The organism is Oricola nitratireducens (genome assembly GCF_014904745.1).
GTDB lineage: Bacteria > Pseudomonadota > Alphaproteobacteria > Rhizobiales > Rhizobiaceae > Oricola > Oricola nitratireducens.
On the sequence record NZ_JACZCS010000050.1, the window covers coordinates 280,488 to 371,616 of the forward strand.

Sequence of the window (91,129 nt, forward strand, 5' to 3'; positions counted from 1 at the left end):
CGGGATCGATGATGATGGTGAAGGGCCTGTCCTTTTCGCGGGTCGCGCCGAGGCGATCGCGTTTCTGCGCTGTGTTGACGACGGCGCTGGTCGTAAGCGACCGGTCGAGCGCCTTCTCGAACGCCTCCTGGCCGGTGACCTCGAGATCGATGACCAGATTGTAGCGGCCGCTTTCCCCCTCGGCGCGCGTCGCCATCTTGCGGATTCGAAACGGGTGGCGCGCCTGGAAGATGATGCGCGAATGGTTGCCGCCCATATCGCCGTAACGCAGGCCGGAAATCAGCCCCTTGTCGCCGACCACGTCGTCGCTGAAACCGTATCCGATCTTGTTGAAATCGAGCACCAGGCGCCAGGGCTTGTCGAGCAGTTGGTGGGAAACGTCGATCGGACGGTCGAATTCGACGACGATACGTGTGACCGAATCATCTCCCGCGATACGCATGTCGAGCGCCACCGGCGCAGGCGCGGCGAACGCCGCAAGCGGCGACAGGACAATCATTATCACGGTCAGAAGCAGTCCCGCCTGGCGCATCAGTCCCCTTCCGCAAGTCCCTTCCGTCGATCAAAGCATGTCGGCTTTCCAGTCGAACAACAACCGTGCCACCGCTGCAATCGTACCGGTTCGATTATGCCATCATGGTTAACCGGTTCTTTACCGCGCCGACCGATGTCAAGCAATTACGGGAATCGGTCGATATCGCCTCGAAATTAAATCGCTTGCAGCGCCGGAACCAAAATTCTAAATTGACAATGCAGAGGAGCGTCAATCCGCACCCTGTCAGTTTCGAAGGTTTCGCCTGCCAGTTTGGTTGTAAGCTGGCGGCAGTATCCACCGGGCTCCATGAATGCGAGCCCAGCTCTTGAACAAGAGCAAATTGAGCCGGCTTCCGTTGGGGAGCCCTAATGTAGTCGTTTTGTTGGCCTTTTCATGGTGTATTTATCGACCAGACCAAACGCAGAGACGCGGCAGAGGCTAGACACTCCCGTTTCTGACGTAGCGTCATGCGCGCTAGCAAAACTTTCAATAAGCAGCAGAACTCGGTCCGCAATGCGTCGGACGAAGCGCACCCGGTTGCAACCTCCGGATGAATGCGCGGCTGCCGGAACAAGAATCAATGTCAAACAAAATGCTCATCGATGCCTCCCACCGGGAGGAAACCCGCGTCGTTGTCGTCAAAGGTAGCCGTCTCGAAGATTTCGATTTCGAATCCGAACACAAGAAGCAGATCCGCGGCAATATTTACCTGGCGAAGGTAACGCGGGTCGAACCCTCCCTGCAGGCAGCGTTCGTGGACTATGGCGGCAATCGCCATGGTTTCCTCGCCTTCTCGGAAATCCATCCCGACTACTACCAGATCCCGCTCGCCGACCGCCAGGCGCTGCTCGCCGAAGAGGCGCGCTTCGCCGAAGAGGAGGAAGAGGAAGAGCAGGAAGCAAGCGATAACCGCAAATCGCGGCGCCGCCGCGGCGGACGCAAGAGCCGGGGGACCAAGCGCGAGACAAGATCCGATGCGCGGTCCGCGGCCCCGGACGCCGAACCGGTCGCGATGGACGACATCCTGGCCGCCTGGGAGGCCCGCGAAACCGTCGAGACCGAAGCCGAAGACGGCGCGGACGACGAGACAACGCCGGAAACGATGGCCGCACGCGCGGCGGACGACGGCAATGTGATCTCCGAAGCGCCCTTCGGCGAGGACGGCGAAGAGAACGAGGAAAACGGGGACGAAACCGGTGAAACCGACTCGGACGATGGCGACGACGAGGATGGCGGTTCCCGCCGCCGGCGCGGTCGCGGTCGTCGTCGCGGCCGGCCCAGCCGCGGGCGCGGCGCCAATGACGACGACGAAAACGATGACGACGACGATTCCGACGACGACGACGAGATCGACACGGTCGGCAGCGATGACGCGATGGAGGAGGCGCGGCCCCGCCAGCGCGTGCAGCGCCGCCAGTACAAGATCCAGGAAGTCATCAAGCGCCGCCAGATCATCCTCGTGCAGGTGGTCAAGGAAGAACGCGGCAACAAGGGCGCCGCGCTGACGACCTATCTTTCGCTTGCCGGACGCTATTCGGTGCTGATGCCGAACACGGCACGCGGCGGCGGGATTTCGCGCAAGATCACCCAGGCGACCGACCGCAAACGGCTCAAGGAAGTCGTCAGGGAACTGCAAGTGCCGCAGGGCATGGGCGTGATCCTGCGGACGGCCGGTGCCAACCGCACCAAGCCCGAGATCAAGCGCGACTATGAATATCTTATGCGCATGTGGGACAGCGTGCGCGACCTGACGCTCGCCTCCACGGCGCCGGCCCTCGTCTACGAGGAAGGCAGCCTGATCAAGCGCTCGATCCGCGACCTCTACAACAAGGATATCGACGAGATCCTCGTCGCCGGCGAGGATGGCTACCGCGAGGCGAAAGACTTCATGCGGATGCTGATGCCGAGCCACGCCAAGATGGTTCAGCCGTGGCGCGAGTCGCAGCCGATTTTCGCCAAGACCGGTATGGAGGCGCAGCTCGACGGCCTGCTCCAGCCGAGCGTCCGGCTGAAATCCGGCGGCTACATCATCATCAACCAGACCGAGGCGCTCGTCGCCATCGACGTCAACTCCGGCAAGTCGACGCGCGAGCATTCGATCGAGGACACCGCGCTGCAGACGAATCTCGAGGCAGCGGAAGAAGTGGCGCGGCAGTTGCGCCTGCGCGACCTCGCAGGCCTGATCGTGATCGACTTCATCGACATGGAGGAGAACCGCAACAACCGTGCGGTGGAGAAGAAACTCAAGGATTGCCTCAAAAACGACCGCGCCCGTATTCAGGTCGGCCGGATTTCGCATTTCGGCCTTCTGGAGATGTCACGGCAGCGCATGCGTTCCAGCGTGCTCGAAAGCACCATGCAGACGTGCCCGCAATGCGGCGGCACCGGTCATGTGCGCTCGCAGCAATCGGTCGCGCTGCATGTCATCCGCTCGCTCGAGGACTTCCTGATGCGCAACGGCCAGCACCATGTCACGGTGCGCACCTCGGCCGACACGGCGCTCTACATCCTCAACCACAAGCGCGACACGCTCACCGACATGGAAAGCCGGTTCGGCCTGCACATCGCGGTGCTCGCCGATCCCGACATCGGCACGGAGCTGTTCGCCATCGACAAGGGTGAAGTGTCCGACCTGCCGCGCGTCCAGCCTGTCCGGCCGGATTACGGCGACCTTGACGAGGACGAGGACATCGAGATCGTCGAGGAAGAGGAAGTATCGGAAGACACCGCGGAAGCCCGGAGCGAGGACGAAGACGAGGACGACGGCCGCAACAAGAAGCGCCGCCGCCGCCGCCGCCGTGGCGGCAAGGGCCGCGAAGACGACGAGACGGATGTCGAGGCACAGTCCGAACCGGACAGTGACGAGGAACGCGGCGAAGACCGCGGCGACCGTGGCAAGAAACGCCGGCGCTCGCGCGGCCGGCGTGGCGGTCGCGACCGGCGGCCGTTCCGCACCCCGGCGGCAGAGCCCGTCGGCCCGCTCGCCGACATGATCGCCGCCGAGGAGGAAGCCGCCAGGCTTGCCGCCGAACAGCAGCGGGCCGAGGCCGAGGCCGAAGCGCAAGACGTGACGGAAGTGCCTGAGGTGGAGGTCATGGCGGAACCCGAGCCGGCGCCCGAAGCCGAACCGGAGGCCATGCCGGCCGAGCCCGAGCCGGTCGCCGTGGAAGCGCCGACCGCGCCGAAAGAGGCTGCCGTCGCCAACGACAATGCGGTCGAGACGCCGGAAGACGAGGAAGAAAAACCTTCACGCCGCCGCGCGACGGCCGAAACGCTCAATCTCGACGTCGAACCGGTGGTGACCTCCGAGGGCGATGCGAAAGAGAAGCCCAAGCGCACCGGCTGGTGGTCTCGCAAGGGTTTCTTCTAGGACGATAAAAGGCGGGTTGATCCCGCCTTTTTCATTTCCGGGAGGCACCGACATGGTGACATGGATCGTCCTTTTACGCGGGATCAATATCGGCGGCCACCATATCGTGCCGATGAAGAGATTGCGTGAACTTCTTGAAAATGCGGGACTTTCCCATGTTCAGACTTACATCCAGAGCGGCAATTGCGTATTCCGTTCCGAGATTGAGGACCGGGACCGCATCGGCAAGACCGTTTCCGGCCTGATCGAGGGCGAGTTCGGTTTCCGTCCGACGGCCTTCGTGCTGACACCGGACGAACTGGAGGCCGCGATCACCAGCAATCCGTTCCCGGCGGACAATCCGAAATTTGTGCATCTGCAGTTTCTCGCCGAACCGCCCGCCAAGGCCGATTTCGACGGATTGCGCGCCGTCGCCCAGCCCGGCGAGGACTTCGCGCTGACCGGCGACGTGCTCTATCTCTACCTGCCGCATGGCGCCGGCCGCTCGCCCGTCGCCCAGAAACTCGGCCAGTTCGTCAAGGCCGACATGACCGGTCGCAACATCGCTTCCGTGATGAAGATCGCCGAATTGGCGCGCGGTCTGACAGGCTAGCGGGCGAGCCATTTCCCCATGCGGTCGAGCGCGCGCGCGACGGTGTCGGTCGAACCGGCATAGGAAAACCGCATGAAGCGCGGACCGTTGACCGGATCGAAATCGAGGCCGGGCGCGGTGGCGACATGGATTTCCGACAGCATGCGTTTGGCGAAATCCATCGAGTCGTTCGTATGGGCGCTGACGTCGCACCAGGCGTAGAACGCGCCGTCCGGCGGCGCGGCGAAGGAAATGCCCATCGCCGGCAGGCGCTCGAGCAACAGTTCGCGGTTGGCGCGGTAGCCGTCCTTGATCGCTTCCAGTTCGCCGGTGCATTCGAAGGCCTTCGGTGCGGCGATTTGCGACAGGTCCGGCGCGGAGATGTAAAGGCTCTGGGCGAGACGCTCGACCTGGCGCACCATATCCTCGGGCAGCACCATCCAGCCGATCCGCCAGCCGGTCATGCAATAGTATTTGGAAAAGGAATTGATGACGATGACGTCGTTGGAATGCGACAGCGCGGTGCGGTCGTCACCGGTGTAACGCAGGCCGTGATAGATCTCGTCGGAGATGAAAGCGATGTCTTCGTCGCCGCAGAAATCCATCAACGCGGCCAGATGATGCCGGTCGGTGACTGCGCCGGTCGGATTGGCGGGGCTGGCGATCAGCAGCGTGTCGATGCGTTTTTGCCGGTGCGCCTTTTCCAAGGCCTCGACAGTCAGCATGTGATCTTCTGCCGGGTCGGTCTCGATCTCGACGGCCTCAAGCGACAAGGCCTTGATAATGTTGCGATAGGCCGGATAGCCGGGCGCTGTGATCGCGACACGGCCGCCGGGATCGGTAACGGCGAGAAAGGCCAGCGAAAACCCCGCCGACGACCCGGTGGTGACGGCAATGCGGCCGACCGGCACGTCGGCACCGTAACGGCTGGCATAGTGCGCCGCGATGGCGCGGCGCGTCTCCATGCGCCCGAGCGCGTCAGTGTAGCCGAGTTTCTCGACGCGCAACGCCGCCGCCGCGGCATCGAGCACGCCCTGCGGCGCGGAAGCCGAGGGCTGGCCGACCGCCAACGACAAGACGTCATGGCCGGCGCTCGACAGCGCATTCGCCTCGCGCAGCACGTCCATGGCATGGAAAGGCTCCACCGCGCCGCGGGCCGACAATATGGTCATCAGGCATTCCCCTTGGTGCAGTCCCGCATTCACGTTCGGGTGTGCGGGCCTTGTTTTTGCTATGATTGACGGGCAAATCGCGTTAGCCCACTTGGCTGTGTGGGCTGTAAAAGCACAGACAACGGAGATTTGCCAATTGGCTAGACGTCTAGCGACGTGGATTACCGCAGGCGCAGTTCTTTTCAGCGCGGCATTTCCCGTGCATGCCCAGCAATCCAGGCTTCCGATCGTGCGCGATGCGGAAATAGAGAAGCTGTTGAGCGACTATGCGACGCCGCTGCTCAAGGCTGCCGGATTGCAAAGCCGCCACACCGAGGTCGTGCTCGTCAACTCGCCATCCTTCAACGCCTTCGTTTCGGGGCGCAAGATCTTCGTCAACACCGGCACGATCATCGAATCGGACACGCCGAACGAGGTGATCGGTGTCCTGGCGCATGAAATCGGGCATCTTGCCGGAGGGCACCAGCAGCGTCTGCGCCAGCAGCTTGACCGGGCACAGACGATCTCGGTCGTCACTGCCCTGCTCGGCATGTCCGCGGCTATCGCCGGCGGCGCCACCGGCAACCGGGCGGCCGCCCACGCCGGCACGGGGCTGGCGATCGGCGGCGCCGAAGCCGCCAAACGCGGCCTGTTGACCTATCAGCGCAGCGAGGAGCTGACGGCCGACCGCTCGGCCGTCAGCTACCTGAACAAGACACACCAGTCGCCGAAGGGGCTGTTGACGACCTTCGAGCATCTGCAGCGCTCGATCGCGCTGATCAGCGACCGAATCGATCCCTACCGGGTCAGCCATCCGATGCCGCGCGACCGCATTTCCGCGCTTGAGGACATCGCGAAGAAAAGCCCGTATTTCAACAAGACCGATTCCGCCAAACTGCAGGAACGCCACGACATGGCGCGCGCAAAGATCCTCGCCTATACGGGCGGGCCGTCGGCGGTGGAAAGCTTTGCCAGGAAGACCAAGAGCCCGCGCGCCGCGCAGTATGGACGCGCGATTGCGACATTCCTCTACGGATCGCCGCGCCAGGCGCTGCCGATGATCGACAAGCTGATCGCCGGCGATCGCTCCAATCCCTATTTCTACGAAATAAAGGGCGAGATCGAGTTGAAGGCGCAGGACGCCAAGGGCGCCGTCGCCGCGTTCAGCCAGGCCGTGAAATACGAAAAGGACGGCTCGGGGCTGATCCAGAGTTCGCTCGGCCATGCACTGGTGCTGGAAGGCGATCCGCAGAGCCTGCGGCGCGCGGTCGGCGAACTGGAAGTCTCGCTGTCGATCGACCCGGTCAATCCGGCCGCCTACCAGCACCTCGCCATGGCCTACGGACGGCTCGGCGATATCGGTAACGCGGATCTGGCCACGGCGGAAGAAAATTTTCATTCCGGCCGGTATAGGGATGCAAAGGCTTTTGCCGCGCGCGCCAAACGCCGTTTCAAGAAGGATTCGCCGGAGTGGCTCCGTGCGGACGACATTCAACGTTTTCAAATCCCGCGGTCTCGCTGACCCACAAGTTTCGAAAGGTCCGTATATGACATTCAGTCTTCGCAAGTTCCTCCTGACATCAGCGGTCGCGGCTACCGTCGTGTTGCCGGCCGCCGCCGGCCCGGCCGCCGCGTTCGATGCGGCGCAGCGCAAGGAGATCGAGTCGATCGTCCGCGACTACCTGCTCGCCAATCCCGAAGTGATGCTGGAAGTGCAGGACGCGCTCGAAGCCAAGCAGACCGCCGCGCAGCGCGATCAGCAGAAGGATGCGATTACCGCGCAGAGCACGAAGATCTTCGACAACGCGACCGATCCGGTTCTCGGCAATCCCGACGGCACCGCCACGGTGGTCGAGTTCTTCGACTACAATTGCGGCTACTGCCGGCGCGCGCTCAGCGACATGGTTTCGATGATGGAGAACGACAGCGAGTTGAAATTCGTGCTGAAGGAATTCCCGATCCTCGGCCCGGATTCGGTCGCCGCGCATCGCGTGGCGTTCGCCTTCAACGATCTCTATCCGGACAAATACACCGCCTTCCACCTGCGCCTGCTCGGGTTCGACGGACGCGCCGATGAGGATGTCGCAATACGCATCGCGAAGGAACTCGGCGCCGACGAGGACGCGCTGCGCGCGAAGATGGCCGATGCCAGCGTCACGCAGCGGATCCAGGCGACCTACAAGCTCGCCAACGACCTCGGCATCAACGGCACGCCCGCCTATGTGATCGGCGACGAAGTGATCTCCGGCGCCCTCGGAGAGGACGTCCTGACCACCAAGGTCGCCAATGTGCGCGCCTGCGGTTCGACTGTCTGCTAGGCGACGCAAAGCGGTTCAGGGTTTTTCGCGTGCAAAATCATGTGCGCATGACGGGTTTTGGCGGGCAAAAGGGGGCAAACCCCTTGCCCGCGGCTCCCGCAAGCACTACCCATCCGCGAACGGCAATTCGCGACAACAACGAATGACGGCGAACCGCGCGATGGCACAAAGCATCCTGATCCTCAACGGCCCGAATCTGAACCTGCTCGGCAGGCGCGAACCGGCGACCTACGGATCACAGACGCTGGGCGACGTGGTTGCGGCCTGCGAAAGCCTCGGCAAGGAACTCGGCTTCGAGGTCTCGGCTTTCCAGTCGAACCACGAGGGCGAACTCGTCGACCGGCTGCAGCAGGCCGGCATCGATGGCACGGGCGTGGTGTTCAATCCGGGCGCCTATTCGCACACTTCGGTGGCGTTGCGCGACGCGATCGCGGGATCGGGAGCGGTGGTTGTGGAGATTCATATCTCCAACATCCATTCTCGCGAACATTTCCGCCATCGCTCATACGTCACCCCGGTGGCGAAGGGCATGATCTGCGGTCTCGGCACCGAGGGCTATTTGCTTGCGATGCGCGCACTGGCCGTTCATATGAGAAACGACGGATAAGAGATATTCGAGGGCAACATGGCTGAACGCAAGCCGGCGATTGACACGGGGCTGGTCAAAGACCTCGCCGCCATTCTGACGGAAACCGACCTCACCGAAATCGAGATCGAGCAGGGCGATTTGCGCATTCGCGTATCGCGCGAAATGCCGGCGCCAGCCTATGTCCAGGCGGCTCCGGTCCCGCAGGCCGCGGCGGCAGCGCCGCAGCCGGCCGCAGCCCACCAGGCACCGCAGGGCGAGGCCGCACCGGCACGCTCCGGCCATGAAGTGCCCTCGCCGATGGTAGGAACCGCCTATCTTTCGCCCGCGCCGGGCGCCGCTCCGTTCGTCGAAGTCGGCCAGACGGTCAAGGAAGGCCAGACCTTGCTGATCATCGAGGCGATGAAGACGATGAACCAGATCCCGGCGACGCGCGCCGGCACGATCACGGAGATCCTCGTCACTGATTCCGAGCCCGTCGAATACGGCCAGCCGCTCGTGGTCATCGCGTAAGGCGGGCGGCATGTTCAACAAGGTTCTCATCGCCAATCGCGGAGAAATCGCACTGCGTGTGCTGCGCGCCTGCAAGGAGCTCGGCATTCCGACGGTCGCGGTGCATTCCACCGCCGACGAAACGGCGATGCATGTGCGCCTCGCAGACGAAAGCGTTTGCATCGGCCCGCCGCCGTCGCGCGACAGCTACCTGAACATCCACCAGATCGTCGCCGCCTGCGAAATCACGGGCGCGGACGCCGTTCATCCGGGCTACGGATTCCTGTCGGAAAACGCCAAGTTCGCGGAGATCCTGGAAGCCCACAACATTACCTTCATCGGCCCGACCGCCGAGCATATCTCGATGATGGGCGACAAGATCGAGGCAAAGCGCACCGCCGCGCGTCTCGGCATTCCGGTCGTGCCCGGCTCCGAAGGCGGCGTGACGGACGAGGACGAGGCAAAGAAGATCGCCGCGGACATCGGCTATCCGGTCATCATCAAGGCGACCGCCGGCGGCGGCGGACGCGGCATGAAGGTCGCGCGTTCGGAAGACGATCTCGTCGTCGCGCTGCAGACAGCGCGCTCGGAGGCGGGCGCCGCCTTCGGCAACGATGCGGTCTATATCGAGAAGTTCCTTGGCAAGCCGCGCCATATCGAGGTGCAGGTGGTCGGCGACGGCGCCGGTGCGGGCATCCATCTCGGCGAGCGCGACTGCTCGCTGCAGCGCCGGCACCAGAAGGTGTGGGAAGAAGCCAACTCGCCCGCGCTCAACGCGACACAACGCAAGGAAATCGGTGAGATCTGCGCCAACGCGATCGCCGAAATGGGCTACCGCGGCGCCGGCACGATCGAGTTCCTTTACGAGAATGGCGAGTTTTTCTTCATCGAGATGAACACCCGCCTGCAGGTCGAGCATCCGGTGACGGAAGCGATCACCGGCATCGACCTCGTGCACGAGCAGTTGCGCGTCGCGTCGGGCGCCGGCCTGTCGGTGCGCCAGAGCGAGATCACTTTCGAGGGTCACGCCATCGAGTGCCGCATCAACGCCGAAGACCCGAATACCTTCGTGCCCTCGCCCGGAACCATCACGCATTATCATACGCCGGGCGGCCTCGGCGTTCGCGTCGATTCCGGCGTCTATGCGGGCTACAAGATCCCGCCCTATTACGACAGCCTGATCGGCAAGCTGATCGTGCACGGGCGCAATCGCGTGGAATGCATGATGCGGCTCAGGCGCTGCCTCGACGAATTCGTCGTCGACGGCATCAAGTCGACGCTGCCGCTTTTCCAGGATCTGGTGCAGAACCACGACATCGCCAATGGCGACTACGACATCCACTGGCTCGAAAAATATCTCGCGGCCAAGAACGCCGACTGACGGTATCGCCGGAACCAATCCCGGAGGCGGCCGCGCGCACGGCAGGAATGCCAGCCGATGACACGTGACGGAAACGAAGTGAAACGGCGCGCCCTGACACCGCAGATCCTGTTGCGCGCCTATGCGGCGGGCATCTTTCCGATGGCCGACGACGCCAATGATCCGGAGATCTTCTGGGTCCAGCCGGAAATGCGCGGCGTCATCCCGCTCGACGCGTTTCACGTTCCCAAAAGCCTCGCCAAGAGGGTGCGCCAGGCGCCCTACGACATCCGCTTCAACACCGCCTTTCGCGCCGTGATCGCCGCCTGCGCGGAAACGACGGAGACGCGCGAGCGCACCTGGATCAACTGGCCGATCCGCGAACTCTATTGCCAGTTGCACGAAATGGGGCACGCGCATTCGGTGGAGGCCTGGGAGGACGACCAACTCGTCGGTGGGCTTTACGGCGTCAGCCTGGGGCGCGCGTTTTTCGGCGAAAGCATGTTTTCGCGCAAGACCGACGCGTCGAAGATCTGCCTCGTGCATCTTGTCGAACGGCTGAAGGAGCGCGGTTTCATCCTGCTGGACACGCAGTTCACGACCGACCACCTGAAGCGGTTCGGCGCCATCGACGTGCCCCACGAGGAATACGAGGACATGCTGGCCGAAGCGCTGATCGGCGAAGCGAAGTTCGGTTGAGTGCGAAGGCGGCTTACTTGTCGGCGGGCTGCTTGCCGGCCGACTGCTCGTCCGGCGGCGGGACGTCGGAGTTCTGCTTGCAGCCTTTCAGCCAGACGTCATAGACCGGATGCTCCACGGCGTTCAGGCCGGGGCTGTCGGCGTACATCCAGCCGGTAAAGATGCGCCGGATCTTGCGGTCGAGGGTGATTTCGTCGACCTCGACAAAGGAATCAGACCCCGGCGCCTCGTTGTCGGTGCGTGAATAGCACACGCGCGGCGTCACCTGCAGCGCGCCGAACTGCACCGTCTCGTTGATATAGACGTCGAAGGTGATGGTGCGGCCGGTGATCTTGTCGATGCCGGAGAACTGCGCCACCGGATTTTCCGACCGCTCGGCCAAGGCCGGCGCCGCGGCAACCGTGGCCGCGAACACGCCGAGAGCCGCCATAGACTTGAGAAAACCGGGCATTGTCGTCCTGTGCAATTTACGGTTCCGCCGAATGACCGGAATCACTAATGCATAGTTGTGGCAGAAGCGCGGTCGCGATGCGACCTGCCGCAGAAAGTCCGCCTATTCGCCGGGCGTCCATGCGTCGTAGTCGCCGGTGACGACCGGACGGCTTTCCGGCGTGTACATGGAGCCATGCGGACGGTAAGCGCCAGAGGTGCCGGTCTTGTTCGGCTTATGCGGCTTCTGCCACTCGCGCGGCTTGTAATCTTCCTTCGACGGCGGCGTGTCGGTGCGATGGTGCATCCAACCGTGCCAGCCCGGTGGAATCGAGGTCGCCTCGGCATAGCCGTTGTAGATCACCCAGCGGCGCGTGCGCCCTTCGGCGTCCTTGCCGCCCTGGTAATAGACATTGCCGAATTCGTCCTCGCCGACGTGTTCGCCCTTGCGCCATGTGTGGAAGCGCGTTCCGAGCGTCTGGCCGTTCCACCAGGTGAAGAACTGAATGAGGAAGTCTTTCATCGTGTCATGTCCGGCGCGGTTTCGTCGCTTCCCCGCTTATGGCGCTGCGAAAGGGCGAATGCAAGCCGATGCGGCGCGCAAATCAGCGCAATTTCATCTTGAAGCCGGCATGCGACTTCACGAAGCCGAGCCGTTCGTAGAATCGATGCGCGCCGGTGCGCACCGCGTTCGACATCAGATCGACCAGGCCGACGCCCTCGGCGCGCCCGAGTTCGACGCAATGACGCATCAGCGCCTCGCCATACCCCCTGCCGCGCATGTCGCCGCGCACCTGCACGGCCTCGATCGTCATCTTGGTGGAGCCGCGTCCGGTAAGCGTGGTGATGAAGGTTATCTGCGCGGTGCCGACGACGGCGCCGTCGGCCTCGATCACCAGAAGCCGGTTGTCCGGGCTTTCCTCGATGCGGCGAAAGGCGGCGAGATAGGCCGGCAGAAAAGCGGGATCGGCCGTGTCGCCGTGGCCGCCCTTGTCGTCGGCGGCGAAGATCGCCGCAAGCGCGGGTATGTCGGCCTCGACCGCATCGCGGATGACCGGATTGTCGTCGGATTGCAGCAAGCGCGTTCCTAACCGATGCTCATCGCCAAAGTCCGGCTGATCTCCTTCATCGACCGCCCGGATTCCTTGGCCCAGCCGTTGAAGGCGGCCTGCACGGACTTCATCGCCGCTTTCGAGGTCGGTTCCTTGTCGACCACGCCCTCGGCGATCAGCCTGGCGGCGACGTCGCGCGACAGGACATAGCTGTCCGCGCCCATGAAGCGGAGGAAATACTGGCCCGTATTGCCGCCAAGGCGCGAACCGCGCTTCTTCAGGAGATCGAGAAGTCCGGCATAGTCCTCCGCCGGCCAGTTGGCGACGAAACCGCCGACGGACCCGTGTTCGGCGGCGAGTTCGCGGAAGAAGACCGCATTTTCCTGCACCGACCGGATCTTGGTGCCGTGGCGCACGATGCGGCTGTCGGAGGACAGGCGGGCAATGTCGTCGTCGTTCAGCATGGCGCAACGGCCGAGATCGAAACCCTCAAAGGCCTGCTCGAAGCCCGGCCACATGGCCTCGACGACCTTCCAGTTGAAACCGGCGTTGAAGATGCATTTCGCCGCGCAGGCAAGCCAGCGGTCGTCGGGAATCGCGGCCAGATCGGATGCCTGCAACGGCGGCTCCAGCAATGCTTCGAGCGCATCCGCGCCGCCCTTGCGATCCGCCGCGATGGCGAAAATCTCCTCAAACGAGCGCATCGTCACCGACTTCCTCGATCGTCACCTTGGGCGGCCAGAACGCGACATGGCCACGCAACTGCTCCGACCACTCGAATGGGCGGTCATAGGTCCAGGCGATCTCCTCGCCGTTCAGGCTGAAATAGGAGGCATCTCCCTTGAGCGGACAATGGGTGCTCTTGTCCTGCAGCGGCTCGAGCGGAGCGATAACGTCATCGAGCGGTATGTAGAGCACCGGATCGTAGACGTCCCTGCCGGTCTCGAGGACACGCAACGCCTGCGTCGTTTCGGCAATTGTCATTCCGCCCTTTCGGATTCGCACCGTCGCCTTGACCGGCTTGATGCGCATGAAGTGGGCGTCGTTGTCCGGGTTATGGATGGTCAGGCGCGTCATTTCTTCTTCCTCGCATCTCCAACGGCGGGACGGTATTCCGCTTTTCGCCGCCGTGCTAGCCTCGGCCCATCACGAACAGGAGAGCGGCATGTCCAGGCGATTTCCCCTCATGGCGGTTTCCGCCGCCCTCGCCCTGTGCGGACCGGCATTGGCACAGGACGGGCCGAAGGGCATCGCCTTCGTGCAGGCGCCCGAACAGGGCGGCGGCGTGTGCACCGGCGCGACGCCGGAAGAAGGATTCGCCTGCGCGGTCAAGCAATGCATGGAGAACGGCGCCGCCGACGCGGACTGTGTCCGCACCAACTGGTGCCAGCCGGCCGGCTGGAGCGTCGACATCTTCGTGCAGCACCAGGAAGGCCCGCACTGGCACGAGGTGATCTGCGGCATGCCGTCGGAAGCGATCGCGAAGGCCGCCGCATCCCATTTGTGCGACATGAACGAACGCGACTACCTGATTGCCTGCACGGTAGTGCAGGTCTACGACCCGGAGGGAATTGTGACTATCACCCCCTAGAAAAGGCTTCCATCCGAATGTAATACTGGCAATGCTAGTAATTTCCCCTTGACGGAAAGACTGCCGGTGAAGGCCTATGTTGTCGAACCAGACGGAACCGCTAAAGATTTAGACGGCCGAACAATATTCTTCTCGTTTGAACGGTTCAAAAATGAGGTCTGTCAACGTGGGCATTGCTTTGTCTGCGGCGCCACTCTCAGCAATCGCTTCAATAGTGAGCACGTCTTCCCTAACTGGTTGCTAAGGCACTGTGGAATACACGATGAGACTTTAAATTTACCAAATGGCGCCGAGGCAAGGTACAGTACATATAAGATCTCCTGCTGCCAGGAATGCAATGGCCTGCTCGCCTATATATACGAGACACCGATAAGCAAAGTAGTTATGGGTGGCTATGATAGCTTATTAGAGTACTTAAGAAGCGGCGGTCATGAAAAGGTTTGCGGCTGGCTGTCCCTAATATTCTTGAAGGTTCACTTAAAAGATTTTCGGAATAGAATTTCGCCCGATCATCGCAAAGACAATGGAATGATCGGCGATCAATATGAGTTAAGCGAATTACATCACATACATGCCGTGGCCCGCGCTGCAACGGCTGGCGTTCAGATTGACAGGGATGTTTATGGAACTCTTGTCATCTTACAATTGGACGCCTCCAAAAAGGAGACCCCGTTTGATTATGCTGATAATTTAGCGGGCCGCACCCTCCTTATTCAGATTAAAGATATTGCTCTTATTTATGTTCTAGACGACTGCGGAGCTACGGGAGGAATGCTGAGTGAGAAGTTAAAAAAGTTGCCACACCCAATATCTGCAATCCAGTTGCGCGAAGTTTACGCGAGACACCTAACCGCTAATATTCACATCAAGAAAAGCCCTAAATTTCGGACAGAGTTTTTTGGACCTGATAAGAAACCTAGAATTACTGTGGATCTTCCAGTTCTGGAAATTTACGACTATGAGCCTAGCATCTTCGGACGAATGTTCGCCGGCGCTCTTGGCAATCTCGCGGAAGGAATAATTGTCGATGGCAGGTCCGGAAAAGAGGCCCTCGAAATCATAGCGACAGGCCGCGTCTCATTTCTATTTGACGAAGAGGGCGAGGTGAGAAATGCCAACATGGAAGAGGGAGACTAGTAGCCCCGACACTGCGATAAAGAATTCGAATGGGGGGCATATCGGAAGCGGCCTTTAGCGACCTCGGAAAAACCGCAAAGGTTTTATCCCTCAAATGGAAATTACTCCCCGCATAAGTGGCGTGTAGAAGGTAAACGGCCCGCGCCTACCAGATCACCTTTTCCATGATGACGGCGGGAATGCCGGAGCCCTTGACGCCGCAATCGGGCGTCGTACCGACCTGCTTGAAGCCATTGCGCTCGTAAAAGGCGACGGCGCGGTCATTGGCTTCCTCCACCTCGAGGCGGATCTTGCGGACATCGGGGAAGCAGGCCTCGACCTCGATCAGCAGCATCTTGCCGACGCCCGCGCCCTGCGCCGACGGGCGGACATAGAGCTGGTGCAGCATCGAGGTTTCGGAATCGATCTGGCTGACGAAGGCCATGCCGGAGATTTCGGCGCCGTCGTCGCAGACGATGAATTCCGAGCGCGGCTTGGACAGACGCTGCTTCAGCGCGGCCACAGAGTGCCAGGAGCCAGTCAGTTCGGCGACCTTCTCCTTGCCGTAGATCGCGTCGTAGGTGTCGTGCCATGTCTCGGACAACATGGCGCTGATGGTCTCCAAATCCTCCAGCGATGCCGTCCGTAACCACATGGCGCGGGTCCTCCTAGTCCTCGATGCCCAGTTTCGATCTCACGAGGCCCTGAACGGCCTGCGGATTGGCCTTGCCGCCTGTCGCCTTCATGACCTGGCCGACGAACCAGCCGGCAAGCGACGGCTTGGCCTTGGCCTGTTCGACCTTGTCGGGGTTGGCTGCGATGATCTTGTCGACTTCCGCCTCGATTGCGCCGGTGTCGGTGACCTGCTTCATGCCGCGGGCCTCGACCACATCGGCCGGATCCCCGCCCTCGTTCCAGACGATCTCGAACAGATCCTTGGCGATCTTGCCGGAGATCGTGCCTTGCTTGATGAGATCGATGATGCCGCCGAGTTGTGCCGGCGATACCGGTGTCTCCTCGACGCCGAGGCCAGCCTTGTTTAGCGCGCCGAGCAGATCGTTGATCACCCAGTTCGCCGCCGCCTTCGCGTCGCGCCCGTCGGCCACCTTTTCGAAATAGTCGGCGATCGCCTTCTCCGAGACCAGAATGGAGGCATCATAGGCAGAAAGCCCAAGAGAAACAAACCGCGCCTTCTTCTCGTCCGGCAGTTCCGGCAGATGCTCGGCGAGCGCGGCGACGAACGCGTCGTCGAATTCGAGCGGCAGCAGGTCGGGATCGGGGAAATAACGGTAATCGTGCGCCTCTTCCTTCGAGCGCATCGAGCGGGTCTCGCCCTTGACCGCGTCGAACAGCCGCGTCTCCTGATCAATCGAGCCGCCATCCTCCAGAATGCCAATCTGGCGGCGCGCCTCGTACTCGATCGCCTGGCCGATGAAGCGGATCGAGTTGACGTTCTTGATCTCGCAGCGCGTGCCGAACTCCCCACCGGGCTTGCGCACGGAGACATTGACGTCGGCGCGCATCGAGCCCTCGTCCATGTTGCCGTCGCAGGTGCCGAGATAGCGCACGATCGAGCGAAGCTTGGTCATATAGGCCTTGGCCTCGTCGGAGGAGCGCAGGTCAGGCTTGGAGACGATTTCCATCAGCGCCACGCCGGAGCGGTTCAGGTCGATATAGGACATGGTCGGATGCTGGTCGTGCATCGACTTGCCGGCGTCCTGCTCGAGGTGCAGGCGCTCGATGCCGATCTCGACATCCTCGAACTCGCCTTGTCTGTCCGGTCCGACCGAAATCATGATCTTGCCCTCGCCGACGATCGGATCCTTGAACTGCGAGATCTGGTAGCCCTGCGGCAGGTCCGGAAAGAAATAGTTCTTGCGTTCGAAGACGGAGCGGTTGTTGATCTGCGCCTTCAGGCCGAGGCCGGTGCGCACCGCCTGTTTGACGCATTCCTCGTTGATGACGGGCAACATGCCGGGCATGGCTGCGTCGACCAGCGAGACATTGGCATTCGGTTCCGAGCCGAACTCCGTCGAGGCGCCGGAAAACAGCTTCGAATTGGAAATCACCTGGGCATGGACTTCCATGCCGATGACGATTTCCCAGTCTCCGGTCGCGCCGGGAACAAAGCGTTTGGGATCGGGAGTGCGTGTATCGATGAGTGACATGAGGTGCTTGTTTTCTTCTCGGGACTCTTCATCCATTCGATAGTGCAACGCAATATTGCCCGCAAGTCGCGTTTTCCCGAATACGGGCGTTCACGCCGTGCGGGAATGCGCGCTAGTCGGTCTGGATGGAAATCCCCCCCTCTCCGACCTTGATGTTGATGCCGGAGGGTTTCTGTCGCTCCTGATAATATTGATAGCCCAGGACCGCGGCGGCGACCGCGAGTACGCCGATGACGATATAGAGAACATTGCGATTCATGACTGGTGGCCTCGTTCGGATCCTGATGCTGCGTACCGTGATACTCGATTTGCCATTGGTGGGAAACATTCGGATGGCCGTCAATGGCGGAGTTCGAGCGTGGCGCCGACCGGGACCATGTCGCGCCATCGCGCTTGATCTCGATCAATGTGGGAGGCCCGGAACGATTGAAAGATATCGGGCAGAATCCGGCTCAATCGAGGGGAGATACCGATGTTGTCCTTGCGCCATTTCTTCGAAGCGCCCGAACGCGGCAAGCTGTTCCACGTCATGGTGGAAAAGCTCGGTCTGGGCGACGCGATCGCGTCGCGGCCGCATGCCAAGGAGGTGATGAAAAGGGCACAGGCGCGTTGCGCCGAGTGCGGACGCGAGGACAGTTGCATGACATGGCTGGCGGAAAACGAAGAGCCGGCCGAGGCGCCCTATTTCTGCAAGAACCACGACATGTTCGAGCGTCTGAAGCACGATATCGAGGCCGAAAACGATTTTCAGGCGGCATAAAGCTTCGCGCTTCCGGCAAATCATCCTGCTGCCTCCCTGCATAGCCGGAAGCGAGGAAAGAGCCCCCGGACCCAGATCCGGGGGCTTTGCTTTTGTCCCAGCCGGCGCGCCTCGCGCTACTCCACCTTCACCTCGGTGCGCTCGGCGGCCGTGATGGTGGCTTGCGTTTCCTTCTTCTCGCCCTGGGCATTGTCGCCCATCGTCGCGACGACGAGATAGTCGCCCGGGTTCAGCGTGATCTGGTATTCCTCGCCATAGGCGCCGTCGAGCTGCTTGCGCTTGCCCTGCAGGTCAGTTTTGGCCTCGAACACGTCGATGCGGTAGGCACCGGGCGCAGACGCATAAAGCACGCCGGCATTGAGATTGACGACGACATCGGTCATCTCGCCGCGCGTCACCGTGACCGGCTGCTGGGCGATCGCCTTGTCGAGCCGGGCCTGCACGATGTAGTCGCCGGGCGGCAGCTTGAACTGGTTGCCGGGGCCGTAACCGCCGTCGAGCTGCTTGCGCTTGCCGTCGAGCGACTTCTTCGCCGACAGGACATCGACGCGCAGACCGCTCCCCTCGACCGCCGGCCCGCCCTCGGCATAGACGGCGTCGATCGCGACGATGCCGATGCCGACAACGATCTTGCGGTCGACGATTTCGCCGGGCGCGAGCGCGACGCTTTCCTCGGCGCTGGCCTTGCCGAGCCGCGCGGAGAGCCGGACATCGCCGGCCGGAACGACCATCGTGCCGCTGCCATATCCGCCATCCTTCTTGTCGCCCGATTCGATGTCGAAGCGTGCGGATTTGTCGACGTCGGCGCCATCGTCGGGAAGGACCGAAACCGAGACGACGCCGGCGCCGAGCGGAAGGTCGCGTTTGATCGCCTCGCCCTCCGTGACCTCGACGGCCGTTTCGACCGTGACCATGTCCTTGCGGTAGCGCAGAAGATAGCTGCCGGGCTGCAGCGTGGTCGTGAACGACGTGTCATAGCCGCCCTCGACAGACTTCTTCGCCGGCGCGCCGTTTTCCAACGGGAAGAAATCCCAGCGGCCGTTGAGATCATAATCAGGTCCGCCCTCGGCGAGAATCGCCTTGAACGTGACGTTGTCGTGCAGCGTCGCCCGCTTTTCGATCTTGCCGGAGATGCAGCACGCGTCCTTCACCTGTTCGGGCGCCGGCTTCTTCAGCCAGCAGCGAGCGTTATCTCCCTGGATCCCCGGCTTCACGAAGGTCCATGCAACGCATTCGTTGTCGCCCGCGCATTCGGACTGGCAGAGCGCGGGATCCGCCGTCGCGAGGTCCAGGCTGCGATAGTCGTTGCCGGGCCGGTCGATGCCGTCCTCCATGCCTTCGCCGATCTTGAAGCTCGGCTCGGGCGGTGCGGCGACCGTCTGGGTCAGCGCGTCGGTCAGTTCGGCGGCGTCTTTCGCCTGCAGGTAGCGGCCGCCGGTGTTCTCGGCGAGGCAGGCGACCTGTTTGCCCTCCTCCTCCGACAGGCCGAAACCGACGACATGGACGGTGAAATCGACGCCCGCTTTCTCGAGCTCGCTGGCGACGGCGCAGGGATCGGCCTCGCAGGTCTCGATCCCGTCGGTGATGAGAATGACCGTCGCCTTGTCCTCGGTGTATTTCAGTGCCTGCGCGGCCTTGCGGACCGCGTCCGACAACGGCGTCTTGCCCTTGGGATTGAGGCCGTTGACGGCCTTGGCGATTGCGTCCCGGGTGCCGGGCGCCGGTGCGACAATCTCCTCGATATCGGAACAGACGCCCTTTTCGCGATGGCCATAGGCGATCAGGCCGAGTTCCATGTCGTCGGGAATGGACGGCAGGACGCCGGCAAGCGTTTCTCGGGCGATCTCGATCTTGGTCTTGCCGTCTATCTGCCCCCACATCGAGCCGGACGCGTCCATGACGATGATGGCCCTGTCGGCGGCAACAGCCGAACCGGCGACGAGGATGGATAATACAGCCGCGGCTGCCAGCACTTTGCGGAACATGACGCCTCCTTCGATGCCTTGATGGCCGAATGTTAGCCTACTTTGCGGAATTGTCGTGCGACGTGTGCGCGAAAATGCACAGCGGCGGTTTTCCCGCGGCGGAGACGCGGCGTCCCGCGTTACCCTGCACCGCCGGACAGCGCCTGCCTCAAATCGGCCCATTCCTCGGCAATCGTGCCGGCACCACGCGCCCGGCCGGCACGGCGATACCAGTAGTCGGCGTTCCAGTCGTCGCCCTCGATGCGATGACAGAGCGCGTGCACCCAGTCGAAATCGGCAATGCCTTCGCGCGCCTGGCAAATTTCGTGCGCCCTTTTCCAGTGCGGGCCGGTTTCGAACCCGCCTGCCCTGAGATGGTCGAGCGCCTCGATCAGCAAATCCACGTCGGTGGCCATGGCATGTCTCCGGTTTCAGGCGAAGGTCGCCGTTTGCCCGAAAACAATCAAGCCGAACGCCGTTTTGCATCGCCGGTGCGCCGCTGCGGCGCTTTCGGAACATGTATTTCCATTCTCTTTAACGGTAACGGCAAAGCATGAATGATTCGCTCAAGGATTTATTCACTTGATTGGGGGATATTCCCGGGAGAATACGGGAGTTGTTGTGAGTTTCAAGGTCGTCGTTATCAGTGTGATGCTCGCATCAGGCGCGCTTGGTGGCGGGCTGGCCTATTTCAGCGCGAGCGGAACCGTGCCGTCGGTCAAGGTCGTGACATCCGACGCAAGCGACATGTTCCGCAGCACGATGCGCAAGTTCGACGGGCGCGTTTATGTGCGCGGCCCCGATTACGGCATCTGCATCGCCGATTACGGCCGCCACGCCCTCGGCAAGACCAATGCCGAAATCACCTTGTCCTGCGAATGTTTCGACAAGAATCTGCGCTTGCTCAGCGGGTCCGACCGCGAGGCGGCCATTGCAGCGCTCACCCCGTCGGAGATGTCGTCAAAACCCGCGTCCGGCGCTGCGGGAACGCAGGTGGCGGATCTGCACGGGACCAGCGTAACGGCGACACGTGTCTTGCGCAAATGCGGTATCGATCCCGCGCCGAACGGCTTTCTCAGCATGCGCGGGACGATGTAGCGACGCGCCGGAGACCATCATCATTCGGCCCCGGCTCCGCGCGTGCCTACCACCATTTCTCCGGCGTGAACCTGCCCGCCGCCTGTTCGATGACGTGACCGGCGCGGAACAGCGTTTCCTCGTCGAACGGCTTGCCGATCAGCTGCAGGCCGAGCGGCAGGCCCTGATGGTCGAGACCGGCGGGAACGGCGATGCCCGGCAGTCCGGCCATGTTCACCGTTACGGTGAAAATGTCGTTCAGATACATCTTGACCGGATCGGCATGCAGATCTTGATCGGCGATGCCGAAGGCAGCCGACGGGGTCGCCGGCGTCAGGATAGCGTCGACGCCGGCATCGAAGACGGTCTCGAAGTCGCGCTTGATAAGCGTGCGGACCTTCTGGGCGCGCAGGTAATAGGCGTCGTAGTAGCCGGCCGACAGCACATAGGTGCCGATCATGACACGGCGCTTGACCTCGTCGCCGAAACCGGCGGCGCGGGTCTTCTCGTACATGTCAATGATGTCCTTGCCGGGGACGCGCAGCCCGTAGCGCACGCCGTCGTAACGCGCCAGGTTGGACGAGGCCTCGGCCGGCGCGACGATGTAATAGGCCGGCAGGGCGTATTTCGTATGCGGCAGCGAGATGTCGACGATCTCGGCGCCGGCGTCCTTCAGCCAGGCGATGCCCTGCTGCCAGAGCTTCTCGATCTCTTCCGGCATGCCGTCCATGCGGTATTCGGCCGGGATGCCGATCTTCATGCCCTTGACGGACTGACCGACCGACGTCTCGTAATCGGGTACCGGGCGGTCAACGGAGGTCGTGTCCTTGTCGTCGACGGAGGCCATCGACTTCAGCAGGATCGCAGCATCGCGCACGTCACGCGCGATCGGGCCCGCCTGGTCGAGCGAGGAGGCGAAAGCGACCATGCCCCAGCGCGAGCAGCGTCCATAGGTCGGCTTGATGCCGACCGTGCCGGTGAAGGCGGCCGGCTGGCGGATCGAGCCGCCGGTATCCGACGCTGTGGCGCCGGCGCACAGATGCGCGGAGACGGCTGCGGCCGAACCGCCCGACGAGCCGCCGGGGACCAGATCCTTGTTACCGCCCTCGGCGCGCCACGGATTCTTGACCGGACCATAGAACGACGTCTCGTTGGACGAGCCCATGGCGAACTCGTCCATGTTCAATTTGCCGAGCATCACAGCGCCGTCGGCCCAGAGATTGGCTGTGACGGTCGATTCGTAACGCGGCTTGAAACCGTCGAGAACGTGGCTGCAGGCCTGCGTGTGCACGCCTTCCGTCGCGTAGAGATCCTTGATGCCGAGCGGAATGCCTTCCAGCGCCCCCGCCTCGCCCTTGGCGATCCGCTCGTCCGATGCCTTGGCCATGGCGCGCGCCTTGTCCGGCGTCACGGCGACATAGGCGTTCAGAGCGCCGTTGGCATCATCGATGGCAGCAATATAGGCGTCCGTCAGTTCGGTCGCGGTAATCTCCTTTTTCGAGAGCTTGCCGCGGGCTTCTGCAATGGTCAGGCGGGTGAGTTCGGTCATGCTGTCAGCTTTTTTTCATAGAAACGGGAAAAACCGGAATCCGGGTAATCGAGAAAGGCGCCGCATTGGGAGAAGCCGCCTCGCTCGTAGAGCCGCCACGCATCTTCGAAACCGGGCGCTTCCCCGGTCTCCAGCTTGAGGCTCGAAAGGCCGCTTTCGCGCGCCAGCGCCTCGATGCGGCCGAGAATTTGTGCGCCGATCCGTTGGCCACGCATCTCCGGCGGCGTGTACATACGCTTGACTTCGCCCAGGGACGCATCGTGCTTCTTGAGCGCGCCCATGCCGACCGCCCTGCCGTTGCCCTCCCGGGCGACAAAAAGGGTCACACCCGGTTCAGCCATCTGCTCCACCGTGAGCTGGAACTGGAATTCGCGCGGTGTTAGCGGAATCATATAGGCGTTCAGCGCCGCGACCAGCGCGCGCACATCTTCCTGCAGCGGCGTCTCTCGGGCGATGGTGATTGCCATACCGGCTCACTCCACCACCTTCGGGACGAGGAAGAAATTATCGACCGACTCGGGCGCGTTGGCGGTGATGTCGTCAGCCTTGCCGCCGTCGGTCACGACGTCGGCGCGCTTCTTCATCTCCATCGGCATGACGGAAGTCATCGGTTCGACGCCCGATACGTCAACTTCGTCCAGCTGCTCGACGAAACCGAGGATCGTGTTGAGTTCGCCTTCCATTTTCGCCGCTTCCTCGTCGGTGACGGCGATGCGGGCGAGTTTGGCGACGCGCTTGACGGTGGCAAGGTCAACGGACATGGAATTCTCCGGGAGGAATGTCGGTTTTGCCCGCTATAGCGGGCGGAATTGCGCGGCGCAACACGCCGCGCAAGCCGTTATGGCGCAAACGCCTTGCCGACCTCCGGCACGATCACCTTTCCGGCGTCCCCTTCCATCGCCGCAATGAAGGTGTCGGCGTTCGGGTCGAGCATCGGGAATGTCGCGTAGTGGCAAGGAATGACCTTCGAAAGCTCGAAGTAGCGCCGGCAGGCGATCGCGCCGACAGCGCCGCCCATCGTGAAGCGATCGCCGATCGGCACGATGCCGATATCAGGCTGGTGCAGTTCCTGAATCAGCGCCATGTCGGAGAACATCCCGGTGTCGCCCATGTGGTAGATCGTCGGCGCGTCGGGGAAATGCAGGACGAGCCCGCCCGGATTGCCGAGATAGACATTGTCGCCGCCACCGGTCTGGCTCGACGAGGAATGCTCCGCACGCACGAATGTCGTGGTGAAACCGCCGCAATCGACCGTGCCGCCGACATTGCCGGGATTGATCTTTGTCTGATCGACTCCCTGGCCGACGAGATACATGCAGATTTCGAAATTGGCGACCAGCATGGCGCCGGTCTTCTTCAGAATGGGCACCGAATCGCCCAGATGGTCGTCGTGGCCATGGGTGAGAAGAACATGGGTGACACCATCCGACACCTCTTCCCAGCCCCTGCCCCAGGACGGATTTTCCGACAGGTAGGGATCGATCAGGATCTGCGCGTCGCCGGTTTCGACGCGGAAAGCGGAATGGCCGTACCATGTGAGTTTCATCGCGTTGCCTCCTCGTAATGGCTTTGGATTCGCTATAGAAACCCAACATAAGGGCATATTACGGACACACACCACCGGTCATGGCAGAAATCTCGATAGAGGACATTTCGTCCGTCCTGGACAAAGGCCAGGTGATCGCCGGGCTGGACCTCGGAACCAAGACGATCGGCGTCGCCGTCAGCGACCGCGGCCTGTCGCTGGCGACGCCGCGCCCGGTCATCCGGCGCACCAAGTTCACCTCCGACGCGGACACGCTGCTTGCGTTGCTCGCCAAGGAGAATGCCGGTGCGATCATCCTCGGACTGCCGCTCAACATGGACGGCACGGAAGGACCACGGGCGCAGGCGACGCGCGCTTTCGCGCGCAATCTGTCGAACAAGACCGAGTTGCCGATCGCGTTCTGGGACGAACGCCTGTCGACGGTCGCCGCCGAACGATCGCTGATCGAGCAGGACGTATCGCGCGCCAAGCGCGCCGACCGCATCGATTCAGCGGCGGCGGCCTTTATCCTTCAGGGTGCGTTGGACCGGATTTATTCCGCCGGAACCTGAACGGCCTCAGCCGTGTCGAGGTTCTCGGAGATCGCCTCGCCGGCTCCGCGGCGCGCCGCCCACCATTGGCGGATCTGGCCGCGCTTGCGATAGGCGATGATGCCGAAGATCAGAAAGGTGTCGAAGATGCAGGCTTTCAGGAACAGGACCGGGATAGTGGACGGTTCAACGCCGAGGATCGAGCCATAGATCTGGAAGACAAGGTCATGCAGTTCGCGGCGCAGGAACAGGAAGCCGAAATTGATGTCGTAATAGGACAGGCCGAACCAGCTCCAGAACAGAACCAGCGGCGTCAACCAGAACCAGAAGAGAAAGCGCATCGATCTATTCCCCGTCCCGGCCGGATTGCGTCATCGCGGCAAGCCTTGCGCTCGATGTCGCAAGGTGTTTCGCGAAACGCGCGGCAAAGCCATCCTCCTCGGTTTCAGGCGCCGGTGCCGGCAGCAGGACCTCCCAGGCGAATTCGACGCCGCCCGCCGCAAACATCGACAGAAGTGTCGCCACCTGGATGGCGAAAAGCATTCCCGCTGCCTCGCCGGCGCCGCTCAGCGCGGCGGCGATCAGCCACACCGACGCCACCGCGAGAACCAGGCCGAACCCGGCGGCAACCGACATCACCCGTTCGCGATGTTCGTCGTCAGACGAGGTCACCGCGATCATCAGCGCCCACAGCGTGACGGAAAGCGTCGCCACCACGACGCCGGTCAGAATCGCGCGGGCCGTCTCGAAGGTCACCGGGAAAACCGGAAATTCCATCAGCATGCGCTGCAATTCCTGCAGCAGGCCGATACCGCCATGGCCGAGGCCGCCGACGGTCACGCTCGCGAGGAACGCAATCCAGGAAAACAGGATACTGCCGAGAAGAAACCGTCGCATACCATCACCATTGCAGTTGGCCCGACTATCGGCCGCATGGTTTTTGGCCGCAACGTATACCCTTTGTTAAGGTTAATGCCTGTGGACAGACCTTGCCGCACCCCGCCGCAGTGGTGCATGAACGGCTTTTCCCGCCACGACAGGCCCTCCCGCGCATGTTCGCCATCTTCGCCGCCATCCTGCCGATCTTCCTTCTGATCCTGTTCGGCCAGGCGCTCCGCCGGCTTCCCCTGTTCCCGGTGGAATTCTGGCGCGGGCTCGACGTCATGGGTTTCTACGTCCTTTATCCGGCGCTCCTATTCGTGACGATCGTGCAGGCGGATTTCTCGGCGCTGACCTTCGATGTGATCGTCGTGGCACTGGGCATCGCCGGCACGGCGATCGCGGTCGCGACGCTCGCCGTCTGGCCATTGCTGCGTGACCGGTTGTCACTGACCGGTCCGGCCTTTTCGTCGGTGTTCCAGACGACGGTGCGCTGGAACGGCTTCCTCGCCTTCGCGGTCGCCGAAAAGCTGTTTCCGCCGGAGGGCGCGGCCATGGTCGCGCTGGTGATGGCGATCGTCATCATCCCGATCAATGTCGAATCGGTCGCCGCGGTTGCCTGGTTCACCGAGAAGGCGCCGAATATCGGCGGCGTGGCGCGCAAGATCGCGGTCAATCCGCTGGTTCTGGCGGCGGCGGCCGCGCTGATCATGCGGTCCCTGCCCTTTTCCCTTCCCGGGCCGGTCATGGAGATGCTGCATCTCGTCGCGCGCGCCGCGCTCGGCATGGGCCTGATGGCGATCGGCGCCGGCCTGCGCCCGCAGGATGCATTGCGTCCGAACATGGCCGTCCTGCTGGCGGTCGCAAACAAGCTCGCGGTCTTTCCCGCCATGGTGATCACGATCGCGCTGGCGATGGGCCTCGATGGCCAGCAACTGTCCTATCTGGCGCTTTGCGCGGCCGTTCCGACGGCGATGAACGGCTATGTCCTGGCGCGCCAGATGGGCGGAGACGCCGAACTTTACGCCGCCATCGCGACAATCCAGACGGCCTTCTCGTTCCTGTCGATCCCGCTGGTGCTCGGCGTCGTCACTCAGCTTTCGGGCGGATAGAGCGCGTCGAGCAGATTGGCCGCGTCGAAGCGGCTGTCCAGCATGCCGTAGCTCGAACGCCAGGCGCCGCCGAGCCGGGTTTCGGCGAAGGCGTCGGCAAGCCGACCAGCGCCCATTCGGTAAAGTTCCGCCGCGGCCGCGGCCAACGCGAGCTGCTCGACGACGATGCGCGTCGCGCCCTCATCGGTGCGGGCGAGATCGAAGGCGGCATTGAGAACATCGAGCGTGCGCGAGGCGCGGGGGCCAAGATGGCGCGCGATATTGTCGAGGACCGCGTCGTAGAGTTCCGGGGCCCGGCGGAAGACCCGCAACAGGTCCAGCGCCATCACGTTGCCGGAGCCCTCCCATATCGAATTGACGGGTGCCTCGCGATAGTGGCGCGCCAGCGCGAAATCCTCGGTGTAGCCGTTGCCGCCGAGGCATTCCATCGCCTCGCCGATCATTGGCGGCGCCACCTTGCACACCCAGTATTTGACGACCGGCGTCATGGCGCGCGCATAGGCGGACTCCTGCTCGTCGTTCTGGGCGTGATCGAAGGAATGGGCGAGACGCATGACCAGCGCGGTCGCCGCCGCGGTATCGACGGCCATGTCGGCGAGCACGCGGACCATCAGCGGCTTTTCGGCCAGAACCGAGCCGCCGACCATGCGGTGGCGGGCATGGTGGACGGCCTCGGACATCGCCGCGCGCATCAGGCCGGCGGAGGCGACGGCGCAGTCGAGACGGGTCAGCGTTACCATCTCCAGGATGGTGCGCACGCCGTCGCCTTCCTCGCCGATCGCCTGGGCAATCGAGCCGTGGAACTCCGCCTCGGAGGACGCGTTGGAGCGGTTGCCGAGCTTGTCCTTCAGCCGCATGAATTGCATGCCGTTCGGCTCGCCGCCGGACAGGAGCCGCGGTACGAGAAAACAGGTCAGCCCGCCGGGCGCCTGGGCCAGCACCAGAAATGCGTCGCTCATCGGCGCGGACATGAACCATTTGTGGCCGGTCAGCCGGTAGAATCCCTTACCCTCGGGTTTCGCGCCGGTCGTGTTGGCCTGGACGTCGGTTCCGCCCTGTTTTTCGGTCATGCCCATGCCGATGGTCAGGCCGGCTTTCTCGACGGGCGCGCGCTGCGAGGAATCGTATTTCCGCGAGGCGATTCGCGGCGCCCATTCGCGCGCGAGGTCGGGCGCACCGGTCAGCGCGGCGACGGACGCGTTGGTCATGGTCATCGGGCAGAGATGGCCGGTCTCCAGGCCCGCGACCATGTAAAAGGAGATCGCGCGCCGGACGTGGCCTGGAACCGCGCCCTTATCCCGCGCTTCCCAGATCGAACCGGACAGGCCCCAGCCCGCCGAGCGGCGCATCAGGGCGTGATAAGCGGGATGGAACTCGACCCTGTCGATGCGGCGTCCCTGCCGGTCATGGGTTTTGAGGCGCGGGATCTCGACATTGGCAAGCCGGGCAAGATCGACCGCTTCGGCCGAGCGCACATAGGCGCCGATCTGCTGCCATTCCCGCAACTGGGCGTCGGATGCGCCGGACGCCGCCTGCAGCAGCAGCGGATCGTCCTGGAACGCGTTGCCGGACAGCGGCGGGGTCTGGTTGGTCACGTCGTGGGTGGCGGTCACTGGAACTCGGGCCTTCGCTGATTCTCGGATCGGAACGGGACACTACCAGATATCACCCGGCTCCGGTCCACGCACCATCGTATCGAATAAGTTGGCGAAAACGGCACGAAGGGACAAGCGCGCGCTTGCCGCGTCCGTCAATTGCGCCTAGACGCTGGTTTCGAGATGAGCGCCCAGACCGACTTCCCGATCTTCCCGCACCGCCACCTGCTTGGCATGGCCGGGCTTTCCTATCCCGATATCGAAACGCTGCTGGATCGCGCCGACACCGATGTCGACGTGTCGCGGCAGCGCGAAAAGAAAAAGTCGGTCCTGCGCGGGCGCACCCAGATCAACCTGTTCTTCGAGGCCTCGACGCGAACCCAGGCTTCCTTCGAACTGGCGGGAAAGCGGCTCGGCGCGGACGTCATGAACATGTCGGTCGCCTCGTCCTCGGTCAAAAAGGGCGAGACGCTGATCGACACGGCGATGACGCTCAACGCGATGCGCCCGGACATCCTGATCATCCGCCACTCGGCGGCCGGCGCGGCGGCGCTGTTGTCGCGCAAGGTCGGCTGTTCGGTGATCAATGCCGGCGACGGCGCGCATGAGCACCCGACGCAGGCTCTGCTCGACGCGCTGACCATCCGCCGCGCCAAGGGCCGGCTCGACGGGCTCACCGTCGCGATCTGCGGCGACATCCTGCATTCGCGCGTCGCGCGCTCCAACATCATCCTGCTCAACACGATGGGCGCGCGGGTGCGCGTTGTCGGCCCGTCGACGCTGATGCCGGCGGCAATCGCCCAGATGGGCGTCGAAGTCTTCACCTCGATGAAGGAGGGGCTGAAGGACGCGGACGTCGTGATGATGCTGCGGCTGCAGCGCGAACGCATGACGCAGGCGCTGGTGCCGTCGGTGCGCGAATATTTCCGCCACTACGGGCTCGACGCGGCCAAGCTGGCGCTCGCCAGACCGGACGCGCTGGTGATGCATCCCGGTCCGATGAACCGCGGCGTCGAGATCGCCTCGGAGATCGCCGACGGCCCGCAAAGCGTGATCGAGGAGCAGGTCGAGATGGGTGTCGCGATGCGCATGGCGATCATCGAGGCACTGCTCGATCCGCGCAAGAACGAAAGCAGGGCCGCCTGATGATGACCCCGCATCAGGGCACCGCCGTCTACCAGAACGCCCGCATCGTCGATCCCACGCATGGCCATGACGGCGTCGGCACGCTGATCGTGATCGACGGGAAAATCGCCGCGGCAGGCGCCGATGCGCTCAACCAGGGTGTGCCGGACGGCGCCGAGGTGCATGACTGCACCGGGCTCGTCATCGTTCCGGGCCTTGTCGACATGCGCGTCTTCATCGGCGAACCGGGTGGCGAACACCGCGAGACCATCGCGTCCGCAAGCGCCGCGGCTGCTGCCGGCGGAGTCACCTCGCTGGTGATGATGCCGGACACCGATCCGGTGATCGACGACGTGGCGCTGGTCGAGTTCGTATTGCGCACGGCGCGCGAAACGGCGATCACCCGCGTTTTTCCGGCCGCCGCGATCACCAAGGGGCTCAGGGGCGCCGAGATGACCGAAATCGGCATCCTGCTCGATGCCGGCGCTGTCTGTTTCACCGACGGACACCAGACCATCGCCAATGCGGCGGTGATGCGCAACGCGATGCGCTATGCCAAGGATTTCGGCGCGATGATCGCGCACGAAACCCAGGACGCGGATCTTTCGGCCGGCGGCGTGATGAATGAAGGGCTGTTTGCGAGCTGGCTCGGCTTTCCGGGCATTCCGCGCGAAGCCGAGGTGCTGCCGCTCGAACGCGACCTGCGGCTCGCCGCGCTGACCGGCGCCAACTACCACGCGGCGAAGATATCGACCGCGATGTCCGCCGATGCGATCCGCGCGGCCAAGGACAAGGGGCTCGCCGTCTCGGCAGGCGTGTCGATCAACCACCTGTCGCTGAACGAAAACGATGTCGGCGAATACCGCACCTTCTTCAAGCTTTCGCCGCCGCTGCGCCACGAGGACGACCGCCAGGCGATGATCGAGGCGCTGCGCGACGGCACGATCGATGTGGTCGTCTCGTCGCACGACCCGCAGGATGTCGACACCAAGCGCCTGCCGTTTTCGGAATCCGCCGATGGCGCGGTCGGTGTCGAGACGCTGCTCGCCGCCGGTCTTCGCCTCGTCCACAATGGCGACGTGACGCTCTCGCGCCTGATCGAAACCATGTCCACGACGCCCGCAAGGCTGCTCGGCATCGAGGCCGGCACGCTTCAACCAGGCGCTTGCGCCGATTTCACGCTGCTCGACATCGACATGCCCTGGGTGCTCGATGCCAACACGCTGCATTCGCGGTCGAAGAACACCGCCTTCGAGGACGCGCGCTTCACCGGCCGGGTGATGCAGACGGTGGTTGCAGGCAACCGCGTTTACAGCGCATAAAGCGCAACACACGGTCCAACGTCTGACAGCCGGGGCATCATGGATTTCGCCGATACACCGCCATTCGCGCTCATTCTGTCGCTCATCATCGGATACCTGTCGGGATCGGTACCGTTCGGCCTGCTGCTGACGCAAATGGCCGGGCTCGGCGACATCCGCTCCATCGGGTCCGGCAATATCGGCGCAACCAACGTGCTCAGAACCGGCAACAAGAAACTCGCCGCGCTGACCCTGCTGCTAGACGCCCTGAAGGGCATGGTTCCGGTGCTGATGGCCGACCATTTCCTCGGCATTGACGCCGCGGTCCTCGCCGGTCTCGGCGCCTTTCTCGGCCATCTCTATCCGGTCTGGCTGAAGTTCAGGGGCGGCAAGGGCGTGGCGACTTTCGCCGGCATTTCGCTGGGCTTTTCCTGGCATGCGCTGGTGCCGTTTGCCGTCACCTGGATCGCGATGGCCGCCATATTCCGCTATTCGTCGCTGGCGGCGCTGACGGCAAGCGTGGTGACGACAGTCGCCCTCTTCTCTGTCGGCCTCACCGAGATCGGCATGCTCTATATCGTCCTCACCGCGCTCGTCTTCTGGAAGCACCGGCAAAACATTGCCCGCCTGCTCGCCGGCACGGAGAGCAAGATCGGCCAGAAAGCCTGACAGGTGGCGGAGGCGAACGGTAAAGGCGGCAAGCCGGTCCAGTTCGTTCTTTCCGACCGGCAACGCCTCGCGTGGCTGCGTCTCTACCGGTCCGACAATGTCGGGCCAGCGACATTCCGCGATCTGATCAACCATTGCGGCTCGGCCGAAACGGCGCTGGAAATGCTGCCCGACCTCGCCGCGCGCGGCGGCCATCTCAGGAAGATACGCATCGCCAGCGCGGGTGATGCCGAGCGCGAACTGGAGGCCGTCGACCGGTACGGCGCGCGCATCGTCGGCCTGGGCGAGCCGGATTATCCGCCAATGCTGCGCGTCACCGATCTCGCGCCGCCGCTGGTGACGATCAAAGGCAATGCGGATGTGTTCAAGCGTAACTGCGCGGCAATTGTCGGCGCGCGCAACGCCTCGATGACCGGGATCAAGCTGGCGCAGCGCCTGGCGCGCGATCTCGGGACGGCTGGCTACTCGGTGGTCTCCGGTCTTGCCCGCGGGATCGACCGCGCCGCGCACGAAGCATCGCTTGCGACCGGAACGGTGGCGGTGCTCGCGGGCGGTATCGACAAGCCCTGGCCGCCCGAAAACGTTCAACTGCTGGAACAGATCGAAAATGGCGGCATCGGCGCGTCAATCACCGAGAAGCCTTTCGGCCTGGAGGCGCGGGCGCGCGACTTCCCGCGCCGCAACCGCATCATCGCGGCCCTGTCGCTCGGCCTCGTCGTCGTGGAAGCGGCGATGCGGTCCGGTTCGCTGATATCGGCGAGGCTTGCCAACGAACTCGGCAGACTGGTCTTTGCCGTTCCCGGCTCGCCGCTCGACCCGCGCGCGGAAGGCACCAACATGCTGCTGAAGACCGGCGCGATCGTGACGACGTCAGCGGAAGACGTGATCGAGGCGCTGTCACCGCTCGACGAGCGCGCATCGGCCGGACCGAAAGGCCAGATGCCGCTGTTCGAACCCGACGAGACGATGGCGCTTCCGCCCGACGACGATCAGCGCGCGCAGATCCTGTCGCTGCTCGGGCCGGCGCCGGTCGATATCGACGACATCATCGGCCATACGGGGATGACGCCCGCCCAGGTTTTCCTCGCCATCCTGGAACTCGATCTCGCCAAGCGGATCGAGCGCCATTCAGGCAACCGCGTCTCGCTTGTTTCGGCCACGCCCTGAGGCGCCGTCCCGCTCCATGACGTCGCGGGCCTCGATATAGGCCATCTCGAGCAGATAGCTCAGCATGCCGCACTCTTCGCAGCCAGCCATCTGGCGCAACTCTGCAAGCATGGCGCTGACATATTCCAGCCGATCACGATCGGTCTGACGGATTTCGACCACCCAAATCCCCTGTGCGGTTTCGGCTCAGTCCGGTGCCGGACAAGGCGCGCCGCTTCGGCGGCTAAGGCGCGATTCCGCCGCGCCGTGCCCTGCTGACCGACTTTAACACCACTATTAAGGATTGCAAATCTCTTCGCTTCAACCCATGCGTGTATTTGCGGTTATCGAGGGGCAATTCGGCCCCTGCCCCCTTGACCAAACCGCGCCATACCGCCATGTGCGGAGCCTGAGGCGGCGCAAGTCCGCCATTTTTTGACCCCTTTACCCATTTGATCGTCATGGATGTTGTCGTCGTAGAATCGCCCGCCAAGGCGAAAACAATCAACAAATACCTCGGTTCAGGCTACAAGGTCCTGGCGTCGTTCGGCCATGTGCGCGACCTGCCCGCCAAGGACGGTTCCGTGCGCCCGGACGAGGATTTCGCCATGTCCTGGGCCGTCGACACGGCGTCCAACAAGCGGCTGAACGACATCGCGACCGCGATGAAGTCGGCCGACTCGCTGATCCTGGCGACGGACCCCGACCGGGAAGGCGAAGCCATTTCCTGGCACGTGCTGGAAGTCCTGAACAAGAAGAAGGCGCTGAACGGAAAACCGGTCAGGCGTGTCGTCTTCAACGCCATCACCAAGAAAGCCGTCACCGACGCGATGGCCGAGCCGCGCGATATCGACATGCCGCTGGTCGACGCCTATCTGGCGCGCCGCGCGCTGGATTATCTCGTCGGCTTCACGCTGTCTCCGGTCCTGTGGCGCAAGCTTCCTGGCGCCCGTTCTGCGGGCCGCGTGCAGTCGGTAGCCCTGCGTCTCGTCTGCGACCGCGAAAGCGAGATCGAACGTTTCAAGAAAGAAGAATACTGGCAGATCGCCGCGCATCTGAAGACCGAGGCGGGCCAGCCCTTCGTCGCGCGCCTTACCGGGTTCGACGGCAAGCGCGTCACCAAGATGGACATCGGCACGGGCGACCATGCCGCGACCGTCAAGGCAATGCTCGAAAGCGCGTCCTTCCGGGTCGATTCGCTGGAAGCCAAGCCGCAGAAACGCAATCCCGCGCCGCCCTTCACCACCTCGACGCTGCAGCAGGCGGCGTCCGCCAAGCTCGGCTTCGCGCCAGCGCGGACCATGCAGATCGCACAACGTCTGTACGAAGGCATGGATGTCGGCGGCGAGACCGTCGGCCTGATTACCTATATGCGTACCGACGGCGTGCAGATGGCGCCGGAAGCGATCATCGCGGCGCGCGACGCGATCGGCAAGGAATTCGGCGCCAACTACGTGCCGGAGAGCCAGCGCGTCTATTCGACCAAGGCGAAAAACGCCCAGGAAGCGCATGAGGCGATCCGCCCGACCGACTTCATGCGCACGCCTTCCTCGGTGCGCGGCGCGCTCGACGCCGACCAGTTGAAGCTCTACGACCTGATCTGGAAGCGCGGCATCGCCAGCCAGATGGCGTCGGCGGAAATCGAACGCACGACGGTCGAGATCATCGCCGAAGCGAACGGCAAGACCGCTACCTTGCGCGCCACCGGTTCGGTGATCAAGTTCGACGGCTTCCTGGCCGCCTATACCGAGCACCGCGACGACATGAAGCCGGACAGCGACGAGGAAGACGACTCCAATCGCCTGCCCGCGATGACGACCGGCGAGACCCCGTCACGCGACAAGATCGAGGCGTCCCAGCACTTCACCGAGCCGCCGCCGCGCTATTCGGAAGCCTCGCTGATCAAGAAGATGGAAGAGCTGGGCATCGGCCGCCCGTCGACCTATTCGGCGACGCTGACGACGCTGCGCGATCGCGAATATGTCAAGCTCGACGGCAAGAAGCTGGTGCCGGAAGCCAAGGGACGCCTCGTGACGGCGTTCCTCGAAGGCTTCTTCGACCGCTATGTCGAGTACGATTTCACGGCTTCGCTCGAAGAGAAGCTCGACGAGATCTCCGCCGGCAAGCTCGACTGGAAGCAGGTGCTGCGCGACTTCTGGCGCGAATTCTCCGCTCACGTGGAGGAAACCAAGGAACTGCGCATCACCGATGTGCTCGACGCGCTGAACGAACAGCTGGAACCGCTTGTCTTCCCGGCGCGCGAGGACGGCTCGAACCCGCGCATCTGCCCGAAATGCGGCACCGGAAACCTGAGCCTGAAGCTCGGACGATACGGCTCCTTCGTCGGCTGTTCCAACTATCCCGAATGCAACTTCACGCGCCAGCTCGGCGAGGAAGGCCCGAAGGGCGAGGAAGGCGACCTCGCGGACGGACCGAAACTGCTGGGCACCGATCCCTACACCAATGAAGAGATCACGCTGCGCTCGGGTCGCTTCGGGCCTTACGTCCAGCGCGGCGAAGGCAAGGAAGCCAAGCGCTCCAGCCTGCCGAAGGGCTGGAAGGTCGAGGATATCGATCACGAGAAGGCGCTGGCGCTGCTGGCGCTGCCGCGCGACGTCGGCCAGCATCCCGAAACCGGCAAGATGATCTCGGCCGGCATCGGCCGCTACGGCCCGTTTGTCCTGCATGACGGCACCTATGCCAATCTGGAAAGCGTCGAGGACGTGTTCTCCATCGGCCTGAACCGCGCGGTGACCGTGCTCGCCGAGAAGGTGGCAAAGGGGCCGGGACGCGGCCGGTCGACACCGGCGGCGCTGAAGGAACTCGGCGAACATCCCGAGGTCGGCGGCCCGATCACCGTCCGCGACGGGCGCTACGGCCCCTATGTCAATCACGGCAAGATCAACGCGACCATCCCCAAGAATACCGATCCGATGTCGGTGACCCTGGAGGACGCGGTCAAGCTGATCGCCGAGCGGGCGGAGAAATCCGGCAAGAAGGTCGGCGGGGCCAAGGCCAAGAAGGCGACCGCCAAAAAGCCGGCAGCAAAAAAGCCGGCCGCAAAGAAAAAGGCTCCGGCGAAGAAGAAGACCGCCGCCAAAGCCGATGGCTAGACGCAAGGGCGACCCCAAGCCCCAGCCGAAGGAGCGTTCCGCGCATCTGCCGACCCGCGACGACGTCATTGCCTATATCCGTGACAATCCCGACCGCGCCACGAAGCGCGACGTCGCCAAGGCGTTCAACCTGAAGGGCGACGATCGCGTTGCCCTGAAGCACCTGTTCAAGGAGCTGGAAGAGGAAGGCGTCTTCCAGCGGCGCGGCAAACGACTGGTCGCGGCCGGCGCACTGCCGCAGGTCATGGTGCTGACGGTCACCGGGCGTGACGGCGGTGGCGGCCTGCTCGCCCGCCCGCTCGAATGGGACGAGGCCGAACTGGGCTCGCCGCCTCTCATCGCCATTCGCGCGCCGCGTCATCCCAAGCAGCGGCAGCTGGCAGCCGGCGTCGGCGACAGGGTGCTCGCGCGCATCGCGCCGCCGCACGACGAAGACGGCGTCCATATGGCGCGTGTCATCAAGAAGCTCGAAAAGCGCCGCTCCGCGGTTCTCGGCGTTCTTCGCCGGATGGACGACGGCGGCTACCGGCTGGAGCCGGTCGACCGGAAACAGTCCGAACTGATCATCGACCAGGACCAGCTCGCCGACGCAAGCCCTGGCGACCTGGTCGAGGTCGAGGTGACGCGAACAGGCCGCTACGGGCTGCAGCGCGCCGCCGTCACGCAGCGCATCGGCTCGTTCGCGTCGGAAAAGGCGGTCTCGATGATCGCCATTCATGCCAACGGCATCCCGCATGTGTTTCCCGAGGCGGTCATGGCCGAGGCCGCAGCCGCCAAACCGGTCGCGGCTGGAGGCAAGCGCGAGGACTGGCGCGAGCTGCCGCTGGTCACCATCGACCCGCCGGATGCCAAGGACCATGACGATGCCGTCCACGCCGAGCCGGATCCGGACGTCGCCAATCCCGGCGGGCATATTCTCACCGTCGCGATCGCCGATGTCGCCCATTATGTGCGGCCGGGCTCGGCGCTTGACCGCGAAGCGCTGAACCGAGGCAATTCGGTCTATTTTCCGGACCGGGTCGTGCCGATGCTGCCCGAGCGTATTTCCAACGATCTGTGCTCGCTGCGCGAAGGCGAAGACCGCCCCGCCCTTGCCGTGCGCATGATCTTCGGCGCCGACGGACACAAGCGCGGCCACACGTTCCACCGCATCATCATGCGCTCGGCGGCGAAGCTGTCCTACCAGCAGGCACAGGCGGCGATCGACGGCGCGCCGGACGACAAGACCGGGCCGCTGCTGGAGCCTGTCCTGAAGCCGCTGTGGGATGCCTATCACTGCCTCAAGAAGGGCCGTCACGCGCGCGGACCGCTCGAACTCGACCTGCCCGAGCGCAAGATCGTGCTCAACGCGGAGGGCCTCGTCGACCGGATCGTCATCCCCGCCCGTCTGGACGCGCACAAGCTGATCGAGGAGTGCATGATCCAGGCCAATGTGGCAGCGGCCGAGACGCTCGAATCGAAGCGCCAGATGCTGGTCTACCGGGTGCACGACCAGCCTTCGATGGCCAAGGAAGAGGCGCTGCGCGAATTCCTGAAGACGATCGAGATTCCGCTGGCGCAAGGCGCGCAGCTGCGCCCGTCTGCCTTCAACATCATCCTCGACCGGGTCAAGGACACCGACCATGCCGCGCTTGTCAACGAGGTGATCCTGCGCAGCCAGGCGCAGGCGGAATATGCGCCGGAGAATTACGGCCATTTCGGCCTCAACCTGTTGCGCTATGCCCATTTCACATCGCCGATCCGCCGTTATGCCGACCTGATCGTCCACCGGGCGCTGATCCGCGCGCTCCGCCTCGGCGACGGCAAGGACGGATTGCCGGACGTGACGCTCGACCAGTTGCGGGAAATCGCCGGCCTGATATCCGCGGCGGAACGCCGCGCCGTCAACGCCGAACGCGCAACCGTCGACCGGCTGGTCGCATTGCATCTTGCCGACAGCGTCGGCGAAGAGTTCGACGGCCGCGTCGCCGGCCTGTCTTCGGCCGGGCTGTTCGTTTCCCTTCCGGCCTATGGAGCCGACGGGTTCGTGCCTGCCTCGACGCTGGGCGACGAGTATTTCCACCATGACGAGGGTTTGCACGCCATGGTCGGCGAGCGGACCGGGACCGGCTACCGGCTCGGCGATCCGGTGACGATCAAGATCGTCGAAGTTCTGCCACTTGCCGGTTCCATGCGTTTCGAGATGGTCAGCGAGCCGCGCAAGCTTGGCACGTCGACGAAATCGTTCCATAAGGCACGCAAGGGCGCCCGTGGCGCGCCGCGCGGCAAACGCAGCGGTCCCGTCTCCAAGGGGCGCGCAAAATCAGGACGCAGGCGATGAGCGAGACAACATTCTTTCATGCCGGTGAAGCGGCGCGCGACGAGCGCCCGGTCATGCCGGCGGTCAAGCGGGGCTTTTTCGGGCGCTGCCCGAAATGCGGCGAAGGCAAGCTTTTCGGTTCGTTCGTCAAGCCGGTCGACACCTGCGCGGTCTGCGGCGAAGAACTGCACCATCACCGCGCCGACGATTTTCCCGCCTATCTGAACATCCTCATCGTCGGTCATCTGATCGTCGGCGGATTCACGCTGACCGAGGTGATGACCAGCTGGCCCGGCTGGGTGCATCTGGCGATCTGGATCCCGCTGATGCTGCTGATGTCGGTCGTGCTGATGCAACCCTTGAAGGGTGCGGTGATCGGCTTCCAGTGGGCGAACTACATGCATGGTTTCGGCGACGAGGAAGATGTCCTTGAAAGCCATCCCGAGGCCGAAGGCTGAATCACGAACGCATGAGCAATACGGACGAGATCAAGCCCTACGGGAGCGCGCCCTATCGCCGGCCGCGCGACGCAGCGACTCTGATCCTCTTGAAGAAGGATTCGCCGGCGCCGCAGGTGCTGATGGGCCGGCGCAGCGCCAGCCTCGCTTTCATGCCCGGCCTGTTCGTGTTTCCGGGCGGGCGGACCGAACGCGCCGACCTGACGGCGCCACGCGACGGTGCGCTGCACGAAGGCGACGCACAGCGCCTCGTCAAGGGCATGGGCGCGAAGGGAAGCCGCCGCCGCGCCGAGGCGCTGGCTATGTCGGCGATCCGCGAAACGCAGGAGGAGACGGGGCTTTTCATCGGCCGTAACGGCGGCGCGCCGTCGTCGTCCGGTTCGGACGCATGGAAAGCCTTCGCCACAAGCGGCGTCCTGCCCGACCTCTCCGCCATCCGCTTCCTGGCCCGCGCGATCACGCCGCCCGGTCGGGTGCGCCGTTTCGACACGCGCTTTTTCGTCGCCGATGCGGCCCATGTCGCCAACCCCGACGAGCTTGTCGCCAATCCGGAAGAGGAACTCGACGAAGTGCGCTGGGTCGATCTGGCGAAAGCCCCGCATCTCGAGACGCCGGCGATCACCAAGACGATTCTCGCGATCCTCTCGTCACGGCTGGAAGAGGATCCCGAACTTACGCGCGACCTGCCTGTGCCGTTCATCCGGGCGCAAAACAGGCGTTTCGTCCAGACGCTCGAATGACATCTTGACTTTTAGCCCGCAATCCGTAGTTTCCGCGCAAATTCGCCGGCGGTCTTGCAAGTGGCCCGTTTTCGGCTTGCTCTCATAAAACGACAGGTACAGGACCATGGCAAAGGCCACGACGATCAAAATCAAATTGCTGTCCACCGCGGACACCGGCTTCTTCTACGTCACGAAAAAGAACAGCCGCACCTTCACCGACAAAATGGTGAAGACGAAATACGACCCGATTGCCAAGAAGCATGTCGAGTTCAAGGAATCCAAGATCAAATAGGATTCCGCGCATTGGCGCATGACGACGAACCGCCGTTCGAAAGACCGGCGGTTTTTTATTGCCTTATGCAGCGTCGGAGACGACGCGATTGCGGCCGGTGCTCTTGGCCTCGTAGAGCGCCTTGTCGGCGCGCTTGAGCAGGGTCTTCGCGTCCTCGCCCTCGCGGCGGATCAGGCTTGCGACGCCGACGCTGACGGTCACGTCGATCGTCTGCGCGCCATTGTCGATGGCAAATCCGTCCGATTCGATCTGCGCGCGAAGCCGCTCCGCGACCTCGGCGGCAACATGCGGCGGCGTATCCGGCATCACGATGACGAACTCCTCGCCGCCGTAGCGGCAGGCGAGATCCATGCCACGCACATTGACGCGCAAGCGGCGGGCGAACTCGCGCAACACATCGTCGCCGGCCTCGTGACCGTAGGTGTCGTTGACCGCCTTGAAGCGGTCGATATCGGTGATCAGCAGCGCAAGGTGCTTCTCGCGGTTCAATGCGCGGGCAACCAGCGTGTCGAGATGCGTGTCGAGATAGCGGCGGTTGTGCAGGCCCGTCAGGCCGTCGGTGACGGCGAGCTCGATGGAAGCGGCGACATTGTCGCGCAACCCGTCGTGATAGCGCTTGCGGCGCACCTGCGTGCGCAGGCGCGCGATCAGTTCGTTCGGATCGACCGGGCGCACGATGTAATCGTTGACACCGAGTTCGAGCGCGCGCTTGATCAGTTCCTCGTCCTCGGCATCGGCGACGAGAATGATCGGAACGAATCGGGTGCGATCGAGCGAGCGCAGTTGCGAGCAGATCCGTAGCGCATCGAACTCCTTGAATTTTGCGGCGATGAAGACGCAGTCGAAGTCGCCCTCGGCAGCCTGAAAGACACCGGCCTGCGGATCCGCGGCATGCGCGATCTCGAAACCCTTGCGCAGCGGCTTGACCAAACGGCCGAAGGCGGTCTCGCGCTCGTCGATAACCAGGATTTTCGCGCGCGCGGCGGCATCGCCGCCGGCGGCGTCGAACAGCGTGTCGAGGCCGATGTCACGGGCGGTGACGGCGCGCAGCCGCAACTCGTCGGTCAGCATCTTCAGGCGGAGCAGGCTCTTTACCCGCGCCAGCAGCTGGATCTCGTTGACGGGTTTGGTCAGAAAATCGTCGGCGCCGGCCTCGAGTCCGCGCACGCGGTCGGCCATCTCGTCGAGCGCGGTGACGATGACGACGGGGATATGGCAGGTCGCGGCATTGGCCTTCAGGCGGCGGCAAACCTCGAAACCGTCGATGCCCGGCATCATGATGTCGAGAAGCACGAGATCGACCGGCGTCTCGGCGCAAATCGCCAGCGCATCCTGACCGTTTTCGGCGGTAATGACGTTGAAATATTCGGCGGTCAATCGCGTCTCGAGGAGACTGCGATTCGCCTCGATATCATCGACTACCAATATGCGCGCGGTCATGGGACGCGGTCCTGTTTACGATTCAAGCGTCGCCAAGATACGACTTAATGGTTTCGATAAATTTAGGAACCGAAATCGGTTTCGAGATGTAGCCCTCGCAGCCGCCCTGGCGGATCCGCTCCTCGTCGCCCTTCATGGCGAAAGCGGTCACCGCGATGACGGGAATGGCGTGGAGTTCGTCGTCCTCCTTCAGCCACTTGGTGACCTCAAGACCCGAAACTTCGGGCAACTGAATATCCATCAGGATCAGGTCGGGTCGGTGGACGCGGGCGAGATCGAGCGCTTCCAGACCGTTTCGGGTGCGGACCGTCTCGTAGCCGCTTGCCTCGATGAGATCGCGGAAGAGCTTCATGTTGAGCTCGTTGTCCTCGACGATCATGACTGTTTTGGCCATTGTCTTACCCCTGCCGCCTTTTCGCACAACGCTGTCCGGCGCGCAAAACCACTGTCGTTTTTAGCCTAGCCCAACGCTATAACGCGATTCGATTGAGAAAAAGCGAACGGACGACCGATGAGCGACGAGAATGCCGATACGGGCCCGGAAGCAGTCGCGGTGAGCGCGTTGAGCTGGATCGCGGGCCATGACGAGATGCTGAGCCGATTCCTCGCATTGACGGGTATCGAAGCGGGCCAGATCCGCGAAGCGGCCGCCGAACCGGGCTTTCTGGCCGGCGTTCTCGACTTCCTGCTGGCGCACGAGCCGAGCCTTATGGAGTTCTGCAACGAGACCGAGACCGATCCCGAAGTCGTGCAGCGGGCGCGCGAACAACTGCTCGGCAACCCGGGCACTGAATGGCTTTCGACATGACGCCGGAAGAGCAGGACCGCGTCGAGGCGCTGGCGCGCTCGGACCGGCCGCTGGTCGTCTGCGACATCGACGAGGTCGTGCTGGAATTCGTCGGCCCTTTCATGGCGTTCCTCGACAGCCACGGGCACGAATTGCGCACGGACTCCTTCCGCCTGACCGGCAATGTCTACTTCAAGGAGACCGGAGAAGCCTCTGATCAAGCGACGGTTTCCGATTTTCTCGAACGCTTCTTCGGCGAGCATGACACATGGCAGAAGCCGGTCACCGGCGCGCTGGAGACCCTGGCCGGCATCGAGGACTCGCATGGCGCCGACATCGTGTTCCTGACCGCCATGCCGCCGCGCCACCATGCCCGCCGCCGGGCTCTGCTCGACAGCCACGGCTTCTCGCACCCGATGATAGCGACCGAAGATGCCAAGGGCGACGCGGTCAATGCGCTGACACGCCACCATCCCGGCAAGCCCGTTGTTTTCATCGATGACCTGCCGCCGAACCATCTCAGCGTGCTCGGCGCCGTTCCCGAGGCGCTCGGCCTGCACCTGATGGCCTATGAGCCGCTGCGCCCGCACCTGCCACCCATGCCGGACGGCGTGAAAAGCGTGGCGGACTGGAACGCCGCCGCGGCCGAGATCGCCGATTTTCTGGAGAACTGCGGGGCCTGAGGACCTCACAGCGGCAGACGCATGAGCGGGCGTCCGTCCTTGCGTAGCGCCACTTGGGCAAATCCGGCCTTTTCGAAGACGCGCGTCGAGCCGACGAAAAGCCCGACGGATTTCGACTGTTTGGCGCGGTCCATCGGGCAGGCCTCGAGCACCCTCGCGCCGTTTTCGCGGGCGTAGTCGATCCCCGCGGCCACCATGTCGTGCGAGAGCCCCTGCCCGCGTTTCGCCGATCGGGTGAAGAAGCACGAAATCGCCCAGACAGAAGAATCCTCCACCGAGGCGTCGGGGAGCGGCGCCGAAACGCGGCCGGCATTGTTGAATTGCGGCACGTCGGCGCGCGGGCCGATCTGCATCCAGGCAACTGCCTCACCTTCGGCATAACCGAGCAGGCCCGGCGGCGGACCGGCCTCGATACGAGCGTGGATGAACGCCTTGTTGTCTTCCGACGAATTGGCCTTTCGCTGTTTGGGCGAAAGACGGAAATAGGTGCACCAGCAGCCGTAACAGGCGCCCTGCCGGCCGAACAAAGCCGCAAAGTCGTCCCATCGATCGGCGCTCAGCGCCACCACCTCCAACTTTGCCATGACGGTATCCTTGCTTGGTGATAACGTCGCCCGCGATATCGCGGGCACGAATGTTCATGGTATGTACTCATCGATGACAGCAGCTGTCAACATCACCGGAACCGGCTTCTGCCGCGACTGCCTGCGCCCGACCAAAGGTGCGGAGAAGCGCTGCCTTGCCTGCGGTAGCCCGCGGCTCGTCCGCCATGCGGAGCTCGACACGCTGTCGATCGGACATATCGATTGCGACGCCTTCTACGCCTCGGTGGAAAAGCGCGACAATCCCGAGCTTCGCGACAAGCCGGTGATCGTCGGAGGCGGAAAACGCGGCGTGGTGTCGACCTGCTGCTACATCGCGCGCGTCAATGGCGTGCGTTCGGCCATGCCGATGTTCAAGGCGCTGGATGCCTGTCCGGACGCCATCGTCATCAAGCCGGACATGGAGAAATACGCACGCGTCGGCAAGGAAGTGCGCGAGATGATGCGCGAACTGACGCCACTGGTCGAGCCGATCTCCATCGACGAGGCGTTTCTCGACCTGACCGGCACGGAACGGCTACACAGGGACACCCCGGCGCGCGTGCTGGCGAAATTCGCCAAGCGTGTCGAGACCGAGATCGGCATCACCGTCTCGGTGGGGCTGTCCTACTGCAAGTATCTGGCAAAGGTCGCCTCAGATCTCGAAAAGCCACGCGGATTTTCCGTCATCGGCGAAGCGGAGGCGCTCGACTTCCTGCGCGACAAGCCGGTGACGCTGATCTGGGGTGTCGGCAAGGCCTTCGCCGCCACGCTCGAGAAGGACGGCATCCGCACCATCGGGCAATTGCAGCGAATGGAAGAAACGGTGCTGATGAAGCGCTATGGCGTGATGGGGCGGCGGCTCTATCACCTGTCGCGCGGCGAGGACGACCGGGCGGTGCATGTCGAGCACGAAGCCAAGAGCATTTCCGCCGAAACGACCTTCAACGAGGACTACGCCACCGCCGCCGACCTGCTGCCGGTTCTGCGCGCCTTGTCGGAGAAGGTATCGGAGCGTCTCAAGGCAGCGGACCTGGCCGGCCGCACGGTCACGCTGAAACTGAAGGACAAGGCGTTCCGCACCCGCACGCGCAACCGTCAGCTGCCCGACCGCACGCGGCTTGCGGACAGAATTTTCCGGGTGGCGGCGCCGATGCTCGAAAAGGAACTGGACGGCACGCAATACCGGCTGCTCGGCGTCGGCGTTTCGGATCTGGCGCAGGATACAATGGCCGACCCGTTCGATCTCGTCGACACCGACGCGGAGCGGCGCGCCAAGGCGGAAGCGGCCATGGACAGGGTGCGTGCCAAATTCGGCAATCGCGCCGTTGAGACAGGATATACCTTCGGGACGGGCAGTCGCGGCAAACCTCAGCGCGATCAAGACGGTTAGGTGACCTTCTTGCCTTAATTTTTCCTTAAAATACCCGCTTCGTTGCAGTGCAGCATCTGTTGCACGCGCCTCCTTGCGGAGCGCGTCTTGTGCTCATGAAACGAGGGTAAAGCATGCAACGTCGCCATTTCACGTTTGCGATGGCCATCAGCGCGTTAGCGACAACAGCACTCGGGCGGCAAGCCCTGGCGCAGAACAACCAATCAGCAGAGAAAGCAGGGGGGCCCGACGGCAGCTTCACATTCGACTTCGACATCCTGACGGACGAAGCACGCAAACGTGCCTCGAGCGACTATGTACCGCCCGACGAGACATTGCCTGACGCGCTCGCCAAACTCACCTATGACGACTACCGGCGCATCAACTTCAATCCCGAGCGGACGCTGTGGCGGGGCCATGCACCCTTTGGTTTGCAGGCGTTTCACCTCGGCTGGCTGTTCAAGGCACCGGTCAACGTCTTCACCGTGGGCGGCGGCATGGCGCGCCGCGTGGACTTCTCGGCCAAGGATTTCATCTATCGCGAACCACTCGATGCGGAGAAGATGAAAGACACCACGATGCCGGGTGTCGCGGGCATCCGTATCCAGTATCCGCTGAACTCTCCCGATGTCATGGACGAGCTCGTCGCCTTTCAGGGAGCGAGCTATTTCAGGGCGCTCGGACGCGGCTCCCGATACGGGCTTTCGGCGCGCGGACTTGCCATCGATACGGCCTCTCCGGACCCCGAGGAGTTCCCGGTCTTTACCGATTTCTATGTCGAAGAACCGAAGGAAGGCGACGGCGTACTGACCCTCTACGCCGCGCTGAACAGCCCGAGTGTCACCGGAGCGTACCGATTCCTGATCACTCCTGGTGACACGACGCAAATGGAAGTGACCGCACGCATCTTCCTGCGCAAGACGGTCCAGCGCCTCGGGATCGCGCCGCTGACCTCCATGTTCCTGTTCAACGGGCTGAACCGCCACGCTTTCGACGACTATCGCGAAAGCGTGCATGACAGCGAAGGGCTGAAGATCGTCCGCTCCAATGGTGACGAGTTGTGGCGGAGCCTGAACAACCCGGAAAAGCTGGCGACTTCCTTCTTCAGCGAGGAAAACCCGCGCGCCTTCGGCCTCTTTCAGCGTTCCCGGGATTTCGGGAAATACGAGGATGCCGGAGCGCATTACGAGATGCGCCCCTCGCTGTTGGTCGAGCCGCTCGACAACTGGGGCCGCGGAACAATCGCACTGATCGAAATTCCCACGGATCTGGAGGTCAACGACAACATCGTCGTGTTCTGGGTGCCGGACGGGGCGATCGAGGCCGGCCAGAAGCAGGAATTCCGCTACCGGCTGACCTGGGGATCGATCGAGGAAGACGAAACCCGCCTCGCCCGTGTCGTGAACATCGCGACAGGAACCGGCGGCGTGTCGGGCGTCAGTGACGAGGAAAAGGATCCGGCGCGCAAATTCGTTGTCGATTTCGAAGGGGGTGCACTGCGGAACCTTTCGCCCGATGCGGACGTTAAGGCCGTGGTGAACCTCAGCGACGGAAAAGTCGTGCACGCGGCGGTTTCCCGAATAGAAACATCGGCGCAATGGCGAATGGTCCTCGACCTGACACTCCCCGACCATGTTCCGGTCGAAATCAGCGCATATCTCGCGCAACGCGACATGCGCCTTTCCGAAAACTGGCTTATCCAATGGAGAGTTGGCGATGAACAGCGGTCATAACGGCAGCGCCGCAATTTCCCAACTGGAGCGACAGCTGGCCCCGCCGGCGGCGCCGATGACGATGCCCGAACAGATCATCGAGCGCAAACGCGGCGTCGCAGGGCTGCTCGCCCTGTTCGCGCTGCCATTCCTTGCTGCCAGGTAACGCGTACGGACGAGGACAAGGACTGTGGTGTATCTGCGACGTTCGGCATCGTTCCTGTTCAGCGTAACGATTGCGCTGACCGCGTCATGGCTGGCTGCCGATGTGTTTCTCGCCGACGGCTTCGATCCGGTCGACGTGGTGCGCGTGCTGCTTCTGGCCACGACCTCGGGCTGGATCGCCTGGGGCGCCTCGCTTGCCATCCAGGGCGTGGCGGGCCCTGCCCCGGGAAATCCGGACCGGGAAAACAAGGCGCCGCTGAAAAGCGAGAAGATCGCGATCCTGGTTCCGGTCTACAACGAGGATCCCGTCGCCGTCCTGTCACGCGTGATGGCGATGGCGCGGTCGATCGACTCGCTAGGCGAAGCCGCCCGGTTCGAGTTCGTCATACTATCCGACACACGTAACGAAGAGATCGCGACCCGCGAGGTGCATCGCTTCCTGCAGATGAAACAGGAAGGCCCCGGGGATGTGCAGTTCTTCTACCGGCGCCGCGACCTGAATACGGGCAAGAAAGCGGGTAACATCGCCGATTTCCTTCGCAGCTCGGGCGGGCGGTACGACTTCCTCATCATCCTCGACGCCGACAGCCTGATGGAAGGCGAAACGATGATCGAGATGACGCGGCGCATGGAAGCGGAGCCGAAACTCGGGCTGCTCCAGACCCTGCCGAAGATCATCCATGCGCGATCATGGTTTGGCCGCGCGATCCAGTTCTCGTCCTCTTTCCACTCACCCTATTTCGCCAGCGGTCTGGCTGCCATGCAAGGCAGCACCGGCCCCTTCTGGGGCCATAACGCCATCGTGCGCACCCAGGCCTTCGCGGAATGCTGCGGCCTTCCCGCCCTGGAGGGAAAACCGCCTTTCGGCGGCCACGTCCTGAGCCACGACTATGTCGAGGCCGCAATGCTGGCCCGCAGGGGCTGGACGGTGCGTGTCGATCCCGATCTCGAAGGCTCCTATGAGGAAGGACCCGACAACATCATCGATTTCGCCAAGCGCGACCGGCGCTGGTGCCAGGGCAATCTGCAGCATGCGCGGCTGCTTTCGGCACCCGGCCTGAAGGCGTGGAGCCGGTTCATCTTCGCACAGGGCATCATGGCCTATCTCGCCTCGCCTTTTTGGCTGCTTTTCCTCCTCGCATCGATCGTCGCGCCGCTGATGGCGCCACCTCCGAACTATTTTCCGGTGCCGCACATGCCCGCGATCTTTCCGACGCCCGAGACGGCGCAGGCGGTGACCCTGCTGGTCGGCATTTTCGGGCTTTTGATCGGACCGAAATTGCTGATAGCGCTCCGTGCCGCCCTGTCGCGCGAGACCGCTTCCTTCGGCGGCACTGCTGCGGTGATGATCAGTTCGGCTTTCGAGATCGTGTGGTCGAGCATCCTCGCCCCGATCACCTTGATGTTCCAGAGCCGGTCCGTCCTGCAGGTGCTGCGCGGCGCCGATGGCGGATGGCCGGCTTCGAACCGGGATGCCGACGCCATCGGCATGCGGGAAGCCTGGGCCGCATCCTGGTGGATCATGTGCACCGGCCTCGTTCTGTTGTTCGGTTCGGCGCAGTTCGAGCCGAATCTGTTCTACTGGTTCCTGCCGATCACCATGCCGCTGATCGGCGCGCCGGCGATCATCAACTGGTCGTCGACCCGCGAAAGCGGGAAGCTTGCAGCCGAGAGCGGGGTGTTCCTGACACCGTCGGAACTCTCCCCCTCTCCGGTAATCCGGGACTACGAGGCCAACCGGCTGCGCTGGCAGGCCGCCCATGCCGCGGATACTTCCGACACGGCTACCGAACCCGTTGCCGGCGCCGCGAACGCCGGCCCGGTTGCGGTCTGACGTTATGAGCCAGCCGTTCATCCCGACAACAACGGGGCGCGACCGCCGCCTCGACGTCTTTCGCGGCCTCGCATTGCTGACCATCTTTATCAATCATGTGCCAGGCAATCCGCTGGAACATCACACGTCGCGCAACTACGGCTTCTCGGACGCGGCTGAAGGTTTCGTGCTGATGTCCGGCATCGCTGTCGCGCTCGCCTATTCGGGCGGTTTTTTCCGGCATGACTACCGCCGGTCCGCGGGGCGGATGTTGCGCCGCGCGCGGACGCTCTATTTCGTGCATATCCTGACGATGGCGCTGGCGCTGGTGATCGTCGGCGCCGGATTCCATGTCTTCGGCGCGGAAGGCGTCGCCAAGGGCGTCAACTTCACGCGGTTCCAGACGGACACGTCTCTCGCGCTTCTCGGGTTTCCGCTGCTCGGCTACCAGATTGGATATTTCAACATCCTGCCGCTCTATGTCGTGCTGCTGATCGCCGGCATAGGTTTCCTGCATGTCGGCACCCGCAATGTCCTGGCAATGCTCGCGATAAGCGTCGCCCTGTGGGCAGTCGCGCATCTCACCCATATCAATTTCCCCAACTGGCCGGGCGTCGGCGGGTGGTTCTTCAATCCGATCGGATGGCAACTGATTTTCGTCGTCGGGATCGCCATCGGCCTGAGCGGCAAGACCGGGCGCAATCTCGTTCCGTTCAACTGGCTCCTTTATGTGGCAGCGTGGGCAATGGTGATCTGGTCGGGCTTCTGGGTGAAGATGGAGATGGGCGCAATCCCGGGGCTGGCCGCGCTGCCCGACCTCTTCTCCAATTCGGACAAGGGCGCGCTCGCCTTCCTGCGCCTGGTCCATGTTCTTGCGCTGGTCTACGTCATCATCAATACGCACTGGATTGGCTGGCTGACGTCGACATGGCTCTTCCGGCCGGTTGCCCTGATCGGCCGAAACGGGCTCGCCGTTTTCGCGACCGGTTCGGTGTTGGCGATTTTCCTGCAGGTCCTGTTCGAGGCATGGCCGAAGGGCGACGCGATCAAGATCGCCATTCTGGCGGCGGGCCTCGCGATCCAATTCCTCATCGCTCTCTATTTCGACACCCGCAAGACGGAAACGCGTTCGCGCGCGGCGCGAGGCAGCATACAGCCGCTTCCTTCCCGCCTGCAGTCTGCCGTCTCTCCCGAAGCGGAAATCGCGCCTTCCTGACCGCAGGATCGGGGTCAATCATCGTCCGCATTGTCCATATTGTCGGACAGGCCTTCCGGATGCGGTCCGCCGTTATTGGCGCTGCTGGTCGTAATGGCCATATGGTGCGTGATGCGCCAGAGATGATAGGCGGTGCGGTGCAGCCAGCGCGCAGCGTCAAGGCGAAGCAGCGTCGTTCCCGTGCCCACCTCGCCGTGAGCCGCGGCGTCGATCGTCCGTTCGCGCACAACGTGGCGCTGCTCGCGCAGGATTGCCCGCAGCTTGTCGAACCGGCCTTCGAGACCGGCGGCATCGCCCGTTTCGGCAAACCGGGCCGTCAGGCTACGCATGACGCGCGCCAGCCGCCAGAGCCTCTTGTCGCCGCGCAGCGCACGAATGCGCGCCGTCTGCTGACAGCGGTTGAGCAGCCGGTTGGCGTGATCGAGCGCATGCATCGCCGACAGAAAACGATCATGCAACCGCATGCCGTCATGGTCGGTCCGGATGCGCTCCATGTAGCGGCGCGTGGCGTCGAGCGCGTCACGCAATTCGAGCAGGCGCGCCGGATCGAGTTCGCGTGCACCACCCGGGGAGAGCAGATTTTCCACACCGCGCGCAAGTTCAAGCGCGATCGCGCGGATCGTGGTGATGGCCGCATCGAGGGCTGCGGACGGGCTGGCAAGCAACCGCTCGTCGAGCCTGTCGATGAGCGGCGTGCCGCTTTCCGGCACCAGGCGCATGATGAAGCGCGCAAATGCATTGGTGAACGGCAGGACGAGGATGACGCCGAGCGTGTTGAACAGGGTGTGGAAGGCGACGAGCGCGAACTGGGCATCGCCGCCGGCGGCAAGATAATCCTCCGCCTTCCAGACGTAGAAAGGCAGGATGAGGAAGGCCATCACGCCCGTCGCCAGATTGTAGATGATGTGGGCATAGCCGGTGCGGCGCATCGCGGTCGACCCGCCGAGGACGGCCAGGACCGTCTTGAAAGTCGTGCCGACATCCATGCCGATCACCATCGCGCCGGCCTGGGTGAACGATATCGCACCGGCATGCAAAGCGACAAGGGCAGTAGCAACGCCGGCGCTGGACGACTGGGTGACAAGCGTGATCGCGATGCCGATCAGCACGAGTTCGAAACGGCCGAGGATCGTGTCGCCGGGAAAGCTGGCGGGCGTTACGATGCCTTCCAGCGCCGCGAGGCCCGCCTGCATCATGTCGATACCGATGAAAAGCAGCGCGAAGCCGGCAATGCCCATGCCGAGCTGCGCGAGGCGCCCGGAGGCGAATATGCGCAGGACGACGCCAGTCAGAACCAGCGGCATCGCGGCCAGGCCGAGCTTGAACTTGAAACCAAGCGCGGCGACCAGCCATCCGGTGATCGTCGTGCCGATATTGGCGCCGAAAATGATGCCGAGCGCATGTGGAAAGGTCATGAGACCCGCGCCAACCAGGCCGATGGCGATGACCGTCGTCGCGCTCGAGGACTGGATCAGCGCGGTCGTCGCCGCACCGGTTGCGGCGCCCGACAGCGGGCTCCTCGTGAAGGCGGCGAGGACCTGACGCAGCCGGTCGCCCGCGAGCGCGCGCAGGCCGTCGGTCAGCAATAGCATGCCGAGGAGAAACAGGCCGATGCCGCCGGCCGCCTGCATGAGATCCGGAATCATGCCCCTTTGTATCCCGCCAATCACAGTGCGAATAGCGGCATCGAAGCGTTCGCGTCGCGCCCGAGCCGGTTCGTTGTTGGACGGCGGCGCAGCGCTGGCACGGGAAATTCGAGCGGCATCCATTGGAGGCCGCACAAGGACACACTATATTGCAGGTCACGCGGGCGGATTCGAACTGCCTGCGTATCCCGGTTTAACCGCTATGCGCGAGAAAGGATTGTTGATGATTGTGCTGGCACCCCGGAAAGCCGGGCGGAGGCACGGATAGGTTCACCGGGCAGTTGTCGCGGCAAGTGTCGCGCGGCCGGTACACCTCCGCAATCTCCGCCATCGGCTGAATTCCCGAACGTTGCCCGGCCTATGGCTCGCGACGCATTCGGTGTTTTTTCCTGGCTGATCCGGATTATCCGGTGATAGCCGCTACCGGTGTTGGACACATGACCATCAATCTTTCCGAACTGGCCGAATTCGGCTGGAAATCCCATTTCACATCACAACTCGATCCCGAGGATTTCGAAACGCTGGTGCCGGCACGGGTGACCGCCGTGCACCGCAGCGCGCTGGAAGTCGTCGGCGCGCATATCGCCACATCCGTTCCACCCTATTCATCTCACGATGATGATGATGGTGCCGCGACGGTGGGCGACTGGCTGCTGATCGACCCGCAAACAACCCGCGTCAGGCGTGTGCTGGACAGGAAAAGCCTGATCAAGCGCCGCGCTGCCGGGACGGGACGGCGCTCGCAGTTGATCGCTGCGAATGTGGACACGCTGTTCATTGTCACCTCCTGCAACGAGGATTTCAATGTCGCCCGCCTGGAGCGGTATTTGGCGCTGGCGCGCGAATCCGGCGTAACGCCCGTGATCGTGCTGACCAAAGCCGATCTGACGGACACGCCGGAGGATTTCGAGCGCGCTGCCGTCCGGCTGATGCCGGCGCTTTGTGTCGAGACGGTCGATGCGCGCGATCCGGCAAGCGTCGAGCGTCTTGCCGCATGGTGCGGGCGCGGCGAAACGATCGCGTTCGTCGGATCGTCGGGCGTCGGCAAGTCGACCCTGATCAACACTTTGATCGGTACGCAGGAGATCGCCACCCGCGGCATAAGGGAAGACGACGCCAAGGGTCGGCACACGACGACCGGCCGGACGCTGCATCGCCTGCCGGCCGGCGGCTGGCTGCTCGACACGCCGGGCATACGCGAACTGCAGCTGACCGACGTTCATTCCGGTATCGACGACGTGTTTTCCGATATCGTCGAAATCGCGAAATCCTGCCGTTTCCGCGATTGCGGACATGACGGGGAACCGGGATGCGCCGTCGCCAAGGCGATCGCCGACGGCAAGCTGGAGGCCGACCGGGTGCCTCGTTGGAAAAAGCTTCTGGCCGAGGAAGCGCACAATTCGGCAAGTCTTGCGGAACGGCGCGCCCGGAACAAGACATTCGGCAAAATGGTCAAGCGCGTCATGAGCGAGAAGAAGCACAAGCGCTAGGGCCGGCAATACTTCGAATCCGACCGAGCCGCCTCGCATCCGCGAGGCGGCTCGGCTAAGCTTCGCTACAAACAGCAAGCCGCAGGGATTCGACTCATGGCCGAACAACGCTCCGCCCGTCTCGCCGTCCTGATCGACGCCGACAACACCTCCGCCAAGATCGCCGACGGGCTGTTCGAGGAAATCGCCAAGATCGGCGAAGCGAGCGTCAGGCGCATCTACGGCGATTTCTCCAGCACCCGCATGAGAAGCTGGAACGAAATCCTGGCCAGCCATGCCATCGTGCCGCAACAGCAATTTGCCTACACCTCCGGCAAGAACGCCTCCGACATCACGCTGGTGATCGACGCCATGGACCTTCTGCATTCGGGACGTTTCGACGGCTTCTGCCTCGTTTCGTCGGACAGCGATTTCACCCGACTTGCGTCGCGCATCCGCGAACAGGGCATCGACGTTTACGGATTCGGCGAGAAGAAGACGCCTGAGAGCTTCCGCCAGGCCTGCCGGCGGTTCATCTACACCGAGAACCTGCTGCCGGAGACGGCGGCCCCGCAGGACAAGGCACCGAAGCGCGAGACAGCCTCGAGTGCGATCCCGCTGATCGAAAAGGCAATGGAGCAGCTGGAAACCGAGGAGGATGCCTGGGTGACGCTCGGCGCGGTCGGCACGCAGCTCTCCAACCTGTCATCGGATTTCGACCCGCGCACCTTCGGCTCGCGCAAGCTTTCCGATCTCGTGAAGAAGACCGGTGCCTTCGAGATCGACCATCCGGAAGGCGGCTCGATCCGGATCCGGAAAAAACAGGCGGCAAAGGGCCGGAAGTAGCGCCGAGGCACGCAACCTTCTGCGGGCATTGGCGCTAAACTGCGCCATGTTCGGCGATTCGCCCTTACCTGCGCCAACGATGCGCGTCCTGGTTCTCGGCGCCTACGGTCTCATTGGCGCGGGGGTCAGCCGCCATTTGCGTGGCTACGGATATGCCGTCACCGGGCTTGGCCGGAACGCCTCGACGGCGCGGCGTGTTCTGCCGGAGCTGAACTGGATCGTGCGCGACATGGCGGCAATGCGCTCGCCGGACGAATGGCTGTCCGTGATCGACGGCTTCGATGCGGTGGTGAATTGCGCCGGCGCGCTACAGGACGGCCCGCGCGACGCCTTGCAGGCCATCCACGTCAATGCCGTTACTGCGCTGGCGCGAGCCTGTTCGGAACGCAATGTGCTGCTGGTACAGATTTCGGCGGCGGGCGTGTCGCCGGAAGCTTCGACGCCTTTCATGCGCACCAAGGCCCAGGGCGATGCAGCGATCCGCGCGATCGGCGGCGACTACACGATCCTGCGGCCCGGACTGGTGATCGCGCCCTCCGCTTATGGCGGCACCGCGCTTCTGCGCATGCTCGCCGCCTTTCCGCTGGTGCAGCCGATCGCCCATCCGGATGCGCCGGTGCGCACGATTTCGCTCTATGACCTGGCGACAGCCGTCAAGATGGCTATTCGCGGCGATCTGGGATCGCAGCAGACGATCGATCTCGTCGAAGACAAATCCCGTTCGCTCGGCGCGGTGGTTGCGGCGATGAGGCAATGGCTGGGCTTCGCGCCGGCGCGCGCGCAGATCGTCATGCCGCCCTGGGTCACGAGATTTGTCAGCTTCTGCGCGGACGGCCTCGGACGACTGGGCTGGCGTTCGCCGCTGCGGCACACGGCAATGGAGGTGATGCAGGACGGCGTCGACGGCGACCCGTCATGCTGGCGCAACCTGACGAGCCGGATCATCTCTCCCTTCGAGGCGACGCTCGCCGCCACGTCGGCGCGCACGGAGGACCGGATCGCCGCGCGTCTGGCCCTGCTTCTACCGTTCATGGTGGGCGCCCTATTTTTCCTGTGGGCCATGTCGGGGGTCGTCGGCTTCTGGCAAGCCGAGGCGGCATCGGGCGTGCTGACGGCCGGCGGCTGGCCCGACGGTCTGGCCAAAGGCGCCGTACTGCTCCTGTCGGCCGTCGATCTTCTCCTGGCGGCGCTGCTTCTGGTGCGCCGTTTCGCGGCCCTCGCCTGTCTTCTGATGGCGGCGCTGGGCGTGATCTATCTCGTCGCCGCGAGCGTCTTCGCGCCGTGGCTGTGGACCGATCCGCTCGGCTCGCTGGTCAAGATCGTGCCGGCCGTCGCGCTGGCGCTCGCCTGCCGCGCCCTGCTGCAGGAACGATGATGGTCTATGAAATCGCGCTGCGCTGGCTGCATGTCATCGGCGCCTGCGTGCTGCTCGGCACCGGCGCCGGCATCGCCTTCTTCATGCTCATGGCGATGCGGACGGCCAAACCGGCGCTGATCGCCCATACTGCCTCGACCGTCGTCATCGCCGACACGATCTTCACGGCGACGGCCGTCATCGTCCAGCCGGTCACCGGCTATCTGCTGGCGCGCGAAGCCGGCTGGCCGCTGTCGGAGGGATGGATCGTGCTCTCGCTGATCCTCTACGCCGTCACCGGCCTGTTCTGGCTGCCGGTGGTCTGGATCCAGATCCGCCTGCGCGACCTCGCGCGGCGGGCAGAGGCGGACGGAACGGCCCTGCCCGCGCGCTTCCACCGGCTCTACCAGATCTGGTTCGCTTGCGGCTTCCCGGCTTTCGTGGCGGTGCTTTCCATCGTCTGGCTGATGCTGGCAAGGCCTGCTATCGATTTCTGACGGAGGTGACGATGCCAGCGCTCAAGGCCGGAACGGTCTATTTCATGCTTGTGTTCGCCGCGGGTTTCGTGCTCGGCACGATCCGGGTCCTCGCCGTCGTGCCGATGGCCGGCGAGACGGTCGCCGTACTGATCGAAACGCCGGTCATGGCGACCATCTCCTGGATCGCCTGCCGCTTCATCATCCGCCGGTTCGATGTGCCGGCCATTCTCGCCGACCGTGTGACGATGGGAGGCTTCGCATTCGCCCTGCTCATGGTCGCGGAGATCGGCGTCGCATGGCTGCTCGGTCAACGCTCCCTGTCCGGCTATTTCGCGCATTACGCGACAGTGGCCGGCGTTATCGGTCTCGCCGGCCAGATCGCCTTCGCGGTCTTCCCGGCGCTGCAATTGAGATTTCCCGAAAAAGCCGGTTCCTAGACCAGTTCCACATCTACCACCCCGGGGATCGCCTTGACGGCGCCGGCGATCGGCGGCGAGATCAGATAGGTCTCGGGCAGCGCGATCTCGACCTCACCGCCGCCCTCGCCCTTGATGACGATCAGCGAGACCGGGCTGTCGCCCTTCTTCTTCAGATGGGCGGCGATGCTTTTAACCGGCGACGGATCGCGCAGATAGATGCGCAGCGCGTGGTTCTGGCGGTTGGCCTCGTCATCGAGGCGCTGCACCTTGTTGGCGCGCAGGCTGATGCCCTCCTCGCGGTTCTCGGCGCCCACTTCCAGCACGACCGACTTGCCGGGCTCCATCATGTCCTCGTAGGCCAGGAGGATCTCGGAGAACATGATCACCTCGAACTGGCCGGTCGCGTCCGACAGGACGAAGATGCCCATCTTGTTGCCGGTGCGGGTGCGCCTGACCTGCTTGGAAGCGACCGTTCCGGCGAGCCGACCCGCCGTCGCGCCGCGTTTCACGGCGAGCGCGAAATCGGCATATTGCTGCACCCGCATCTTTTGGAGCACCGGCGCGTAGTCGTCGAGCGGATGGGCGGAGAAATAGAAGCCGAGGACTTGGAACTCGCGCATCAGCTTCTCCGACATCGTCCAGGGATCGGTGACCGGAAGATGCAGGCGCTCCGGCTCGACCGCCGACAGCGTGCCGAAAATATCGGCCTGTCCGCTTTCGGCCTGATCGACGGCGCGTTGCGACAGGCCCATGATGCGGTCGATGCCGGCGACGAGCGCCGCGCGGTCGAGGCCGAAACAGTCGAGCGCGCCGGCGGAGATCAGGCCTTCCAGCGTGCGCCGGTTGACGATGCGCGTGTCGATGCGATTGGCGAAGTCCTCGAGGCTCTCGAAGGGCTTGTCGCCGCGGCGCTCTACGATATGGTCGACCGCGGCCTCGCCGACGCCCTTGATGGCGGCCAGCGCATAAAAGATCGTCTTCTCGGCGACCTCGAAGGGGCGATAGGAGGTCTGCACGGAGGGCGGTTCGACCTCGATGCCGAGCCGCATCGCGTCGCGGCGGAAATCGTTCAGCTTGTCGGCGTTGGCCATGTCGTAGGTCATCGACGCGGCGAGGAACTCGGTCGGGTAATGCGCCTTCAGATAGGCGGTCTGGTAGGAAACGATGGCGTAGGCCGCGGCGTGAGACTTGTTGAAGCCGTAGTCAGCGAACTTGGCGAGCAGGTCGAAGATGAAATCCGCCTGCGGTTTCGAGACGCCGCGCTCGGTCGCGCCCTCGACGAAGATGCCGCGCTGCTTTTCCATCTCGGCGCGGATCTTCTTGCCCATGGCGCGGCGGAGCAAGTCAGCCTGTCCGAGCGTATAGCCGGCCAGTTCCTGGGCGATCTGCATCACCTGCTCCTGGTAGACGATGACGCCCTGCGTCTCCTTTACCAGGTGGTCGATCTTCGGATGGATCGAGGCGATCTCCTCCTCGCCATGCTTGCGGGCATTGTAGGTCGGGATGTTCTCCATCGGGCCCGGCCGGTAAAGCGCGACCAGCGCGATGATGTCCTCGATGCGGTCCGGCTTCATGCCGAGCAGCGCCTTGCGCATGCCCGCCGACTCCACCTGGAACACGCCGACCACCTCGCCGCGCGCCATCATCTCGTAGGTCGGCTTGTCGTCGAGCGGTAAATTGCCGAGGTCGATCTCGACGCCGCGGCGCTTGATCAGGTCCACAGCCGTCTTCAGGACGGTCAGGGTCTTCAGGCCGAGGAAGTCGAACTTCACCAGCCCCGCCTGCTCGACCCATTTCATGTTGAACTGGGTGACCGGCATGTCGGAACGCGGATCGCGATACATCGGCACGAGCTTCGACAGCGGCCGGTCGCCGATGACGATGCCGGCGGCGTGCGTCGAAGCGTGCCGGTAAAGGCCTTCGAGCTTCAGCGCCATGTCGAGCAACTGCCCGACGATCGGCTCCTTGTTCTTTTCCTCCTCGAATTTCGGCTCGCCCTCGATCGCCTTGCCGAGTGGCGTCGGATTGGCCGGATTGTTCGGCACCAGCTTGCAGAGCCGGTCGACCTGGCCGTAGGGCATTTCGAGCACGCGGCCGACATCGCGCAAAACGGCGCGCGCCTGCAATGTACCGAAGGTGATGATCTGGCCGACCTGGTCGCGGCCGTAGCGCTCCTGCACGTAATGGATCACCTCCTCGCGGCGGTCCTGGCAGAAATCGATGTCGAAGTCCGGCATCGAGACGCGGTCCGGATTGAGGAAGCGCTCGAACAGCAGCGAGAAGCGCAGCGGATCGACGTCGGTGATGGTCAACACCCAGGCGACCAGCGAGCCAGCGCCGGAACCGCGGCCGGGACCGACCGGAATGTCGTGCGCCTTGGCCCACTTGATGAAGTCGGCAACGATCAGGAAGTAGCCCGGGAACTGCATCTTCTCGATGATGCCGAGTTCGTATTCCAGCCGCTCGTCATAGTCGCCGCGCGTATAGCCTTCGCTCATGCCCTGTTCTTCAAGGCGCTTATCGAGACCCTCGCGCGCCTGGCGGCGCAGTTCCGCGGCCTCGGCTGCGACAGCCTCGTCGTGGCTGACGCCTTTCGCGTCGGCGGCGAAGCGCGGCAGGATCGGCTTGCGGGTCTGCGCATAGTAGGAACAGCGTTTCGCGATCTCGACGGTATTCTCGACGGCCTCCGGCAGGTCCTCGAACAGCTTCACCATCTCGGCTTCCGGCTTCAGCCAGTGGTCCGGCGTCAGGCGGCGGCGCTCGTCGATGGACAGCAGCGAGCCCTCGGCTATCGCGATCAGGGCGTCATGCGCCTCGAAATCATCGGGCTTGAGGAAGAAGGCCTCGTTGGTGGCGACCAGCGGCAAGCCGTGCGCATAGGCAAGTTCGACCGTCGCGTGTTCGACGGCGCGGTCGTAGCCCTTGTGGCGCTGCAGTTCGACATAGAGCCGGTCGCCATAGACCTGCTTCAGCAGCAGCAGCCGCTGTTCTGCCACCGGCTGGTGGCCGTCGGCGATCATGCGGCCAATGGGCCCGCGCGGTCCGCCCGTCAGGCAAATGATGCCCTCGGCGTATTCGGCCAGCCAGTCGGCATGCAGTTGCGCGCGCGCGCCCTCGCCGGTGTCGAGATAGGATTTCGAGACCAGTTCGACGAGGTTGGCATAGCCCGTCTCCGTCGCCGCGATCAGGACGATGGATTCCGAAGCTTCCCTCAGCGAGACCTTGCCGTTGCCGCTGCGCGGCGTCGCAAGATCGTCGCCGAAGACGAGATCGAGCTGGCAACCGATGATCGGCTGGATGCCGGCTTCCGACGCCTTCTGGGCGAATTCCAGTGCGCCGAACAGGTTGTTGGTGTCGGCGATGGCGATCGCCGGCATGCGGTTGGTTTCGGCAAAGCCGATAACCTTCTTGAGCGGCAAGGCGCCTTCGAGCAGCGAATAGGCAGAGTGGACGCGCAAATGGACGAAATGCGGATCGGCGAGCGCCTCACCATTGCCTTGCGTGTCTTTCCGGTTTTCCGCACCCATATCTCTGACCAATCCCCGCGCCCGTTCCACAGCATTTCACATGCCGTAACAGAGTCGTCCTTGGCGCACTATGGGAGGGTGGGCGGCGCAGGTCCAGCATTGCCGGGAGCGGGTCCCGGCATCGCTGTGGATAGGCAGTCTCAGAGCGCGTTAACGCAAATCGAGAAGGTCGCGACAAACGCGGCGATGGAAACGAAAGAAGCGATATCGCGGAGGATGAGGGTCATGGATCAGTCTCCTTGTTTTGCGTCTGTCTCTTTTATGTTCCATCTATGTTCTCTTTTCAAGGGAAAAGAGTCCTATCATTAGCCCGCCCATTATCGCGGTTAACGGAGGGTGAATCCGGTCTCAGCCGGTATAGGGGATGATGCGGCCGTCCTCGAGCGTGACGACCCGGTCCATGCGTTCGGCGAGCGCGTGGTTGTGGGTCGCGACCAGGGCGGCAAGCCCGGACTGGCGGGCCAGCGCCGACAGTGCCTCGAAGACATAGCCGGAGGTTTCCGGATCGAGGTTTCCGGTCGGTTCGTCGGCGAGAAGGATCAACGGCGCATTGGCGACCGCGCGGGCGATGGCGACGCGCTGCTGTTCGCCACCAGACAATTCGGCCGGACGGTGCTCCGCGCGCGGCCCGACGCGCAGATAATCCAAAAGCTGGCGCGCGCGCTCGGCGGCCTCGGCACTTGGCAGGCCCCGAATCATCTGCGGGATCATGACGTTTTCCAGCGCCGAGAATTCCGGCAGCAGATGATGGAACTGGTAGACGAAGCCGATATCGTTGCGCCGCCGCGCCGTGCGCTCCCCGTCGGAGAGCGTGCCACATGCCGCGCCCGCGATATAGACCTCGCCGCCGTCGGGGCGCTCGAGGAGACCGGCGGTGTGCAACAGCGTCGACTTGCCTGCGCCGGACGGCGCGACGAGCGCGACCATCTCGCCCGTTTTCAGTTCGAAATCGGCGCCCTTGAGGATTTCAAGCTGGTGATCGGCCTCGACATAGGAGCGCTGGACGCCCTCCAGGCGCAGAACGCTTTGAGCGGACGCCATCACTCGTACCTCAGCGCTTCGACCGGATCGAGCTTGGCGGCCCGCCAGGCCGGCAAGATCGCGGCGAGGAAAGACAGGCCGAGCGACAGGAAGATGACGGCTGTCGTCTCGTAAGGATTCATCCTGGCGGGAATTTCACTGAGGAAACGGATCGTCGGATCCCAGACATCGGTGCCGGACAACCAGTTCATCACCCGCTGTATGCCCTTGATGTTCCAGCATACGAGCAGCCCGAGGATCAGGCCTGCCATGGTGCCGACGAAACCAACACCGATGCCGGCCATGATGAAGATGCGCATCACCGCCGCCTGAGTCGCCCCCATGGTGCGCAGGATGGCGACACCCCTCGCCTTCTCCTTGACCATCATGATCAGGCTCGCGACGATGTTCAGCGAGGCGACCACGACGACGATCGACAGGATCAGGAACATGGCATTGCGCTCGATCAGGAGCGCGGAAAAGAACGCCTGGTTGCGCTGGCGCCAATCGGAGATGTAGACGGGCCGCCCCGCCGCCTTTTCGACTAGGGGCTTGTAGCTGTCAACGGCGTCGGGATCATCGACGAAAGCCTCGATCACCTGCGCCTGGCCCTCCTGATTGAAATAGAGCTGGGCCTCCTCCAGAGGCATGAAAATGATCGACTTGTCGTATTCCGACATGCCCATCTGGAAGATCGCGCGGACAGGATAGGACTTCACGCGCGGCGTCGTGCCGAAGGGCGTTACGTCTCCTTCCGGCGAGATCACCTTGATCAGATCGCCAACCACCAGCCCGAGGTCGAGCGCCATGCCCGTTCCGATCGCGACACCGTCACCGGTCAGATAGGATTCGACGGAACCTTCCTTGATGTTCTTGGAGATCGAATCGAGCTTGACGAAATCCTCGCCGCGAATGCCGCGCACGAGCACGCCTGATCCGGCGCCGGAATTGCCGGTCGCCAAAGCCTGCCCCTCGACGATCGGCATGACCATTTTCACGCCATGCACCTTGGCGATACGGGCGGCGACTTCCTCGTAATCGGTAAGCGGCGTGTCGACAGGCGAGATCACGAGATGGCCGTTGAGGCCGAGAATACGGTCGAGCAGTTCGGCGCGGAAACCGTTCATCACCGCCATGACGATGATCAGCGCGGCGACACCAAGCGTGACGCCGACCAGCGAAATGATCGTCACGATGGAGACGGCCGCTTCCTTGCGGCGCGGCTTGAGATAGCGCCAGGCGACCAGCCGCTCGAAGGCCGAGAACGGGTGCGCAGAACCGTTTCGCGGCGCGGGCCCGGATGTCACTTCTGTTTCGGCGACAGCGCTCACGCGTTCAGGCACCCTTGGCGATCAGGTTGACGGCGGCTTCCGGCGAAAGTTCCTGCTTCTCGCCGGACTTGCGGTTCTTGACCTCGACCACGCCGGACCCGATCCCGCGCGGGCCGACGGTCACCTGCCAAGGCAGGCCGATCAGATCCATGGCGGCGAATTTCGCGCCGGCGCGTTCGTGGGTGTCGTCGAGGAGAGGATCAACCCCGGCGGCGGCGAATTTCGCGTAGAGGTCGTCCGACCACGAGTCGCAGCCGGCGTCGCCGGGCTTCATATTGATGATGCCGGCGCCGAAGGGCGCCACGCTTTCGGGCCAGATGATTCCATTGTCGTCATGGGAGGCTTCGATAATGGCGGCGATGAGGCGGGTCGGCCCGATCCCGTAGGAACCCATCGAGACGGCATGCTGCTTGCCGTCCGGGCCCGTCACGACGGCGCCCATCGGCTCGGAATACTTGGTGCCGAAATGGAAGATATGGCCGACCTCGATGCCGCGCGCCGACAGGCGCTCGGGAATCGGCGTCTTTTCCCACTCGGCCTCGTCATGCATTTCGTCGGTCGCCGCATAGGGCGTCGTCCATTTCTCGACGATCGATGCCATTTGCGCATCATCGGTGAAATCGACATCGGCGCCGGGCACATCCATTTCCAGATAATCGCGATGGCAGAAGACCTCCGATTCACCGGTGTCGGCGAGGACGATGAATTCGTGGCTGAGGTCGCCGCCGATCGGGCCGGTGTCGGCGCGCATCGGGATCGATTTCAGGCCGCAACGCTCGAAGGTGCGCAGATAGGCGACGAACATGCGGTTGTAGGCCGCCCGGGCGCCCTCGAAGTCGAGATCGAAGGAATAGGCGTCCTTCATCAGGAACTCGCGGCCGCGCATGACGCCGAAACGCGGACGGATCTCGTCCCGGAACTTCCACTGGATATGGTAGAGGTTGAGCGGCAGGTCCTTGTAGGACCGCACATAGGACCGGAAGATGTCGGTGACCATCTCCTCGTTGGTCGGACCATAGAGAAGATCGCGCTCGTGGCGGTCGGTGATGCGCAGCATCTCCTTGCCGTAGTCGTCGTAACGCCCGCTTTCGCGCCAGAGGTCTGCCGACTGGATTGTCGGCATCAGGATCTCGATGGCGCCGGAACGGTTCTGCTCCTCGCGAATGATGTTACAGACCTTGTCGAGAACCCGCTTGCCGAGCGGCAGCATGGAATAGATGCCGGCGGCCTGCTGGCGGATCATGCCGGCACGCAGCATCAGCCGGTGCGAGACGATCTCGGCTTCCTTGGGATTCTCTTTCAGAAGGGGCAGAAAATAACGCGACAGACGCATGGCGGGTTCCAGAAGGGTATAGTTCGTTTCGTACGAGAATCAGGCGCAATTCCGGCGTGACGGCAGTGTTCATAAAGCGGTTCGGGCACAAATGGAAACGGTTCTCTTTCCAATGGCCGCGCCTCGGCGCAAACACCGCGCCGGCACCACCGGACGGGGGCCGAGTTCACCTTCTACTTTACATCAACACGCGGGCTTCATTTTTTCGGTGACAACGGCGCCAAGCATTGCTACGAAAGGTTCCGGTTTTATTCGGCGAAAGCCGGATAAACCGGTGAACGCGGCCAAAGTCTTGGGAGGATCAGATTTTCCGCGCTCGGTAATCGAGCTGCGACGCTGTCAAAACAGCGGACGAAAATCAGGCCCGTTCTGAGTGGCAGGGTGCAAGCCCTGCCACTTAATTTTTTGGATCATGGTATTGGTATTCCGGCACGATCCGCGGAAGGTCGTCGAAGCCGTATCCCATGACCGCGGTCACGACATAGAACGCGCCGAAGATCACGAGCGATACCAGCGTCGTCAGCACGATCTTGCGCAGCAGCGCGGGCTTCACCGGCGCGCCATGGTCGGTGCCCAGGGTTATGTCGTTATTCTCGATCTGGCTGCGCACGCCGACGGGCAGCATCGTGAACAGCACGAGCCACCAGATGACGAAGAAGATGGCGATTATCGATACCCAACTCACGGTTCAGACCTGCTCCAGTTCGATGAGGGTGCCGTCGAAATCCTTCGGGTGAAGGAACAGCACCGGCTTGCCATGCGCACCAGTCCGCGGTTCGCCGTCGCCGAGCACGCGCACGCCCTCAGCGCGCAGCGCATCGCGCGAAGCGATGATGTCCTCGACCTCGTAGCACATGTGGTGAATGCCGCCGGACGGATTCTTTTCCAGGAAGGCGGCGATCGGCGACCGGTCGCCAAGCGGCTCCAGCAACTCGGTCTTGGTGTTGGCCAGTTCGACGAAGACAACCGTGACGCCGTGTTCGGGCAACGCCTGCGGCGCGGACACCTTCGCGCCGAGAACATCGCGATATTTGCGCGTGGCGGCCTCAAGATCCGGCACGGCGATGGCGACATGGTTCAATCGTCCAAGCATGGTGATCTCCAATAACGCGTCTAGGCGCTCGATACGAGCACGCTGACCAGCGGCTTCTTGCCCCAGGCATTGCGCGCGGCGGCGCGTACCGCGCCGTGTACGGCGCGCTCGACCAGATCGAGATCCCGGCGGCGCGCGCGCGGAATGCTCTCGACCGCTTCGACAGCCGCGTCATACATCAGATCCTCGATATCTTCGCCGCGGGCGTCGGTCTGCGGTACGCCGATGGCGACGATTTCGGGATCGGCGCTCAGTTCGTGATGCTTGTTCAGCACGATGGAAACGGCGACATGCCCGGCAAATGACAAGCGGCGGCGGTCGGCGATGCCGAGTTCCTCTTCGTCGCCGATCAACGCGCCGTCCTTGAAGACCTGGCCGTGCGGCACGTCATCGGCAATCTCCGGATCGCCAGGCGCCAGGCGCACCATATCGCCATTGCGTGCCGGAACCACGTCGCGGATGCCGCATTCGGTCATCAGTTTGGCATGGGCGGCAAGATGGGCTGCCTCGCCGTGGACCGGCACGCCGATGGCGGGACGCGTCCACTTGTACATCTCGCGCAATTCGTTGCGGCGGGGATGGCCGGAGACATGCACCAGCGCATCGCCATCCTCGATGACCTCGATGCCCATGTCGATCAGGCGGTTCTTGGTCTCGATCACCGCCTTCTCGTTGCCCGGAATCATGCGCGACGAATAGACGACGGTATCGCCCGCCGTCAGCGCCACATCGCGCATTTCGTCGCGCGACAGCTTGGCGAGCGCGGCGCGCGATTCGCCCTGCGACCCCGTCAGGATGATGACGACCTTCGAACGCGGAATATAACCGAAGTCCTCTTCGGACAGGAACGGCGGCAAGCCTTCCATGTAACCGAGCTCCCTGGCGACATCGACAACGCGTTTCATCGACCGTCCCAGCAGCAGAACCTCGCGGCCGCAGTCGCGTGCGGCTTCGGCAATCGAACGGATGCGCCCGACATTGGACGAGAAGGTGGTAACAGCCACCCTGCCCTCGGCCGCCTCGATCACCTTTCGAAGGCCGTCCGAAACGTCCTGCTCCGACGGCGAGACTCCCTCGCGCATGGCGTTGGTGGAGTCGCAGATCAGCGCCAATACGCCCCGGTCGCCGAGCTTCTCGAAGGCGTTGCGGTCCGTCTTCGGCCCCATCGCCGGTTCGTCGTCGTCCTTCCAGTCGCCTGTGTGCAGGACGGTGCCGAGCGGCGTGGTGATCGCAAGCGAGACCGGCTCCGGAATGGAGTGGGTGACCGTGACGGTCTCGATCTCGAAAGGACCGGCCTGAAATTTACCGCCCGGCTGGAACACGGTAACGTCGATCTTGGGTGCCCCGGGCTCCGATTGCGCCTTGGCCTCGAGCAGACCGGCGGTGAACGCGGTCGCGTAAACGGGCAGCGTGCCCTCGGGAGAAATGCGCGGATAAAGCGTCAGGACCGCGCCGTAATGGTCCTCATGCGCGTGCGTGATAATCATCGCGCGCACATTTTTGCGCTCAGACTCCAGAAAGCGGATATCGGGCAGCACGAGATCGACACCCGGCAGGTTCGGCCCCGGGAAGGTCACGCCGCAGTCGACGACGATCCATTCGCGGTTACCCTTGGGGCCAAATCCGTACATCGCCAGATTCATGCCGATTTCACCCACGCCGCCAAGCGGCACAAACACCAATTCTTCCATGCTCATTCTTGTTCTTTTTCGAGCGCGTATCCGGCGCCGCCTGTCAAATTGTCAAAGAAAAGATCACCAGCGGAAATCGGCTGGATGGCCCCCTGCCGGGTACGGAGAAGCAGAATTCCGTCGGCATCGATACCTTCAAATAGGCCTTCCACCCGCTCGGTTGCAAGGTTGACGGTAATGGATTCCCCCAACCCGTGCGCGTGGGCGAGCCAGCGGTCGCGGATCGCCGCCATGCCGCGGCCTCCATCCCAGAGCGCCAGAGCCTTGTCCATGGCCCGCGCCAGATGGGCGAACAGCGTCGCCGGCGTGGCGCTTATGCCTTCGCGGTTCAGCGCCGTCGCCGGATAAAGACCCGGATCGGGATGGCTGACGATGTTGATGCCGCAGCCGATGACGACCGCCAGACGCCCGTCGCGCAGGATCTGGCTTTCGAGCAGCATGCCGCAGCATTTCGCGCCGTTCAGCAGGATGTCGTTCGGCCACTTGATGGAAAGCAGCGTGCCGGGCGGCAGTCCGCAGGCGGCGATCGCCTCACGCACGGCGACGGCGACGACCAGCGGCAGCGCGCCGAGCCCGGCAACCGGCGCCGGATTAATCAGCAATGCGGAGGCGTAGAGATTGCCCGGCGGCGACGACCATTCGCGGCCGCGCCGGCCGCGTCCCGAGAGCTGTTCGGCGGCGGTGATCCAGAGATTGCCGAGATCGCCGGCAGCCGCCAGCGCCATGGCTTCCGCATTGGTCGAACCGACGGCCATCAGGTTCAGGTGCCGCCAGGCCGGCAGGCCCTCGATCGCTGATCCCGTCACGGGCCGGTCCCGGCTCCCGGGCTCAGAAGAGCGCCCGGGCGGCCGCCTCGGCGGACATGGCGATCGGCCCGCCGATCAGGACATAGCCGAGGACGAAGAGGCCGGAGACGCCCATGACAAGGCGCAGTTCGCCCGCCGCCGGGACGAAGCCGCCGACGGACTCGTCGAACCACATGATCTTGATGATGCGCAGATAGTAGAAGGCGCCGACGACCGATGCGAGCACGCCGATGATCGCGAGCGGATAGAGCCCGGCCTCGACGGCCGCGAGAAAGACATACCACTTGCCCCAGAAGCCCGCGAGCGGCGGAATGCCTGCAAGCGAGAACATCAGGATCGTCAACAGCGTCGCCATCACCGGGTTGGTCGAGGAAAGGCCGGCGAGATCGTCGATGTTCTCGACATTGCCCTCGTCCTTGCGGCGCATCGCGAGGATGAAGGCGAAAGTGCCGAGCGTCATCGCCAGATAGATCGTCATGTAGATGATCACGCCCTTGACGCCGACCATCGTGCCGGCGGCGAGGCCGACAAGCGCATAGCCCATGTGGCCGATCGAGGAGTAGGCCATCAGGCGCTTGATGTTGCGCTGGCCGATGGCCGCGAACGCGCCGAGCACCATGGACGCGATCGAGATGAAGACGATGATCTGCTGCCAGTCGGACGTGACCGGGCCAAACCCGTCGATGACGACGCGCACGAACATCGCCATGGCCGCCATCTTGGGCGCGGCAGCGAAGAAGGCCGTCACCGGTGTCGGCGCGCCCTCATAGACATCCGGCGTCCACATGTGGAACGGCACAGCCGAGATCTTGAAGGCAAGGCCCGTGATCAGGAATACGAGGCCGAACAGCACGCCGATGGAGCGGCCGGTTCCGGTCAGCGCGTCGGCGATCGCGGCGAACTCGATATGGCCGGTGAAGCCGTAGATCAGCGAGATGCCGTAGAGCATCATGCCGGACGACAATGCGCCGAGAACGAAATATTTAAGACCTGCCTCGGTGGAACGGACGCTGTCGCGGTTGATCGCGGCGAGGACATAGAGCGCCAGCGACTGCAGTTCGACACCCATATAGAGCGTCAGCAGGCTGTTGGCGGATACCATCAGCATCATGCCGAGGGTCGCAAGCACGATCAGGATCGGGAATTCGAACCGGTCGAATTTCTCGGCGCGGGCGAAACCGACCGACATCGCGAGCGCGACGATCGAACCGATCAAGGTCAGCGTCTTCATGAAGACGGCGAAACCGTCCTGGATATAGACGCCGCCAAAGGCAGTGCCCTCGCCGCCGATAAACAGCATCCAGCCGAGGGCGGCAATCAGAAGCGCGACAGCAAGACCGGTGACGGTCGAGTTGGCGCGGCCGGCCGGTGCGAACACGCCAACCATCAGCAGCGCCATCGCGCCGATCGCGAGGATCAGTTCGGGAAGCGCCAGCGAGAGGCTCTGGGACAACATTTCGGCGGACATGACTATCTGGCTCCCCGGATCAGTTTACCGCCATCGCGACATCGGCTGCGGCGCGGGCCGCATCGATTGCCGCGGAATAGTCGGACAGAAGCGCGTTTACGGACGCGGCAGTGACATCGAAGACCGGTGCCGGATAGACACCGAAGAAAATGGTGAGCGCGATCAGCGGATAGAGGATCACCTTCTCGCGCACCGACAGGTCGAGCATTGCTTTGAGGTTTTCCTTCTCCAGCACGCCGAAGATCACGCGGCGGTACAGCCACAGCGCATAGGCCGCAGACAGGATCACACCGGTCGTCGCGAAGAGCGCGAACCAGGTCGAGACCTGGAAGATGCCCATCAGCGTCAGGAACTCGCCGACGAAGCCGGACGTGCCCGGCAAGCCCACATTGGCCATGGTGAAGATCATGAAGGCGACGGCGTAGCGCGGCATGATATTGACGAGACCGCCATAGGCATTGATCTCGCGGGTGTGCATGCGGTCATAAACGACGCCGACGCACAGGAACAGCGCGCCCGAAACGAGGCCGTGCGACAGCATCTGGAAGATCGCGCCGTCGAGCCCCTGGTGATTGGCCGCGAAGATGCCCATGGTCACGTAGCCCATATGGGCGACCGAGGAATAGGCGATCAGCTTCTTGATGTCTTCCTGCATCAGGGCGACCAGCGACGTGTACATGATCGCGATCACCGACAGGGTGAAAACGAAATCGGCATAGTGGGCCGAGGCGACCGGGAACATCGACAGCGAGAAGCGGATAAGGCCGTAGCCGCCGAGCTTCAACAGGATGGCGGCAAGGATGACGGAGCCGGCGGTCGGCGCCTCGACATGCGCGTCGGGAAGCCATGTGTGGACCGGCCACATCGGCATCTTGACGGCGAAGGACGCGAAGAAGGCCAGCCACAGCCAGTTCTGCATCCCGACCGGGAAGTCATGCGCGAGCAGGTCCGGGATCGAGGTCGTGCCCGCGTTCCAGTACATCGCCATGATGGCGAGCAGCATCAGCACCGAGCCGAGCAGCGTGTAGAGGAAGAACTTGAACGAGGCATAGACACGGCGCTTGCCGCCCCACACGCCGATGATGATGAACATCGGGATCAGGCCGCCTTCAAAGAAGACGTAGAAGAGCACGATGTCGAGGGCGCAGAAGACGCCGACCATCAGCGTTTCGAGCACCAGGAAGGCGATCATGTAGGCCTTGACGCGCTTCTGCACGGCTTCCCAACTGGCCAGGATCGAGAGCGGCATCAGGAAGGTGGTCAGGATGACGAACAGCATGGAAATGCCGTCGACGCCCATGTGATAGGAAATCCCGCTGTCCAGCCAGTCGACCTTCTCGACAAACTGGAAGCCCGGATTGCTGGTGTCGAAGCCCACCCAGATCAGCAGCGAAATGACGAAGGTGAAAGCCGTCGTCAGCAGCGCGACCATGCGGATGTTACGCCGCGCGATTTCGCTGTCATCGTTGATGAACAGGATGATCAGAACGCCGACGAGCGGCAGGAACGTAACCAGAGAAAGGATCGGCATACCGGCCATCAGACGCTGCCCCCGAGCATCATCCACGTAACAAGCGCGGCAACACCGATCAGCATCGCGAACGCATAATGATAAAGGTACCCGGTCTGCAGTTTCACGACCCGGGTGGTCACCTGGCGGACACGCATCGCGATTCCGTCGGGACCGAAGCCGTCGATCAGCCAGCCGTCACCCCACTTCCACAGGAAAGTGCCGAGACGCATGACCGGCTTGACGAACAGGAAGTCGTAAAGCTCGTCGAAATACCACTTGTTGAGAAGGAACTTGTAGAGCCCCTCGTGCTGCGCGGCGAGCGCCTTGGGCGCCTGCGGCGAGCGGATATACATGTACCAGGCGATCACCAGACCGAGCACCATGACGATGAAGGGACTCAGCTTCACGAACAGCGGCACCGAGTGCATGTCGGCGAGGATGTGGTTGTCCGGGCCGGCGACCAGCGCGGCGCGCCAGAACTCGTTGTACCAGCCCTCGTGATGCGCGCCCTCGGCGGCATGGCCGATGAAGGACTCGTGGAACAGGAGGCCCGCGAACAGTGCACCGGCGGCCAGAACGAAAAGCGGGATCAGCATCACCGGCGGCGATTCATGGACATGGTGCATCACATCGGCGGATGCACGCGGCTTGCCGTGGAAGGTCATGAAGATCAGCCGCCAGGAATAGAAACTCGTGAACAGCGCCGCGATCACCAGCAGGCCGAAGGCGAAGCCGGAGGCCGGATTGTGGGCGACGAAGGAGCTCTCGATGATGGCGTCCTTGGAGAAGAAGCCGGCGGTGCCGATCAGCGTGCCCGGCAGGCCGACGCCGGTCAGCGCCAGCGTGCCGACCACCATCATCCAGTAGGTCATCGGGATGTGCTTGCGCAGCCCGCCCATCTTGCGCATGTCCTGCTCGTCGGAAACGGCATGGATGACCGAGCCTGCGCCGAGGAACAGCAGCGCCTTGAAGAAGGCATGGGTGAACAGGTGGAAAATCCCTGCCCCGTATGCGCCGACGCCGAGCGCCACGAACATGTAACCGAGCTGCGAACAGGTCGAGTAGGCGATGACGCGCTTGATGTCGTTCTGGACGAGGCCGACGGTGGCGGCGAAGAAGGCGGTAATCGCGCCGACGGTCGTGACCACGGTCAGTGCGGTCGGGCTCAGTTCGAACAGCGGCGACATGCGCGCCACCATGAACACGCCCGCGGTCACCATGGTCGCTGCGTGGATGAGCGCGGAGACCGGCGTCGGGCCTTCCATCGCGTCCGGCAACCAGGTGTGCAGCAGGAACTGCGCCGACTTGCCCATCGCGCCCATGAAGAGCAGCAGGCAGACGATCGTCAGCGCATGCGCCTTGTCGAGGTGATAGCCGAGGAAGGTCAGGACCGTGCCGCCATCCGCCGTTGCCGCCTCGGCGGCGCCATGGGCGCCTTCGGCGGGCAGGAAGGACGCGGCATTGGCGAAGATAGTGCCGAGATTGACCGAGCCGAACAGGACGAAGACGCCGAAGATGCCGAGCGCGAAACCGAAGTCGCCGATGCGGTTGACGATGAAGGCCTTCATCGCGGCGGCGTTGGCCGACGGTTTCTTGTACCAGAAGCCGATCAGCAGGTAGGACGCGAGACCGACGCCTTCCCAGCCGAAGAACATCTGCACGAGGTTGTCCGATGTCACCAGCATCAGCATGGCGAAGGTGAACAGCGACAGGTAGGCGAAGAAGCGCGGCCGGTTCGGATCGTGGTGCATGTAGCCGATCGAATAGACATGCACGAGCGCCGACACGGTGTTGACGACGACGAGCATCACCGCGGTCAGCGTGTCGATGCGCAGAGCCCAGTTCACGTCAAGCGTGCCCGTCGTTATCCAGCGCAGCACGTGGATGGTGAAGACCGGTTCCTCGGAAAAGGCGACCGTGGCAAACGCGATCCACGACAGCGCCGCGACCAGGAGCATGATCCCGGAGGTGATGTATTCGCTGGCCTTGGCGCCGATCGAGTTGCCGAAAAGCCCGGCAATCAAGAACCCGACCAGCGGCAGAAAGACAATGGCGTGATACATGGTGCCGTCAGCCCTTCATCATGTTCACGTCTTCGACCGCGATCGATCCGCGGTTGCGATAGAAGACGACAAGGATTGCGAGGCCGATGGCGGCCTCGGCGGCGGCCACCGTCAGCACGAACAATGCGAAGACCTGGCCGACCAGATCGTGCAGATGCGCGGAGAACGCCACGAAATTCAGATTCACCGACAAGAGGATCAGTTCCACCGACATCAGGATGACGATGACGTTCTTGCGGTTGAGGAAGATACCGAACACGCCGATCACGAAGAGGATCGCACTGACGGCCAGATAGTGGGAAATGGTGATGGTCATGGGCCTCAGATCCCCTTGCCTGTCTCGACGTCGACCACTTCGATCGCATCGGCCGGCGTGCGCGCGACCTGTCCGGCCATGTTCTGGCGCTTCACGTTCGGGCGCGGCGCGCGCAGCGTGAGCACGATGGCGCCGATCATGGCGACCAGCAGCACCATGCCGGCAATCTGGAAGTAGAAGATGTAGTCGGTGTAGAGAATGTCGCCGAGCGCGGCGGTGTTGTGGCGCACCGCCGGGTCGGGCGTCGGCAGCGCGGTGACCGCGGGCGCGACGATGTGGGTGGCGTTGCCCGCCAGCACGATCAGCAGTTCGGCGGCGAGCACGACGCCGACGACGGCGCCGATCGGCGCGTATTCGAGCGCGCCGCGTTTCATCGAGGCGAAGTCGACGTCGAGCATCATGACGACGAACAGGAACAGAACCGCCACCGCGCCGACATAGACAACCAGCAGGATCATCGACAGGAATTCCGCGCCCGTCAGCAAAAACAGCGCCGCCGCGTTGAAGAACGTCAGGATCAGATAAAGCACCGAATGCACGGGATTGCGCGCGGCAATCACCATGAATGCGCTAAGAATCGCGATGAAGGCGAAGAGGTAGAAGAACGCCGCCCCTAACCCAGTAATCATGATCGCTTCCCCGATCTCCCTTTCCGGTCCCCGCATCGACGTGCCGGCCCCGGAGTTCCACTACCCTGGCGGGCAGCGTTTGAAATGGTTCGTTCCCCTAGCGGTACGGCGAATCGAGCGCGATGTTGCGCGCGATTTCGCGCTCCCACCGGTCGCCGTTCTCCAGGAGTTTTTCCTTGCTGTAATAGAGTTCCTCACGGGTTTCCGTGGCGAACTCGAAATTCGGTCCCTCGACGATGGCATCGACGGGGCAGGCTTCCTGGCAGAAGCCGCAATAGATGCATTTCACCATGTCGATGTCGTAGCGCACCGTGCGCCGCGTGCCGTCATTGCGGCGCGGTCCGGCCTCGATGGTGATCGCCTGCGCCGGGCAGATCGCCTCGCAGAGCTTGCAGGCGATGCAGCGTTCCTCGCCGTTCGGATAGCGGCGCAGCGCGTGCTCGCCGCGGAAGCGAGGACTAACCGGCCCCTTCTCGTGCGGGTAGTTGAGCGTGAATTTCGGCGCGAAGAACCTGCGCATCGACAGAAAGAAAGCGCCGACGAATTCCTGCAGCAGCAGTGCCTTGGCGGCTTGTGTGAGCGTACTCATCGTTCCATGCCTCCGTTTCTCAGGCCCAGCCCGTCAGTTTCAGGAATGCCGCGGTCGCGAACACCATGAACAGCGAGATCGGCAGGAACACCTTCCAGCCGAGCCGCATCAGCTGGTCGTAGCGGTAGCGCGGCACGAAAGCCTTCACCATGGAGATCATGAAAAAGACCATGCAGAGCTTGAGCACGAACCAGAAGATGCCCGGCAGCCAAGTGAACGGCGCGAAATCGAACGGCGGAAGCCAGCCGCCGAGGAACAGGACCGTCGTCAGCGCGCACATCAGCAGGATGGCGATATACTCGCCCAGCATGAACAGCATGTAGGGCGTCGACGAATATTCGATCATGTGGCCGGCGACGAGCTCGGATTCGGCTTCCACCAGGTCGAAGGGCGGGCGGTTTGTCTCGGCAAGCGCCGAGATGAAGAAGATCACGAACATCGGCAGCAGGCCGAGCCAGTGCCAGTCGAGGAAGGTGTTCGGCAGGCCGAGGCGCGTGCCGATGCCGTCCGTCTGGGCCATCACGATGTCGGACAAATTGAGCGAGCCGACGCAGAGGAGCACGGTGACGATGACGAAGCCGATGGAGACCTCGTAGGAGACCATCTGCGCGGCCGAGCGCAGCGCGCCGAGGAACGGGTATTTCGAGTTCGACGCCCAGCCGGCCATGATCACGCCATAGACCTCGAGCGAGGAGATGGCGAAGACATAGAGGATGCCGACATTGACCGAGGCGATCGACCAGCCGTCGGCAAGCGGGATCACCGCCCAGGCGGCGAGCGCCAGCGTCGCCGACACGAAGGGCGCGAGCAGGAAGATGCCCTTGTTCGAACCCGACGGGACAATGGGTTCCTTGAGGACGAATTTCAGAAGGTCGGCGAAGGACTGCAGCAATCCCCACGGGCCGACAACGTTCGGTCCGCGCCGCGACTGGACCGCGGCCCAGATCTTGCGGTCGGCATAGAGAATGAACGCCGTGAACACCAGGAGCGCGACCAGCAGGACGAGCGTCTGCAGCAGAATGATCAGCCCGGGAATGACGTAGGTTTCAAACATGGATGCTGTCCGTTTCCTGTCCCTGTCCCTGCATCATTCAGCGGCTTGCGCAAAGCCGTTGCGCGCGAGGCTCGAACATTCGGCCATGACGGCGGAGGCCCGCGCGATTGGGTTGGTCAAATAGAAGTCTTTGACCGGCGATGCAAATGCTGACTTGCCCAATCTGCCGCCTTTTTTCGCAAGCGCAGCAATATCGCCCGGATTTGCGGGTTCGATGGTATCGAGACGGGCAAAATGCGGGTGGGCTTCGTAGAGTTTGGCACGCAGTTGCGCCAGCGAATCGAAGGGCAGCTTGTGGCCGAGCACGTCGGAAAGCGCGCGCAGGATGGCCCAGTCCTCCTTGGCGTCGCCAGGCGCGAAACCGGCGCGAGTCGTCATCTGGACGCGGCCCTCGGTGTTGACATAGGTGGCCGATTTTTCCGTGTAGGCGGAAGCCGGCAAGATCACGTCGGCATGATGGGCGCCGATGTCGCCATGGGTTCCGACATAGACGGTGAAGCCGCCCTGTTTGCGCTTGCGCAGGTCGAGTTCGTCGGCGCCGAGCAGGAACAGGACATCCGTATCGGCCACCATCTTGGCCGCGTCCTTGCCGTCCTTGCCCGGCACGAAGCCGAGATCGAGGCCGCCGACGCGCGCCGCGGCGGTGTGCAGGACGGCGAAGCCGTTCCAGTCGCCCTTGGTCGCACCGGTTGCTTCCGCGATCTTGGCGGCGAGGCCGAGAACGGTGCCGCCGTCGCCGCGCGCCAGGGCGCCCTGCCCGACGATGATCATCGGGCGCTTGGCGGCCTTCAGGGTGCGGAAGAACTTGTGCTTGCCGTCGGCCAGTTCGGCCAGCGTTTCGGGGCCGGACCCCAATTGTTCGTAGTCGTAACGCAGATCGCCCATCTCGCCGATGACACCGATCTTGATGTCGTTGGCACGCCACGTCTTGCGGATGCGCGCGTTCAGGACCGATGCCTCGAAGCGCGGATTGGCGCCGACGATCAGGATCGCATCGGCATCCTCGATGCCTTCGATGGTCGGATTGAAGACATAGGAGGCGCGTCCGAGCGACGGATCGAGCGCCGCCCCGTCCTGGCGGCAATCGATGTTCGGCGAACCGAGCGCGCCCATCAGGCTCTTGAGCGCATACATTTCCTCAACGCCGGCGAGATCGCCCGCGATTGCGCCGATCTCCTCGCCCTTCCTGCCCGACACCGCGGCCTTGATCGCGGCGAAGGCGTCGGTCCAGGACGCCGGCGCCAGCCGCCCGTCCTTGCCGCGCACATAAGGCCGGTCGAGGCGCTGGGTGCGCAATCCGTCCCAGATGAAGCGGGTCTTGTCGGAGATCCACTCCTCGTTCACGGCCTCGTTGACGCGCGGCATGACGCGCATGACCTCGCGGCCGCGGGTATCGACACGAATCGCCGACCCGACCGCGTCCATCACGTCGATCGATTCGGTCTTCGACAATTCCCAGGGGCGGGCGTGGAATTCATACGGGCGCGAGGTGAGCGCGCCGACCGGGCACAGGTCGATGACATTGCCCTGCAGTTCCGAGGTCATCGCCTGTTCGAGATAGGTGGTGATCTCGGCGTCCTCGCCGCGGCCGATCAGGCCGAGTTCGGAAATGCCGGCCACTTCCGTCGTGAAGCGGACGCAGCGCGTGCAGTGGATGCAGCGCGTCATGATCGTCTTGACCAGCGGGCCGATATACTTGTCCTCGACGGCGCGCTTGTTCTCCTGGTAGCGCGAGGCGTCGACGCCGAAGGCCATCGCCTGGTCCTGCAGGTCGCATTCGCCGCCCTGGTCGCAGATCGGACAGTCGAGCGGGTGGTTGATGAGCAGGAACTCCATCACGCCTTCGCGGGCCTTCTTGACCATCGGCGTGTTGGTGAAGACTTCCGGCGGCTCGCCATTCGGACCGGGACGCAGGTCGCGCACGCCCATGGCGCAGGAGGCCGTCGGCTTCGGCGGGCCGCCCTTCACCTCGACGAGGCACATGCGGCAGTTGCCGGCGATCGACAGGCGCTCGTGGAAACAGAAACGCGGCACTTCCGCGCCCGCTTCCTCGCACGCCTGCAGAAGCGTGTAGTGATCCGGGACTTCGACCTCGTTGCCGTCAACCTTGATCATTGCCATGATGCGAAATCCAACCTTCAGTTCCTAGGCGCAGCGCTGCGTCTGCCAGAGTTTGACATGCGGCAGGTGCGCCCATCCAAATGCTTCATCGGTGTCGCCGTGACGGGCGAGATGCTCGAGCTTGCCGCGTGCCTCGGCGAGCGTCGGGACATGCCCTTCCTCGACCCACCACATCGCGAAATGATGTTCGGCGAGCGCCTTAAACCACTCCGCCTTGCGGCGGTAAACCTGTTTGTGCACCGTGTTCCAGACAAAATGCTCGAGATGCTCCGGTGTCTGCCAGACACTCATGTTGATGATCAGCGTCGGATCATCAAACACCTGAATATCCAGCGCATTTCCGGATTCTTCCTGCAGCCGCCAGACAAAGCCATCCGACCGGTCGGCGACGGCGTTGACCGCGTCGAGCCGGTTCACGAAGCCGGCGATCCGCGGATCGTCGAGCGCGTAAACCGGCTTGGCTATGTTGACTTCTGCAAGGTGCATCCGGGAACCGCTTTCCTTACTTCTTTTCCGCCAGAGCGGCTGCCTGCGCGATCCAGTCATCGCGCTCGATGCGGCCCTTGAACTGCAGGTAGTCGTCGATCCAGGCGACCTCGTAGGGCGTCCAGTCCGCGACCTGCGCGTATGTCCAGATGCCGAGGCTGTTGAGTACCTGCTCCAGCTTCGGCCCGATCCCGGCGATCGCCTTGAGATCGTCGGGCATATCCGGCTTGTCCATCGCTTTCGGTTTGACGAAGTCCTCCGGCATGATCGGTTCGATCTTGCCCGTGGCGACCGGCGCCTCCTCGGTCGCAGGCGCGGCCTGCGGCGTCATGGCGACGGGTTCGGGCTTTGGCTCCGGCAACTCGAACGTCGCCTTGGGCATTTCGGCCTTCGCCTCGGGAGCGGCGGATTTGACTTTGGCCTTCGGCTTTGCCGGCGCAGGGGCTTTTTTCGGGGCGTCGGCCTTGACCGGCGGCTGATGCGCGACCGGATCCTCTTCCTTCGTGTCGTCGAAGGAACCGGTGGCAATATCGAAATTCAGCGGATTGGAAAGGCCATAGAGTTCGGAATGCCCGCCGGTCGTCTCGTTGGCGAGCATGTTGGCCGCCTGCATGGCGCCTGCCATGGTGCCCGCCATCATGCCGAAGAACTGGCTGGCCATGCCCATGCCGACAGCGGATGCCGCGACCATCGCGCCCATCGGGTGGGCGGCGAGGTTCGACATGCCGGCGAGCTGCGGCAGGGCCGCGCCGGACATCCATTCCGCCGCTTCCTTCTGCATCTCGGTCATGTCGCCAGCCAGTGCGGCAAACGGGTTGTTCTTGGTCATCGTTTCATCCGGGAAATTAGACATAGACATCAGTCCCTCCTTGGGCTCTACGCGTCTGTTCCGTTCCCCCTGCCTTCAACGTTTCCTCTTTGCGCGGTTGGTTCCGCGAACCGGGCCGTCACCGACCCGCTGTCAGTCTCATTCCGCTGCTTCGAGCACCGGTTTTGCCTGGTGCGCGTTGCGCGAAAACTCGTCGATGCGCTGCTCGATCTCCGGACGGAAGTTGCGAATCAGGCCCTGGATCGGCCAGGCCGCAGCGTCGCCGAGCGCACAGATCGTGTGGCCCTCCACCTGCTTTGAGACCTCCAGCAACATGTCGATCTCGTGTTTCTGGGCGTTGCCGGTGACCATGCGCTCCAGGACCCGCATCATCCAGCCGGTGCCCTCGCGGCACGGCGTGCACTGGCCGCAGCTCTCGTGCTTGAAGAAGGCCGCGATGCGCCAGATCGCCTTCACGATGTCGGTCGACTTGTCCATAACGATCATGCCGCCGGTGCCAAAGGAGGACTTCACGTCGCGCATGCCATCGAAATCCATGATGGCATCCATCATGTCCTCGCCGCGCACGACCGGGCACGATGCGCCGCCGGGAATGACGGCGAGCAGATTGTCCCAGCCGCCGCGAATGCCGCCGCAATGGGTTTCGATCAGTTCGCGGAAGGTCAGGCCCATCGATTCCTCGAAGGTGCAAGGATTGTTGACATGGCCGGACACCATGAACAGCTTGGTGCCGACATTGTTCTCGCGGCCGAACGACGAGAACCAGGCCGCACCGCGGCGCAGGATGGTCGGGGCGACCGCGATCGATTCGACGTTGTTGACGGTGGTCGGGCAGCCGTAGAGGCCGACATTGGCCGGGAACGGCGGCTTCAGGCGCGGCTGGCCCTTCTTGCCCTCCAGGCTTTCGAGCAGCGCGGTTTCCTCGCCGCAGATATAGGCGCCGGCACCATGGTGCAGATAGACGTCGAAGTCCCAGCCGCACTTGTTGTTCTTGCCGAGAAGTTTGGCCTCGTAGCACTCGTCGATCGCTGCCTGAAGCGCCTCGCGCTCGCGGATATATTCGCCCCGAATGTAAATGTAGGCGGTATTCGCGCCCATGGCGAAACCGGCAAGAACGCAGCCCTCGATCAGCGTGTGCGGATCGTGGCGCATGATGTCGCGGTCCTTGCAGGTCCCGGGCTCGGATTCGTCGGCATTGACGACGAGATAATGCGGCCGCTCGCTCGGCTGCTTGGGCATGAAGGACCATTTCAGCCCGGTCGGGAAGCCGGCGCCACCGCGCCCGCGCAGGCCGGACGCCTTCATCTCGTTGATGATCCAGTCCTTGCCCTTGTCGATCAGCGCCTTGGTGCCGTCCCAGTGGCCACGCGCCATCGCGCCCTTGAGGCTCTTGTCGCGCAAGCCGTAGATATTGGTGAAAATTCGATCCTTGTCAGCGAGCATCGTTCAGTTCCTTCACCGCGGCTCTTTGCCGAAGACCTTGACGTATTCGTCACGGCCGCCCTTGGCGAGCGCCTTGGCCTGCTTGACCCAGTCCTCGCGCTCGATCCGGCCCTTGAATTTCAGATAGTTGTCGACCCATTCGCGCTCGGCCTTCTTCCAGCCCGCGATCTGCTTGAAGGTGTAGATGCCAAGCGAATGGAGCGTGCCCTCGATCTTCGGGCCGACGCCGGAAATCATTTTCAGATCGTCCGGCGTGGCGGGCTTGTCGATGCCGGCGGGCCGGTTCTTGTCGTCAAGCGACGGCACAGGGGCCTCCGCCTTTTTCGCCACGGGTTTTGCCGCCGACGGCTTGGCGCGGCCAGAGGCCGTCGCGGCGACCCTCATGGTCGCGTTGCCGCCCTCGACGGTCTTTTCGACCGGCTTCTTCTTCGGCGTGACCGATCTCGCGGTGCTGGCGATCTTGACGGTGGAGCTCGACGATTTTTTCGCAGCCTTTTTCGGCGCGTCCTCCAGAAGCGTCGTCGGACCGCCAACGGGCGCGGAATAGATGCGGTCGATCTGCGGTCCCGGCTTGACGGAAGCGCCCTTGCCCGCCTCGAAGGCGTCGATGATCTCTTCGAGCCGCTCCGGCGTCAGGTCCTCGTAGGTGTCCTTGCCGATCATCACCATCGGCGCGTTGACGCAAGCGCCCTGGCACTCGACCTCTTCCCAAGACAGCGTGCCCTCCCCATTCAAGGCGAGGGGATCGTGATTGATCCGGTTCTGGCAGACCTTCTTCAGCTCCTCGGCGCCGCGCAGCATGCAGGGCGTCGTGCCGCAAACCTGGACATGCGCCTTCGTGCCGACCGGCGCGAGCATGAACTGGGTGTAGAAGGTCGCGACCTCGAGCACGCGGATGCGCGGCATATCAAGCGTCTCGGCGACATGCTCGATGGCCGCGCGCGTGACCCAGCCATCCTGTTCCTGCGCCAGCATCAACAGCGGAATGACGGCCGACTGTTCGCGGCCCTTGGGATATTTCTTGATCCACTTCCTGGCCTCTGCGGCCATGGCGCGCGAGAACTTGAACTCGGCCGGTTGGACGTTTTCTTCTGCGAGACGACGAACGGACATTAGCGGTCCACCTCACCAAACACGATATCGAGGGAGCCGAGGACGGCGGAGACGTCGGCCAGCATGTGGCCGCGGCAAATGAAATCCATCGCCTGCAGATGCGCGAAACCCGGCGCGCGCAGCTTGACGCGATAGGGTTTGTTGGAGCCGTCGGAGACGAGGAACACACCGAATTCGCCCTTCGGCGCCTCGACGGCGGCGTAAACCTCTCCGGCCGGCACGTGGTAGCCTTCGGTGTAAAGCTTGAAGTGATGAATCAGCGCTTCCATCGAGCGCTTCATCTGGCCGCGCTTCGGGGGGACGATCTTGCCATCCGTGTTGGAGACCGGGCCGGTCGCCTCGGTGCCGAGCAGGCGGTCGACGCACTGGCGCATGATGTGGGCCGACTGGCGCATCTCCTCCATGCGGATCAGGTAGCGGTCGTAGCAGTCGCCGTTCTTGCCGATCGGGATCCGGAAATCCATCTCGTCGTAGCACTCGTAGGGCTGCGACTTGCGCAGGTCCCATTTGGCGCCCGATCCGCGCACCATGACGCCGGAGAAGCCCCACGCCCAGGCGTCTTCCAGCTTGACCACGCCGATATCGACGTTGCGCTGCTTGAAGATGCGGTTGCCGGTCAGAAGCGTGTCGAGGTCGTCGACGACCTTCAGGAACGGATCGATCCAGTTGCCGATATCCTCGATGAGCTGCTGCGGCAGGTCCTGATGGACGCCGCCGGGGCGGAAATAGGCGGCATGCATGCGCGCGCCGCAGGCCCGCTCGTAGAACACCATCAGCTTCTCGCGTTCCTCGAACCCCCAGACCGGCGGCGTCAGGGCGCCGACATCCAGCGCCTGGGTGGTAATGTTGAGGAGATGCGAGAGGATGCGGCCGATTTCGGAGTAGAGAACGCGGATCACCTGCCCGCGCTTCGGCACCTCGATGTCCATCAGGCGCTCCACCGCCAGCGCGAAGGCGTGTTCCTGGTTCATCGGCGCGACATAGTCGAGGCGGTCGAGATAGGGCACGGCCTGAAGATAGGTCTTGGCCTCCATCAGCTTCTCGGTGCCGCGATGCAGCAGGCCGATATGCGGATCGACGCGCTCGCAGACCTCGCCGTCGAGCTCGAGGACGAGGCGCAGCACACCGTGCGCGGCCGGATGCTGCGGGCCGAAATTGATGGTGAAATTGCGGACGTTGTGTTCGGTCATGATTTGGCCTTCTCATCACCCGGCAGCACGTAGTCCGTGCCTTCCCAAGGCGAAAGGAAATCGAAATCGCGGAATTCCTGGCGCAGCTTCACCGGCTCGTAGACGACGCGTTTCTGCTCGTCGTCGTAACGCACCTCGACGAAGCCCGTGAGCGGGAAGTCCTTCCTGAGCGGATGACCCTCGAAACCGTAATCCGTCAAAAGACGCCGCAGGTCCGGATGGCCGGAAAACAGGATACCGTACATGTCGTAGGTTTCGCGCTCGTACCAGTTGGCGCCCGGGAAGACGCCGACCGCGCTCGGAATGGCCGTGTCCTCGTCGGTCTCGACCTTGATGCGGATGCGCTGGTTCAGGGTCGGCGACAGGAGATGATAGACGACATCGAAACGGCGGTCGCGGCCCGGATAGTCGGCCGCGGTGATGTCGATGATGGAGACGAATTTCAGCTGCACATTGTCGCGCAGCGCGGTCAGCAACTGAATCAGGCTGCCGATGCTCGTCGTGACCGCCAGTTCGCCAAACGCGATATGCGTCTCGTAGTCGATACCGTCCAGCTCGTCGGAAAGCGTGCTGACAAGATCCTGTAGGGTTTCTGTCGTGGCCATCTTGATTGCGGCTCCGTTGCCTTTCGACCGATCAGCGTTCGATCGTGCCGGTGCGGCGGATTTTCTTTTGCAGGAGAAGGACGCCGTAGAGTAGCGCCTCCGCGGTCGGCGGGCAGCCGGGCACGTAGATGTCGACCGGCACCACGCGGTCGCAGCCGCGCACCACGGAATAGGAATAGTGATAGTAGCCGCCGCCATTGGCGCAGGAGCCCATGGAGATGACGTAGCGCGGCTCCGGCATCTGGTCGTAGACCTTGCGCAGGGCGGGCGCCATCTTGTTGGTCAGCGTGCCGGCGACGATCATCACGTCGGACTGGCGCGGGGAACCGCGCGGCGCGAAACCGTAGCGCTCGGCGTCATAGCGCGGCATCGACGTCTGCATCATCTCGACGGCGCAGCAGGCCAGACCGAAGGTCATCCACATCAGCGAGCCGGTGCGCGCCCAGGTGATCAGTTCGTCCGTCGAGGTGACGAGAAAGCCCTTGTCGGCCAGCTCGTTGTTCATCTCGCCGAAAAAAGGATCGTCGGCGCCTGCGGGCTTGCCCGTCTTCGGATCGATGACGCCCTTTGGCTGCGGCGCGACGAGCGTGGTATCGCTCAATCCCATTCGAGCGCTCCCTTCTTCCATTCATAGATGAAGCCGATCGTCAGGACGCCGAGAAACACCATCATCGACCAGAAGCCCAGCATGCCGATCTTGGAGAAGGAGACCGCCCAGGGAAACAGGAAGGCCACTTCAAGATCGAAGATGATGAACAGGATCGAGACAAGATAGAATCGCACGTCGAATTTCATGCGGGCGTCGTCGAAGGCGTTGAACCCGCACTCATAGGCCGACAATTTTTCGGGATCCGGATTCTTGTGGGCGACGACGAAGGGAGCGATCAGCAGAGCCCCTCCGATGACGGCGCTAACGACAAGAAAAATGATGATCGGCAAATAGGATGCGATGACTGCGTCCATGGTCTGGCTTCACCAATTCGTTGCGCGGCGGGAGTGTCCCTTTCCCCTCCCGGGGAATTCGCAAACAGACGCCCGCGCCGCTGTTCCGATGACCACGGGTTAGACCTTGGGACGTTTCTACGCAAGTGCAACATAAGCCAAAATATGCGTGAAACTTCGTTCAAAAGCGCGTTTGCGCCTGCGCGATGCGCCCGCGCATGCGGCAACGCAAAACGTGCAAAAAACGCAATATATAAAAGAAGAAAAATGGCGCGAGTGACGGGGCTCGAACCCGCGACCTCCGGCGTGACAGGCCGGCACTCTAACCAGCTGAGCTACACCCGCGCATTGCTTCGACTTGCGGGCCGAAGCGTGAGCGGTCACTTAAGCGGTTCCCCATACCCTGTCAAGCGCGCTGCAGAGCTTGTGTCGCGTTTTTGTGAAAGGGCGAAAATGCGTGCCGCCCGGGCGGTGTGCGAGCGTCGACAAACGCTTGCATCGGCGCGCATTCCCGCTTAGATACGCGCCACGGTCCGGGCGGTTAGCTCAGTTGGTAGAGCGCTTCGTTTACACCGAAGATGTCGGGAGTTCGAGCCTCTCACCGCCCACCAATCTTTTCAATGACTTAGCGGTTTAACTACCAGCAACCGCCACGAAAACCGCCACGAAAACATGCCCCGGAACTCTGGGCTTCCGACGTCAAGAATCGGCAGATAACGGCGTTTAAGTGCAGAAGACGTTAACTATCAGACGAGGGCTTTCGAGGCCTTTTCGAGGTCTGCGAACCACCTGTCTTCGACCGCCTTCGCGGCCTCCCATGGGGACGGTGCAATGCCGGCGCTGTCGGCGCCCCAGGGCACAGCCGGGACATGCCCTTGGTAGCTCCAGTACCACTGCCCAGCGGCCGGTGCCTGGCCCTACAGGTAGATGCGCCCGACGCTGCCACGGTGCTCCGGCGCAGCGCATGCGAAATCGTTGTCCCGTTCGGACCACGTTCGCCGCCAGCGCAGCTTGAGTTCGATGTCCGCGTCGTTGCCCATGTTCGTCCGGCATACCGCTTGAACCGGAACCGGGCAAGAACGTCCCTGCCCCGCTGATTCGTGTTCTCCGGCTTCCCGGGTCAGGCAGCCTCGCCGTCCGGTCGTCCATCCTCCAGAGCCGGGCACTGCGTCGAGCGCGGTCCGCTGGCGCGGCCGGCGCAAACGGGCTTTAGATCTTTCCTGGATCCTGCCAAGTACGGTCTCCGACTGCAGGAACAGGAGACTGACTCATGGCACACGGACGACCCGGCGGCGACGGAGGCGCAATCGGCGCTGTCTATGGAAGCATGGCGGCAGCGGCCGTGGGCGGCATGATGGCGTTCCCGCTCATCCACGTCGCGGCGCGCGTCTACTGGCTGCTGTGGCCTGTAACCGTTCCGGCATCGATCGCCTACCTGGCCTTCGGCGCGTTCGGCGACGAAACCCTGCTGATCTGGCTGCGAGTGAAACTCTCTGCGGCGACGTGGCTGCGAGAGACGGCGTTCCTCGCCCTTACGGACCCGGTCTCGCTTGCCATTCACAACCCGGTCATCTTCGGTGTCATCGCACCCGTCGCTACGTGGTGCGGCCTCTTCGCGTTCTTCTGGCTCCGCCTCCACGTCGGTCGAGCCCTTCGCCGCCGTCGGCTCGCCCGTATCTAACGGAACCGCCTACAAAGCACGAGTTGCGTTAGATATGGGATCCGACGACGAGACCGCCGCGCTTTACAGGCGCTTCCGCGACATCCTGCACGAAGAGCCGTCCGCGGAAGCCGCACTGCGCGAGTACCGCCTGAGAGAGGCGCGGGAAGCGATCCTCCGGCAGTTGGACATCGACCGCCGGAACGCCGTCGAACGCGGCATTTGGGAACTGTACCGCAATTCCCGGGTCGCGCCCGCGCTCGATGCGATGTCTGACGATTAGTCCGCGCCCCCAGCGCTAGGATTTCGACACGCGGGGCCCTTCAAATACGGATTTTGACACGCCTCCCGGAGACGCGACTGGAACGACCGCCGCGTATCGACTAGGGGGTCAGCCGCAAGACAGGGCAAGGCATCGCCGACGGGCGAGACGCGCGCGGAGCGGCGGAATCGCGCGATGTTTCGGTTCTGTTGCCACAGAACATCCGGCAAGTCGGAGAAGACAGAAGTCAGTTCATGAAAGGCGACGGCGGCTCCTCCAGCCGCAGCCGCGCCTCCTCGGCCGAAATCGGGTACGTCACGACCGCGTTTACGTATCCCCACGCAATTACGGCGACCTCGAACGCGATGTCGTCGTCTGGCTCGCCTACCAGGCGGTAGCGCCGACCCGACCGGGTCTCGGCCTCGCCGGCGGCGGCATCGATCCGGACGAGCGCCGTCGATATCCTCCCCTTTGCCTCGCGGTCGGCACGCAGCCCGGCGAGATGCATGTCGCCGGACGGGTGCATCAGGATGCCCCACCTGACAAGCGCGACCTCTGGCTCCTCGTCGGCGGGAGGCGCGAGCATCAGGACTGAGCCCTTCCTGTTTCCGTCATCGACCGCTCCTCCCCTCGCTCCGGATGGTTCCTTCGGTTGCCGCCGATCGTTTTGCCAGCACGCGGCCAATCCAAACGCCGACGGCACCTGTTTGTTCGCGCCGGGTGCCCAGTCTGACTCGCGACATGGGATTCGCTTCCCTCGCCGTGGTGGGCCGCCTTCCCTCCGGCTAGAGACGAAGGGTTCGGCATCGGCGCGCATGGCACCAACGGAAGGCGCGTCGGTCGATGCGGAACCGCCCGCCATACGCACTCGGTGAACTGCGTATAGCGGGCGGTACAGTAGGTTTGTTGGCTACTGTAACGGCCCGCGCAGACGGGATGCTGGAGACGATCCGGGAAAAGTCTCCAGCGGGCACTGCAGACAATACGCGGACTGTCCATAGCGGCGCGTTACGATCAATCTGGCGGATAAACGTAATGGCGGTTATGGCCTGTTCGGCAGATGGCCATAACGGTGTCTCGGCCACATATGATGCACGGAGGATCATGGCCTGAAATCGTGGCGAATGCCTCCATGACCACAACCTACCCTGGACCGACCGGATAACACACGTGCGATCTCCTTCGCGAAGCCGGAAAGTTGCCATCTGCGGCATCTTGGATGAATGGCCGAAAGGGGGCCGGAAGCGGACTATCGGGTATTATACCGAAGGACAGATTAGCAGCCGCCACGCCCCCCGTCCGAGCGTTCCGTGCGAAGCGCGATCCGTTCTTCGGTGGAGCTTGAGTCGAGAGATGATGCTTGGAAGTCAAGAAACTCCAAATATAGTACTTTGATCACACTTTTAGAAGCGGGATGCGGGTATGGATCGTCGCTGTGACCATCAAGAAGACAATAAAAGGAACAACGCTGAGAGCGGTTGCGATGATCGCCTGTTTCACCCGAGTGTATTTCACGCACAGAATACACGCGTTGCGCCAGACTTGTCCTAACAGGTCATCGCGAAATTTGGCCTCACTGCAGTCGAGGAATTCTTTGATATAATTGACCTCAGTGCGCTCCTGTATCCGCTTGAAGAATACCAGACTGTTTTCACCCCCGTTGTCATCAGGAAAACTAGCCTTGAAGAGATGGTAGTAGGAGGTGAGCAATCCTACTAACAGAATGGCACCGGGCATTGTCACATACCAAAGTCTCAAGTCACCAGTTGACAGGTTGACGGCGGCGATGACGAAGATCAGCGTATTGACCCCGAACAGCCCGTTGATGCGCGCCTCCACGCGAGGAAAGAAAGTTAGCAAGCGGTCCAATTGGCGCTGGATAATATCGATGTCATTCACGGCTTTTCCCTTCCGGTTTCCTCAATTCGGTCCTCATGTGCAGCGAGCGGACACCCGCGCATCGTTCTGCAGCACTTCTCACCGTCATTGAAGACGTGCTGCCAATACCGATCCAGAGCTTTGCGACGGAGCTGCTCGGTGAACGCCAGATCGACCAGTAGCTGCCGCTTCCTGCAGTCTGTCCGAAGTATCCTGACCATGCGCCCTCGGGCACGGCGCCGACACCCGCGTGGACAGCGTGCCCGACCGTTTATCGGGTGCCTCTTTTCGTCAAACAGGTGCAGCTTAGGATCGGTCAGCCAGTTCGGGTCGCCTAGGCGCGCGGAAGCATATTCTTCCTCCACTCCGGCCTCCGCGGCGAGTGCTAAAGCACGTTCATGGTGAGGACCCGCGTCACCATGATCGAGGGCTTGTTTCACCGGCCAGACGCGCGTGAGTTCCGCCGCGCCTTGGCACCTGAGAAACTGGTCAAGCTGCACCCACCATTGACCGGCTTCCTTCACTGATCGAACAGTCAGGTAGTGCAATCCGAGGCAGAACGTCCTGTCTCCCTGTATATGCCGCTCAGGACAGCGAGATGGCAGGTCGGTGCCAGGCGCTTCCTCGCGTACTCGCGGCTGTCGTCTCCCGAATATATGCAGGCGCAGTCCGCTGGTGGCCCAAGGTGTCTTCGGCACCCGGGCACGACCAACGAGAGACTCGCTGTTCAACGTTTCGACAGAGAACCAAGCTGGCGCCGTATCAGCCAGGTACAAGGTAGCTGATTTCACCTGAGATTATGAGCTCGCATCGGAGGGGCCGCTTCGGGTTCATGCGCCCGCATCGGTTCCGCCTCTGCTCCCGCGGAGGTGTAGGGAGAAGGCATGGTGCCGAGAACAACCTCTGCGGTGTCGACATTCAGATTCTGGATAACCCGCTCGTCGCCGAAAGCCTCGCGAATGCTCGCCGGGGACGCCTTGTAGGCACCCTCTCCAAGAGCTGTTTCAATGCCGTTGCAGCGCCTTTGCTCTGCTTCGGAGACGCAGGTCGCGCGGCTAGCAGCTGCGCGAACACTGGCATCGCCCCGCAGGCCGAGCCGGCAAATGGGGGTTACGCCGTAGTCGATCCCGATGGCGAGGCCCAGTTCGTCTGTTCCCGCCAGCATCTCTCGGCAAAGTTCAAAAGATGAGCGAAGGCCGGCGGCGGCATCGACCGCCGTCTTCATGGTATCCATTGCGTTGGTTTCGGTCTTGTCTCCCACTGCGAGGAGACCATGGATGCAATCGCCTATATAGCGGACCTTCCGGCCTCCGAAGTCATCGCGCAGGACCGCACCCATTTCCGCGCGGATAACATGAAGGTTCGCGACGGCCTCAGCGATCATTCCGGTTGCGATTGCATTGTCAATGTAGGCGGTGAAATTGTCGATGTCGGCGAATATCGACACCAGGTCCATCCGGATGGCGTTGCTGGGCGGATGGTCGGCATAGACCAGATCCTTAAGCGGCGGTTCCTTGTGGTGAAACCTGAATACCGCTTCACCGGTTTCGGATTTCATACGCGCGTCGAGACTTTCAAGAACGGCTGCATACGCCTTTTCAAGCCTGGCGCTGCCGCTCTGTCTCATACCTGCGGTGACAACCTCGTCACCCAGATATCGGCGCTCGATATCTTCGTTAAGGTACACGCTCTTGGCAAGCGGATCTGACGTCTGACCCAGAGCTGCCGCCGCCCTCGGGCTGAGATTGAGGCCTTCTTCATTGCCATCCGCTAGCTTGGCTGCATGGTTGGCGGGACTTCCGATGAAGAGCGGCTCGCGCTCGTCGCTTCGGCCGGAGTCGATGGCGACGGCGGGGCCGCTGTCGATACCGATGCGCACCCCCGTTTTGAAATTAGGATACTTGTCACCGAGCCGTTCCACCATCTCGCGAAACGCTGCTGCGAAGGCGACCGCAACACGAACGCGTTCGCCTTCGTTTTCGGCACCGTCGGGAGCCAGCACCACGGCGTGCAGCCTCGATCCATGGAAGTCGACCCGCTGCATCTCGAACTCATCAATAAGCTCGTCGCAACCGCGATAGTGGGCATGGAGAAATTCTAGCGCGCGCCGATGGCTCGCCTCGGTCTCGCGCCCTGCTTCGTTGAGAACGTCGTTGAAGTCGACGAGGTTCGCATAGACATGGACGGCATCAGTCGTGATGGCCCGATTGCGAGGGATGTCGACGAGTGCCGCACGGACAGACATGTCGGTAAGCATGCCCTTCCGCACGCGAGCTTCTGTCAGGAACGTCCGGAAGTCTTCGACTTTAATGTCGCCTTCCGGAACGCTGTCCATGAAATCCCGAATTCTCTTACGGGCACGATCTTCATTCCAAGCCATTCTCAGCAGCCTTCCTGTTGATCGCGAATCACCTTGCGTGCGACCGATTGGCGAGCGGAACGTTAGCAGAACATCAAGATGCACGCCAGCGTTGCACGCGGGTCAGCAATGTTACCTGTGGATTGCTATGATTCCGAAGCGGCCTAACCGTTGAACGGCCCCCATTCCTTAATGTGGTCGCGCAGAACGTTACACGCGGGTGCCATCTTTGCCGCTGCATCTTTACCTGGTTCGTAGCTATAGGGGATCGTGGTGATGCCGCTGAGGTCGCTAGGCAGTTTAACCTTGTCTTCGCGCGGCTCCATGAGAATGGCACGTTTCCGCCCTAGCCGACCCATGAAAAGGCCGAGCTCGAAAACCACATTGTCGCGTGGGGCGGGCCATTCCTGATCGCGGAATAGAGTCATATCATCGCTGTGGGCAACAGCGATGGCGAAGTCAGAATCGTTCACCTCGTTCTCGAGTGTTTCAAGGGCATAGCTGGCCACCCTGAAAACGTCGTCGGTCCAAAGCCTGACGACGAAGTCGTCGTGGGCCAACGCATTCTGGATAATGCGGGCCACCTCCAGTGCTTCCACCGAAGATATGATGAAGACCCTTATCTTATCGCGATGCTGGCCAACGAGCTTGTTGCGTTCGAGCAGACGGCGGGCCAGCGTTCTAGCGATGACTCGGTAGATTTCGGGACACCGTGACCCGAGGTCCGTCACCTCTGCATGTGTCAACTTGGCGACCAAGGCAGGTTCCGCGGCCACGATGTCGGCAGAACGCCGCTGCGAGGGTTCAACCAGCACCATCTCCCCGACGGTATCGCCCCTGCCTCGCATTGCGACCTCGCGGCCGTTGACAACGACTTTGAACGTGCCCGAGATTATCAGAAATAAGTCGTTGTCCTCGCCACCTTGGGTGATAATGGCTTCCCCGTCTTGAACTTCAATCAGTTCCGCGCGCTGTGCGAGCTCAGTGGCAAGATCCCGATTCCCGCAGACAATTGCCTGCTGTAACATTGCATCAATCAGATTGCCCAGCCCAGCATCACCCCGGAAGCGGTCGATGAATCCGCTCAATTGAATTTCCTCCAATAGCTTGAGGAATATATCTCCTCGTTGTTGTGTTGGCTCCAACTCCACTTGCGCCAGATATTTTCGCTCTGTGGACCGAGCTTCTGGTTGTCGCGTAAGAAATCGTAGACTCGTTTCGTAATCCAAGTCGGGGTGTCGGCGGTGAGTGCAGTCAATTTGGCGGCAAGATTGGCTGCGTTGCCAATCCATACTAGGTCGTTGTCGCCACGCACGCCGGTTCTGGCGGCGCGGATCTCAGAGGCATCGATGCCAATGACATGCCGAATCTTGAAGTCGCTGTTCCAGTTCTTCTCCATTTCCGCCTGGACGATATTCTTCACCGCGTAGTTGATCTCAAGCGCGCAGGAGACAGCATCGTTTCGCTGGCTCTTGGATATGAAAATACCCATGACTCGGTCACCGTCATAGGAGACGATTTTTCCATCATGGCGCCTAATCAGACGCGAGGCAGCATAGAGGAAAGTCTTGTACACCTCGCCCGCGAACTGCCACTTCTTCGTCTCGACGAGTTCGGTAGACTGGTCGAGATCCGCATAGAGGATCGTAGCGGTTTTGAAGTGGGCTGCATCGTTCGTGAGCCTGAGATCGCTCGCATCGGGAACTACCAAGCCATCCCGCACAGTCCATTGCGAGCCGAAGGCATCCTTGGCGTTCTTCTTGATATCGTCGGCGACGCTCATGCTACCTGTTTAATACTCGGCGTTCTTTAGGCAAATGGTGATGGAGAAACTAGGGCAAGATCTTCGATTTCTTTATTGGTAGAGTTGCAGGCTTCTGGTCGCTATCAGGCTAACTTTTTACTCGTCAGCCTCTGCCGATACCAGAAACCACTTGGGTTGACGACCTTGCGTCCGAATGAGACGGACACTCGCGAAGAAGCGATGCAGGAGTCTCTGATCTTCTTCGGTGTCGCTCCCAAGTTTCATATTCGGCGACGATTTGCGTCTTCGCCATTTGGAAAGTCGTGTCAATCTCAACGATATTCACCAGCCCAATCGGCGATTGAACGTGAAACGTCCGCTCTTAGCATTTGAGGCCTACGCTCTAAATGTCCGAAATGGTGAAGGTTTTCGGGTGCCGTCAGGCGTACGAAAGCCTCTCATGCAGGAACCCGCGGGCCACAGGCGAAGGCTATGGAGATTTCGATC

91 protein-coding genes, 2 tRNA genes and 1 pseudogene (1 of these 94 running past the window's edge) are annotated in these 91,129 nt (G+C 62.9%); 38 read left to right on the forward strand and 56 right to left on the reverse strand.

All coding sequences use genetic code 11. The features are described from left to right. Positions 1–532, reverse strand: partial view of an N-acetylmuramoyl-L-alanine amidase gene (locus IG169_RS21960; protein ID WP_193178391.1) — the 5' end (the start) only. It extends 683 nt beyond the left edge of the window; 532 of the gene's 1,215 nt are visible here — the first part of the coding sequence; it begins with the start codon at positions 530–532; its stop codon lies off the left edge, out of view. 583 nt (positions 533–1,115) lie between these two features. Here IG169_RS21960 and IG169_RS21965 point away from each other — a divergent pair. Both IG169_RS21965 and IG169_RS21970 read left to right on the forward strand, forming a co-directional pair. After that, positions 1,116–3,905, forward strand: coding sequence for an Rne/Rng family ribonuclease (locus IG169_RS21965; protein WP_193178392.1), 2,790 nt, complete (start codon positions 1,116–1,118; stop codon positions 3,903–3,905). Positions 3,906–3,957: 52 nt separating this feature from the next. Then, a complete protein-coding gene (locus tag IG169_RS21970) occupies positions 3,958–4,497 on the forward strand; it encodes a DUF1697 domain-containing protein (protein ID WP_193178393.1) in 540 nt (179 codons plus the stop codon). On the opposite strand, the gene IG169_RS21975 is transcribed toward IG169_RS21970, so the two are convergent. Continuing rightward, positions 4,494–5,648 (reverse strand): pyridoxal phosphate-dependent aminotransferase, encoded by a 1,155-nt coding sequence (locus IG169_RS21975; RefSeq protein WP_193178394.1) that lies wholly within the window; start codon positions 5,646–5,648, stop codon positions 4,494–4,496. The genes IG169_RS21970 and IG169_RS21975 overlap by 4 nt on opposite strands. Before the next feature lie 61 nt (positions 5,649–5,709). On the opposite strand from IG169_RS21975, the gene IG169_RS21980 reads away from it, so the two are divergent. The 6 genes from IG169_RS21980 to aat all read left to right on the forward strand — a co-directional run bounded on the left by IG169_RS21980 (position 5,710) and on the right by aat (position 11,082). After that, positions 5,710–7,149: a M48 family metalloprotease gene (locus IG169_RS21980; RefSeq protein ID WP_210326137.1), complete on the forward strand. Its 1,440-nt coding sequence runs from the start codon at positions 5,710–5,712 to the stop codon at positions 7,147–7,149. Positions 7,150–7,174: 25 nt separating this feature from the next. Next, entirely contained in the window at positions 7,175–7,945 is a 771-nt protein-coding gene (locus IG169_RS21985) for a DsbA family protein (protein WP_193178395.1), read from the forward strand. Between the two features lie 160 nt (positions 7,946–8,105). Then, complete coding sequence (aroQ, locus tag IG169_RS21990; protein WP_193178396.1) at positions 8,106–8,552, forward strand: type II 3-dehydroquinate dehydratase; 447 nt, start codon at positions 8,106–8,108, stop codon at positions 8,550–8,552. Positions 8,553–8,570: 18 nt separating this feature from the next. After that, a complete protein-coding gene (accB, locus tag IG169_RS21995) occupies positions 8,571–9,044 on the forward strand; it encodes an acetyl-CoA carboxylase biotin carboxyl carrier protein (protein WP_193178397.1) in 474 nt (157 codons plus the stop codon). A 10-nt stretch (positions 9,045–9,054) separates the two neighbouring features. Further along, positions 9,055–10,404: an acetyl-CoA carboxylase biotin carboxylase subunit gene (gene accC / locus IG169_RS22000; RefSeq protein ID WP_193178398.1), complete on the forward strand. Its 1,350-nt coding sequence runs from the start codon at positions 9,055–9,057 to the stop codon at positions 10,402–10,404. Positions 10,405–10,461: 57 nt separating this feature from the next. Continuing rightward, entirely contained in the window at positions 10,462–11,082 is a 621-nt protein-coding gene (gene aat / locus IG169_RS22005) for a leucyl/phenylalanyl-tRNA--protein transferase (protein WP_193178399.1), read from the forward strand. Between the two features lie 13 nt (positions 11,083–11,095). On the opposite strand, the gene IG169_RS22010 is transcribed toward aat, so the two are convergent. The 5 genes from IG169_RS22010 to IG169_RS22030 all read right to left on the reverse strand — a co-directional run bounded on the left by IG169_RS22010 (position 11,096) and on the right by IG169_RS22030 (position 13,640). After that, on the reverse strand, positions 11,096–11,512 hold the full coding sequence (locus tag IG169_RS22010; protein ID WP_428982279.1) for a DUF2155 domain-containing protein: 417 nt from the start codon (positions 11,510–11,512) through the stop codon (positions 11,096–11,098). A 123-nt stretch (positions 11,513–11,635) separates the two neighbouring features. Then, positions 11,636–12,034, reverse strand: coding sequence for an NADH:ubiquinone oxidoreductase subunit NDUFA12 (locus IG169_RS22015; RefSeq protein ID WP_193178401.1), 399 nt, complete (start codon positions 12,032–12,034; stop codon positions 11,636–11,638). 82 nt (positions 12,035–12,116) lie between these two features. Continuing rightward, on the reverse strand, positions 12,117–12,590 hold the full coding sequence (locus IG169_RS22020) for a GNAT family N-acetyltransferase (protein ID WP_193178402.1): 474 nt from the start codon (positions 12,588–12,590) through the stop codon (positions 12,117–12,119). A gap of 8 nt (positions 12,591–12,598) precedes the next feature. Then, a complete protein-coding gene (locus IG169_RS22025) occupies positions 12,599–13,267 on the reverse strand; it encodes a DNA-3-methyladenine glycosylase I (protein ID WP_193178403.1) in 669 nt (222 codons plus the stop codon). Next, positions 13,254–13,640, reverse strand: a complete 387-nt coding sequence (locus tag IG169_RS22030) for a DUF427 domain-containing protein (RefSeq protein ID WP_193178404.1) — start codon at positions 13,638–13,640, stop codon at positions 13,254–13,256. The genes IG169_RS22025 and IG169_RS22030 overlap by 14 nt, the downstream gene beginning before the upstream one ends. Positions 13,641–13,728: 88 nt before the next feature. Between IG169_RS22030 and IG169_RS22035 the strand changes: the two genes are divergently transcribed. Next, entirely contained in the window at positions 13,729–14,154 is a 426-nt protein-coding gene (locus IG169_RS22035; protein ID WP_210326138.1) for a hypothetical protein, read from the forward strand. A gap of 66 nt (positions 14,155–14,220) precedes the next feature. After that, positions 14,221–15,291 (forward strand): hypothetical protein, encoded by a 1,071-nt coding sequence (locus IG169_RS22040; protein WP_193178405.1) that lies wholly within the window; start codon positions 14,221–14,223, stop codon positions 15,289–15,291. 145 nt (positions 15,292–15,436) lie between these two features. On the opposite strand, the gene IG169_RS22045 is transcribed toward IG169_RS22040, so the two are convergent. The 3 genes from IG169_RS22045 to IG169_RS22055 all read right to left on the reverse strand — a co-directional run bounded on the left by IG169_RS22045 (position 15,437) and on the right by IG169_RS22055 (position 17,697). Next, complete coding sequence (locus tag IG169_RS22045) at positions 15,437–15,925, reverse strand: GNAT family N-acetyltransferase (RefSeq protein ID WP_193178406.1); 489 nt, start codon at positions 15,923–15,925, stop codon at positions 15,437–15,439. Positions 15,926–15,938: 13 nt separating this feature from the next. Beyond that, a complete protein-coding gene (gatB, locus tag IG169_RS22050; RefSeq protein WP_193178407.1) occupies positions 15,939–17,438 on the reverse strand; it encodes an Asp-tRNA(Asn)/Glu-tRNA(Gln) amidotransferase subunit GatB in 1,500 nt (499 codons plus the stop codon). A 112-nt stretch (positions 17,439–17,550) separates the two neighbouring features. Then, on the reverse strand, positions 17,551–17,697 hold the full coding sequence (locus tag IG169_RS22055) for a hypothetical protein (RefSeq protein WP_193178408.1): 147 nt from the start codon (positions 17,695–17,697) through the stop codon (positions 17,551–17,553). 213 nt (positions 17,698–17,910) lie between these two features. Here IG169_RS22055 and IG169_RS22060 point away from each other — a divergent pair, with 213 nt between their 5' ends. Then, complete coding sequence (locus IG169_RS22060; RefSeq protein WP_193178409.1) at positions 17,911–18,198, forward strand: DUF6455 family protein; 288 nt, start codon at positions 17,911–17,913, stop codon at positions 18,196–18,198. Positions 18,199–18,314: 116 nt separating this feature from the next. On the opposite strand, the gene IG169_RS22065 is transcribed toward IG169_RS22060, so the two are convergent. After that, entirely contained in the window at positions 18,315–20,183 is a 1,869-nt protein-coding gene (locus IG169_RS22065) for a PAN domain-containing protein (protein WP_193178410.1), read from the reverse strand. Positions 20,184–20,302: 119 nt separating this feature from the next. Beyond that, complete coding sequence (locus IG169_RS22070) at positions 20,303–20,578, reverse strand: hypothetical protein (protein ID WP_193178411.1); 276 nt, start codon at positions 20,576–20,578, stop codon at positions 20,303–20,305. 205 nt (positions 20,579–20,783) lie between these two features. Between IG169_RS22070 and IG169_RS22075 the strand changes: the two genes are divergently transcribed. Beyond that, entirely contained in the window at positions 20,784–21,260 is a 477-nt protein-coding gene (locus IG169_RS22075; RefSeq protein WP_193178412.1) for a hypothetical protein, read from the forward strand. 46 nt (positions 21,261–21,306) lie between these two features. Here IG169_RS22075 and gatA read toward each other — a convergent pair whose 3' ends face one another. The 4 genes from gatA to IG169_RS22095 form a co-directional block, all read right to left on the reverse strand. After that, positions 21,307–22,788 carry an Asp-tRNA(Asn)/Glu-tRNA(Gln) amidotransferase subunit GatA gene (gatA, locus tag IG169_RS22080; RefSeq protein ID WP_193178413.1) on the reverse strand — a complete coding sequence of 494 codons (1,482 nt, stop codon included), beginning with the start codon at positions 22,786–22,788 and terminating at the stop codon, positions 21,307–21,309. Next, positions 22,785–23,255, reverse strand: a complete 471-nt coding sequence (locus IG169_RS22085) for a GNAT family N-acetyltransferase (RefSeq protein WP_193178414.1) — start codon at positions 23,253–23,255, stop codon at positions 22,785–22,787. The genes gatA and IG169_RS22085 overlap by 4 nt, the downstream gene beginning before the upstream one ends. Positions 23,256–23,261: 6 nt before the next feature. After that, entirely contained in the window at positions 23,262–23,549 is a 288-nt protein-coding gene (gatC, locus tag IG169_RS22090; protein WP_193178415.1) for an Asp-tRNA(Asn)/Glu-tRNA(Gln) amidotransferase subunit GatC, read from the reverse strand. 77 nt (positions 23,550–23,626) lie between these two features. Continuing rightward, positions 23,627–24,334 (reverse strand): metal-dependent hydrolase, encoded by a 708-nt coding sequence (locus IG169_RS22095; protein ID WP_193178416.1) that lies wholly within the window; start codon positions 24,332–24,334, stop codon positions 23,627–23,629. 80 nt (positions 24,335–24,414) lie between these two features. Here IG169_RS22095 and ruvX point away from each other — a divergent pair, with 80 nt between their 5' ends. Beyond that, the gene (gene ruvX / locus IG169_RS22100; protein ID WP_193178417.1) at positions 24,415–24,885 is read left to right on the forward strand and encodes a Holliday junction resolvase RuvX; all 471 of its coding nucleotides are present in this window, start codon (positions 24,415–24,417) and stop codon (positions 24,883–24,885) included. On the opposite strand, the gene IG169_RS22105 is transcribed toward ruvX, so the two are convergent. Then, positions 24,867–25,205: a DUF6105 family protein gene (locus IG169_RS22105; RefSeq protein ID WP_193178418.1), complete on the reverse strand. Its 339-nt coding sequence runs from the start codon at positions 25,203–25,205 to the stop codon at positions 24,867–24,869. The genes ruvX and IG169_RS22105 overlap by 19 nt on opposite strands. Before the next feature lie 4 nt (positions 25,206–25,209). After that, positions 25,210–25,761, reverse strand: coding sequence for a hypothetical protein (locus IG169_RS22110; RefSeq protein WP_193178419.1), 552 nt, complete (start codon positions 25,759–25,761; stop codon positions 25,210–25,212). Between the two features lie 155 nt (positions 25,762–25,916). On the opposite strand from IG169_RS22110, the gene IG169_RS22115 reads away from it, so the two are divergent. Beyond that, positions 25,917–26,855 (forward strand): AEC family transporter, encoded by a 939-nt coding sequence (locus IG169_RS22115; protein WP_193178420.1) that lies wholly within the window; start codon positions 25,917–25,919, stop codon positions 26,853–26,855. Here IG169_RS22115 and IG169_RS22120 read toward each other — a convergent pair. Further along, entirely contained in the window at positions 26,837–28,468 is a 1,632-nt protein-coding gene (locus tag IG169_RS22120) for an acyl-CoA dehydrogenase family protein (protein ID WP_193178421.1), read from the reverse strand. The two genes, IG169_RS22115 and IG169_RS22120, sit on opposite strands and share 19 nt — an antisense overlap. A gap of 165 nt (positions 28,469–28,633) precedes the next feature. Here IG169_RS22120 and IG169_RS22125 point away from each other — a divergent pair, with 165 nt between their 5' ends. From IG169_RS22125 to dprA, 4 genes are read left to right on the forward strand one after another with little or no spacing between them, the layout of a single operon-like run. Continuing rightward, positions 28,634–29,596, forward strand: coding sequence for an aspartate carbamoyltransferase catalytic subunit (locus IG169_RS22125; protein WP_193178422.1), 963 nt, complete (start codon positions 28,634–28,636; stop codon positions 29,594–29,596). Continuing rightward, positions 29,596–30,897 carry a dihydroorotase gene (locus tag IG169_RS22130; RefSeq protein WP_246717505.1) on the forward strand — a complete coding sequence of 434 codons (1,302 nt, stop codon included), beginning with the start codon at positions 29,596–29,598 and terminating at the stop codon, positions 30,895–30,897. The genes IG169_RS22125 and IG169_RS22130 overlap by 1 nt, the downstream gene beginning before the upstream one ends. A gap of 39 nt (positions 30,898–30,936) precedes the next feature. Further along, entirely contained in the window at positions 30,937–31,545 is a 609-nt protein-coding gene (gene plsY, locus IG169_RS22135) for a glycerol-3-phosphate 1-O-acyltransferase PlsY (protein ID WP_193178423.1), read from the forward strand. A gap of 3 nt (positions 31,546–31,548) precedes the next feature. Then, positions 31,549–32,712: a DNA-processing protein DprA gene (gene dprA, locus IG169_RS22140; RefSeq protein WP_193178424.1), complete on the forward strand. Its 1,164-nt coding sequence runs from the start codon at positions 31,549–31,551 to the stop codon at positions 32,710–32,712. Here dprA and IG169_RS22145 read toward each other — a convergent pair. After that, positions 32,674–32,874, reverse strand: coding sequence for a hypothetical protein (locus IG169_RS22145; protein ID WP_210326156.1), 201 nt, complete (start codon positions 32,872–32,874; stop codon positions 32,674–32,676). The two genes, dprA and IG169_RS22145, sit on opposite strands and share 39 nt — an antisense overlap. 278 nt (positions 32,875–33,152) lie before the next feature. Here IG169_RS22145 and topA point away from each other — a divergent pair, with 278 nt between their 5' ends. The 5 genes from topA to rpmG all read left to right on the forward strand — a co-directional run bounded on the left by topA (position 33,153) and on the right by rpmG (position 39,575). Further along, positions 33,153–35,804 (forward strand): type I DNA topoisomerase, encoded by a 2,652-nt coding sequence (gene topA / locus IG169_RS22150; RefSeq protein ID WP_193178425.1) that lies wholly within the window; start codon positions 33,153–33,155, stop codon positions 35,802–35,804. After that, positions 35,797–38,124 carry a ribonuclease R gene (rnr, locus tag IG169_RS22155; protein ID WP_193178426.1) on the forward strand — a complete coding sequence of 776 codons (2,328 nt, stop codon included), beginning with the start codon at positions 35,797–35,799 and terminating at the stop codon, positions 38,122–38,124. The genes topA and rnr overlap by 8 nt, the downstream gene beginning before the upstream one ends. Next, positions 38,121–38,561 (forward strand): DUF983 domain-containing protein, encoded by a 441-nt coding sequence (locus tag IG169_RS22160; RefSeq protein ID WP_193178427.1) that lies wholly within the window; start codon positions 38,121–38,123, stop codon positions 38,559–38,561. Before rnr ends, IG169_RS22160 begins: the two co-directional genes overlap by 4 nt. A gap of 11 nt (positions 38,562–38,572) precedes the next feature. Further along, positions 38,573–39,301 carry an NUDIX hydrolase gene (locus IG169_RS22165; protein ID WP_193178428.1) on the forward strand — a complete coding sequence of 243 codons (729 nt, stop codon included), beginning with the start codon at positions 38,573–38,575 and terminating at the stop codon, positions 39,299–39,301. A gap of 106 nt (positions 39,302–39,407) precedes the next feature. After that, entirely contained in the window at positions 39,408–39,575 is a 168-nt protein-coding gene (gene rpmG, locus IG169_RS22170) for a 50S ribosomal protein L33 (protein ID WP_193178429.1), read from the forward strand. A 63-nt stretch (positions 39,576–39,638) separates the two neighbouring features. Here the strand turns inward: rpmG and IG169_RS22175 are convergent, their stop codons facing one another. Together IG169_RS22175 and IG169_RS22180 are read right to left on the reverse strand one after the other, a co-directional pair. Next, positions 39,639–41,015, reverse strand: a complete 1,377-nt coding sequence (locus IG169_RS22175) for a PleD family two-component system response regulator (RefSeq protein ID WP_193178430.1) — start codon at positions 41,013–41,015, stop codon at positions 39,639–39,641. A gap of 22 nt (positions 41,016–41,037) precedes the next feature. Beyond that, on the reverse strand, positions 41,038–41,394 hold the full coding sequence (locus tag IG169_RS22180) for a response regulator (protein WP_281435962.1): 357 nt from the start codon (positions 41,392–41,394) through the stop codon (positions 41,038–41,040). A gap of 132 nt (positions 41,395–41,526) precedes the next feature. Here IG169_RS22180 and IG169_RS22185 point away from each other — a divergent pair, with 132 nt between their 5' ends. Both IG169_RS22185 and IG169_RS22190 read left to right on the forward strand, forming a co-directional pair. Then, positions 41,527–41,823 (forward strand): DUF3572 domain-containing protein, encoded by a 297-nt coding sequence (locus tag IG169_RS22185; RefSeq protein WP_193178432.1) that lies wholly within the window; start codon positions 41,527–41,529, stop codon positions 41,821–41,823. Next, the gene (locus IG169_RS22190) at positions 41,808–42,485 is read left to right on the forward strand and encodes a hypothetical protein (protein WP_193178433.1); all 678 of its coding nucleotides are present in this window, start codon (positions 41,808–41,810) and stop codon (positions 42,483–42,485) included. Before IG169_RS22185 ends, IG169_RS22190 begins: the two co-directional genes overlap by 16 nt. A 5-nt stretch (positions 42,486–42,490) precedes the next feature. Here IG169_RS22190 and IG169_RS22195 read toward each other — a convergent pair whose 3' ends face one another. Next, positions 42,491–43,069, reverse strand: a complete 579-nt coding sequence (locus IG169_RS22195) for a GNAT family N-acetyltransferase (protein WP_193178434.1) — start codon at positions 43,067–43,069, stop codon at positions 42,491–42,493. A 73-nt stretch (positions 43,070–43,142) separates the two neighbouring features. Here IG169_RS22195 and IG169_RS22200 point away from each other — a divergent pair, with 73 nt between their 5' ends. The 5 genes and pseudogenes from IG169_RS22200 (at position 43,143) to IG169_RS22220 (ending at position 49,344) form a co-directional block, all read left to right on the forward strand. Then, the gene (locus IG169_RS22200) at positions 43,143–44,459 is read left to right on the forward strand and encodes a DNA polymerase IV (protein ID WP_246717506.1); all 1,317 of its coding nucleotides are present in this window, start codon (positions 43,143–43,145) and stop codon (positions 44,457–44,459) included. 113 nt (positions 44,460–44,572) lie between these two features. After that, positions 44,573–46,171, forward strand: a complete 1,599-nt coding sequence (locus IG169_RS22205) for an OpgD/OpgG family glucan biosynthesis protein (RefSeq protein WP_193178436.1) — start codon at positions 44,573–44,575, stop codon at positions 46,169–46,171. Continuing rightward, positions 46,155–46,316 carry a hypothetical protein gene (locus IG169_RS22210; RefSeq protein ID WP_193178437.1) on the forward strand — a complete coding sequence of 54 codons (162 nt, stop codon included), beginning with the start codon at positions 46,155–46,157 and terminating at the stop codon, positions 46,314–46,316. The genes IG169_RS22205 and IG169_RS22210 overlap by 17 nt, the downstream gene beginning before the upstream one ends. Before the next feature lie 21 nt (positions 46,317–46,337). Further along, positions 46,338–48,149: pseudogene (mdoH, locus tag IG169_RS22215) on the forward strand (glucans biosynthesis glucosyltransferase MdoH); the annotation flags it as partial. A 4-nt stretch (positions 48,150–48,153) separates the two neighbouring features. Continuing rightward, complete coding sequence (locus IG169_RS22220) at positions 48,154–49,344, forward strand: OpgC family protein (RefSeq protein ID WP_193178439.1); 1,191 nt, start codon at positions 48,154–48,156, stop codon at positions 49,342–49,344. A gap of 14 nt (positions 49,345–49,358) precedes the next feature. Here the strand turns inward: IG169_RS22220 and IG169_RS22225 are convergent, their stop codons facing one another. Then, positions 49,359–50,990, reverse strand: coding sequence for a Na/Pi cotransporter family protein (locus IG169_RS22225; protein ID WP_193178440.1), 1,632 nt, complete (start codon positions 50,988–50,990; stop codon positions 49,359–49,361). Between the two features lie 437 nt (positions 50,991–51,427). Between IG169_RS22225 and rsgA the strand changes: the two genes are divergently transcribed. The 5 genes from rsgA (at position 51,428) to IG169_RS22250 (ending at position 55,575) form a co-directional block, all read left to right on the forward strand. Next, positions 51,428–52,480 carry a ribosome small subunit-dependent GTPase A gene (rsgA, locus tag IG169_RS22230; protein ID WP_193178441.1) on the forward strand — a complete coding sequence of 351 codons (1,053 nt, stop codon included), beginning with the start codon at positions 51,428–51,430 and terminating at the stop codon, positions 52,478–52,480. Positions 52,481–52,576: 96 nt separating this feature from the next. Further along, positions 52,577–53,305 carry an NYN domain-containing protein gene (locus IG169_RS22235; protein WP_193178442.1) on the forward strand — a complete coding sequence of 243 codons (729 nt, stop codon included), beginning with the start codon at positions 52,577–52,579 and terminating at the stop codon, positions 53,303–53,305. Positions 53,306–53,384: 79 nt separating this feature from the next. Continuing rightward, positions 53,385–54,680: a DoxX-like family protein gene (locus IG169_RS22240; protein ID WP_193178443.1), complete on the forward strand. Its 1,296-nt coding sequence runs from the start codon at positions 53,385–53,387 to the stop codon at positions 54,678–54,680. Further along, on the forward strand, positions 54,680–55,156 hold the full coding sequence (locus IG169_RS22245) for a DUF2269 family protein (protein ID WP_193178501.1): 477 nt from the start codon (positions 54,680–54,682) through the stop codon (positions 55,154–55,156). The genes IG169_RS22240 and IG169_RS22245 overlap by 1 nt, the downstream gene beginning before the upstream one ends. A gap of 11 nt (positions 55,157–55,167) precedes the next feature. Then, a complete protein-coding gene (locus tag IG169_RS22250; protein WP_193178444.1) occupies positions 55,168–55,575 on the forward strand; it encodes a hypothetical protein in 408 nt (135 codons plus the stop codon). On the opposite strand, the gene dnaE is transcribed toward IG169_RS22250, so the two are convergent. The 25 genes from dnaE to IG169_RS22375 form a co-directional block, all read right to left on the reverse strand. Next, positions 55,572–59,084 carry a DNA polymerase III subunit alpha gene (gene dnaE, locus IG169_RS22255; protein WP_193178445.1) on the reverse strand — a complete coding sequence of 1,171 codons (3,513 nt, stop codon included), beginning with the start codon at positions 59,082–59,084 and terminating at the stop codon, positions 55,572–55,574. The two genes, IG169_RS22250 and dnaE, sit on opposite strands and share 4 nt — an antisense overlap. A gap of 348 nt (positions 59,085–59,432) precedes the next feature. Beyond that, the gene (locus IG169_RS22260; protein WP_193178446.1) at positions 59,433–60,125 is read right to left on the reverse strand and encodes an ABC transporter ATP-binding protein; all 693 of its coding nucleotides are present in this window, start codon (positions 60,123–60,125) and stop codon (positions 59,433–59,435) included. Next, positions 60,125–61,435 (reverse strand): lipoprotein-releasing ABC transporter permease subunit, encoded by a 1,311-nt coding sequence (locus IG169_RS22265; RefSeq protein ID WP_193178447.1) that lies wholly within the window; start codon positions 61,433–61,435, stop codon positions 60,125–60,127. The genes IG169_RS22260 and IG169_RS22265 overlap by 1 nt, the downstream gene beginning before the upstream one ends. A gap of 4 nt (positions 61,436–61,439) precedes the next feature. Beyond that, positions 61,440–62,768: a proline--tRNA ligase gene (gene proS / locus IG169_RS22270; RefSeq protein WP_193178448.1), complete on the reverse strand. Its 1,329-nt coding sequence runs from the start codon at positions 62,766–62,768 to the stop codon at positions 61,440–61,442. A gap of 397 nt (positions 62,769–63,165) precedes the next feature. Beyond that, on the reverse strand, positions 63,166–63,453 hold the full coding sequence (locus IG169_RS22275) for a DUF1467 family protein (RefSeq protein ID WP_193178449.1): 288 nt from the start codon (positions 63,451–63,453) through the stop codon (positions 63,166–63,168). Positions 63,454–63,456: 3 nt separating this feature from the next. Then, positions 63,457–63,861 carry a methylmalonyl-CoA epimerase gene (mce, locus tag IG169_RS22280; protein WP_193178450.1) on the reverse strand — a complete coding sequence of 135 codons (405 nt, stop codon included), beginning with the start codon at positions 63,859–63,861 and terminating at the stop codon, positions 63,457–63,459. 20 nt (positions 63,862–63,881) lie between these two features. Beyond that, the gene (locus tag IG169_RS22285; RefSeq protein ID WP_193178451.1) at positions 63,882–65,558 is read right to left on the reverse strand and encodes a ribonuclease J; all 1,677 of its coding nucleotides are present in this window, start codon (positions 65,556–65,558) and stop codon (positions 63,882–63,884) included. Next, positions 65,555–66,358 carry a biotin--[acetyl-CoA-carboxylase] ligase gene (locus IG169_RS22290; RefSeq protein ID WP_428982276.1) on the reverse strand — a complete coding sequence of 268 codons (804 nt, stop codon included), beginning with the start codon at positions 66,356–66,358 and terminating at the stop codon, positions 65,555–65,557. The genes IG169_RS22285 and IG169_RS22290 overlap by 4 nt, the downstream gene beginning before the upstream one ends. A 22-nt stretch (positions 66,359–66,380) precedes the next feature. Continuing rightward, positions 66,381–67,826 carry an NADH-quinone oxidoreductase subunit NuoN gene (gene nuoN, locus IG169_RS22295; protein WP_193178452.1) on the reverse strand — a complete coding sequence of 482 codons (1,446 nt, stop codon included), beginning with the start codon at positions 67,824–67,826 and terminating at the stop codon, positions 66,381–66,383. Between the two features lie 19 nt (positions 67,827–67,845). After that, complete coding sequence (locus IG169_RS22300) at positions 67,846–69,366, reverse strand: NADH-quinone oxidoreductase subunit M (RefSeq protein ID WP_193178453.1); 1,521 nt, start codon at positions 69,364–69,366, stop codon at positions 67,846–67,848. Continuing rightward, positions 69,366–71,402, reverse strand: coding sequence for an NADH-quinone oxidoreductase subunit L (gene nuoL, locus IG169_RS22305; RefSeq protein WP_193178454.1), 2,037 nt, complete (start codon positions 71,400–71,402; stop codon positions 69,366–69,368). Before nuoL ends, IG169_RS22300 begins: the two co-directional genes overlap by 1 nt. Before the next feature lie 7 nt (positions 71,403–71,409). Then, positions 71,410–71,718 carry an NADH-quinone oxidoreductase subunit NuoK gene (gene nuoK, locus IG169_RS22310; RefSeq protein ID WP_193178455.1) on the reverse strand — a complete coding sequence of 103 codons (309 nt, stop codon included), beginning with the start codon at positions 71,716–71,718 and terminating at the stop codon, positions 71,410–71,412. 5 nt (positions 71,719–71,723) lie between these two features. Beyond that, positions 71,724–72,347, reverse strand: coding sequence for an NADH-quinone oxidoreductase subunit J (locus IG169_RS22315; protein WP_193178456.1), 624 nt, complete (start codon positions 72,345–72,347; stop codon positions 71,724–71,726). Between the two features lie 97 nt (positions 72,348–72,444). Next, positions 72,445–72,936 carry an NADH-quinone oxidoreductase subunit NuoI gene (gene nuoI / locus IG169_RS22320; protein ID WP_193178457.1) on the reverse strand — a complete coding sequence of 164 codons (492 nt, stop codon included), beginning with the start codon at positions 72,934–72,936 and terminating at the stop codon, positions 72,445–72,447. 19 nt (positions 72,937–72,955) lie between these two features. Then, the gene (nuoH, locus tag IG169_RS22325) at positions 72,956–73,990 is read right to left on the reverse strand and encodes an NADH-quinone oxidoreductase subunit NuoH (protein ID WP_193178458.1); all 1,035 of its coding nucleotides are present in this window, start codon (positions 73,988–73,990) and stop codon (positions 72,956–72,958) included. 33 nt (positions 73,991–74,023) lie between these two features. Then, positions 74,024–76,111 carry an NADH-quinone oxidoreductase subunit NuoG gene (nuoG, locus tag IG169_RS22330; protein ID WP_193178459.1) on the reverse strand — a complete coding sequence of 696 codons (2,088 nt, stop codon included), beginning with the start codon at positions 76,109–76,111 and terminating at the stop codon, positions 74,024–74,026. A gap of 24 nt (positions 76,112–76,135) precedes the next feature. Continuing rightward, complete coding sequence (locus tag IG169_RS22335; RefSeq protein ID WP_193178460.1) at positions 76,136–76,597, reverse strand: DUF3291 domain-containing protein; 462 nt, start codon at positions 76,595–76,597, stop codon at positions 76,136–76,138. Positions 76,598–76,613: 16 nt separating this feature from the next. Further along, positions 76,614–77,426 (reverse strand): NADH-quinone oxidoreductase subunit E, encoded by an 813-nt coding sequence (locus IG169_RS22340; protein ID WP_246717507.1) that lies wholly within the window; start codon positions 77,424–77,426, stop codon positions 76,614–76,616. A 138-nt stretch (positions 77,427–77,564) separates the two neighbouring features. After that, a complete protein-coding gene (gene nuoF / locus IG169_RS22345) occupies positions 77,565–78,869 on the reverse strand; it encodes an NADH-quinone oxidoreductase subunit NuoF (protein WP_193178461.1) in 1,305 nt (434 codons plus the stop codon). Between the two features lie 12 nt (positions 78,870–78,881). Continuing rightward, the gene (gene nuoE / locus IG169_RS22350) at positions 78,882–79,982 is read right to left on the reverse strand and encodes an NADH-quinone oxidoreductase subunit NuoE (RefSeq protein ID WP_193178462.1); all 1,101 of its coding nucleotides are present in this window, start codon (positions 79,980–79,982) and stop codon (positions 78,882–78,884) included. Next, positions 79,982–81,172 (reverse strand): NADH-quinone oxidoreductase subunit D, encoded by a 1,191-nt coding sequence (locus IG169_RS22355; RefSeq protein ID WP_193178463.1) that lies wholly within the window; start codon positions 81,170–81,172, stop codon positions 79,982–79,984. Before IG169_RS22355 ends, nuoE begins: the two co-directional genes overlap by 1 nt. Continuing rightward, a complete protein-coding gene (locus IG169_RS22360; RefSeq protein ID WP_193178464.1) occupies positions 81,169–81,777 on the reverse strand; it encodes an NADH-quinone oxidoreductase subunit C in 609 nt (202 codons plus the stop codon). Before IG169_RS22360 ends, IG169_RS22355 begins: the two co-directional genes overlap by 4 nt. A gap of 31 nt (positions 81,778–81,808) precedes the next feature. Beyond that, positions 81,809–82,384: a NuoB/complex I 20 kDa subunit family protein gene (locus IG169_RS22365; protein ID WP_193178465.1), complete on the reverse strand. Its 576-nt coding sequence runs from the start codon at positions 82,382–82,384 to the stop codon at positions 81,809–81,811. Further along, complete coding sequence (locus IG169_RS22370; protein WP_193178466.1) at positions 82,375–82,740, reverse strand: NADH-quinone oxidoreductase subunit A; 366 nt, start codon at positions 82,738–82,740, stop codon at positions 82,375–82,377. Before IG169_RS22370 ends, IG169_RS22365 begins: the two co-directional genes overlap by 10 nt. A gap of 247 nt (positions 82,741–82,987) precedes the next feature. Continuing rightward, positions 82,988–83,064, reverse strand: a tRNA-Asp gene (locus tag IG169_RS22375). Positions 83,065–83,254: 190 nt separating this feature from the next. On the opposite strand from IG169_RS22375, the gene IG169_RS22380 reads away from it, so the two are divergent. Continuing rightward, positions 83,255–83,330, forward strand: a tRNA-Val gene (locus tag IG169_RS22380). A gap of 306 nt (positions 83,331–83,636) precedes the next feature. Here IG169_RS22380 and IG169_RS24285 read toward each other — a convergent pair. Then, positions 83,637–83,759 (reverse strand): hypothetical protein, encoded by a 123-nt coding sequence (locus IG169_RS24285; protein WP_281435957.1) that lies wholly within the window; start codon positions 83,757–83,759, stop codon positions 83,637–83,639. A 230-nt stretch (positions 83,760–83,989) separates the two neighbouring features. On the opposite strand from IG169_RS24285, the gene IG169_RS22385 reads away from it, so the two are divergent. Continuing rightward, positions 83,990–84,400, forward strand: coding sequence for a hypothetical protein (locus IG169_RS22385; protein WP_193178467.1), 411 nt, complete (start codon positions 83,990–83,992; stop codon positions 84,398–84,400). Positions 84,401–84,434: 34 nt separating this feature from the next. Continuing rightward, positions 84,435–84,662, forward strand: a complete 228-nt coding sequence (locus tag IG169_RS22390) for a hypothetical protein (RefSeq protein ID WP_193178468.1) — start codon at positions 84,435–84,437, stop codon at positions 84,660–84,662. 226 nt (positions 84,663–84,888) lie between these two features. On the opposite strand, the gene IG169_RS22395 is transcribed toward IG169_RS22390, so the two are convergent. From IG169_RS22395 to IG169_RS22415, 6 genes are all read right to left on the reverse strand, one after another. Beyond that, the gene (locus IG169_RS22395; RefSeq protein ID WP_193178469.1) at positions 84,889–85,227 is read right to left on the reverse strand and encodes a hypothetical protein; all 339 of its coding nucleotides are present in this window, start codon (positions 85,225–85,227) and stop codon (positions 84,889–84,891) included. An 809-nt stretch (positions 85,228–86,036) separates the two neighbouring features. Further along, positions 86,037–86,540, reverse strand: a complete 504-nt coding sequence (locus tag IG169_RS22400; protein WP_193178470.1) for a Pycsar system effector family protein — start codon at positions 86,538–86,540, stop codon at positions 86,037–86,039. Next, a complete protein-coding gene (locus IG169_RS24465) occupies positions 86,537–87,310 on the reverse strand; it encodes an E2 domain-containing protein (protein ID WP_428982277.1) in 774 nt (257 codons plus the stop codon). The genes IG169_RS22400 and IG169_RS24465 overlap by 4 nt, the downstream gene beginning before the upstream one ends. Then, entirely contained in the window at positions 87,307–88,899 is a 1,593-nt protein-coding gene (locus IG169_RS22405) for an adenylate/guanylate cyclase domain-containing protein (RefSeq protein WP_193178471.1), read from the reverse strand. The genes IG169_RS24465 and IG169_RS22405 overlap by 4 nt, the downstream gene beginning before the upstream one ends. 143 nt (positions 88,900–89,042) lie before the next feature. Then, positions 89,043–89,966: a TIR domain-containing protein gene (locus IG169_RS22410; RefSeq protein WP_210326139.1), complete on the reverse strand. Its 924-nt coding sequence runs from the start codon at positions 89,964–89,966 to the stop codon at positions 89,043–89,045. Continuing rightward, the gene (locus IG169_RS22415; RefSeq protein WP_193178472.1) at positions 89,963–90,661 is read right to left on the reverse strand and encodes an adenylate/guanylate cyclase domain-containing protein; all 699 of its coding nucleotides are present in this window, start codon (positions 90,659–90,661) and stop codon (positions 89,963–89,965) included. The genes IG169_RS22410 and IG169_RS22415 overlap by 4 nt, the downstream gene beginning before the upstream one ends. Positions 90,662–91,129 lie beyond the last annotated feature (468 nt).

Bases quoted from the DNA above. Each gene is read 5' to 3' on its own strand.
- IG169_RS21965 (WP_193178392.1), top strand. From the start codon at position 1,116: ATGTCAAACAAAATGCTCATCGATGCCTCCCACCGGGAGGAAACCCGC.
- IG169_RS21970 (WP_193178393.1), top strand. From the start codon at position 3,958: ATGGTGACATGGATCGTCCTTTTACGCGGGATCAATATCGGCGGCCAC.
- IG169_RS21975 (WP_193178394.1), bottom strand. From the start codon at position 5,648: ATGACCATATTGTCGGCCCGCGGCGCGGTGGAGCCTTTCCATGCCATG.
- IG169_RS21980 (WP_210326137.1), top strand. From the start codon at position 5,710: ATGATTGACGGGCAAATCGCGTTAGCCCACTTGGCTGTGTGGGCTGTA.
- IG169_RS21985 (WP_193178395.1), top strand. From the start codon at position 7,175: ATGACATTCAGTCTTCGCAAGTTCCTCCTGACATCAGCGGTCGCGGCT.
- aroQ (WP_193178396.1), top strand. From the start codon at position 8,106: ATGGCACAAAGCATCCTGATCCTCAACGGCCCGAATCTGAACCTGCTC.
- accB (WP_193178397.1), top strand. From the start codon at position 8,571: ATGGCTGAACGCAAGCCGGCGATTGACACGGGGCTGGTCAAAGACCTC.
- accC (WP_193178398.1), top strand. From the start codon at position 9,055: ATGTTCAACAAGGTTCTCATCGCCAATCGCGGAGAAATCGCACTGCGT.
- aat (WP_193178399.1), top strand. From the start codon at position 10,462: ATGACACGTGACGGAAACGAAGTGAAACGGCGCGCCCTGACACCGCAG.
- IG169_RS22010 (WP_428982279.1), bottom strand. From the start codon at position 11,512: ATGGCGGCTCTCGGCGTGTTCGCGGCCACGGTTGCCGCGGCGCCGGCC.
- IG169_RS22015 (WP_193178401.1), bottom strand. From the start codon at position 12,034: ATGAAAGACTTCCTCATTCAGTTCTTCACCTGGTGGAACGGCCAGACG.
- IG169_RS22025 (WP_193178403.1), bottom strand. From the start codon at position 13,267: ATGCGCTCGTTTGAGGAGATTTTCGCCATCGCGGCGGATCGCAAGGGC.
- IG169_RS22030 (WP_193178404.1), bottom strand. From the start codon at position 13,640: ATGACGCGCCTGACCATCCATAACCCGGACAACGACGCCCACTTCATG.
- IG169_RS22035 (WP_210326138.1), top strand. From the start codon at position 13,729: ATGTCCAGGCGATTTCCCCTCATGGCGGTTTCCGCCGCCCTCGCCCTG.
- IG169_RS22045 (WP_193178406.1), bottom strand. From the start codon at position 15,925: ATGTGGTTACGGACGGCATCGCTGGAGGATTTGGAGACCATCAGCGCC.
- gatB (WP_193178407.1), bottom strand. From the start codon at position 17,438: ATGTCACTCATCGATACACGCACTCCCGATCCCAAACGCTTTGTTCCC.
- IG169_RS22055 (WP_193178408.1), bottom strand. From the start codon at position 17,697: ATGAATCGCAATGTTCTCTATATCGTCATCGGCGTACTCGCGGTCGCC.
- IG169_RS22060 (WP_193178409.1), top strand. From the start codon at position 17,911: ATGTTGTCCTTGCGCCATTTCTTCGAAGCGCCCGAACGCGGCAAGCTG.
- IG169_RS22065 (WP_193178410.1), bottom strand. From the start codon at position 20,183: ATGTTCCGCAAAGTGCTGGCAGCCGCGGCTGTATTATCCATCCTCGTC.
- IG169_RS22070 (WP_193178411.1), bottom strand. From the start codon at position 20,578: ATGGCCACCGACGTGGATTTGCTGATCGAGGCGCTCGACCATCTCAGG.
- gatA (WP_193178413.1), bottom strand. From the start codon at position 22,788: ATGACCGAACTCACCCGCCTGACCATTGCAGAAGCCCGCGGCAAGCTC.
- IG169_RS22085 (WP_193178414.1), bottom strand. From the start codon at position 23,255: ATGGCAATCACCATCGCCCGAGAGACGCCGCTGCAGGAAGATGTGCGC.
- gatC (WP_193178415.1), bottom strand. From the start codon at position 23,549: ATGTCCGTTGACCTTGCCACCGTCAAGCGCGTCGCCAAACTCGCCCGC.
- IG169_RS22095 (WP_193178416.1), bottom strand. From the start codon at position 24,334: ATGAAACTCACATGGTACGGCCATTCCGCTTTCCGCGTCGAAACCGGC.
- ruvX (WP_193178417.1), top strand. From the start codon at position 24,415: ATGGCAGAAATCTCGATAGAGGACATTTCGTCCGTCCTGGACAAAGGC.
- IG169_RS22105 (WP_193178418.1), bottom strand. From the start codon at position 25,205: ATGCGCTTTCTCTTCTGGTTCTGGTTGACGCCGCTGGTTCTGTTCTGG.
- IG169_RS22110 (WP_193178419.1), bottom strand. From the start codon at position 25,761: ATGCGACGGTTTCTTCTCGGCAGTATCCTGTTTTCCTGGATTGCGTTC.
- IG169_RS22115 (WP_193178420.1), top strand. From the start codon at position 25,917: ATGTTCGCCATCTTCGCCGCCATCCTGCCGATCTTCCTTCTGATCCTG.
- IG169_RS22125 (WP_193178422.1), top strand. From the start codon at position 28,634: ATGAGCGCCCAGACCGACTTCCCGATCTTCCCGCACCGCCACCTGCTT.
- IG169_RS22130 (WP_246717505.1), top strand. From the start codon at position 29,596: ATGATGACCCCGCATCAGGGCACCGCCGTCTACCAGAACGCCCGCATC.
- plsY (WP_193178423.1), top strand. From the start codon at position 30,937: ATGGATTTCGCCGATACACCGCCATTCGCGCTCATTCTGTCGCTCATC.
- topA (WP_193178425.1), top strand. From the start codon at position 33,153: ATGGATGTTGTCGTCGTAGAATCGCCCGCCAAGGCGAAAACAATCAAC.
- rnr (WP_193178426.1), top strand. From the start codon at position 35,797: ATGGCTAGACGCAAGGGCGACCCCAAGCCCCAGCCGAAGGAGCGTTCC.
- IG169_RS22160 (WP_193178427.1), top strand. From the start codon at position 38,121: ATGAGCGAGACAACATTCTTTCATGCCGGTGAAGCGGCGCGCGACGAG.
- IG169_RS22165 (WP_193178428.1), top strand. From the start codon at position 38,573: ATGAGCAATACGGACGAGATCAAGCCCTACGGGAGCGCGCCCTATCGC.
- rpmG (WP_193178429.1), top strand. From the start codon at position 39,408: ATGGCAAAGGCCACGACGATCAAAATCAAATTGCTGTCCACCGCGGAC.
- IG169_RS22175 (WP_193178430.1), bottom strand. From the start codon at position 41,015: ATGACCGCGCGCATATTGGTAGTCGATGATATCGAGGCGAATCGCAGT.
- IG169_RS22180 (WP_281435962.1), bottom strand. From the start codon at position 41,394: ATGATCGTCGAGGACAACGAGCTCAACATGAAGCTCTTCCGCGATCTC.
- IG169_RS22185 (WP_193178432.1), top strand. From the start codon at position 41,527: ATGAGCGACGAGAATGCCGATACGGGCCCGGAAGCAGTCGCGGTGAGC.
- IG169_RS22190 (WP_193178433.1), top strand. From the start codon at position 41,808: ATGGCTTTCGACATGACGCCGGAAGAGCAGGACCGCGTCGAGGCGCTG.
- IG169_RS22195 (WP_193178434.1), bottom strand. From the start codon at position 43,069: ATGGCAAAGTTGGAGGTGGTGGCGCTGAGCGCCGATCGATGGGACGAC.
- IG169_RS22200 (WP_246717506.1), top strand. From the start codon at position 43,143: ATGACAGCAGCTGTCAACATCACCGGAACCGGCTTCTGCCGCGACTGC.
- IG169_RS22205 (WP_193178436.1), top strand. From the start codon at position 44,573: ATGCAACGTCGCCATTTCACGTTTGCGATGGCCATCAGCGCGTTAGCG.
- IG169_RS22210 (WP_193178437.1), top strand. From the start codon at position 46,155: ATGAACAGCGGTCATAACGGCAGCGCCGCAATTTCCCAACTGGAGCGA.
- IG169_RS22220 (WP_193178439.1), top strand. From the start codon at position 48,154: ATGAGCCAGCCGTTCATCCCGACAACAACGGGGCGCGACCGCCGCCTC.
- IG169_RS22225 (WP_193178440.1), bottom strand. From the start codon at position 50,990: ATGATTCCGGATCTCATGCAGGCGGCCGGCGGCATCGGCCTGTTTCTC.
- rsgA (WP_193178441.1), top strand. From the start codon at position 51,428: ATGACCATCAATCTTTCCGAACTGGCCGAATTCGGCTGGAAATCCCAT.
- IG169_RS22235 (WP_193178442.1), top strand. From the start codon at position 52,577: ATGGCCGAACAACGCTCCGCCCGTCTCGCCGTCCTGATCGACGCCGAC.
- IG169_RS22240 (WP_193178443.1), top strand. From the start codon at position 53,385: ATGCGCGTCCTGGTTCTCGGCGCCTACGGTCTCATTGGCGCGGGGGTC.
- IG169_RS22245 (WP_193178501.1), top strand. From the start codon at position 54,680: ATGGTCTATGAAATCGCGCTGCGCTGGCTGCATGTCATCGGCGCCTGC.
- IG169_RS22250 (WP_193178444.1), top strand. From the start codon at position 55,168: ATGCCAGCGCTCAAGGCCGGAACGGTCTATTTCATGCTTGTGTTCGCC.
- dnaE (WP_193178445.1), bottom strand. From the start codon at position 59,084: ATGGGTGCGGAAAACCGGAAAGACACGCAAGGCAATGGTGAGGCGCTC.
- IG169_RS22260 (WP_193178446.1), bottom strand. From the start codon at position 60,125: ATGGCGTCCGCTCAAAGCGTTCTGCGCCTGGAGGGCGTCCAGCGCTCC.
- proS (WP_193178448.1), bottom strand. From the start codon at position 62,768: ATGCGTCTGTCGCGTTATTTTCTGCCCCTTCTGAAAGAGAATCCCAAG.
- mce (WP_193178450.1), bottom strand. From the start codon at position 63,861: ATGCTTGGACGATTGAACCATGTCGCCATCGCCGTGCCGGATCTTGAG.
- IG169_RS22285 (WP_193178451.1), bottom strand. From the start codon at position 65,558: ATGAGCATGGAAGAATTGGTGTTTGTGCCGCTTGGCGGCGTGGGTGAA.
- nuoN (WP_193178452.1), bottom strand. From the start codon at position 67,826: ATGTCCGCCGAAATGTTGTCCCAGAGCCTCTCGCTGGCGCTTCCCGAA.
- IG169_RS22300 (WP_193178453.1), bottom strand. From the start codon at position 69,366: ATGGCCGGTATGCCGATCCTTTCTCTGGTTACGTTCCTGCCGCTCGTC.
- nuoL (WP_193178454.1), bottom strand. From the start codon at position 71,402: ATGTATCACGCCATTGTCTTTCTGCCGCTGGTCGGGTTCTTGATTGCC.
- nuoK (WP_193178455.1), bottom strand. From the start codon at position 71,718: ATGACCATCACCATTTCCCACTATCTGGCCGTCAGTGCGATCCTCTTC.
- IG169_RS22315 (WP_193178456.1), bottom strand. From the start codon at position 72,347: ATGATTACTGGGTTAGGGGCGGCGTTCTTCTACCTCTTCGCCTTCATC.
- nuoI (WP_193178457.1), bottom strand. From the start codon at position 72,936: ATGAGTACGCTCACACAAGCCGCCAAGGCACTGCTGCTGCAGGAATTC.
- nuoH (WP_193178458.1), bottom strand. From the start codon at position 73,990: ATGTTTGAAACCTACGTCATTCCCGGGCTGATCATTCTGCTGCAGACG.
- nuoG (WP_193178459.1), bottom strand. From the start codon at position 76,111: ATGGCAATGATCAAGGTTGACGGCAACGAGGTCGAAGTCCCGGATCAC.
- IG169_RS22335 (WP_193178460.1), bottom strand. From the start codon at position 76,597: ATGCACCTTGCAGAAGTCAACATAGCCAAGCCGGTTTACGCGCTCGAC.
- IG169_RS22340 (WP_246717507.1), bottom strand. From the start codon at position 77,426: ATGACCAAGAACAACCCGTTTGCCGCACTGGCTGGCGACATGACCGAG.
- nuoF (WP_193178461.1), bottom strand. From the start codon at position 78,869: ATGCTCGCTGACAAGGATCGAATTTTCACCAATATCTACGGCTTGCGC.
- nuoE (WP_193178462.1), bottom strand. From the start codon at position 79,982: ATGTCCGTTCGTCGTCTCGCAGAAGAAAACGTCCAACCGGCCGAGTTC.
- IG169_RS22355 (WP_193178463.1), bottom strand. From the start codon at position 81,172: ATGACCGAACACAACGTCCGCAATTTCACCATCAATTTCGGCCCGCAG.
- IG169_RS22360 (WP_193178464.1), bottom strand. From the start codon at position 81,777: ATGGCCACGACAGAAACCCTACAGGATCTTGTCAGCACGCTTTCCGAC.
- IG169_RS22365 (WP_193178465.1), bottom strand. From the start codon at position 82,384: ATGGGATTGAGCGATACCACGCTCGTCGCGCCGCAGCCAAAGGGCGTC.
- IG169_RS22370 (WP_193178466.1), bottom strand. From the start codon at position 82,740: ATGGACGCAGTCATCGCATCCTATTTGCCGATCATCATTTTTCTTGTC.
- IG169_RS24285 (WP_281435957.1), bottom strand. From the start codon at position 83,759: ATGGGCAACGACGCGGACATCGAACTCAAGCTGCGCTGGCGGCGAACG.
- IG169_RS22385 (WP_193178467.1), top strand. From the start codon at position 83,990: ATGGCACACGGACGACCCGGCGGCGACGGAGGCGCAATCGGCGCTGTC.
- IG169_RS22390 (WP_193178468.1), top strand. From the start codon at position 84,435: ATGGGATCCGACGACGAGACCGCCGCGCTTTACAGGCGCTTCCGCGAC.
- IG169_RS22395 (WP_193178469.1), bottom strand. From the start codon at position 85,227: ATGCTCGCGCCTCCCGCCGACGAGGAGCCAGAGGTCGCGCTTGTCAGG.
- IG169_RS22405 (WP_193178471.1), bottom strand. From the start codon at position 88,899: ATGGCTTGGAATGAAGATCGTGCCCGTAAGAGAATTCGGGATTTCATG.
- IG169_RS22415 (WP_193178472.1), bottom strand. From the start codon at position 90,661: ATGAGCGTCGCCGACGATATCAAGAAGAACGCCAAGGATGCCTTCGGC.